The organism is Scandinavium sp. (assembly GCF_032012665.1).
GTDB lineage: Bacteria > Pseudomonadota > Gammaproteobacteria > Enterobacterales > Enterobacteriaceae > Scandinavium.
Genome location: NZ_DALZVG010000001.1, coordinates 174329 through 288125, shown reverse-complemented (window position 1 = coordinate 288125; position 113797 = coordinate 174329). Strand labels below are relative to the sequence as shown.

The following is a 113797-nucleotide window of genomic DNA, read 5'->3' as shown; positions in this document are numbered from 1 at the left end:
CATCTTCCATCAAATGGTGGAAGACGTTTTGCAGTGCAGCGTGTCGCGATGCCGCTTGCCGTTGGGTTTGTACTGCATCCAGCGTTGCCTGAAGGTGGGCATATTGTGCAGCGCTCAAGGTATGCGGCCAGAGCGGATCGCAGCGCAGCCACTGCTCAAGGGTATACTCCGGCGTGTCACCAATGAGCCTGTCGCCCATCACCAAATCGGCCTTTGCCAGTTCAACGCAGCCGTCCCAGGTTTTGGCGTCGTAGAAAATGACCGTCAGCTCACATCCTGCCAGAGCAAGTGCCTGTCGCAGCTGTTCTGCCATCGTATGCAGCTCAACGGGGAGATGATAAATCAGCGTCAGCGCTGGCGGAAATATAACGGAATCCGTCTCTGCCGCCAGAGGAATCGCCCAGCCCGGCAGCAGTTCCTGGCTTGGGGTGATCAGGTTTTCGTCCAGCGGCAGGGTCTGCATCAACGACGTCTGGTGGATAAGCGCAATCAGCTTCTGCGCCTGAGCGGTTGTCAAACGCGGGCTTTTTCTGAGCGTCAGATAGCAGAACCCCAGGCTGATGCTGTCGCTGACGGGGCGTAAATTACGCAAATCATCTGCTTCACCAATGGCAAGCTGAACCGGATGACGACAGCTGGTCCCCAGATCCTGGGCAAACAGCTGTGGCGTGATCCAGTACTCAATGGCCTGTAGCAGTGGGTGGCTGAGATGATAGCGGCTGTGGCTCTCCAGCCGTACCAGTTCAGGCTCGAATACGTTCAGACGGAAAGGGCCGGTGCCAAGAGCGGCATTGTCCGGGTGCGCAAGTACGCTGCAGTAGCTGGCGAGACGATAAGCCAGCCAATAGTCTGGCTTCACCAGCGTGAAGGTCAGGCACTGTGCGTGCGTTACGGCAATGTTCTGCACGCTGGCGAACAGCGTCCGCAGCGCTGGCAGAGTGAGCAACATTTCCAGCCGACGCCAGAGCTGTGTGGTATCCACCGGATCGCCGTTATGCCAGTACAGCGTTGAGCGGATATAAAAGTGCCAGCGCAGCCCGTCGTCGGAGACTTCCCAGTGATGCGCCAGATCGCCCACTGGCTCATCTTTATCATGAGCAAAACGCGTCAGACCCGAGAACACTTGCCCGGCCAGATGCTGCTCGGCACGCCCCGGTAAAAAGCCGGGATGCAGCGGTTCAAGCGTGCGGTAGTAAGGAATGCGAAGCGTCGGGGTGTTGTTCTGCCACTGACCGCCTAAAAAAGGATGCAGCAGCGCCCGCAGCTCCGGCGCGGCCAGCTGCGCCAGCTCCAGGGCATTTTGTTGCTGGCCAAGCTCCAGCGCCCGCTCCATCATCTCATTGCGCAGGTTTTCTGGTGTCACATGAAAGGTCAGCGTGCCGCGCTTGCCACGACCGGACTGTGCCTGCCAGCTCAGCCATCCCGCGTCCTGCGCCTGGCGCAGCAGGGTACGCACGTGCCTTTCGCTGCAAAAACAGCGTTCCGCCAGCTCTGCTACGGTAATCTGCTGCGGCGCTCCGGCGGAGGGTTGCCACAGGCGTTGGAATTGATTGAGTCTGTTGAGTTGCCGCATCGCTTCTGTCCTGATAAACCCGGAACAATAAAGAACATTCATTCACTATTCCTTCCGTATATCTCAGGCGATACTTTTGGACAAGCGACTTACATCATACTTTCGGGGAAGCATATGGCACGACTGGCTGCATTTGATATGGACGGAACACTGCTGATGCCCGACCATCGCCTGGGTGAAAAAACGTTAAGTACCCTGAAGCGCCTGCACGAGCGGGAAATCACGCTGACGTTTGCCACAGGCCGCCACGTGCTCGAAATGCGCCACCTGATCGGTAATTTTTCTCTCGATGCTTTCCTCATTACCGGCAACGGCACGCGCATTCACTCGCTGGAAGGGGATGTTCTCCATCGTAGCGATCTTAATCCGGAAGTGGCCGATCTGGTTCTGCACGGCCACTGGGATACGCAGGCGAGCATGCACGTATTCAACGACAGCGGCTGGCTTACCGACCGGGATATTCCTGACATGCTCCAGGCGCATGTTTACAGCGGCTTCCGCTATCAGCTCTGTGATTTCAAACGGCTGCCCGCCCATGACGTCACTAAAATCTGTTTCTGCGGCGATCATGACGATCTCAGCCGCCTGCGCATCCAGCTGAATGACGCCATCGGCGATCGCGCGCACCTCACGTTTTCTGCATTTGAATGTCTGGAAGTGCTGCCGGTTGGCTGTAACAAAGGAGCGGCGCTCACCGCCCTTAGCGGTCACCTGGGCATGACAATGGCTGACTGTATGGCGTTTGGTGATGCGATGAACGACAGCGAAATGCTGGGGCTGGTAGGGAAGGGGTTGATTATGGGCAACGCCATGCCGCAGCTGAAAGCGGCGCTGCCGCACTTACCGGTAATCGGGCACTGCCAGAATCAGGCGGTCTCCCACTATTTAACGCATTGGCTGGATACTCCACATCTCCCTTATTCCCCCGAATGAATGAGACCCTTCCGGCAAGCCAGCCCTCTGATGAGGTCTGGCTTTTTTCTTTGGCGCTCCGGAACGGGCGAAATGCTCGTTAAAACGTCAGGTTATGGTGTTATTAATCTTTTCTGACAGCGTGCTATTTTTCGCCTTTTACACGTGAAGAATGCTATGCAAATCCATAAAGTGATCAAACCGGAGTTCGTGAAGAAGTTTGCCTGCGTCGGCCCCGAATGCCTGATCTCCTGCTGTCAGGGATGGAAGATATCCATCGACAAGAAAACCCATCATGCTTACCTCAACGCTGAACAGCCAGAAATTGCCGCTCTGGCAAAAGAGAGCCTGCTGCGGGTGCGAAAAGGTAAAAGCAATTATTCGATGATCAAGCTGGACGAGCAGGGACAGTGTCCGTTTATCGACGAAAATAAGTTATGCCTGGTCCACCGGGAGCTTGGGGAAAAGGCGCTTTCAGTCACCTGTTCAACCTATCCACGTTCTAAAATACGCTACGCTGATGAAACACGTCATTTAATGACGCTCTCATGCCCGGAGGTTGCGAGGCTGGTGTTGTTCGATGCAAACAGCATGTTAGTACATGAACAGGATGAGCTGCTGGCGAAGGCGAAAATCAACCTTATCGGCCAGCGGCAACCGGTTAATCAAATCCACCAGGTTGTCCATCTCTTTGCCTGGCACCTCCTGCAGGCGCCTTCGGTGAACGTTGAACAGAATCTGATGGCGTTGGCGCACTTTATGGTGTACCTGCAACGCATTGAGTTCGACCTGCACCGCCATTTCGCGCAGGCAGAGCAGCTCCATCAGCAGCTATTAAACGATCTGGCGCATGGCGCGAACCTGATCCATCGCCCATCGGCTACGGACTCGGTTGGACTGAAGGTGCGTGCACTGTCCGTGCTGGGTTCGCTGATCGCGAGAAATAGCGCGAGGGATGGCATTATCGGTGAGGCGCACCGGCAGATGGCAACGTATTTAGACGTCGCCGAAAGTCCGGACCTGCAAGTGCTCGCTGACAAATTTGCCGCACTGGATAAGCAATGGCAGCTAGTGTGCCAGGATTCCTGCCTTAGCGCCCCGCATGTGCTGCGTAATTTGCTGACCTACAAAATTTACCACAGCCATTTCCCCGGGGTGGATTACTCAAAGGCCATGCGCCAGGTTTACCGTCTGATCCTCGACTATTTCTATATTAAGCATTTGCTGAGTGTGAAATCGCTGGAAGAAGTGCCGGACGAAAAGGCGGTACTGAAGATCGTGGCAAGTCTTGCAGAGCATACCCTGCATTCGTCAACGATCGACCGCCGGATGGAGAAAGCGATCGATATGATCAATGCCGGGGACGATCTCTCCTGCCTGCTATTGATTGGTTAAAGAAATCGGCGTATTCACTTGAGTGCCTACGCCTTTTATTCTCACCCCAGCCGTTCAGCCAGCTTTGCTTTCCACGATGCCAGCGAGCCAATATTGGCCTCAATCCATTGCGGGTTGTAGTAGGTTTCCAGATAACGTTCACCGCTGTCGCACAGCAGCGTGACAATGGAACCTGTCCGGCCTTCACTGCGCATCTGAGCCGCGATTTCGAGTGCACCCCACATGTTGGTGCCGGTCGATGCGCCCACTTTGCGGCCCAGCTGCGTTTCCAGCCAGTGCGCGGTGGCAACGCTCGCTGCATCCGGCACGCGCAGCATATTATCGACCACGTCAGGAATAAATGACGGCTCCACGCGTGGGCGGCCGATCCCTTCGATTTTACTGCCCACCGGGCTGCGAAGCGTGGCATCGCGGCTTTGCCAGAAGTCCATAAACACTGAATTCTGCGGATCGACCACGGTTAACTTTGTGTCATACCCCTGACAGCGAATATAGCGTCCAATGGTGGCCGACGTGCCGCCGGTACCCGCGCTCATCACGATATGCGACGGAACGGGATTCGGCTCATGCTGCATCTGGCGGAAAATGCTGTCGGCAATATTATTGTTGCCGCGCCAGTCGGTTGCCCGCTCGGCGAAGGTGAACTGATCCATATAATGGCCGTTCAGCTCACGGGCGAGCTTCTCAGATGCTTCATAGATCTCACAGGCGCTTTCCACAAAGTGGCAGCGTCCGCCGTAAAATTCTATCTGCTCAATTTTGCGTTTTGCCGTGCAGGAGGGCATGACGGCGATAAACGGCAGGCCGAGCAGGCGAGCGAAGTAGGCTTCGGAGACGGCGGTTGAGCCAGACGAAGCCTCGATAATCGTGGTGCCTTCTTTGATCCAGCCGTTGCACAGTCCGTATAAAAACAGCGAGCGCGCCAGGCGGTGCTTCAGGCTGCCGGTCGGATGCGTGCTCTCGTCTTTCAGGTAGAGCTGAATGCCCGGAAACCCGGGCAGCGCCAGACGAATCAGGTGCGTGTCGGCGGAGCGCTGATAGTCGGCGTTAATCTCACTGATGGCGTGTTTTACCCAGGTGCTGTTCATGGTGCTTTTTCCGTTTGTCATTTTGTGCCCAGCTTACTGGAAAGCACGGAAAAAATTGTTGCAATATGGCCTTTGAAATACAATGAAAGGAGAATAATTTTCTCTGTGATGGGCTGATGATAGATAAAATTGACCGTAAGCTGCTGGCGCTGCTGCAGGAAGACTGCACCCTCTCTTTGCAGGCGCTGGCCGATGCCGTTAATCTGACCACCACTCCCTGCTGGAAACGCCTCAAACGTCTCGAAGACGAAGGCATTTTACGCGGTCGGGTGGCGCTGCTGGATGCGGAAAAACTGGGCCTCGGGCTCACGGCCTTCGTGCTGATTAAAACCCAGCATCACAGCAGCGAATGGTACAGCCGCTTTGTGTCCCAGGTGACGCAAATGCCGGAAGTGTTAGGCTTCTGGCGCATGGCGGGCGAGTACGATTATCTGCTGCGGGTTCAGGTGGCGGACATGAAACGCTACGACGATTTTTATAAACGACTGGTGAACAGCGTACCGGGGTTATCTGACGTCACATCCAGCTTTGCGATGGAACAGATCAAATACACTACCGCGCTGCCGATCGAATCATTCTCTGGGTAATTCTGCGTGCGATTATTTGCTCAACTCAGCTGGTACTTCCGCCGGGAGTGGCGTCGCTATCTCGGTGCGGTCCTGCTGCTTATTATTATTGCCATTCTGCAGCTTATCCCGCCGAAGGTGGTGGGCTACGTGGTCGATGGCGTAACAAAAAATCACTATACCGCCACGCGAGTCATGATGTGGGTGGGCACGCTGGCGCTGATTGCGGTGGTGGTGTATCTGCTGCGCTACGTCTGGCGCGTGCTGCTGTTTGGCGCGTCCTACCAGCTTGCGGTGGAGCTGCGCGAAGATTATTACCGCCAGCTCAGCCGCCAGCATCCCGAATTTTATCTGCGCCACCGCACCGGGGATTTGATTGCCCGCGCCACCAACGATGTTGACCGCGTGGTGTTTGCCGCAGGTGAAGGCGTGCTTACGCTGGTGGACTCGCTGGTGATGGGCTGCGCGGTGCTGATCGTCATGTCCACGCAAATCAGCTGGGAGCTGACGCTGCTGGCGCTGCTGCCAATGCCGATCATGGCGCTGGCGATCAAACGCAACGGCGACACGCTGCACGAGCGCTTTAAGCTTGCGCAGGCTGCCTTTTCCGGCCTGAACGATCGCACGCAGGAAAGCCTGACCAGCATCCGCATGATCAAAGCCTTTGGCCTGGAAGACAGGCAGTCGGCGCAGTTTGCGGCAGATGCTGAGGACACGGGTGCAAAAAATATGCGCGTAGCCCGCGTGGATGCACGTTTTGACCCGACGATCTATATCGCCATCGGTATGGCAAACCTGTTGGCCATCGGCGGCGGCAGCTGGATGGTGGTGCACGGCAGCCTGACGCTCGGGCAGCTCACCAGCTTTATGATGTACCTCGGCCTGATGATTTGGCCGATGCTGGCGCTGGCCTGGATGTTCAATATCGTTGAGCGTGGCAGCGCGGCCTACACCCGTATCCGCGCCATGCTGGCGGAAGCGCCGGTGGTGAACGACGGTAGCGAAGCGCTGGCACCTGAACGCGGCACCCTGGCCGTGGATATCCATGAGTTTCGCTATCCACAAACGGATAAACCCACCCTGAGCAACGTGGCGTTCCGCCTTGCTCCGGGCCAGATGCTGGGCATTTGTGGTCCGACGGGCGCCGGGAAGAGCACGGTGCTGTCGCTGATTCAGCGTCATTTTGACGTGACTCAGGGTGATATTCGTTTTCAGGATAAGCCGCTGACTGTGCTCCAGCTTGACGGCTGGCGTAGTCGTCTGGCGGTGGTGAACCAGACGCCGTTCCTGTTTTCCGACACCGTCGGGAACAACATTGCGCTGGGTAATCCGGGGGCCACGCAGGAAGAGATTGAGCACGTGGCGCGGCTTGCCAGCGTGCATGAAGATATTCTGCGCCTGCCGCAGGGCTACGATACTGAAGTCGGCGAGCGCGGTGTGATGCTCTCGGGCGGGCAAAAACAGCGTATCTCCATTGCCCGTGCGCTGCTGCTGAACGCGGAAATCCTGATCCTCGACGACGCGCTTTCCGCCGTCGACGGGCGGACCGAGCACCAAATCCTGCACAATTTGCGGCAATGGGGCGAAGGGCGCACGGTGATCATCAGCGCCCATCGTCTGTCGGCGTTAACCGAGGCGAGCGAAATTATCGTCATGCAGCACGGACACATTGCCCAGCGCGGTGCTCACGAGCAGCTGGCGACGCAGCCGGGCTGGTATCGCGATATGTACCGCTATCAGCAGCTGGAGGCGGCGCTCGACGACGTTCCGGAAGAACAGCGCGAGGAGGAAGCCGATGCGTAATTTTGGACAGCTCTGGCCGACGCTGAAACGCCTCCTGGCGTACGGTTCACCGTGGCGCAAGCCCCTGACTATAGGCATGGTGATCATGTGGATTGCCGCCGCCGCAGAGGTTAGCGGCCCGCTGCTCATCAGCTATTTCATTGATAACATGGTGGCGAAAAGCGACCTGCCGTGGGGCATTGTCGGCGGCCTTGCAGCGGCCTATGTCGGATTGCAGCTGCTGGCGGCGTCGCTGCACTACGTGCAATCACTGCTGTTTAACCGGGCGGCGGTGGGGGTGGTTCAGCAGTTGCGCACGGACGTGATGGATGCCGCGCTGCGCCAGCCGCTCAGCGAATTTGACGTGCAACCTGTCGGACAGTTGATTTCCCGCGTGACCAACGATACCGAAGTGATCCGCGATCTCTACGTCACCGTGGTCTCCACGGTTCTGCGCAGCGCAGCGCTGATTGGTGCAATGCTGGTGGCGATGTTCAGCCTCGACTGGCGCATGGCGCTGGTGGCCATTGCCATTTTCCCGGCGGTGATTGTGGTGATGGTGATTTATCAACGCTACAGCACGCCAATTGTGCGCCGCGTGCGCGCCTATCTGGCCGATATCAACGACGGCTTCAATGAAGTCATCAACGGCATGAGCGTTATCCAGCAGTTCCGCCAGCAGGCGCGCTTTGGCGAACGCATGGGCGAAGCGAGCCGTTCACACTACATGGCGAGGATGCAGACGCTGCGCCTGGACGGTTTCCTGCTGCGCCCGCTGCTGAGTTTATTTTCCTCGCTGATCCTGTGCGGCCTGCTGATGCTGTTCGGCCTGACCACCAAAGGCACCATTGAAGTGGGCGTGCTGTACGCGTTTATCAGCTATCTCGGGCGCCTCAATGAGCCGCTGATTGAACTCACGACTCAGCAGTCGATGCTGCAACAGGCCGTGGTAGCGGGGGAGCGCGTCTTTGAGCTGATGGATAAGCCACGCCAGGTTTATGGCCACGACGCTGCGCCGTTGCAAAGCGGATCGATTGAAGTGGATAACGTGTCGTTTGCCTATCGCGGCGACAGGCTGGTGTTGCAGGATATCGATCTTACCATTCCGACGCGAAGCTTCGTGGCGCTGGTCGGCCATACCGGCAGCGGAAAAAGCACGCTCGCCAGCCTGTTAATGGGCTATTACCCGCTGACCAAAGGCGAAATTCGCCTTGACGGACGGCCGCTCCCTACGCTCGATCACAGCGTCCTGCGGCAGGGCGTGGCGATGGTACAGCAGGATCCCGTGGTTATGGCCGATACGTTTTTTGCTAACGTCGCGCTTGGGCGCGATATCAGCGAAGAGCAGGTCTGGCAGGCGCTGGAAACCGTGCAGCTGGCGGAATTGGCCCGCGGTATGAGTAACGGGATATATACCCAGCTCGGCGAGCAGGGCAATAATCTCTCCGTTGGGCAGAAACAGCTGCTGGCGCTGGCCCGCGTGCTGGTGGATACGCCGCAAATCCTGATCCTTGATGAAGCGACGGCCAACATCGATTCCGGCACCGAGCAGGCCATTCAGCACGCGCTGGCGGCAGTTCGTCAGCACACAACGCTGGTGGTGATCGCACATCGCCTGTCGACCATCGTGGAGGCGGACACCATTCTGGTGCTGCATCGCGGGCAGGCGGTAGAGCGTGGCACGCATCAGCAGCTGCTTGAAGCGAAAGGACGTTACTGGCAGATGTATCAGCTTCAGCTGGCCGGCGAAGAGCTGGCGGCCAGCATCGAAGAAGAGTCACTTATCGCCTGATGCACCACCGTTAAGCATTTTGCTAACACCAGCGCGCGCTGGTGCATTCCCTCGACGCACCATGCACTACGCTGGTGCGTTTTTGTTTCATCTCCCGCCTTATGACTCCTTCATCACGAATTTGCCTGCTACGCATCCCACAGAAACCGTCGGAAAACGCTGATTTTTTATTTCTGGCACGCTGCTTGCTTTACCTCATACGTGTTAGCTGCGGCCATTACTGAATTCTGACTGGAGGGGATCTATGAAGCTGGTTACCGTGGTGATTAAACCATTCAAACTCGAAGACGTTCGTGAAGCACTGTCTTCAATTGGTATTCAGGGGCTGACCGTGACCGAAGTAAAAGGTTTCGGACGTCAGAAAGGGCATGCCGAGCTCTACCGCGGTGCCGAGTACAGCGTCAACTTTTTACCAAAGGTGAAAATTGACGTGGCGATCGCCGACGATCAGCTTGAGGAAGTGATCGACGTGATCAGCAAAGCGGCCTACACCGGCAAGATTGGCGACGGCAAAATCTTTGTCGCCGAGCTGCAGCGCGTGATTCGCATTCGTACCGGCGAAGCCGACGAAGCGGCTCTGTAATTCTCAGACCACACAGTGATAGGGATCGAGAACATGAACAAAGTACTGAAATTTGCCCCTGGTCTCCTGGCTCTGCTGCCGGGTCTGGCGATGGCGGCACCTGCCGTCGCGGATAAAGCAGACAACGCTTTCATGATGATCAGCACCGCGCTGGTGCTGTTTATGAGTATCCCCGGCATCGCGCTGTTCTACGGCGGCCTGATCCGCGGGAAGAATGTCCTCTCTATGCTGACGCAGGTCACGGTCTCCTTCGCGTTGGTCTGCGTGCTGTGGGTGGTTTACGGCTATACGCTGGCCTTTGGCACCGGCGGTAACTTCTTCGGCAGCTTCGACTGGGTGCTGCTGAAAGGCATCGACATTAAAGCGCTGATGGGCACCTTCTATCAGTACATCCATGTCGCTTTCCAGGGCTCCTTTGCCTGTATCACCGTCGGCCTTATTGTTGGTTCTCTGGCGGAGCGTATTCGCTTCTCCGCGGTACTGATTTTCGTGGTGGTGTGGATGACCTTCTCCTACGTGCCGATTGCGCACATGGTGTGGGGCGGTGGTCTGCTGGCGACGCATGGTGCTCTGGACTTCGCAGGCGGCACCGTGGTGCATATCAACGCCGCCGTAGCGGGTCTGGTTGGGGCTTATCTGGTTGGTAAACGTGCGGGCTTTGGCAAAGAAGCGTTCAAACCGCATAACCTGCCAATGGTCTTCACCGGCACGGCAATCCTCTACGTGGGCTGGTTCGGCTTCAACGCCGGTTCCGCGAGCGCGGCGAACGAAATTGCGGGTCTGGCGTTCGTGAACACCGTAGTAGCAACAGCAGCGGCGATTCTGGCCTGGGTCTTCGGTGAGTGGGCGCTGCGCGGCAAGCCTTCTCTGCTGGGTGCCTGTTCCGGTGCCATCGCGGGTCTGGTTGCGGTAACGCCTGCCTGTGGCTATATCGGCGTGGGTGGTTCGCTGATTGTCGGGATCGCAGCCGGTCTGGCTGGCCTGTGGGGTGTCACGGCGCTGAAACGCTGGCTGCGCGTGGATGATCCTTGCGATGTATTCGGCGTGCACGGCGTCTGCGGTATCGTTGGTTGCATCCTGACAGGCATCTTCGCGGCGACCTCACTGGGCGGCGTGGGCTATGCGGAAGGCGTAACCATGGGCCATCAGGTTCTGGTGCAGCTGGAAAGCGTCGCCGTCACTATCGTCTGGTCTGCGGTTGTTGCCTTTATCGGCTACAAGCTGGCTGACCTGACCGTGGGCCTGCGCGTACCGGAAGAGCAGGAGCGCGAAGGGCTGGACGTCAACAGCCACGGCGAGAATGCTTATAACGCTTGATTGTTGAATAATCTCCATAGCGACAAAAGCCTCCGATTCGGAGGCTTTTGTTTATCTATTCCCGGGCGGTACTGCGTTTGCCCGGCCAGCATGCCCGAAGTAGGTCGGGTAAGCGCAGTTGTAGGCCGGGTAAGCATTAGCGCCACCCGGCAATTACGCACCGTCAGTTGCGGTTACGCATTACCCCTTCCTGCACGGTCGAGGCCACCAGTACGCCGTCCTGAGTGTAAAACTCGCCGCGTACAAATCCGCGGGCGCTGGACGCTGACGTGCTCTCCACACTGTACAGCAACCACTCATTCATATTGAACGGACGGTGGAACCACATGGAGTGGTCGATGGTGGCAACCTGCATCCCTTTTTCGAGGAAGCCGACGCCGTGGGGCTGCAGCGCAACGGGCAGGAAGTTGAAATCGGAGGCGTAGCCCAGCAGATACTGATGTACGCGAAAATCATCGGCTACCGTGCCGTTGGCGCGGATCCACACTTGTCGTTTCGGTTCAGCGACGTGGCCTTTCAGCGGGTTGTGGAACTCGACCGGGCGGATCTCCAGCGGCTTGTCGCATAAAAACTTCTCTTTCGCCTGAGGTGGCAGCAGATGCGCAAGCTGGCGGGCGATATCGGTTTCCGATGGCAGAGAATCAGGTGCCGGAGCGGGCGGCATTTGCTTTTGATGCTCGTAGCCTGGTTCCGGAGCCTGGAACGACGCCGTCATGTAAAAAATCGGTTTGCCATGCTGAATAGCCGCAACGCGACGGGCGCTGAAGCTGTTGCCATCGCGCAGCACTTCCACGTCGTAAACGATCGGCTTTTGGCTGTCTCCCGGACGGAGGAAATAGCTATGGAATGAGTGCACCAGCCGATCGGCGGGAACGGTTTCTTTAGCGGCGTACAGCGCCTGACCGACAACCTGGCCGCCAAAAACCTGACGTAAGCCCAGATCCTCACTCTGGCCGCGGAACAATCCCTCTTCGATTTTTTCGAGATTTAACAGGGTTAGCAGATTAGAGAGAGCCTGACTCATAAATGTCCTCAAAGATAAAAAGACCGCGCGGTACGCGGGAATAGCCACAGTATAACGCAGTTTTCGAAGTGGTCCGATGGGTGCAATTGTCTGAATAACGGCGCGATTACAGGCAAAAATCTGAGATCTGTGCCACACTTACTCCGTCACAAATGTTTTAACTACGCACTCTCGCAGGATTTCATCCCGCGAGCGCATGGATGATAAGGAGAACATAATGAAACTCGTGCACGTGTTAAGTGGTTTAGCGGTTGCGGTGGCACTGTCCGCCTGTGCTCAGAAAAGCGCGGATATTAAAACCCCAGCGCCAAGCCCAAATCCCTCTGAGGCTACACAGCCTGTCATTCAGCAACCTAACGTTTCTGGTACGGTGTGGATCCGCCAGAAAGTGGCTCTGCCACCGGATGCCGTCCTGACCGTTACCCTGTCGGATGCCTCACTCGCCGATGCGCCTTCAAAAGTGATTTCGCAGAAGGTGACGCGTACCGAAGGGAAACAGGCACCGTTCAGCTTCGTGCTGCCGTTTAACCCGGCCGATATCCAGCCGAACGCGCGCATTCTGCTGAGCGCTGCGGTAACGGTAAACGATAAGCTGGTGTTTATCACCGATACCGTACAGCAGGTGATTAACCAGGGCGGGACCAAAGCCGATCTGACGCTGGTGCCAGTGCAGCAAACCGCCGTACCGGTGAATGCGACCGGAGGTGCTGCAACCACAGTTCCATCGACATCCCCGACGCAGGTGAATCCTTCTTCTGCCGTCCCGGCGCCAACTCAGATTCCTTAACGGCGCTTTCCCTCCTCCGCCCGGGGGAGGGAGTCAGTAAATCCAGCGATACTTCTGCATATCAATTTTTCCACTGCCCGATACCTGAACGCCTTCAGAGAGCAGCGCCTGGCGCTGGCGCTGAAGATCCGGGCCGGTCAGTGAAATATTACCATGACGGTTAACGACACGATGCCAGGGTAGCGTTGATCCTTCCGGTAATCGGCGCAGCACACCACCGACCTGACGAGCCGCGCGGGGTGACCCGGCGAGCCGGGCGACCTCACCGTAGGTGGTGACCGATCCTTCGGGGATTGCAGCGACAATTTGCCACACCCTGTGCGGGAATGTATCAACAGGTTCCATTGCGCTTTCCTGAGGGGAAAAGCACAGAATAATGGAGGCTCCGGGGGATGTGAAGCGCGACGTTAGTCTGGCTGCTGGAAGGTAAACTCCAGCGCCAGGCCAATCACCTGCGAGGCGCCTGGCGCAAATTTGTCGGGTTTGACCATTTGATTTTCAAGGAATTTCAACTTTCTGGTTGCGGTGCTGTAGGCATCGGTAGCATCAGTGGTGAAGGCGGTGATTTGATCATGATTGACCCCATAAAGAAGAGAGAAACACCCAGAGTATCGGATAGTCTGAACGCTGCCCGGCGATTTACTGGAGCCACTTCGCAATATCGACACGTTCCCAAAAAGGGGAGATGGAGAACACATCGGACAATAAACCATCATCCGGACCGCCGTGGGTTGCAATTGCCGGGCCGCACAGGGATAATGCGCCAGCGCGTCAGAAATGACGCTCTCAATGGGGGCTCTGTTGGTTCTCCCGCAACGCTACTCTGTTCACCAGGTCAGGTCCGGAAGGAAGCAGCCAGGGCAGACGACGTGTGTGCCGGGATGTAGCTGGCAGGGCCCCCACCCATTTCTGCTAAGTGCATGATATTCATCATGTAACTACTGTTTTTCGTGCATTGAAACGGCGGTGATACAACTTTTGTGTATCACTTAGGACGCTAATCAATGTCGCATCTTATGCTTTCCCGTCACGGGATCTGGTACTACCGTAGGGGCTACCTGACACCTCGGAAACGCCGTGAAATTCGTATTTCTCTTCGTACACGTTCCAAACGTGAAGCCATGCAACGTGCAGAGCAATACATCATCTCACAACCTTTCCACTGCGTTCCGCAGTCCATCCCGTCACACACTGCAACCCCGTCTGCTTCCTTCCAACAACCACAACAAAAAAGGCCATTCAAGAGCCTGAAGAGTGAGCTTGATAAGTATACGAAAAGCAAAGCGGGGTCCGTTGGTGAAAGGGAAATACTGACGATCAACAGGTGCGTGAATGCTTATCTGAGTTCCACAAAAGAGCCTTTCAGCAAGAGAAGCGCGGCGGCGTTTTTTGATGGCCTTGAGGGTTCTGCATCTACCAGAAACCGCTACATCAAGAAGAATTCAGCGTTTTTCAAATGGCTTGCCACTCGCACGGATGAAGATGTTCGAAACCCATTCGAAGGAATGGGAGTGAAGGAAACCACTGCACCAATGGATCGCCGGCCTGCGTATACGCTCAACGATTTGAAACGCTTGCACATCGCTATGATTGGTCTGAAGGATTGGAAGCGCTGGATCATTCTTATCGGGCGCTATTCCGGTATGAGGCAGAATGAAATCTGCCAGCTTTACGACAATGATGTGATGAAAGTAGACGGGGTCTGGTGCTTCCGTGTAGACAATCTGAACCCAAATCAGACGCTAAAAACGGAAAGTTCGCGGCGGTTTGTGCCGATCCATTCTCAGTTGTTGGCGCTTGGCTTGCTGGGTTTCATCAGAGAGAGAAAAGGGCATTTATTCTCTGAGCTAACCTTGCACTTGGGCAGCTATGGTCACTATTTCAGCCGTTGGTTTACACGGTTCCGGGGTAAGCATGGTTTGCCTGAGTATCATTCATTACGCCACTACGCCGCCACAACATTTAAGCAACATGGCTTCCCTGAGCAGTTCACCTCCCAGGTACTCGGGCACTCAAACGCTACAATTACTTATAACCGATACGGGAAAGGCGTTGATGTTTCGCGGCTGGTTGAACTGGTGGAGGCTCTTTAGAACAAAAAACTATGTGAGTGCAAAGCGGAGGCTGAATTTCCTCCGCTCAGGCTCGATATTACGGTTTTGGGAGGGTCTTGTCTGTTTCGCAACGGCTAAGAGGCAGAATTTTAGAGCTGTAGATCTGTGTCACCTTCTTATCGTTTTTATTTACGTCAACTCGAATACATGAGCAACCATACCCATAGTTGCCGTTGGTTTTAACAAATTGGTCATCCGGGAAATCCTTTAATTTTTCGATACCTGGGGCAGAATATCCACCTTGCAACGAAATATCCCAAGTACCATCTTTATCAATAAGCCATTGGTTGGCTGGTGTAGGGTTTTGCAACCAGCCGCACCGCAACTCACTGGCAAAAGCATGACTGCTTAAAATCAGTAAGGCCAATGGTAAAATTTTTCTCATTGCCATTCTCCTGCATCCAGCTTGCTTAAAAAGTCAACAGCGAAACTTTTGATCTGTTCTGCATGGTCGAGGCCGTTTATGCACCGTCTTGCATGAAAAAAATCTGTGTTCGTACTGTTGACATAATCGGTTAATTTCTTACCTGTGAACACACCGTTCTTGAAACCATCGATAAGAATAAATAGAGCATTATCAGGATCTAATGCTTTGTCTGGGTCCGCAATCAGATCGATTCCTAACTTTTCTGAATATGCTCGATAGTTGTAGTCCCAGGTGATTTGGACAAACCCACGACCGTAATATGGATAATATCGGTAATGGGTGCGTCTGTATTCGTCTGTCGAGGTGTGGCCGATCCAATCCCCCTCTCTTACAGGTTTGAATGTATCACCTGTTTCACGTTTAACGGTGGCTAATATGTATGCAATTTGGGTGTTAAGAGTGAAACCCTGTTTCTTGCTTTCTTCTACGATGGCTCGAATCGTGCTTTCTCTTGACGAGAAATCGTACCCAGCGACTTTTATCGCATCAAGAAACACCAAAGGGTGCATATGCCACAAAGCCTCACCACTGCGGATCTCCGGTACATCCTTCATCCACACCAGTTTATTGATGAAGTCACGGTTGAAGAGTGCCATGCTGGGATATTTCTTTGCCTGTTCATCCAGAGCCGCTTGCCACAAGGCTGACATGCCGTCCTTAAGCCATTCGCTGTGGTGTTTCACAACCAGACGCTGCACCTGATACTGGATATGTGGCTGGCTGTTATGTAAAAAGCGCCATAGTTCGCCTGCATCAATAACACCATCCTGGTTCGAATCAATCTGTTTCAGCAACCTCTGGTACTTCTCTGTGTAGCTTAACGAGTACATATCACGGGTTTCTGCTCGTGCCAGTTCTTCGAGGCGCCCGAATACATTTCGCAGCCAACCTTCTTTTGGCGTCTTGAAGATACTTTGTGGTGCATCCTCCTGTTCCAGAGGAATAAAGCCTCGTTTTTCGAGGTCAAACTGATTAGCTCTTTCAACGTCAGTCTCTGACATCCAGGCATGTTCGCCAGGAATGTAATACCAGGTTTTTCCGTCAACTTCTAGTTTCTGGCATTCGCTTTCCTGCGTGTAGCGTTCTGCTGTACTTGGCGAGGGATCGCCACCAACACCTGCCACTACAAAAGAATTGTCCCTCTCTCGATGCTGCCAGCGGGGTTTATCTGCAAGCGTGTGCAACTCTGCTGCCCCGACCGTTACCCCAGCTTTATTCGCCAGAAAATCTTTCATTCGGGGATCCTGACTGAATACCTCCAGATGGCAGAAATACTGCGGACCACTATAAGGGCTTTCATCTAAGCTCAGGTGCCCAATGGTCTCCCCGGCCTGAACGGCTATCTCATTTCCGGAAGTTGTGACCACCTGATTAAATACACCATGCTCACGAGCTTTTTGCATCCAGGCAGGCAGTATGTTTTCCTGACGTCTAACAAATTTATCCAGCCCGGAAATCCAACCAGACTCCCCCACTGATAACCCGGTTTTAGCCCCTTCAGGCACTGACATTACTTTGATAAAAATAAAGGGGGCAGCCTTGCCATTGAGCAGAAAAGTGGCTTCTTGTTTAATTTCCACAACAGAACCGCGAGGCAATGTGGTATGTGAATCCTGAGGAGCTTCATAGTAGTGCTGTGAATTGTGGGGAATATTAATGCCTTCAGTGATCCCGTTGCGCATCCAGCCGGAGAATGTATTGTCCTGACGGATTTTCAATGCGCTGGCACTCACCGTTGCGGTTGGGGTATCAGTGATACCGTACTCAGACAGTGGAGCTATCTGCATCCACAGGGTGTAGAAATCCAGTGCATTATCGGGTTTATCCTTATCCGGGGTGCAGGTGGACTTGATGAGGACAAAGGTGGAGCTGAATTTTGGTGCTTTTTTCCCGAATGGCGCAGTTTGGTACTCATCATTCAGACGCCAGGCCACTACGTGCCCGTCGGTCATGCACTTTAGACCGTGGTTGCCAGGTTTGAAAATGGCATTACCAGCAAAATTCTCATAGAAATGAATACCACCGTGCCAGTGCTCTGCTGGTTTCATCAACCAGTATGAGTCGCCTTTACTTCCCTGCATAGCAGCCATGAATTCCGAAGTGGATCGGTAGCCGTCAATTGGCAGCACCATTTTCATCCTGTTCTCCCTGATTTTACGATGGTTATTTCTCCATCATACACTGGTCAGGACGTAACCAAAACTTCCTTAATTTGATCAATTTGTTACTGACTGCCGCTGTAGATATGAAAAATCCCCGGCTCTTGGGGCCATGTGCTGGACCGTCAGCGCCAGGCCCTCGGTAAAAAGCGCTTTTCTTCACCAAATATCACTACGTGATGCCTTCAGCGACGCGCTTCCCCACAACAGGTAGTGCAGTGACACAAGGCCGCTATGTAGTGACGCTAGGGAGATAACTTGATGTTTTGGAGTGCCATTGGTCGCTAATTGTGCAGTGATTTAACATATTGTATCTTGCATGTACTTGACTGTTTTAGTCAGGTATTCCCTTTCGGAGCGTTGAGGTGAAGCAGGGGACACAACAGCAATTTCATCAACAGAAGGAAAGCATTCGGGAGGATTTGAGGTGAGTTCTCTTGTTCAAGGATTTTGAATGAGTTTGTCTGGTCACCCCACAACTTCAGGTTTCAGGCCTTTGATTCTGCCAGCGTATCAAACGCCATAAAAGCACATTTTTCTGTTTACCAGCAGACACAAAGACACTACAGTGACGTTACCACAACGGGTTGAAGGTCTGCCATCACCTGGCGAAATTCTCCCGTCCCAGCGGTCACAGATGCATACCTTTTTCCACACAATTGTGAACTGCCCCACCAATAGTCCGTACGCTCCACCAAAAGCCCGTAGCGGCGATATCTCCACACAATCGGTGACACACCGATAGCACAGCGCCGTGCTGAGAGGCTGTCACAGGCCCAGGAATGGAGGGTTTTCTGTTGTTTTTGCGAAGAAAATTAATTTTTACGCTATGGAAGGGCGGATCGGTGATTGTGTTTAGCCACGCCATGAATGGCAAATCTTCCGAAGCCGCGCTATTACTGGCTTCGTTATGTATCGGATACATAACGATCACCACACCCTACAGGCGAGCCAGTGACAACAGACAGGATTTTCTATCAATTAACCGCAATTAACGGGTATTTAAACCCAATTATTTCCCGCCAAAAATCCAACCGATGATGGCACCGATTACCGCAGAGCGGGTCTCACCTGCTGCTCCTTTGAGAACGTTAATAACTGCATCGCCTGCACCAGGTGCCTGCTGTTGAAGTAAATTCAAACCACGAGGTGTTAACTTGGCGGCGCTGTCCATATCGGTTGAAGAGATTATTTCGATATAACCCATATCGCTGAGAGCCTGGAGTGTGTTGCACAGCAGGTCAATCTGAGTTCTGTCTTCTCTGGGCTTCCAACCGAAGTCTGAAAAATCGAAAGATGAGTAAGCCGGATAGTCCGCAAACAGTTTCACCAGGATTCCAGTTGCCATCTCGTTAAAGCTGTCTTTGCCTTGGAGGAATTCCATAATGTTTCCTTTTGTTCACTGATTGAACGAGGTTACTCAGTTATGGCAGGAAGTACCAGCAAATGGTTGTCTTCCACCTTGCATACATGGAGTTGAGGTGTCTTCTGTCAGAGGGGTTAGCAAAGTTTGTACATGGCTTTTTGGACTGACCCCGCCCCGGTAGACGATCCTGCCCTATAGTTGGACTGCACGATGTCTCTTATGCTCTCCCGTCATGGGGTCTGGTACTACTATCCTTACTGCGTACCGCAGTCCATCCCGTAATCTCTAAATCAACCAGAGAGAGTTGCTAACAAAGAAACGTCAAGTCCTAAAGATATACCTCATTCTGGGTCGATCATTCTGGTATTAGAGCAAAATGAATTAGTACGTGGCATAACGGGGAAGGGCACTATATCGGCAGGCGGGCGCTACGGCGTACCACCAGCTTGCCGGTCAGGACCTGTTGCACGGCGGGAGAGCCCGGGTCGGCAAATTGCTGGGTAATGATGCGCACGGCGGAGTTCACCATTTCGTCCATGGGCTGAACATAGGTGGTGAGTTTGAATAACGGCCAGTCAGCCATCACAATATCATCAAAACCAATGATCGATATGTCTTGTCCAGCCACCAAACCGAACTCGCCGACCGCCACGTTCAGTGCGCCGATCGCCATAATGTCGTTGGCGCAGAAGAGGCCGTCGGGGCGTTTTTTGCCCTTGAGCAGACTGCGTGTCGCTTCCATCGCGGTTTCAAGAGTGTACAAGCCCTGGACTCTTAGCGGCGGTGCCACGCCGTGCCACTGCAGACGTTCAATGAATCCCTGCTCACGGTCGCGGCTGGTGGAGGAGGTATCCAGCCCGGCCATAAAGGCCAATTGGCGGTGTTTACCCGCCACCAGAAAATCGGCGATTTGCGCGCCGCCTCGAATATTGTCGCTGGTCACACTGGAAACATTTTTGCTGCCATTGGTACGATTTAAAAGCAGTACCGGCAGGCCATTTTGCTGACATTCTTCGGCAAAACGTGAAGAGAGCATGGTGGAAACCAAAATCAGCGCTTCGACCCGATGGCGCAATACATCTTCCATAATCGGGTCGGTACTGCCATCACTATGCATGGAAAAAAGCAGGATGCTATATCCCATCTCATTGAATACATATGATAATTTGTCAACCAGGCCCGCATAAAACGGATTCATCAAGCCGGGCACGACCACGCCAACCAGGTTCGAGCGGCGAGTTATCAGCGAGCGGGCGACAAAGCTTGGGCGATAGCCAAGCTGCGCTGCAGCTTCTTTGATTTTCTCACGGGTGGAGGCCGAGACTTTTCCCCCTTCGGTGAAAGCACGTGATACCGCAGATTGTGAAACACCGGCCAATTTCGCGACATCGTAACTGGTGACGGGGCGGCGCATGCGTTCAGACATAAAGAGCTCCCTTCTGATAAAAATACCGTGAACGACATTATGGGGGATTGCAGCGGCGATGCATAATTTTTGCGATCCGTGTTGCATTCGAATGCATTAGGGGTTTATTTCCGTATTTAGCCGTGACTATATATGTATTGCATTCGAATTCATTTACCGTGAGCGACACATTCTGGAGTAAAAATTATGGCAAAGTGGCTTAAACAAGGGGCAGAAGCAGAGGCGATTAAAACTGCAGATCGCAAGGTGCGGGAAACGGTAGAAAGTATTCTGGCCGATATTGCCGAACGCGGAGATCAGGCAGTTCGCGAGCTTTCCATTCGTTTCGATAACCTTGATCGTGACAGCTATCGGCTGACCAAAGAAGAGATTGCAGACTGCTACGAGCAGCTGTCAGAACGCGATATTGCTGATATCGCCTTTGCTCAGGAGCAAGTGCGCAATTTTGCCCGGCACCAGCGCAACAGCATGGTCGACATTGAAGTTGAAACCCTGCCGGGGGTGATCCTGGGCCATAAAAACATCCCGGTTAACGCGGCTGGCTGTTATGTGCCGGGGGGAAAATATCCTCTTTTGGCGTCGGCCCATATGTCGGTTATCACGGCCAAAGTGGCGGGCGTGCCGCGCATCATCACCTGCGCGCCGCCTTTTAACGGTAAGCCTGCGCCCGCCATTGTGGTGGCGCAGCATATGGCGGGAGCCGATGAAATTTACTGCCTCGGCGGCATTCAGGCCGTGGCGGCAATGGCCATTGGCACCGAATCCATTTCCCCTGTCGATATGCTGGTGGGACCCGGCAATGCCTTTGTGGCCGAAGCCAAACGTCAGCTGTTCGGACGCGTGGGGATTGACCTGTTTGCTGGACCGACGGAAACCCTGGTGATTGCCGATGACAGCGTTGATGGCGAACTCTGTGCCACTGATTTATTAGGCCAGGCCGAGCACGGGCCGGACTCTCCGGCCATTTTGCTGACCACTTCAGAAAAACTTGCGATAGAAACGCTGGCGGAAATTGAACGTCTGTTGGAGATTTTACCTACGGCACACATCGCGCGGCAGTCTTGGGCTAAATTTGGCGAAGTGATTGTAGCCGAGAATGATGAAGAAATGCGTGATATCGCCAACGGGCTGGCTTTCGAACATGTTCAGGTGATGACGCGCAATCCTGACTGGTTCTTACAGAATTTGAGTAATTTCGGTGCGCTGTTCCTTGGCCCACGCACCAATGTGGCCTATGGCGACAAGGTCATTGGCACCAACCATACATTGCCGACCAGGCAAGCAGCGCGTTACACCGGCGGCCTGTGGGTAGGCAAATTCCTCAAAACCTGCTCCTATCAAAAAGTGCTGACGGATGAAGCTTCGGCCTGTGTCGGCGAATATTGTTCGCGCCTGTGTGCACTGGAAGGCTTTGCCGGTCACGGCGAGCAGGCCAATATTCGTGTTCGCCGCTATGGTCATAAAAATGTTCCTTACGCCGGTATTGTTGAATAAGGAAGTAACTATGTCGTTGCCAAAAACCCCGAGTTTTCGTCTGGATGGAAAACGCGCTTTAGTGACAGGAGGCTCGCGCGGCATAGGATTTGCCGCCGGGCTGGCGTTGGCCGAGGCTGGCGCTGAAGTGTGGATTGCTGCACGAGATCGCGCCCAGTTGGATCTCGCGGTGAGTACGGCCAGGGAGGCAGGTCTGCAGCTCCATTCGGTAGCGGTTGATATCACCCAGCCTGCCGACGTCCAGCACGCACTCGAACAATTACCGGCGTTGGATATTCTGATCAACAGCGCCGGGCTGGCACGGCATCAGCACTTCACCGAGGTGAATCGTGAAGATTACGACGCGGTGATGGACGTCAACGTGCGCGCCACGTTCTTTGTATCTCAGCAGGTGGTGCGCAAAATGAAAGACGCTGGAATTCATGGATCTATCGTGCACATCTCGTCACAAATGGGCCATGTGGGCGGCACGATGCGCAGTGTCTACTGCGCTTCGAAATTTGCTCTGGAGGGCATGACCCGCGCCATGGCGATTGAACTTGGCCCCTGCGGCATTCGTGTCAATACCCTATGCCCGACCTTCATCGAAACCGAGCTTTCGCGCATCTCTCTGGCTGACCCGGCTTTCCATCAGCAAGTTCTGAGTAACATCAAACTGGGGAGATTAGGACAGTTGGAAGATGTGATGGGGCCAGTGGTTTTCCTTGTTTCACCGGCCTCAGCGCTGATCACCGGCACCGCATTAATGGTCGATGGTGGCTGGACCGCGTCCTGAATCTGGAGGTAATTATGTCGCTGAAAATCTTACGTCGTGACGTCGTGCTGTTCTTTATTATCAGTTTGCTTTTTTTTGTGAGCATTCATGCATTTGATCCGTTTTTAGCGCCCTATATCACGTCGCTGAATGTCGAAGCGCGAACCATGGGGGTGATTATCGGGGCTACCGGGCTGGCGTCGATGCTGCTGCGATTCCCCACAGGGATACTCTCAGATAAGTTTCACAACCGTAAATGCATCATTCAAATTGGCCTGCTGTTCACCATTTTGTCGTGGCCGATGGTCTTTATACACCCGACGGCTGAAACGCTGTTTATCGCCAAGCTTGCCGATGGTGTCACCAGCGCTACGTGGGTGATTTACAACGTGATGTTTGTGGCGTTTTTCCCGCCGCTGGAGGCGGCGGCGGCCATCGCGTTGCTGAGTGTCACCTCGCCGGTCGGCACCTTTATTGGTATCACGCTTGCCGGTTTTATGGCGCGCCACTTTGGCCCGCAGTCGAGTTTCCTGGTAGCGTCGATGGCCGCGACGCTGGCGCTGGTTCTGACCTTCTTTATTCGTGAACGTCGGCCAGAAAGGGCGCGGAAAGAGGCGGCCCAATCGGCAGTACGCAGCCAACTGACGGATAAATCCGTCTGGTATCTCGGCGGCCTGTGCGCAGTGGTGATGATGGTGCCGTTCGCCACGCGAGACACCCTGACGCCCCTGCTGGCAGAAGGTTTTGGTATGGCATCGGCTTCGCTGGCGACACTGAGCAGTATCCACCTGGTCTTTTACGCACTGTCTACCGCACTCTGCGCCCCGGTGTTTTACCGCCGACTCGGGTTAGCGAAAACGGCGATGATTGGCGGCGTGCTGCAGGGAGTCATTGCCATGGCGATGCCTTACGCGCCCAACATTATGGTGCTGTATGGTTTGCAGGCGCTGGCCGGGGTGGCTTTCGGTATGATCCTCACCGTGCTCAACTCGCTGATTGTGACTCATACTCCCGTCTGGCAGCAGTCAACCCGCGTCGGGTTATATCAAAGCGTCTACTCCGCCGGCATTTTCTTCGGGCCAGTAATGGTGGGCTACATCAAATACTACTTTGCGATTAAGCAGGGTTTTCTGGTGGTCGGCATTATCTCCATTATCTCTATCTTGTTGATCCAACAAATAATTCGTATGGTGGAAGCTCGCCGCGAACCTGAACCTGACACTGCGCCCGCTCTATGATGCAACCTATCAGCAATGTTTCTGTTCCGTTAATTCTGCTTGGCGGCACCCTGTGCGACGAGCAACTCTGGCAGCCGATGCTGGCGCAACTTAACGTCAGCAGCGTGCACTGTTTCACGCTGCAGGGGGATGATTCGGCTAAAGCCGCGGCTGAACGCCTGCTGGCGGTTTTACCTGCTCGATTCTGCCTGTGCGGCTTCTCACTGGGAGCGATGGTGGCGTTGGAAATACAGTCCATCGCGCCGGCTCGTGTCGCCGGGTTGGCGCTGATTTCCGTCAATCCGTTTGCTGACCGCCCCGAAAATGCCCCCATCAGGCGAGCCGCCGTGGCGCAAGCCAGAGTGCAGGGGATGGGGACGTTTATCGCCGAGCAGCTCTGGCCGCGTTATGTCGCCCGCCAGCGGCAATCGGATACTGCATTGCAGCAGCGGATTGTGGCGATGGCGCAACGCAGCGGTGTCGAGGTGTTTGCCGCGCAAACGGAAATCGCCATTAGCCGCGTGGACCATCGGGAATCACTGGGGAGTCTCAAGGTTCCTGTCTTGATTCTCAGTGGGGAAGAAGACCCGATTTGCACGACTGAACATCATCGCGCGGTGCAGCAGGCCGCACCTTTGGCACATTGGAAAGTATTGCCTTCGGTGGGCCATTTTGTGCCGCTCGAGGCAGCGCAAGATACAGCCACCGCCTTACATTCATGGATAAACGAGGTTTTTTTATGCGACTCAACCCGCTAAAACAGCGCAAGCAACCCATCATCAACGGCTGGCTGGCCATTCCAGGCAGCTACAGTGCTGAAATCGTCGGCCATCACGGTTATGACTCGGTTACGGTTGATATGCAACACGGCATGATTGACTTCGCCTCAGCATTGACCATGCTTCAGGCTTTGTCCTCCACGCCCGCTACGCCAATCGCTCGCGTGTCGCACAACGACGGCGCGTTGATCATGCAACTGCTTGATGCGGGAGCTTACGGCATCATCTGCCCGATGGTCTCCAGCGCCGAGGAGGCCCGTCGTTTTGTCGCTGCCTGCCGCTACCCGCCGCTGGGGAATCGCTCCTTTGGGCCAGCCCGGGCCTTGCTCTATGGCGGCAAAGATTACCCGCAGCACGCCAATGAGCAGATCCTGACGCTGGCGATGATTGAAACGCGCGACGGGTTGAAAAATCTCGACGCCATTCTTGAGGTGGACGGGCTGGACGGCATTTTCATTGGCCCTAACGACCTTTCCCTGACGCTGACCGGCACGGCCAGTGCCGAGTCACAGCATCCAGACATGTTGGCGGCGATAGAGTACGTTCTGGATCGCACGCGCGCCGCCAAAAAAATCGCCGGGATCTTCTGCACCTCTGGTAAGGCTGCGGCAGACCGTATTGCGCAAGGTTTCACTCTGGTCACTCCCGCGAACGATGTCATGCAACTTTCTCAGGCTGGACGTGATGCCGTAGCACAGGCCCGCGGCGAAATCCCTCCAGCCCGTTCCGGTTCCGGCTATTAATGGATGGAAAACTTATGAAAAACACGATTCTGACTACCGAAGAAGCCCGTAAACGTCTGGTTACGCCAGAAGATATGGTGTCGTGCAGCGTGGCTTTTATTGACTGTAAACTGCCGGGGTCGAACCTCAAGCAGAACTACTCCTTTATCGGGCCTGGCGTGACCCAATCCTCTGAGCAGGTGATCAATATCCCTTTGCCGCACGGTTTTAATATTGGCGCAGCGGCGATGCCAAAGGGCGTGACTAACAACCTGCACCTGCACTTCACGGCGGAAGTTTTCTTGATTCACGAGGGAAGCTGGCGGTTCCGCTGGGGGGCAAACGGCGAAAATGAGGCGACATTTAGCGCACCGACTATTTTGTCTATTCCTACGTGGATTTTCCGTGGCTTTACCAACGCTTCCCCGACGGACACCAACGGCTGGGTGTTCACCGTGCTTGGCGGAGACAATACCGGCGGCATCATCTGGCACCCGTCGGTCATGCAGGCCGCGAAGGAATATGGGTTGTACCTCAGCCGCGACAACATGCTGATTGATACCGAAAAGGGCGAGGCGATCCCGGATGAAGCACAGCTGATGCCGGAACTGGCGCAATCTTACATTGATTCTCTGACGCACTATTCACCGCAGCAGATGGCCGAATTTGCTGTGACCGGCGAACAGCGCGTGTGGTCTTCCCAGGGCTTGCTGGATGCTATTCTGCCCGGCCACGGGGCCGAAATTGCGCCGGTAATTGGCTTTGGTATCAGCCAGGATCGCAATAATCAGCCGAAGATTATTCGCCCGCATGGCTTCTCTGTGGAGTGGCTGAAGCTGGCGGCGGGCGGCAAGATAGGGCGCCATCGCTGCGAGCAGGTGCAGGTCATCATGGTATTCAAAGGGACTTTGGAGGTGACTTTTAACCGGGATGGCGAAGAAGTGGTGCTGGTGGCACCGGAGCGTTCTGTTATCTCGATTCCAGAGAACAGCTGGCGGCAGTATCGTACCCTGGAAGGCGAGTGCGAAGTCACGCTCACTACTCGTGGCGATCAGCGCAAAGCACTTTACTGGGATGAAGACATTATTGCGGCGGCCGAGCAGAAGGGCTGGGTGCTGGATCCTGATGGCTACATTGCCTCCGCCGATGTCCTGCCGCTGACGGCGCGCAAAGTCGCGATAAACGCCCATCATGCCTATCTGGCTCGCCTCGACAAGTAGCCCAGCTGGCGTTGTTCCGTGCTTCTCTAAAAGCCACCTGCATTGCAGGTGGCTTTTTTGTTTCTGTAATTTTAATTTTCATCTGTGGTTTTTGTGTTGTTTTTTTATTGTTAATGTTGTTTTTGGTGTTGTTTCGTGGTGATATTAGGTCATCATTCAGGCATGGGCTAATTTCTATGGAGCAGAAGACTCAGGATTTTGATGTCGTCATCATTGGTGGCGGAGTTATTGGTTGTGCGGTTTTTCGCCGTTTCACGCTAATGGGGGCACGCACACTGTTGCTGGAGAAGGGCGAAGATATCCTCTCTGGTGCCAGTAAAGCGAACAGCGCCATTCTTCATACCGGCTTTGACGCCCCGCCGGGCAGCCTTGAGCTGGCTTGCATGCAGGCAGGTTATGCCGAATACAAAGCCATTCACCAAAAAATGAACCTGCCGCTGCTGGAAACCGGTGCCATCGTGGTGGCGTGGAATGACGAGCAGTTAGCGGCGCTGCCGGGCATCATTCAGCAGGCACATGAAAATGGTGTTTTGGATGTTCGCCAGCTGTCCTCAGAAGAGGTTTACCAGCGTGAACCCCATCTGGCAGCAGGGGCTCTGGGCGGCGTTATCGTCCCCGGCGAAGGGATTATTGACCCCTGGAGCAGCCCGCTGGCTTACATGACCCAAGCCGTGAAGCACGGTGGACAGTATCGTTTTAACGCCGAGGTGCTGGGTGCCGAATTCAATGATGGTCAGTGGGCGCTGCGAACCCAGAGCGCGTTGTATCGCGCGGCGTTAGTCATCAACTGCGCGGGAAATCATGGCGACCATGTCGATGCGCTGTGGCATACGCCGGAGTTTGAAATCAAACCGCGCAAAGGCCAATTTTTAGTGTTCGACAAACCGGCCTCCGCGCAAATCAATGCCATTATCCTGCCCGTGCCCACGGCACGCAGTAAGGGCGTTTTGCTGTCGAAAACCATCTTTGGCAATCTGTTACTCGGGCCTACGGCGGAGGAGCAGGTCGACCGCGATCGCGCGGAGGTCAACGAAGAGGTGCTGAAATCGCTGATTGCTCAGGGGAAGCGCATCCTGCCTTCTCTGACCGACTACAGCGTGACTGCCACCTATGCCGGGTTGCGCCCGGCGACTGAGCTGAAAGAGTACCGAATTTGCCCTTATCCCGAGAAACAGTGGATCACCGTCGGTGGCATTCGTTCCACCGGGCTGACTGCCGCGCTAGGTATTGCCAGCCATCTGGAAACTCAGTACCTCCAGCGTTTCCCCGCCCTGTTTGCTATGACGCCGCCTGCCGTATTGGAATGGCCGACGATGCCGATGCTGTCGGAATACTCGCCGCGCGACTACACCTGTTCTGGCAATGGGGGCGTGGTTTGCCACTGTGAATTGGTTACGCGGCGCGAGCTTGAGGCGGCGTTTGATTCTGCTGTTCCTCCGGGCTGTATTGGCGGGTTGCGCCGCCGCACACGGGTCATGATGGGGCGCTGCAACGGATTTTTCTGTAGCAACAATGTGGCTGAGATCATCGGCGAGCGGATGGACAACACGCTGATCACGGGGCAGGTAAAATGAGCAAGTTGTATGACGTTATTATCATTGGCGCAGGTCCGGCCGGGCTGGGCGTGGCGCGAGCATTGCAAGACGCTGGCGTGAAAGACGTGCTGCTGGTCGAGCGAGAAAGTCAGCCGGGCGGGGTGCCAAAGCATTGTCGTCACCCGACCTTTGGTTTGCAGACCTTTTGGCGGCCAATGAAAGGGCATACCTGGGCCAAAAAGCTGCTGGAATATGTGCACTATCCGATTCGGACTGCCACCACGGTGACCGCCTTGCTACCCGATGGGCAGATCGAAATCTCGTCAGATGGCGGCATAGAGACCCTGCGGGCGCGGAAAATCGTATTGGCGACAGGGGTCCGGGAAACGCCACGTCACCCAAGGTTGGTCAGCGGTGTTCGCCCGCAAGGTGTGCTGACGGCGGGTGCATTGCAGCAATTCGTCTATCTGCGTGGGCTTAAGCCCGGTAACCATCCGGTGATTGTCGGCACGGAGCTGGTGAGCTTCTCCGCCATCTGGACGCTGAGAAGCGCAGGAGTACGCGCCGTGGCGATGGTTGAAGAGGGCCCGCGCCCCACGGCCTGGCGTCTCTGTTTACTGTTCGCCAAATTGCTTAATGTACCGGTTTACCTGAACAGCCACGTATCGCGCATTGTCGGCAGCGGGCGGGTTGAAGGAATTGAGATATCGGGCAAGGGCACCCAGCAAACATTGGCCTGCGATAGTGTGATTTTCACCGGCAAATTTACCGGCGAATATACTCTGGTGCGAAAAAGCCATTTGGCGTTCGACGCTACCACCGGGCGGCCACTGTTTGATCAGCACGGCGCCTGCTCGGATGCCAATTATTACGCCGTTGGTAACATGACTCACCCCGCCGATATGGGCGACCAGTGCTACCAGGAAGGGATACGCATTGGCGCGACTATCGCCCATTCATTGCAGTCCGTGCGCGACACGTCGACATTCGTGGCGGTACAGCACGACGAGGTGATCCGCATTTCGGCGCCGAGCGTAGTACGCCTTGATGATACTGACAGCAAAACCACCTTTAACATTCGCGTGCAGCGCCCGGTGAAGGGAGACGTGGTGGTGCGTGATGGCGATAAGGAGCTGTATCGCCGCCGTTATCGCTGCATGCCTGAACGCCGTATTATGCTTAAGGACATTGATATGAGTGGCGTGACGGAACACAGCGCACTGCGTATTTCAATCGAAGCCAAATAAAGTGAATTTATCTGTAAGCAAAAGGGGCCATTGGCCCCTTTTTTCATTTATTCAATTCAATAAATTCAGTTCAAACAATTCACTCAGCTATTAACAAACTCATTCTGGCTTTCTGACCACAGACTCACGCGCTGCCCACGCTGTTTGAAGAAGGCAATTTCGCGCTGAATTCCCACGCTTTTATCCCAGCCCGGCAGGTCAATAATGATGAGCTCTTCCATGGCGTCCATGAACAGGGCGTCAACGGGCGCCCAGCGTTTGCCAACTTCGCTTTTCTCTGTGTGCTGAAAAGCCAGATTAATGGGGTGGGACATGGTGACCTGGCTGAAAACGGCATTACCTGACTCAATAATGGCTGCCGCTACCTGATTACAGACTTCAAAACGCTGATTGACGACATTGGCATCAGCGTGGCTATAAGGGCAGGCTAGAAAAATCTTTCTCATGAGGTGTCGGCTCCATATTTATAGGGGGAGTAGTGATGTAAAGAGAGAATCGAGGCCATTCAGGCGATCAGATCTTTTGCGGGTTCGGGCGGTGCGGTGTCTGCTTCCAGCTGCTCGGCAGCTGGCACGGAAATTACGATGGCGATGCCAATGGCGAGGACTCCCGCAAAGAACTTACCTGCCATGATGGGGATCACCAAAGAAGGCTGGAAATTAGCCGTGAACGCCAGATGGTCGCCCAGGGTGGCCTGCGCGCAGATGCCAAAGGCGATGCATAACACTTTGTCTCTGGCGCGCATCTCGCGAAACAGGTGGTAAACGGCAATGATATTGGCCAGAACCATGATAAGCCCCAGCGCGCCAGCGTCGGTCAGACGAAGAGTTTTCCCGATATAACGCATTGGTTTCTGGCAGTATTTTTGGAACAGGAAGCAAATCGGGAAGGTGCCTGCCAGCATGATGCCAATGTAACCGGCGATTTCGATTGAACGGTATAAGCTTTTTTCGTCGGCAAACAGCGGGTCGAAAATCCAGCCACCAAACAGCCGCGAAAACACCCCCGTAAAGTGTTCGATGATGCAAAGCGCGAGGACGATTTTGATAAAAGCGTCTATCAGCTTGCCGAAAATAAGGAAAGCGTTAACCATGAGAATCGGCCAATATTTTAGACCAATCGCCAGAATGAAACAGAAAGCAAACAGCGGAGCCAGCAGTTTAAGCGCGGTGAAGAAATCGATAGTGAGCGCGTAATTGATGGACGACGTGGTGGATATAATCTCCCTGACCGGCACGTTATAAAAGGTGATGGCCATCAGGGAAATCAGCACACCAAACGGGATGCTAATCAGCCCAGCCATTGCCCCCAATGCCAGGTACTTATGGTCGGCTTTCTTGAGCATAATCAGCCCAACGGGGATGAGATATACAATGCTGGCACCGGAGGTATAGCCCACCAGCATGGCGGTGATCCACATATCCCGGTTGGCAGACAGCGCGTTCGCCAGCTGGTATCCTCCCATATCGACGGCAATCACCGACAGCGCCGCGATGGCGGCATTTGACCCCATAGCCTGAAACAGCGGCCCCACGGTTTGCATGATGAGGTGGGTCAGCAGGGGGAGCGCCGCCATGATGCCCGCTTGCGCTAAAAACACCGGGCCGATGGAGTGAATGCCGTTGACGAACTCACGGCCAAGCCCGCTTTCGGGGCGTACCACTGACGCGAATGCCCCCAGTAGCGTGCCCGCCATGATGATATAGATAATGAAATTGCCGATTTCCGACATCGTTCCCCCTTATTCCTGACGCAAATTACGGGCGCGGGAAATAATGTCCTGATAGCGCAGGAACAGGTGCGACAGGTCATTTCCCAAGGGTTTAATCACTTCGTACTGGCTGTTGATTTTTAATTCGCGCTCAACCCCTAAGCCCCGGCGCGCCAGCATTGCTACGCCCTGAGCCGTCATCTCTTTGTTGCTCGGGGTAACAATGTTTTTTTGCAGTAAATTGGCCAGGAATTGCTTGAAATAATGATTGGTTGCCAGCCCGCCATCGACTGAAATTGACTTGCCCACCAGCCCGACTTTTTCCATAGCGGCAATGACTTCGGCGGAGCGAACGGCAATGCCTTCCAGAATGGATTGCAGCATATCTTTGCGTTCGGTTTCCAGAGACAGGCCCGCCCAAAGGCCCGCGGCGGAGCGATCCCAATAGGGGCAACCCAGCCCCGATAACGCCGGAACAAAGGCCAGCCCGCGTGAGATGGCAGGCTCTGTAGGGAAATCGCTGAACTCTTCGATATCGGTAAACAGGCCGATTTTCCGCGCCCAGTTAATGGCGGAAGCGGCATTGTAAACCCCGCCGTCAAGCCCATAGACCGGGGCTTCGCCTGGCATTTTCCAGCACAGCGTGGGCAGCAGCCCGGAGTCTTTTGGGTCAGGAATTTGATGCCCGGTAATGGATTGCAGGAACGCGCCAGTGCCAAAGGTGATTTTCATCTGGCCCGCAGACAGGCAGCCGTGACCATAAGTGCCAGCGAATTGGTCCACGATGCAGGCAGTCAGCGGCATGGTGTTGCCATTAAGGGTGACATCGCCAAAGTGACCGACGTTATCTTTGACTTTCGGCAGCGCATCAATCGGCACGCCGAACAGGCGGCACAGTTCTTCGTCCCATTTCAGCGTATGAATGTTAAACAATGAGGTGCGCGAAGCAGAGTTGTAGTCGGTCGCATGTTCGCCGCACAGGTGAAACAGGAAGAATGCATCCATGGTACCAAGGCGCAGGCGCCCCTGCCTGGACAAGGACTCCGCACCCGGTACATTGCGCATGATCCAGCCCAATTTGCTGGCTGAGAAATAGGTGTCCAGGGGCAGGCCAGAGCGAGCTTTGACCATCTCTTCCACGCCGTCGTGCTTCAGGGCGCGGACGACGTTTTCAGTGCGCTGATCTTGCCAGATAATGGCATTGTAGAGGGGCTGCCCGCTGCGTGAATCCCACGCGACGACGCTCTCCCCTTGATGCGCCAGGCCAATAGCGTCAACCACGTTGCAACTGCCGAGGCAATTGCGGATGTTACGCAGAATTTCAAGGGGATCGTGCTCAACCCAGCCTGGATTGGGTGTGATTTGTTTATGGGAAACGCTGGCGGGTGAGTGGTGCTTTCCGTCTTCAGAAAAGACCACCACGCGTGTCCCGGTTGTTCCCTGGTCAATAGCGGCATAACGCTGGTTCAACATAGCTTTCTCACTTGATGGTGTGATTTAATTGTTGTTTGTGTGTTGTTTTTATGTTGAAAATTACATAAAAGTCACATAAAGGCAACATAAAGGCGTGGCGCAGCGACAATTTGTGACTAAGATCACTTTTACGAGGTGTTTTAATTTGTCCGGACAGGATAAGTGTTACACAAAAGGATAAGGACGTTTATGCTGGTAATGTATAATTGCCATGCTGGAAAATATGCTGGGCATTTCTCTATGTCCTGCCTTGAGAAAAAATAAAGCGATCAGGAAACATAAATGAATACTGAAGTCGTCAGCTCTTCGGAGAGAAGAGCCATCATTCTGGAAAAACTAAAAAGTAATGGTCAAGTTTTTGTGAATGAGCTTGCTGACATATTTCAGGTTTCTCAGGAAACGATAAGGCGCGATTTGAATAGACTGGAAGAGCAGCGCCTAATAAAGAAAATCCACGGTGGGGCGGTCAGCAGCCAATTTGCTTTCGAAATGGAGTTCAATGAGCGCGCAAAAATTGCGGCGTCAGAGAAAAAAGCCATTGCCCGTAGCGCGGTAACACTGTTTAAACCCGGCGATTCGCTTTTCGTCGACTTCGGGAGTACCACACTGGAATTTACCCGCCAACTGGTTGAAGTCAATGAGCTAACCGTCATTACCAATTCGCCACTCATCGCCAATGTGCTGCATGAAAATGACACCATAAAAACCATTTTGATAGGCGGCGAGTTCATCAGCTCAAAATTTGAATGTGTCGGTGCCATTGCTCTGGAAAACATCAAACGCTTCTTTGTGGATTATGCCGTGATAGGCGCCGGGGCAGTCCATGCGGAGGTGGGCGTGATGGACCAGGACATCAATGAAGCCTCAGTCGCCCGGCAAATGATTGAAAATAGCAGCCGCACGGTCGTTCTGGCGGATGGGCACAAGCTGCATAACCACGCGACCACGCTGGTCAGCGGTTGGGAGAAAATTCACTACCTTTTTACCACCAATGAAGGCGCTTCTGCCAAAAAAGGCAGGTTCCCAGCCAATGTGCGCGTGACCTTCGCTAAGGCCGACGCGGAGTAATCATCCGGTTTTTTGCTCCCAGGTGAAAATGGCCGCGGTGTGTTCCACCACGGCCATTATTATTTTCCACTGACTGTTAAGCCCTTTTTTCTGCTCCAATTTCAATGGGGTAGCGCGGCGTCCTCTGTTGAACCAGCCTTGCCGCCAGGGCAATCAGCAGAGCGGCAATGCAGGACAGGGCCGCAATCAGCATATACCCCGCCTGCATGCTGAAGTATTTCAACATGACCCCCATCAGTACCGGCCCCCAGAACATTCCCGTCGAGTAGATAGTCTGGAACAGCCCCATCCGTGCGGTTTGCTCTTCAGGGGTGGTATTGACCACGCTGAGTGACATCATGACGGCGAAAGCCATGCCAAACGAAAAGCCTGCCAGTGCCTGAAAGGCGAAAATCGCCACATAGTTTTGCGTCATGGGAATACCCAGTGCGGCAATAGCTTGTAGCAGAGAACCCATCACCGCCGTTTTGACTAACCCCAAACGCGGATAGAAGAAGGCGCTGCACAGCGCGACGGCCAGTGCATAGAACAACAAATGAAGGTTGCTCAGCGCGGCGATCAAAATGCCCTTATTGCCCAGCTTCAGCATATAAATCGGCGTCAGAGTATCGCGCGTGGCGAAAGGCACCAGTAGCACAATCGCGCACAATATCCCCACCAGCCAAATGGTGCGATCGGTCAGCTGACCCCATGCACTTTTGAAGCAGTCTTCCAGTCTGGATTTTACCGGGGTTTCGATATGTTCCTTTAAGAACAAAGAGATAAGTAGCGCCGCCAAGGCCGCAATGCTTGGGATCAAGAAGCCAAGATTTGGCGGGAAGTTCTGCACGATGATGCCACACAGCGTATTTCCTAAAAAAACGCCGACAGGGCTTGCGAGTGCCAGCAGGGCAACAGCCGCCGGGGCTTCATGCTTACTGAAATAGCGAATAAACATGATGTTATAAAGCACCCAGGTCGCGGAGGCGATGCCCGATGAGGTTTTGGCGATATAGAGGGTTATATCATTGGTATGGATATAGGCAATAGGCCACATAATCATCGGCAATATAAGACTAAGCTGGATAAAAATCTTGCGGTTATGCAATGTCCCCGACACCACACTCAATGGGAAACGTAATAACACCGTCGCCAGACCTGTGGCTCCCATAATTAAACCAATAATTTCAGGTGGGATATTATGTTGCACCATATAGGAAGCAAGAAATGCATCATAACCATTAATGCAGATAAAAAATAACAAGCTCATTATAAAGAAAAGGTAAATTTCCCGGCGGGTGAATAATTGTTTAAACATATTCGCATCCTGATTTGTCATTATGCCCATTAGAACGAATCTTTTATAAAAACCCCTCAGTCATAGCGGGCAATGTTGCAGGTAATACTCATCTTATTTTATTCATACCGGCCGCCTCTCTATTGTCTCTCATGTCGTCCCTGCCGATAGCTCACAATTCACAACAACAAAACAACATGGTAACAACAATTATTGATGATAAAAACAACAAAATACAACACATAAGTCACATTTTAGGGCAAAAAACAACCTGGTGGGGAGTGGGTTTGGAAAAAATGATCGTATCAACAACCCTCGATTTCCTTAATGTGAGTTGGATCACCAAAACCATTTTGATTGTGATAATTATGTTGATTTAAGTTGTTTTTAACGTAAAAACTTTACTTAAACAACACGTAGTCAACAAATGGTCAACGTGTGGTTAAGCCGTAAGCAGGCTGAGAATTGAAAGAGTCGATGTAGATAATCGCTTGAAAGACAACTGTTAATCACACCAGAACCAATTGAAGAGGGTACGATGAACAAACCACAGGTAGTCAACGATATCAGCGAAAGCAAAGGCACTCATGATGTAAAAGCCGATAATAAAAATGAAAATCAAATGGATAAGAAAATATCACCTTCTTCGTTGAACCGTTTGCCAAGACAGCTGGACGCGCAGCATATGCCGTCTGATTTCAACATCTCCTGGGACAGCTATAAACGCGGCGGCACAGATAAGTTTCTGGCTCAGGCTCCGTCTCACCTGCATCGCCACCCAATGCGCGGGTTTGACAAAGAGTACGTCAACATTATCGATTACATTATCCGTATCACCCATCGCATCTGGGAAGAAGGAGATATCGGCTACATCTACGACACCTACAGCCATGACTGTAATGTGTGGGATGATGTGGGTTTGCATGTTGGGCGTGACCGAGTGGTGGCAGGTACCGCGCGTACCCTCAATGCTTATCCGGATATTCGCATCTTAGGGGATGAAGTGATTTGGGCCGGGGACGAAAATGTGGGCTTTCACTCGTCCCATCGCAGCTACATCATGGGCACTAACACCGGTTTCAGTGAGTTTGGCGCACCGACCAACAAACCGGTTCGTTTTATGTGTATCGCCAACTGCGTGATGCTGGAAAATGAAATCTTCTATGAGCACGTGATGCACAACACCGCCAGCCTGATTCAGCAGCTCGGTCTGAATGTGTTTGATGTGGCACGCGACATGATGACCAAACATGGTGAAAACCCGCTGGCGCGTGATTTTGGGGCGAGTGAGCCTTTCCGCGTTCCAGGGCAGGGCAAACCCGCCATGCTGCCAATGCCACAGGGCAATAAGCTGGATGTTCGCGCCTTCATCGAAGCCTTTTATCAGAACGTCTGGAACCGCAGAATGCTGCGTTCTCTGACTGATTTCTGCTCGCCGAATATTGCCTATCAGGGGCCAACGGAGCGCGTGTACCAAGGGCTGGGCAACTACAAGTCGTGGATTTTATCTCTGCTGTCGATGTTCCCGGACCTGACCTTTTCGGTTGATGATGTTTACTGGATGGGCAATGACCAGAGTGGCTATTTGGTTTCTACTCGCTGGAGTGCCCAGGGTACCCACCTGGGTAACGGGATTTATGGCAAACCTACTGGCAAAGAAGTGCATTTGGTGGGGATTAGCCAATACCGTATTCAGGGCGGGGTGATCCAGCAAGAGTGGTCAATCTTCAATGAGTTCGGCGTGATCACTCAATTAGTTTCCTGATTATTGGGTTTACCAGGGGCGCGCCGTCGCCCCTTTATCACGTCTGTAATTACTGTTATTCAGCCTGTCTGCTTACGTTTCGGTGAAATCTTTCCAGTGTCCTCTATCACGTCGCTGAATGTCGAAGCGAGAAACATCGCCGTTTTGAGGTGAATGGCCCTGCTCGTGCCATTCAACATCGGTATGCTAACCTGCGATGACTGAGGCCGCTATGCCAGATAAGTCCCGAAGGACGGGCATCAGACCGGTAAATCTTTACTCAGCGTATTGAGCATAACAATCTGACGCTAAGAACCCGAATCAAACGGCAGGTCCGCAAAACCAACAGCTTCTCACGTTCTGTTGAGCTTCATGAAAAAGTTATTGGCACTTTCATCGAAAAATACATGTTCTACTGATTGGAGGCATTACCTTCTTTTTTAGCAATAATCATTCGTCACCTGATTGAAATATATCTGTCATCTGGCTGTCATATATTAGGCAGATAATAAATCTGGGTAATTATTTGTTTTATTTTTATGAGAAAAGTATTTCTGGATCGCCAATGGCTGTTCGTGTATTAATTATCTGAATTTATTGCGCGGGAAGCGAGACTATGAGCACTGCAGTTCTGAATGTTAAAATTGACGGCGATCTGAAAGAGCAATTACGGCATTATGCGGAAGTCCATAACGAGACGCTGAGCGCAGCAACGCAAAAGCTGCTACAGCTGGCATTTGAAGTCGCGTCAGAGGCGGGAGTATCCGAAGGTGAGGTAGACAGTCAGCATACCGAAGAAGAATCATCCCCTCTTACTCCTAAAGAAATCAAAGCATTGCGAAAATTTTTGAAGAAGAGAAAATGAAACAACAATTTTCCACGGCCAGTAACTATGGCGAAGCCTGTGAAATGCTCCGCTCCGGATACGTCAAGCATGTACGTCTGAACTGGAATGTCGGCAGCGATGAGTTCTTTCGCATTGCCTCAGAGTGGTGTGAGACCGGCGCGAAAATAAAAAAAGACGGTGACAGTTTCATTATTTCGATAAAGGGATTTCCAATTCCGCGCCAGCATTAATAAAAACATCAACGTCATGTCATATTGCTGAAGCCTGAGAACGGGATAATCTTCGGCGATAACAAAGACACAATCATCTCATGCCATCACGGACGATATATTAGACGAGCCGATATCCGGTATCGGCTCGTCGCCATTTTATTAAATAATTTTTCGTGTACGCAAAGTATTCTGCTGACCGTTCAGGGAATTCCACAGCGGTTGTAGCGTCTTAAAGGCGACCCGTAGAGCTTCATCATCCAGCGTGAAGGGCAGCCTCAGCCAGCGGTCGAACGCTCCGGCCAGGCCAAAACGCGTTCCCGTGCCCAGATGAATTCCCACGCTTTCTGCTCGCGCAGCGAACTGCGTTGCTACCATGTCCGGCAATTCCACCCAAAAAGAGAGTCCGCCGTCAGGCTGAATGTAACGCCACTGTGGGAAGTATTCGCTCATCAGTGCGCTGCACATATCGCGACGCGCGGCGAGCATGCTGCGTCTGCCCGGCAGGAAACTGTCGGCGTTATTCAGCAGCCAGAGAGTTGCCAATTGTTCCAGCAGTGGAGAGCCTAAATCCATCGTGTCGCGGGCCTGTACCAGCGAGGCCAGCGTACGCGTTGAGGCTCGAATCCAGCCCAAACGCAGGCCGCCCCAGAAGCTTTTACCGGTTGATCCCAGGGTGATTATCGGCGCATCGGGGTTAAAAGCAGCCAGCGGCGGTGGAGGGGGGGCGTTATACCAGAGGTCGACCATCGTTTCATCGATCGCCAGCGTGGTTCGGGTATTTGCGGCGAGGTCGGCAATGCGCTGGCGAGTTGGCGTATCCATACAGCGGCCGGTCGGATTATGAAAATCCGGCATCAGATAGGCCAGCCGCGGAGAGGTCTGCGCAAATGCGGCGGCAAGACCGTTCACGTCCCAGCCCTCATCAGGAAGCGACACGCCCACCGGGCGACAGGATGCACCCTGGATGGCGGCGATAGCGAGCGGATAGGTTGGATTCTCCACGACCACCCGATCGCCAGGCCCGGTAAGCAGCCGCAGAATCAGCGCCAGCCCGCTGACTGCGCCGTTAACCACCATGATTTCATCCGCACTCGTTCGGAGGCCACGAGCGGTATAGCGCCGGGCGATGGCTTCGCGTAAAGCGGGCAGGCCCTGCTGGTCATAGCCGGTGCTGGTGAGATGCTGCGGCATGCTGCTTAGCGCATGACTGTAGGCCTGATGAATTTCCGGCCCGGCGCTGAGCGCCGCCGTCGATAAATCCAGCGCCTGAACGGCGTTCATTCGCGTAGGTACCTGCGCTCGCTGCGCAGGCAGAATCACCCGCGAGCCGCTGCCGTGGCGGCTCACCACGTAGCCTTCATCCCTGAGCTGAGCAAGGGCGCTGGCGACGGTGGTCCGGCTGACGTTCAGCGCCGTTGCCAGCTCGCGTTCGCCGGGCAGGCGGCTGTCGAGCGCCAGGCGCCCGTCAAGGATTAGCAGCCGTAACGCCCCGGCGAGCTGGCGCCAGAGCGGGGTACGGGAGGTACTTTCTTGCCAGTGGCCCAGCAGGCTCACCAGAGACTGACTTCCGGAGCGACGTAGCGACATAGCAGTCCACTTTTATAAAACTGGCCATTAATAATCAGTCCATTTTTATCGATGATGCGGTTTTCAGCAACTGAATATGAGGTTTGTATGCTGCGCCGTTTGCTGCAACTGTACGTCGGGCTCTGCCTGTACGGGGTTTCTATTGCGATGTATATCCGTGCCGGACTGGGGGTCGATCCCTGGGATGTGTTTCATCTTGGAGTGAGTCGTCAGCTGTCGGCTGATTTCGGCACGGTAATGATTGTTACCGGTGCGCTGGTGCTGCTGCTGTGGATCCCGATTCGCCAGCGTCCCGGCCTCGGCACGATCAGTAACGTTATTGTGCTTGGTCTTGCAGCAAACGCCACGCTGAGCGTGCTGGGTACGCCTGATTCCCTGTGGCTGAAAAGTGGCTTGCTCATTGCCGCCGTCGTGCTCAATGCGCTGGCGACAGGAATGTACATCGGTGCGGGGTTTGGTCCGGGGCCGCGAGATGGGCTGATGACCGGCATTCACGCCCGCACCGGCTGGTCTATTCGCGCTATTCGCACCACCATTGAAGTCACCGTGCTGGTCATTGGGTACTTTCTTGGCGGCAGCGTGGGCGTCGGTACGCTGGTTTATGCGCTGGCCATTGGCCCGCTGATCCAGCTCTGCTTGCCCTGGTTCCAGGTTAAGCCTTCGGCGGTATCACCGCTGAAAAAAGAGAAAGTATTAAGCTAAATTACGAAGCGCTCACGGTCGCGATGCCATTTTTCCGTTACACTGGGGACATTGTGTTTCGGGAACTGAATAATGAAAGCCATCACTCTCTATGATGTCGCCCGCGTGGCGGGCGTCTCCTACCAGACCGTTTCCCGCGTGATCAACCAGGCGGAACACGTCTCGGCTCGCACCCGGGAGAAAGTGCAGAGGGCGATGGAAGATCTGAACTATGTACCTAACCGTGGGGCACAGCTGCTCGCCGGAAAGCGGCAGCTGGCTTTGGGGCTGGTGAGCGCTGATTTGGCGCTGCATGCGCCGTCACAGATTGCTTCTGCCGTCAAAAGCCGGGCGAGCGAGCGGGGCTACGCGGTGCTGATCTCCATGGTGACAAACTATGCGGAAGCGGCCTGCCGGGAAGCGGTGCAGGAGCTTCTGGCCCAGCGCGTTGATGGTCTTATCGTGAACGTGCCATTGAAAGAAGATGCGGCACGGCGTTTGTCTGACCTGGCAGCGCCGCTGCCGGTGCTGTTCCTCGACGTCAGCGAGCAGGCACAGGTCAACAGCCTTGTCTTCAGCCCCGCTCAGGGCGCAACGCTTGGCGTGGCGCATTTGCTGGAGCAGGGGCATTCGCGCATCGCGCTGCTGGCCGGGCCGGAGAGTTCTGTTTCCGCCCGCGCCCGCCTTCAGGGCTGGCATCACGCGCTGGCTGAGGCCGGAATTGAAGCATGCGCTGTCGCCAGCGGTGACTGGAGCGCCCAGTCCGGCTATGAAAAAGCGCACAGCCTGCTGGCGAGCGCGGTGAAACCGGATGCCATTCTGGTGGCGAACGACCAGATGGCGCTCGGCGTGCTGCGGGCCTGCGCGGAAAAAGGCATCAGCGTTCCACGCCAGCTGTCGGTCGTCGGCTATGATGACACTACCGACAGCGCCTGGTTTACGCCGCCGCTCACCACCGTTCGTCAGGCGTTCCGTACCGCAGGTGAACAGGGCGTGGACTGGCTTATCGGGAAACATGACCCGCAAAAGCTGAGCCAGACGCGGTTACCCGTTACGTTAGTCGTGCGTGGATCAACAGCGGTTTCCGGGGCGGAATCCACGGACGATCTGGCCAGCCGACTTCAGGAACTCGCGGCGTTTGCCGACAAACTCGGTTTACGCTGATCGCTTTGTGATCCTCCTCGCTTCTTGCCGATCGGATCCTTTACCACGGCCATCGGGCGGTTCATGCTTGCATGAAATTGTGAGCGCTTCGCAAAGAGGATTAACCGATGACAGCAGCACCTTCCGCTCTTGCCCTGCAGCTGGCCCGCCGTGACTGGGAAAACCCGGTCGTCACCCAGTGGCACCGTTTAGCGGCCCATACGCCAATGTTCAGCTGGCGTAATGAGCAGGAGGCCCTGCGCGATGCGACTTCCGCCTCCCGTTTATTGCTCAACGGCGAGTGGCGTTTCAGCTTTTTCCCCGCGCCGGAAGCGGTGCCGGAGGTCTGGCTGGAAAAGGACTTAGCGGAGTCGGTGGCAATGCCCGTGCCGTCGAACTGGCAGATGCAGGGCTTTGATACACCGATTTACACCAACGTTACCTATCCCATTCCCGTTACTCCGCCGCAGGTCCCGGTCGATAATCCAACGGGCTGTTATTCCCGCGAGTTTGACGTGCCGCCAGGCTGGCTGAACGAAGGGCAAACGCGAGTCGTTTTTGACGGCGTGAACTCGGCTTTCCATTTGTGGTGCAACGGTCAGTGGATCGGCTATTCCCAGGACAGCCGTCTGCCCGCTGAATTCGATCTGAGTAAAGTGCTGGTCGTCGGACGCAACCGCCTGGCGGTGCTGGTGCTGCGCTGGTGTGACGGCAGCTATCTGGAAGATCAGGATATGTGGCGGATGAGCGGCATTTTCCGCGATGTTTCTCTGCTGCATAAACCCGCCACCCGCATTGCTGATTACCATCACACGACCGATCTGAACGAGGATTTTACTCACGGTGTGCTGAAGCTGAACGTCATGCTGGAAGGTGAGCGATTTGCTGACGCAGAAGTGGAGGCGGTGTTGTGGCGCGAAGGCAAAGAAGTCGGTCGTCAGCGGCAGAAGCCTGGCTCAGCGATTGTCGACGAGCGCGGTAGCTGGGCGGAGCGCCTGGCGCTGGCGATCCCGGTAGCATCGCCGGATCTCTGGAGCGCAGAAATACCGAATCTCTATCGCCTGACGATAACCCTGCGCAATGCCGATGGCGTGGTGCTGGAAACGGAAGCCTGTGACGTAGGGTTTCGCAAAGTGGCGATCGCCAACGGTCTGCTGACGCTCAACGGCAAAGCGCTTTTGATCCGTGGCGTGAACCGTCACGAGCATCATCCACAGGCGGGCCAGGCCGTGGATGAAGCCACCATGCGTCAGGACATTCTGCTGATGAAGCAGAATAATTTCAACGCGGTGCGCTGCTCGCATTACCCTAATCATCCGCTGTGGTACCAGCTGTGCGATCGCTACGGCTTGTACGTGGTGGACGAAGCTAATATCGAAACGCACGGGATGGTGCCGATGGGCCGTCTGGCAGACGATCCACAGTGGCTGCCTGCGATGAGCGAGCGCGTCACGCGCATGGTGGCCCGCGATCGCAACCATCCGTCGATCGTTATCTGGTCGCTCGGCAACGAGTCGGGGCATGGCGCTAATCACGATGCCCTTTATCGCTGGCTGAAAACCACCGATCCTTCACGTCCGGTGCAGTATGAAGGCGGCGGGGCAGACACCGCAGCCACCGACATTATTTGCCCTATGTATGCACGGGTCGATCAGGATCAGCCGTTCCCGGCGGTGCCGAAATGGTCGCTCAGCAAGTGGATTGGCCTTCCGGGCGAAACACGCCCGCTGATCCTTTGCGAATATGCTCACGCGATGGGCAACAGCTTTGGCGGCTTTGCAAAATACTGGCAGGCGTTTCGTAACTATCCACGTTTGCAGGGCGGCTTCGTCTGGGACTGGGTCGACCAGGCGCTGTGCAAAACGGACGAGCAGGGTAACACCTTCTGGGCCTACGGCGGCGACTTTGGTGATACGCCGAACGATCGCCAGTTCTGCATGAATGGTCTGGTCTTCCCGGATCGCAAGCCCCATCCTGCGCTGTTCGAAGCGAAGCGCGCGCAGCAGTTCTTCCAGTTCCGTTTGCTGTCCGCTTCACCGCTGAAAATTGACATCGTCAGCGAATACCTGTTCCGCCGCAGCGACAACGAACGCCTGCGCTGGTGGCTGGCCCGTGACGGTGAAACGCTGGTCGAAGGAGAGTGCACGCTCGATATTCTCCCGCAAGGAACGCAGACGATTGAGCTGGCGGCACCCCCTTTATCCGCTGGCAAAGGCGAAATCTGGCTGAACGTCGAAGTGTGGCAAACCGATGCCACGACCTGGTCCGATGCGCAGCACCTCTGTGCGTGGGATCAGTGGCGAATACCTTCCCCGCTGGCGTTGCCGGAATGGCCCGCCGCAGGCGACGCTCCGCTCCTTAACGCCAATGACGTAACCTTTACCGTTAGCCATGGTCATCAGCGCTGGGATTTCAGCCGTGAAAGCGGGCATCTGGAGCAGTGGTGGCGCAACGAACAGTCGGGGCTGCTGTCGCCGGTGCTGGATAACTTTACCCGCGCGCCGCTCGATAACGATATTGGCGTGAGCGAAGCGACCCGCATTGATCCCAATGCCTGGGTGGAGCGCTGGAAAGCGGCGGGGCTGTATGACATGACGGCGACTTTACTGCACTGTGAAGCGCAAACTCAGGGCGATAGCGTGATCATCGTGACCCGCCACGCCTTGAAGCATCAGCAAAGGGTGCTGTTTATTTCCGACAAGCGTTGGCGCATTGACGGGCACGGCATGCTGCATGCGGATATCGAGGTTACTGTGGCCGCGGATATACCCGAGCCGCCGCGGATTGGCATTTGCTGCCAGCTTGCGGAAGTGGCTCCTTCTGCATCCTGGCTGGGGCTTGGACCGCATGAAAACTACCCGGATCGTAAGCTATCTGCCCGTCACGGGCGCTGGACTGTGCCGCTTGAAGGGATGCACACACCTTACATTTTCCCAACGGAAAATGGCCTGCGCTGCGACACGCGTGAGCTGCGCTATGGCACAAACTGCTGGCAGGGCAATTTCCACTTCGGTCTTAGCCGCTACGGCCAGCAGCAGCTCCGCGAAACGACCCATAATCATCTGCTGCGCGAAGAAGAGGGCTGCTGGCTGAATCTGGATGCGTTTCATATGGGGGTTGGCGGGGATGATTCCTGGAGCCCGAGCGTTGCGCCGGAATTCCTGCTGCCCGAACGTCGTCTGCGCTATGCGTTCAGCTGGGGCCGCGACTAAACTTATCAACGCCGGACGCGGTCAGAACCGCTGGCCGCGCCGTTCACTTCGGAGGTTCTCTCATGAAGTATGTTGATGGTTTTGTCGTTGCCGTTCCGGCGGACAAAAAGGAGGAATATCTCGCGCTTGCGGCAAAGGCTGCTCCGTTATTTAAGGAGTTTGGGGCAACTCGCGTAGTGGAGTGCTGGGCGGACGACGTGCCTGACGGCAAGCTCACGGACTTCCGCATGGCGGTCAAAGCGGAAGAGAATGAAGCGGTGGTATTCAGCTGGATTGAGTACCCGTCGAAAGAGGCCCGGGACGCGGCCAATGCGAAGATGATGGCCGATCCCCGGATGAAGGAGATGGGGGAAAGCATGCCTTTCGACGGTAAACGGATGATTTACGGCGGCTTTGCGCCGATCCTCGACGAGTAAGCCATAACGGCTGTGCGGCGTGCCGCCAGCCGTTTTAGCCTTCATCTCTTGTGGCTTGTCATGGGCCTCTCTTCCTTTTATTGCTGAAATCGTTATGTTTGCCCATCAGATGCAATGATAATGCTGACTGTCTTTTTTCAAAGAAATCATCAGGACGCGCCCGATGAAGAAAAATGAGTTCGTCACCCAGGATCTGCTCAGCAAGATTTATCAGCAGGGCGACGGTGGCCCGCGCAAGCTTCCCCCGGAGCGGAAGCTTGCGGAGGAATATGGCGTGTCGCGCTTTACGGTGAGGCAGGCGCTGGAGAAGCTCGCCAGTATTGGCGTAGTCAGCATTGTGCAGGGTTCTGGCTGCTGGATTAACGATCGGGCGCGCAACAACCCGCTGGTGTATAACTCCATCACCGAAAAGCGTTTCGACCAGATGCGTTACCGGATGATAAGCCTGCATAAAAAACGTCCGAACCGTGAGGAGCAACAGATATTCGGGCTAACGGAGGATGATTTTATCTGGCAGTTCTGCCGTCTGCGCTATGTGGACGACAGCCCAGTGCAAATTGAGGTGTCGCGTATGCCCTCGGCGGCATTCACGGACCTTAATCAGCAGGTTATCGAAGGATCGTTACAGCAATATGTCCTGCAAAAGGGCTATCTGATTTCGCATATGCTGACGACCTACCGGGCGGTGAGCGTCAGCCGGGAACAGGCTGAACTGCTGGGCTGCAAAAAGGGCAGCCCGGCTATGCACATCAACAACCGCGGTATTCTGGAAGGCGGTGAGGTGTATGAGATCAGCGATATTATTGATATCAATTACACCTGCACTTACGTCATTCCACACAACCGCGATAACCTTGCCTTCCGCCAGCTTCCCGGATGATTACGGGGTGTGCATCGTGCCGTCTGGCAGGCGGCTTTGCGTCCATTCATGCGGGCGATAAACCACCGGGTGAAGCGCGGCCAGCTCTTCATTAAAGCCCACGCCAATGCCGATAGCCTGCGGCGGGTAGACGTAACCCTCTTTCACTGCCGGTGCGCCGGGGAACACCGCATTGGTGGTGGCCGAGCGTGGAATGAATTCCTGAATCGCGGCGTTGTGCAGATGAATATTGAGGTGCGTATTTACCGCCACGCCGATGGGCGTCATGTCTCCCGGGCCATGCCACGCAAGTCGCACGCCAAAGGCCTGGCACAGTACAGCCAGCTTGAGCGCTGGCGTGATGCCGCCAATCTGTGAGACGTGGCAGCGAATAAAATCGATCTGTCGGTTAACGATCAGATCGTGCCACTCCGCCGGATTATTGAACAGTTCGCCGAGCGCCAGCGGCACGCTGCTCTGCTGGCGGATTTGCGTCAGCCACGGCGTCTGCTGCGGCGGCAGAATATCTTCAATAAAGTACGGCTGGTACGGTTCAAGCTGTTTTGCCAGCTGAACGGCCTGCTGTGGGAACAGGCGTTCGTGTACGTCGTGCAGAATATGGAAGCGGTGGCCGTAACGCTCACGCAGGGCGCGGAACATCTCCACGGTATTGCGCATGTATTGATCCTGATCGAACCAGGCCCCCGGCGACGGATTTTCCGGGGCGTGTAAATCCGTGGGCGTTCCGCCATAAAAACCGAGCTGGCAGCGGATATGGCGGTAGCCTTGCTCGAGCAGAATGTCGACCGCAGCATAGAGTTGTTCCAGCGTTTCGCCGCTGGCGTGGGTATAGGCGGCAATCGCGTCGCGGGATTTCCCGCCAAACAGCTGGTAGAGCGGCATTTGGGCGAGCGTGGCTTTGATGTCCCACAGCGCCATGTCGACGCCCGCAATGGCGTTATTCATTGCCGGGCCGTTTCGCCAGTAGGCGTTCACGTTCATCATCTGCCAGAGATCTTCGATATTGTTGGCGTCGCGACCGAGCAGCAGCGGGCGCAGATACTCATCAACCAGCGTTTTCACCGCCAGCGGGCGCTGCTGGAACGTGGCGCAGCCGAGGCCGACGATGCCTTTGTCGGTCGTCACTCTCACCGTCACCAGGTTGTGACGATCCGGGCGGGTGATAAAGCAGTCGATGGCGGTAATCAGAGTCGGTTCCACGAAAATCTCTCCCTGCATAAGACGGAAAATAATTAAATGATGCGTTATCTTCGCCCTATTTTTAGGCAGCAGTAAACTCTTTTCTGGAATAAATATTTTGGTCTGAAATGAGGAGGGAATTGAATTAAAAACCAGACCAATAATCAATAATTCTGCTTCTTTAATCCTTTCTTGTAGCGAAGTGTGAGCGGTTTCAAGTTTTATTGGTTTGTTTTGCTGTTCAGGCTTTATTACGATGCTGATAACCAAAAAAAGAACACTTCGCAGGAGTCACTATGGGGACGCAAGACGTCATCGACCAGATTATTCAGCGGGTTGGTGGGCATGAGAATATCAATAAAGTCTGGCACTGCATGACCCGCTTACGCTTTGATTTGATTGATGATAGCAAAATCGAACTGCGTGAAATCAAAACGCTGCCCGGCGTGCTGGGCGCACAGCTTCAGAGCGACCAGTTTCAGATAATCATCGGACCGAAGGTCAATGAATGGTATGAGTCCTTGCAGGCCCGACTCGGCCAGCAAATAGCAGAACCTGCTGCCACGAATAAGGGACGTAAGAGTCTGGTGTCGATGTTTATGGACACGGTGTCCGGTGTGTTTGGCCCAATCGTGCCGGCTATCGCCGGGGCAGGGATGATTAAAGGCCTGCTGGCGGGGCTGATTGCGCTGAAGGTGGTGTCACCGAAAAGCGATACGGTGATGATTATCGATTTGATCGCCAGCGGCGTGTTCTGGTTCCTGCCGTTTTTCCTCGCAGTGTCGGCGGCGAAAATCTTTAAAACCAATGAGTACCTGGCCGCGGCGGTGGCCGCCTGCCTGATGTATCCGACGCTTATCGATGCGGCAAAAGCGCTGGCGGCGCACCAGCCGGACGCCGCTTCCGTACTGTGGCTGATGAATGCCATTCCGGTGTCGGTCTTTAACTATGCCTCAAGCGTTATTCCGGTGATTTTCTCGGTGCTGGCGCTGAAGTACATCCATAAATGGGTCGACAGCATTATGCCTGACGTGCTCAAAACGGTCTTCACGCCGACGCTGACGCTGTTTATTGGCGCGCTGGCGGCGCTGGTGGTGATTGGCCCGATTGGTATCTGGCTGGGTAAAGGGCTGGCGCTGTTTATCGAAGGCCTGTTCGGCATCTCGGCAAGTTTCGCCGGGCTGGTGGTTGGCGCTATCCGTCCGATAGCGATCCTGACCGGTATGCACCACGCGATGACGCCGATTGCGCTGCAAAACTTCAGCGATCGCGGCTATGACATGCTGATGCCGATGATGTTTATGGCCAATATGGCGATTGCCGGGGCAACGTTTGCCATCTGGCGGCTCAGCAAGGACCGTCAGGACAGAACCGTAACGCTTTCGGCGGCGGTGTCTGCGCTGCTGGGCATTACCGAGCCGGCGTTGTTCGGCGTGCTGACCCGCTATAAAAAGGCGTTTATTGCCGCGACGATCGCCAGTTCGCTGGCCTCTGCGTTTATTGCCTTCTTTGGCGTGCGCCTGTACGGCTACATTCTGTCGAGCATTTTCAGCCTGCCTGCGTATATCGGCCCGTATTTTATGTTTGCGCTGTCGGGCGTGGCGATTGCGCTGGTGCTGTCTTTCGTGCTGACCACGTGGCTTGTCGGTCGGGAACAAAAGCAGCAGGAAAACGCCCGCTACGCAGAGTCAGTACGATAACCCAGGCTTTTAATTCATCAATCTGGGCGACAACAGTCGCCCTTTTTTACGTTCAAAAAACCGCTTTGTTTACAGGGTTGATCTTGTGCCAACGTCGGCGTATCTTTGTGTTATGTTATAATATAACAAGTGAGGTTAATCATGAAAGCCGGTATTCATCCGCACTACCGCACCGTGGTCTTCCACGACACCAGCGCCAACGAATATTTCAAAGTCGGTTCAACGATCAAAACCGATAAGGAAATTGAGTTGGAAGGGGAAACTTTCCCGTATATCACTCTGGACGTGTCATCGAAGTCGCACCCGTTTTATACCGGGAAGCAAAGAGCGGCCTCCAGCGAAGGCAGTATGGCGCGCTTCCGTCAGCGTTTTGGCGGATTTATTGATGCGAAACGGAGCTAGTTATGCAGGTTCTGAACTCGCTTAAAAGCGCCAAACAGCGCCACCCGGATTGCCAGATTGTACGGCGCAAAGGGCGGCTGTATGTGATTTGTAAAACCAACCCCCGCTTTAAGGCCGTGCAGGGGCGTAAGAAAAAACGTTAGTTTTTAAGGCTGTCGCCAACTTTCCAGGGAACTCAACTGCTTGCCGTCGGTATCGAAATTATCGGCGGCAAGCCATTTCTGCATCGCCCCATTCACTCCTGGCCATTCACTGTCGATAATCGAGAACCAGTCTGTGTCGCGGTTATGGCCTTTAATGACCAACGCCTGGCGAAAACGTCCTTCATACTGAAAACCCATACGCAGCGCGGCGCGTCGTGACGGCTCGTTCAGGCTGTTGCATTTCCACTCATAGCGGCGATAGCCGAGCGTCTCAAACGCGTAGCGCATCAGTAGCCACTGCGCTTCAGTGGACATCGGCGTGCGGCTCAGCAGAGGTGAAAAGTGCACATGGCCCACTTCCACGACGCCGTTTTTGCTGTCGATGCGCATCAGCGCGAGCGTGCCGACCGGCTGCCCCGTTTGTTTATCAATAACCGCGAAGTGAATCGGATCCTGAAGCGCCAGTACCGATTCCACCCAGGCGGCGTAGCTTTCCGGCGTTACGTCCGGCTCCCGCAGCAGCCAGGTCCAGGCCCGCGTGTCTTCGGCCAGCTGATAAGCAGCAAACAGCGCTTCGGCGTGGTGCTGGCTAAGGGGTTCCAGACGGCATAACCGGCCATCAAGCGTTTCGCGCTGCGGATGTGGGCGGGGCTGCCAGTCAGGCAAAGCATCACCAACGGGCTGACCAAACTGATTCTTTTGACTCATAGTGACTCCTTTGTGAACGCACCATCGCAGAATAGGGCGTGGATGGTTCCATAAAAAGAACCACTGACGTATCTTCTTGTGGTACCACAAGGAGGCGCGATGAATATCCCGGACGACGCATTTTATGCATTATTAACCCAGGCTCTGCAGCGGCGAGCAGAAGAGACGCTGCAGCGAACGCTCTATCACGCCCTGCGGCAGGCGATTCTTAAGGGGACGCTCCATCCTCAGTGTCGTTTGCCCGGTTCACGCACTATTGCGCAACAGCTGCATTTATCGCGCAATACCGTCAACGCGGCGCTTGAACAACTGACAACGGAAGGTTTTTTGCTGCGCGATCGGCAAGGATCGCAGGTGGCCGCGCTGCCTCAGGCGACAGTTTCCTCCCCTGATTCTCACCCTGTTATTGGATTATCGCCTCACCTGAACCTGCTGCCTCCCGGTACAAGACGAGATTCTCCGACCCTCGCTTTTACACCGGGCATGCCTGCGGTCAACTATTTCCCCTTACCGTTGTGGAGACGCCTGCTTGACCGCGTGCTGAGGGAGGAAGGGAGTATGCTGTTGGGTTATGGTGATTCCGCCGGAGAGCCGTCGCTGCGGGTTGCCATTGCCCGTCATCTCGCGTTGTCGCGTGGTATCAACTGTGATGCCAGTCAGATTGTCATCACCGAAGGTGCCCGGGAAGGGCTTAATCTCTGTACGCAGTTATTAAGCGAACGGGGCCAGCTTGCCTGGCTGGAAGATCCAGGTTATTTCGGTGCCCGTAGCGCATTTATCGCTGCCGGCCTTGCCTTCCGTGGCTTACCGGTGGACGAGGAAGGCATGTGCTTCCAGACCATGGATGTGTCAGCGCCGCGCCTCATCTTCGCATCGCCTTCACACCAGTTTCCCCTCGGCACGTTAATGAGCGCTACCCGGCGCCTGGCGCTGCTGGAGTTTGCCCGCAAGGCGAAAGCCTGGATTATTGAGGACGATTACGACAGCGAGTTTCGCTACAGCGGTGTGCCGATCCCGGCGATGCTCGGCATGGTGCCTGACGCACCGGTGGTTTACCTTGGCACCTTCAGCAAAACGCTTTTCCCTTCGCTGAGAATTGGTTTTATGGTGATGCCAAAGGCATTAGCCGCTTCGGTGCAGCCGGCCATCGAATCTCTGCTACGTGGAGGACATCGGGCTGAGCAGCGGGCACTGGCGCTGTTTATTGAGGAAGGACATTACGCGCGGCATCTGGCGTCGATGCGCCGCTTATATCGCAAACGCCAGACTCAGCTGCGGGCTGCGCTGAAAGAGGAACTCACCGTACCGCATCAGGTTTCTGCAGGAGAGGGCGGGATGCATCTGACGGTAAAAATCGCGGAAATTGATGACGGGGCGGTTGTCGATCTGGCGCGCCAGTACCAGATGGCTCCGGCAGCGCTGAGCCGCTTTTATCTCGACCCTGCGTGCGGTGAAACCGGGCTGGTACTGGGCTACGGCAATACGTCCGCTTCCGGGTTTGCCTCTGGTATTCGCGTGCTTAACCGGCTGATTGCGCAGACTCGGCCCGGGCGAGGGTAAAGATGTCGTAGAACGACAGCTCACCCTTGGTGGCGACCATTTTTTGCAGTTGAGCTTTCTGCGGCTGCGCCACGCGCGGAGAGTGCAGAATGGTGTCGATAAGGGCTTCAGGCACGAAGCGGGTGTTGTACCACTCGCCGTTGTAACAGACGCGAAAATCGAGGACGTCGATATCCTCGTAGCGATAGCGTGGGGCCACGTCGAAAAAGAAGAAGCCGTTCAGGACAATGAAGAGCACCACAAGCAGCCATTGCGAATCGGCCAGTGTTTCCGAACGGTACATGACCACCCATGTCGCGAGAAAACCGAGATACATGGCGATAAACAAACCTGGAAAACGGCGAATGAAGCTGATACTGAAGCGCGGACGGTTATCGCGCTTTTCAGCGTGGTTCAGCTCGTTGATGGTTTGCGTAAGCAGCTGCTGGATTTCGCTCATCTGCGCCTTCTGTTATGCCTGAATTGGGTGATGCTTCATTTTATGTTGCGTGGATTCAGGCGAAAAGTAACAGTTTGGTTGCAGAAAAGCATAACAGTCAGGCGAGCATTTTGATGATCTTCGCCGGGTTGCCGCCTACCACCGCATTCGCCAGTACATCCTTAACGACCACGGCGCCGGAAGCGATTACCGCATTATCGCCGATTGTGATGCCCGGGTTGATGATGGCGCGCCCGCCAATCCAGACGCTGTTGCCGATGGTAACGGGTTTACCGAACTCGGCGCCGCTGTTGCGTTCATCGGCGTTCAGTGGGTGCGTGGCAGTATAAATATGCACGCCGGGCGCGAGCATGCAATTGTCGCCGATAGTGATTGGGCAGACGTCGAGCATTACGCAGTCGAAGTTGGCGTAGAAATTATTGCCGAGAAAAATGTTATAGCCGTAATCGCAGCGAAAAGTTGGCTCGATATAGGCGTCCTGAGCACGGCCCAGCAGTTCACCCAGCAAGCGACTGCGCAGAGCTTTTTCCTCAGGCGTGGAATGATTGTAACTGTGCAGAAGGGTTCTGGCGCGTAAACGGTCGGCACGGAGGGTGACATCACCCGGACGATACAGCTCTCCGGCGATCATTTTACGTTTTTCTTCACTCATGTGATTCTCCTCTTAGGCTGAGACTCACAGTAGCGATTCGCTGATGAATTGGGAACGTTCCCTGTGTCAGTGTGTGACTTATGTCGCACAGTACTCTTTGCGTTATTTATCAAAGAAGGTGAGGGGTGACGATCTCAGGTTGTGATAATTAGCGAATAAATTTCCATACAGATGATGGGATTTTGTCGTAGAGCTTATTCATAGTGAGTTCGGCAAGACGGTGATCGGCCGCTGAGTAAAAAACAGCCAGTTCATTGTCGGAAAGTTCATATTTATTTTTTTCAATAACACGTTCTAATGTATCGAGCGTCTGGCAACGTCGTAGTCGCATCAAATAATCGATTTTTGTTAAAGGTTTATCTGACATAACTTCACCTTTTTGCTTGTAATAATTTTAACAAGAGAGGCTGACCGGGTTCGTCCGGCTCAGATTGACGAAACAGCGAAACAGTCTGTTACCAGACTTGCGCCATTTCTGCAGATCCTCTGCGTTAATGCCATAGTTGCTGAACAACATAAAAGTATCGTCCAGATATTCATCAATTTGCGCGATCAGTTTATTGTCTTCATTGTACTTAATTTTGTAATTAAGTGCGAAAGTAGCAATATGCTCGATCAGTTCGTTGAGCTGAAGATTAAGGGCTGACGTAGGGTCATTCACCCAGCCTGCGCGATTCTCTTCAAGGTTAGCAAGACAGTCATGATACAAGGTTTCACAGAGAAATTTAAGCTGTGCGATATCATGTCTTTTTGGCGAGTATTCGTCCATAACGCATCCCCTTATGATTAACCAACAAACACCGTGTGGGATGGATACTACTGTCTGACCCGGAACATACGCTGTGACCTGATACGTTAACTATAATCTACTCTGAAAAAGATTTCACCGCGCTATTACGAAAAATTACAATTACCGGTTATTCACCTGAGATGTCGCCAATTTTTTATCTCGCCTAATAGCTGACAAGCCAGATTAAAAACGTTAAATATCTATGGACCATCTTATTTTTCATTAGGTTATGTATATGACCACCCAATGACAAGGTGATTTATCCTGAGTATCCGATCCGAAATTCGGAAGAGTCCTAAGGAGTTGTCTGAAAATAAATCAGAGTCCTCGCATATTGTCCGGAGAATTAACCTCGCTATTAAGATTATTTCTTAATACAAATCTTAGTTAAATAAACCTGAGCGATAAAATTTGTCCGGTGTAAAAAAGAAGGGCCGCTTTCGCGACCCTTTTCATTTTGCCTTGCCCGTATTAATGGCGCTCTACCGGATGGCTGTGCTCCAGATCATCGGTTTTCTTGCTGAATCGGCGGCGAACCACCACGAAGAATACCGGAACGAAGAAGATTGCCAGCACGGTTGCCGTGACCATCCCGCCCATTACGCCAGTACCGACGGCGTTCTGTGCACCGGAGCCTGCACCAGTGCTGATAACCAGCGGCATTACGCCGAGGATAAAGGCCAGCGAGGTCATCAGAATCGGACGCAGACGCATACGCACGGCTTCAAGCGTGGATTCAATAAGCCCTTTGCCTTCTTTCTCCATCAGGTCTTTGGCGAATTCCACGATAAGAATCGCGTTCTTCGCCGACAAGCCAATGGTTGTCAGCAGGCCTACCTGGAAGTAAACGTCGTTGGTCAGCCCACGCATTGTGGCGGCTAACAGCGCCCCGACCACACCAAGCGGTACAACCAGCATGACTGAGAACGGAATTGACCAGCTCTCATACAGCGCAGCCAGACACAGGAACACCACAATCAGAGAAATGGCGTACAGGGCAGGGGCCTGGTTGCCGGACAGACGTTCCTGATAGGACATACCCGTCCAGTCATAGCCGACGCCGGTTGGCAGTTTGCTGGCTAACTGTTCCATCATCAGCATGGCTTCACCGGTACTCTTACCCGGTGCTGCCTGGCCGAGAATTTCCATCGATGGCAGACCGTTGTAACGTTCCAGACGCGGTGAACCGTATTCCCAGCGCGAGGTTGAGAAGGCGGAGAACGGAACCATCTGGCCATTGCTGCCACGAACGTACCAGTTGCCAATATCGCTCGGCAGCATACGGTATGGCGCTTCTGACATCAGGTACACTTTCTTCACGCGTCCACGGTCAACGAAGTCGTTGACGTAGCTGCCACCCCAGGCCGCACCCAGCGTAGTGTTGATGTCGCTAATGGAGACGCCCAGCGCCTGTGCTTTTTCCTGATCGATATCGATTTTGAACTGTGGCGTATCTTCCAGACCGTTCGGACGCACACCGACCAGCACGTCAGGATGTTTGGCAATTTCGCCAAACAGCTGGTTACGCGCCTGAGTCAGTTTTTCGTGGCCGAGGCCCGCCTGGTCGATAAGCTGGAAGTCGAAGCCGGTTGCCGTACCCAGCTCCACAATCGCCGGCAGGTTGAAGGCAAACACCATCGCATCTTTTATCTGCGAGAAGCGCGCCATTGCCCGGCCAGTGATAGCTTCCACTTTGTTCTCATCGCCCGGACGTTCGCTCCAGTCCTTCAGCGAAACGAACGCGATACCGGTGTTCTGACCACGGCCGGCGAAGCCGAAGCCGTTAACCGCGAACACGGATTCCACGTTGGCTTTTTCTTTGGTGAGATAGTAATTGGTCATCTCATCCAGCACTTTCTGCGTGCGTTCCTGCGTTGCCCCGGCTGGTAGCTGGGCCATACTCAGGAACACGCCCTGGTCTTCATCCGGCAGGAACGAACTTGGCAGGCGGACGAACAGGTAAGCCATGCCGACCACGATGATGATATAGAGCAGCAAATAACGCCCGGTGCTGCGCAGAATGTTCCCCACGCTGTCGGTGTAGTGGTGCGTGCTCTTCTCGAACATGCGGTTAAACCAGCCGAAGAAGCCTTTGTGCTCGCCGTGGCCGCCTTTCTGAATAGGCTTCAGCATGGTGGCACACAGGGCAGGGGTCAGGATCAACGCTACCAGTACCGACAGCGCCATCGCCGAAACGATAGTGATCGAGAACTGACGGTAAATCGCGCCGGTTGACCCGCCAAAGAACGCCATCGGGATGAATACTGCAGAGAGCACCATCGCGATCCCGACCAGCGCGCCCTGAATCTGGCCCATGGATTTACGGGTCGCTTCTTTTGGCGGCAAGCCTTCCTCGGCCATTACACGCTCGACGTTTTCCACCACCACGATGGCGTCATCTACCAGCAGGCCGATGGCGAGCACCATCCCGAACATCGTCAGGGTGTTTATCGAGTAGTTGAAGGCTGCAAGCACCGCGAACGTGCCTAACAGCACAACCGGTACGGCGATGGTTGGGATCAGCGTCGCACGGAAGTTCTGCAGGAACAGATACATCACGAGGAACACCAGGATGATCGCTTCGACCAGCGTTTTCACCACTTCATGAATGGAGATTTTCACGAACGGGGTGGTGTCGTATGGGTAAACAATTTTCATCCCTGACGGGAAGAAAGGCTCCATACGCTTCAGCTCAGCGCGAATCGCATCGGCGGTGTTCAGCGCGTTTGCACCGGTGGCCAGTTTAATCCCCAGGCCTGATGCCGGCTGGTTATTGTACTTCGCGATGATGTCATAGTTCTCACCGCCAAGCTCAATTTTCGCCACGTCGCGCAGGCGAACCTGCGAACCGTCCGGATTCACCTTCAGCAGAATTTTGCCAAACTCTTCGGTGTTGGTCAGACGGGTCTGCGCCACAATTGAGGCGTTCAGCTGCTGGCCTTTTACCGGTGGCGTACCGCCTAACTGACCGGCTGCGACCTGGGCGTTCTGTGCTTTCAGGGCGCTGATCACGTCAACCGGCGTCAACTGGAAGTTATTCAGCTTGTTCGGGTCCATCCAGATACGCATCGCGTACTGGGAACCGAACAGCTGAACGTCACCGACGCCGGAAGTACGGCTGATCGGATCTTTCATGTTGGCGGCGACGTAGTCGGAGATGTCGTCCTGGGTCATGGTACCATCGGTGTTGATAACGCCGACAACCATCAGGAAGCTGCTTGATGCTTTTTCAACGCTCACGCCCTGCTGCTGAACTTCCTGCGGCAGAAGCGGCATCGCCAGCTGCAGTTTGTTCTGCACCTGAACCTGCGCGATGTCCGGGTCAGTACCGGATTCAAAAGTCAGCGTGATGGTGGCAGTGCCCGTGGAGTCACCGTTCGAGGACATGTACATCAGGTGATCGATGCCGTTCATGTTCTGTTCGATAACCTGAGTCACGGTATTCTGCACGGTCTCAGCATCCGCTCCGGGATAGACGGCCGTGATGGCAATCGCCGGTGGCGCAATCGTTGGATACTGCGCGACCGGCAATTTGAGGATCGCAAGTCCCCCTGCCAGCATAATAATGATGGCGATCACCCATGCGAATATGGGGCGATCGATAAAGAAATTAGGCATGTCTTAACGGCTCCTGTTTAAGTTAAGACTTAGGCTGTTCTGACGCCGCATTACCTGCGGTTTGTTGCTCTTTGTCAGAAGTGACTTCCTGCGCTTTTACCTGAGCGCCCGGTCTGACTTTCTGCAAACCGGTAATAATGACGCGGTCGCCGGATTTCAGACCGTCAGTAACCAGCCATTTGTCGCCGATAGCCTGACTGGCGGTGATTTGACGGACTTCAACCTTATCGCCTTCACCCACCACCATCGCGCTGGCATCGCCACGCGGAGTACGGGTTACGCCCTGCTGAGGAACCAGCAATGCGTTAGGGTTCGTCCCTTCTTCAAGCTTCGCGCGTACGAACATACCCGGCAGCAGGGTATGGTCCGGGTTCGGGAAGACGGCGCGCAGCGTGATAGAACCGGTGGTCTGATCGACGGTGACGTCGGAGAATTCCAGAGAACCGCTCTGCGAATATTTGATGCCGTCCTGCGTGACGAGATCGACTTTCGCTTTACCGTTCACCTGCTGCAGAGTCCCGCTGGCGAGTTCCTGTTTCAGACGCAGGAAATCGTTGCTGGACTGCGTCACGTCAACATAAATCGGATCGAGCTGCTGAACGGTGGCGAGTGCATCAGCCTGGCCGTTTTGCACCAGCGCACCTTCCGTGACGGAAGATTTACCGATACGACCGCTAATGGGTGAAGTCACCTTGGTATAGGCGAGGTTAATGCGCGCCGTTTCCACTGCGGCTTTTGCAGCCACGACGGCAGCATTTGCCTGCAGGGAATCAGACAGCGCGGTGTCATAGTCCTGACGGCTGACGTACTGTGTGCCCAGCAGCTTTTGGTAGCGGCTCGCAGTCAGCTGAGCCACTTTCGCTGCGGCTTCGGCTTTGGCTAAATCGCCTTTAGCGCTGTCGTAAGAGGCCTGATAGGTTGCGGGATCAATCTGATAAAGAGACTCACCGGCCTTAATTTCGCCGCCTTCCGTAAAGTTACGCTTCAGGATAATACCGCTCACCTGAGGGCGAACTTCTGCGATACGGAAAGCACTGGTGCGGCCAGGTAATTCAGTGGTGATTTGAAGAGGTTCAGTTTTGAGCGTCACAACACCGACTTCTGGGGTCTGCGCTGCTCCTTGCTGAGCCTGTTTGTCGTCACATCCTGTAAGCGCTAAGCTGCCTGAAAGCATCAGAACGACCGCCAGAGGCGTTAACCCTCTGTTTTTGTTCATATGTAAACCTCGAGTGTCCGATTTCAAATTGATCAATGGATCAAATGTCCACAAACCCATTGCTGCTTTATATTATGGTCGTGCTATGGTACATACATTCACAAATGTATGTAAATCTAACCTCTGTAAATTCACCAACCTATGGCACGAAAAACCAAACAACAAGCGTTGGAAACACGGCAACACATTCTCGATGTTGCCCTGCGATTGTTTTCTCAACAGGGGGTATCATCCACCTCGTTGGCTGAGATTGCAAAGGCGGCTGGCGTCACCCGAGGCGCAATCTACTGGCATTTCAAGAACAAATCAGATTTGTTCAGCGAGATCTGGCAGCTCTCAGAATCCAGTATCGGCAGTCTCGAATCAGAGTATCAGGCAAAATTCCCTGGCGATCCACTCTCAGTTCTTAGGGAGATTCTAGTCTATATTCTTGAAGCCACAGTGATTGAAGAACGCCGACGTTTGATGATGGAGATTATCTTTCACAAATGTGAATTTGTGGGTGAGATGGCCGTGGTGCAGCAGGCTCAGCGCGACCTTTGTCTGGAAAGCTATGACCGCATTGAGGCGACGCTGAACGAGTGCATTAAAGCGGGGCAGCTCCCTGTGGATTTACTGACCCGCCGCGCCGCTATTTTGATGCGTAGCTATATCTCCGGCATCGTTGAAAACTGGCTTTTCTCACCGGACACCTTCAACCTGAAAACCGAAGCCCGTGATTACGTTGCTATCCTGCTGGAAATGTACCAGTTCTGCCCAACGCTACGAGCCCATCAGCCTGCCTGAGCCGCATGACCCAAAAGTACGGGAATATTCCTAAGGTGGGCCGCTATTCGGCGCAAAGGAGAAGTGCTATTCTGCGCAGGCATTTTCTTCCGGCGATTCCGGCCCTGAACTCATTCATGCTGACACTATGCTGCACAACACATTCTGGCGGAAATCACTCTCCGCGTTAATTGTCGTCCTTATCTTCTCTTTTACCGTCCTGGGAATCAGCCCGGCGCGGGCGCAGGGGCCGAACGATCTGCCCGAACGCGCTGACGTGCAAAAACAGCTCACCACGCTGACCAAGAAAAAAGAGCTCACGCCACAGGACAAACTTGTTGAGCAGGATCTGTCGGATACCCTGCAGCTGCTCGATAAAATCGATCGCATCAAAGATGAAACCGCGCTGCTCAAGCAGCAGATAGACCAGGCGCCAGCCAAAATGCGTCAGGCCACCGACAGCCTGAGCGCGCTGGGCGATGTGGACAACGACGACGAAACGCGCAAAGTACTGAATACGCTTTCTGTTCGCCAGCTTGAAGCCCGCATCAACGATGTGCTCGACCAGCTTCAAACCGCGCAAAACGATCTTTCAACCTACAACAGTCAGCTGGTGTCGCTGCAAACTCAGCCAGAGCGCGTACAGAATACGATGTACAACGCCTCGCAACAGCTACAGCAAATCCGCAATCGCCTGAATGGCACCACCGTCGGTGAGGACGCTCTGCGTCCGACGCAGCAAACCATGCTGTTGGTGCAGCAGGCGTTGCTCAATGCTGAACTCGATCAGCAGCGTAAAAGCCTCGCCGGTAACACCACGCTTCAGGATACCCTGCAAAAACAGCGAGATTACGTGACCGCCAACAGTAACCGCCTGCAGCACCAGCTGCAGCTGTTACAGGAAGCCGTCAGCAGCAAGCGACTGACGCTGACGGAGAAAACGGCACAGGAAGCCGTTTCCCCTGATGATGCAGCCCGCATTCAGGCTAATCCGCTGGTGAAACAGGAGCTGGACATTAACCATCAGCTGAGCGAACGGTTAATCAAGGCGACGGAAAGCGGCAACCAGCTGGTGCAGCAAAACATTCGCGTCAAAACCTGGCTCGACCGCGCGCTGCAGTCCGAACGCAATATTAAAGAACAGATCTCAATGCTCAAGGGCAGCCTGCTGCTGTCGCGCATTCTTTATCAGGAGCAACAGACGCTGCCGTCTGCCGACGAACTGGAAGACATGACCAACCGCATCGCGGATCTGCGCCTGGAACAGTTTGAAGTGAATCAGCAGCGCGATGCGCTGTTTCAGAACGAGGATTACGTTGCGAAGCTGGAAGAGGGCCACAGCAGCGACGTCAATGATGAAGTGACCGATGCGCTGAACCAGGTTATCGACATGCGTCGTGAACTGCTGGATCAGATGAACAAACAGCTGGGTAGCCAACTGATGATGGCCATCAACCTGCAGGTGAATCAGCAGCAACTGATGAGCGTCTCAAAAAGCCTGCGCTCTATTCTCACTCAGCAAATTTTCTGGGTGAACAGTAACAAGCCTATGGACTGGGACTGGATCAAATCTTTCCCGTCAGCGCTGAAAGAGCAGTTCAGCAAAATGAGCATCACCGTGAACTGGGAAAAAGCCTGGCCCGCGGTGTTCATCGCGTTTCTGGCGGGGCTTCCTCTGCTGCTGATCGCCGGGCTGATTCGCTGGCGGCTGTCGTGGCTGAAAGGCTATCAGCAGCAGCTGGCGTCTGAAGTCGGACAGCTGCGTAACGACAGTCAGCTTCATACGCCTAAGGCAATCCTTCTCGACCTGATCCGCGCGCTGCCGGTGGTGATGATTATCCTTGCCGTGGGGCTGATTCTGCTGACAATGCAGTTGAACATTAGCGATCTGCTGTGGGCGTTCAGTAAAAAGCTGGCGCTGTTCTGGCTGATTTTTGGCCTGTGCTGGAAAGTGCTGGAAAAGGACGGCGTGGCGATTTCACACTTCAACATGCCGCCGCAGCTGACGAGCCACTGGCGTCGCCAGATTGTCCGTATCAGTCTGGCGTTGCTGCCGCTGCACTTCTGGTCTGTTGAGGCAGAGTTGTCGCCACTGCATCTGATGGATGACGTACTCGGTCAGTTCGCCATTTTCCTCAACCTGCTGCTGATCACCGTACTGATATGGCCGATGTGTCGGGACAGCTGGCGTGATAAGGAATCACATAGCCTGCGCCTGGTGACGATCACCACACTCGCCATCGTGCCGGTTGCGCTACTGGTGCTCACCGCCACGGGCTATTTCTACACCACGCTGCGTCTGGCCGGGCGCTGGATTGAAACCGTCTATCTGGTCATTATCTGGAACCTGATTTACCAGACGGTTCTGCGTGGCCTGAGCGTGGCGGCCCGGCGTATTGCCTACCGCCGTGCGCTGGCACGCCGCCAGCATCTGGTGAAAGAGGGCGCGGAAGGGGCTGAGCCGACGGAAGAGCCGGCGATTGCGCTGGAAGATGTGAACCAGCAGACGCTGCGCATCACCATGCTGGTGATGGTGGCGCTGTTCGGCGTGATGTTCTGGGCTATCTGGTCTGACTTAATCACCGTCTTCGCCTATCTCGACAGCATCACGCTGTGGCACTACAACGCCACCGAAGCGGGGACGGAAGTGCTGCGCAACGTCACGCTCGGCAGCCTGCTGTTTGCGCTAATCGCTGCGGTTGTCTCCTGGGCGCTGATCCGCAACCTGCCGGGCCTGCTGGAAGTGCTGGTCCTTTCGCGCCTTAAGATGCGCCAGGGCGCGTCTTACGCCATCACCACGATCCTCAACTACGTCATTATTGCCGTTGGTGCGATGACGGTGTTCGGTTCGCTTGGGGTGTCGTGGGATAAGCTGCAGTGGCTGGCGGCGGCGCTGTCGGTCGGTCTTGGTTTTGGCCTCGGCGAAATCTTCGGCAACTTCGTTTCTGGCCTGATTATTCTGTTCGAACGTCCGGTGCGCATCGGCGATACCGTTACGATCGGCACCTTCTCGGGCTCGGTCAGTAAGATTCGTATTCGTGCCACCACGATCACCGACTTTGACCGCAAAGAAGTGATCATTCCCAACAAAGCGTTTGTGACCGAGCGCCTGATCAACTGGTCGCTCAGCGACACCATCACCCGCGTGGTGATCCGCCTCGGCGTGGCGTATGGATCGGATCTGGATAAAGTCAAAGAAGTGCTGCTGAAAGCGGCCTCGGAGCATCCGAAAGTGATGCACGAGCCGGAACCGTCGGTCTTCTTTACCACCTTTGGTCCGAGTACGCTGGATCACGAACTGCGCCTGTACGTGCGTGAACTGCGCGACCGCAGCTATACCGTGGATGAGATTAACCGCACCATCGACAGACTCTGTCGTGAAAACGGCATCAACATCGCCTTTAACCAGCTCGAAGTTCACCTGCGTAATGAAAAAGGTGATGAAGTGACGGAAGTGAAGCGTGACGTGAAGGGTGACGATCCGACGCCAGCAGGGGCTTAAGTGCTACAGTTGTAGGCCCGGAAAGCCAAGCGCCGCCGGGCATTTTGATTCGACGCCCGATGGCGCTTTGCTTATCGGGCCTAAGGGTTTTGAGCGGCAGTCTCTATTTTCCGCTCAAAATCCCGCTTTACTATTTCCAGCGCGCTCAGCACCGTTTCCGGCGCAATGGCGTGTTCTTCCAGCAGCATAATCAAATCGACCGCCAGTTTGACATCGTCCGGGGCGTTTTCCAGCGACATAGCTTCTCCTGTCAGCGCGTCATGCGCGCCAGTACATTTTCAATATTCTCCAGTGCGCTGCGGCAACGCGTGAGCCTGGCGCTGAATGCCTCCACTTCCCGCGCAAGCCGTTGCTGCTCCTCAAGCGTTGATGCCTGTGCCAGTAGCTGACGTCGCTGCTGCGTCATTTCAAGCAGGCGACGTTCATATTCCTGATGCTGAAGACGTTTGCGCTGCCAGCGCGTCAGGGCGGGCGAGCCGTTATCCCAGCCCCGCAGCTGCCAGGCCGCACTTTCTCTTGCAATCGCTTCGAGCTGTGAAACCAGACGCTCTGCCAGCCACTGCACCTGCTCAATCTGCTGCTGCTCAACGGCATGCCGCAGCGCCTTCAGGTTACTCCGTGCTTCTTCTACACACGCCTGCAAAAAAGCGCTCTGCGTGCGGAAAAGCTGTCTGTCAAAACGCGGCCCGAGGGTGGCGTGAAACGCCATCGGTGCCACCTCTGCTTCAAGCCGGGAAAGCTGCGTGTCCAGCGATTGCAGTAACAGGTCAGTTTTCATATTTTCTCCCTCGAAAGGACCGTGGCCTGTGCTACATTTGCCGTTCAGTTTGATAACGATTCTCACGATGAAACGGACTATTCTAAACATCATTGGCTGGCTGGCGGTAGCGTTAGGCACGCTGGGCGTGTTTTTACCGCTGTTGCCAACCACTCCGTTTATTCTGCTGGCGGCCTGGTGCTTCGCTCAGTCATCGCCACGTTTTCATGAATGGCTGCTCTACAGGTCGTGGTTCGGCGGCTATCTGCGTCACTGGCAGCAGTATAAAGCGATGCCGCCTGGCGCAAAGCCGCGAGCGATCGTCATCACCATTGCAACCTTCGCTATCTCGCTGTGGCTGGTGAAAATTGTGTGGGTACGCTTTTTGCTGCTGGCGATCCTCGCCTGCCTGCTGATTTTCTTGTGGCGCATTCCGGTGGTTGATGCAAAACAACAAAAATAATAATGCTCGTCTGAGTTATTGCATTTAACGTTGAGTGCCAGTACATTCTGGCGTTTTCGAGCACGGGCGAAGCTGGTTAAAGGTTAATCGAATGTAACTTTAACCTTAAGCAAAATGCGCCTTGTGAGTTACACCGTTTTAATCAGGCATACACCTATGACCGCAACTGCACAGCAGCTTGAATTTCTGAAAAACAGCATCAAAAGCATCCAGGACTATCCAAAGCCTGGCATTCTTTTCCGCGATGTCACCAGCATGCTGGAAGACCCGAAAGCCTATGCCCTCAGCATTGAATTGCTGACGGAGCGCTTTAAAAACGCGGGTATCACCAAAGTGGTGGGTACCGAGGCGCGTGGTTTCCTGTTTGGTGCACCGGTCGCGTTGGCGCTGGGCGTAGGATTCGTGCCGGTACGTAAACCGCGCAAACTGCCGCGTGAAACCATTGCAGAAAGCTATGAGCTGGAATACGGCACCGATCAGCTGGAAATCCACGTTGATGCCATCAAGCCGGGTGATAAAGTGCTGGTGGTTGACGATCTGCTGGCGACCGGCGGCACCATTGAAGCCACCGTCAAGCTGATTCGCCGTCTCGGTGGTGAAGTGACCGACGCGGCCTTCATCATCAATCTGTTCGATCTGGGCGGTGAACAGCGTCTGGAAAGCCAGGGTATTCATTGCTACAGCCTGGTACCCTTCCCGGGACACTGATCAAATCCCCACATAGCCTCGCCGTATTCGCGAGGCTATGTTAGCATTACCCTCCTGTATTCCACCTTCCAGCGTTTCAGAGCCTGCCAATGAGTTATCAGGTCTTAGCCCGAAAATGGCGACCACAAACCTTTGCTGACGTCGTCGGCCAGGAACATGTGCTGACCGCACTGGCGAACGGCCTGGCGTCCGGTCGTATCCATCATGCGTACCTGTTTTCCGGCACTCGTGGGGTGGGGAAAACCTCCATCGCGCGTCTGTTGGCGAAAGGGCTGAACTGCGAAAGCGGCATCACCGCCACGCCGTGCGGCGTGTGTGATAACTGTCGTGAAATCGAGCAGGGGCGCTTTGTCGATCTGATTGAGATTGACGCCGCCTCGCGCACCAAAGTTGAAGATACCCGTGACCTGCTGGACAACGTGCAGTACGCGCCTGCCCGCGGTCGCTTCAAGGTCTACCTGATCGATGAAGTGCACATGCTCTCCCGTCACAGCTTCAACGCGCTGCTGAAAACGCTGGAAGAGCCGCCGTCGCACGTCAAATTCCTGCTGGCCACCACCGATCCGCAAAAGCTGCCGGTGACGATCCTTTCCCGCTGCCTGCAGTTCCATCTTAAAGCGCTCGACGTCGATCAGATCCGCGAGCAGCTGGAACATATTCTGGGCGAGGAGCACATCGCTTCTGAGCCGCGCGCGCTGCAGCTGCTGGCGCGCGCCGCCGACGGCAGCCTGCGTGACGCATTAAGCCTTACCGATCAGGCGATTGCCAGCGGTGACGGGCAGCTGACCGCCGCGACTGTCAGCACCATGCTCGGCACGCTGGATGACGATCAGGCGCTTTCCCTGATTGAAGCGCTGGTGGCCGCCAACGGCGAACAGGTTATGTCGCTTATTCACGAAGCGGCATCCCGCGGTATTGAGTGGGAAGCGCTGCTGGTGGAAATGCAAAGCCTGCTGCACCGCATCGCAATGGTGCAGCTGTCGCCGTCGGCGCTGGGCAGCGACATGGCGGCGGTCGAACACCGCATGCGCGAGCTGGCGCGAACCGTGCCGCCAGCCGATATTCAGCTCTATTACCAGACGCTGCTGATGGGCCGCAAAGAGCTGCCCTATGCGCCGGACCGCAGAATGGGTATTGAGATGACCCTGCTGCGTGCGCTGGCGTTCCATCCTCGTCAGCCGCTACCTGAGCCGGACGTTCAACCACAGTCGTTCGCGCCTGTGGCACCCACGGCGGTGATGCACCCGACGCAGGTTTCGCAGCAGCAGGCACCTGCCGCACCCGCGTATCAAAGCGAAACGTTGCCGGACTCCACCAGCTCCGTGCTGGCGGCCCGCAGCCAGCTGCAACGGGCTCAGGGAGCACCCAAAGCAAAAAAGAGTGAACCGGCCACCGCATCCCGCGCGCGGCCGGTGAACAGTGCTGCGTTAGAGAGACTGGCCTCGGTCACGGAACGCGTTCAGGCGCGCCCGTCTCCTTCGGCGCTCGAAGAGCAGCAGCCAAAGAAAAAAGAAGCCTACCGCTGGAAAGCAACCACCGTTGTGGAAGAGGTGAAGGAAGCGGTTGCCACGCCGAAGGCGCTGAAAAAAGCGCTGGAGCATGAGAAAACCCCGGAGCTCGCCGCGAAGCTGGCAGTGGAATCCATCGAGCGCGACGGTTGGGCGGCAGAAATCAGCCGCATGAAATTGCCTAAACTGGTAGAACAGGTGGCGCTTAACGCCTGGAAAGAGCAAAACGGCGCGGCAGTTTGCCTGCATCTGCGACCGAGCCAGCGCCATCTCAATAACGGCAGCGCGCAGAAGGTGCTGACGGATGCGCTGAGCGAGTTAAACGGCACGGCGGTTGAACTGACCATCGTGGAAGATGATAATCCGGCGGTATTAACGCCGCTGGAGTGGCGTCAGGCCATTTACGAAGAGAAGCTCGCGCAGGCGCGCGAGGCCATCAGTGCCGATAACAACATCCAGACCCTGCGCCGCTTTTTCGATGCGGATCTGGATGAAGAGAGTATTCGACCCATTTGACCGTAAGCCCGTCTTGCGGTTGAACCTATTAACATGACTGACTGAGAGATAAGCCTATGTTTGGTGGAAAAGGCGGTCTGGGTAACCTGATGAAACAGGCCCAGCAGATGCAAGAAAAAATGCAGAAAGCGCAGGAAGAGATCGCTCAACTGGAAGTGACCGGTGAGTCTGGCGCAGGCCTGGTGAAGGTCACCATTAACGGTGCGCACAACTGCCGTCGCGTTGAGATTGACCCAAGCCTGCTCGAAGATGACAAAGATATGCTGGAAGATCTGGTTGCCGCCGCGTTTAACGACGCCGCGCGCCGCATCGAAGAAACCCAGAAAGAAAAAATGGCTTCTGTCTCCTCCGGGATGCAGCTGCCGCCAGGCTTTAAGATGCCGTTCTGATGACGGTGAAAGGGCGACAGAAATGTCGCCCTTTTTGCTTTAGCTTTCCACTAACGCGTTATAACCTTCAGCCAGAAAATCAATCAGTGCCCGCACCGCCGGCAGTTGCCCACGGCGTGAAGGATATACAACATGAATGATTTCTGGTTTCGCCCGCCACTCCGGCAGCAGCCGCACCAGTTTCCCGTCTCTCATCTGTTCATCCAGCATCAATAAAGGCAGCTGGACCACGCCGACTCCCGCTACGGCGGCTGCCCTCAGCGCAAGCATATCGGTGGTGATAAAACGTGGCTGATGATGAAGAGTGGCTTCCTGCCCCTCAGGCCCTGTCAAAACCCAGCGATAGTGATTTTGCGCGCGAGCCCGTGCCAGGCTCGGCCAGTGCTGCAAATCGGCAGGTGAGGCGGGCAGGCCGAAGCGGGTGACTAAATCCGGGCTGGCAACCAGGCACATATTACGCGTCGCCAGTTTACGCATAACCAGTTCGCTGTCTTCAAGGGGCAGAGGACGGACGCGAATCGCAAGGTCGATGTTCTCATTCAGGACGTCCACCCTGCGGTTGGTTTCTTCGAGCTGCACCGTTACCTTCGGATACTTCAGCATAAACTGCGCCAGCATCTCGCCCACATGGACATGCAAAAGTGCGACAGGGCAGGTCAGGCGAATCAGCCCGCAGGGTTCGGCTTGCAGGCTTTCCATGGCCTCCTGCGCGGCCTCCGCTTCGATGATCATTGCTTTGCAGTGACGATAGAACAGCTGCCCGGCATCGGTGATGGTAAAGCTGCGGGTTGAGCGCTGAATCAGGCGAGTTGCCAGCCGCTCTTCCAGCAGGGCAATACGCCGGCTGAGGCGAGATTTTGGCACCCCGATAGCCCGGCCCGCCGGCGAAAATCCGCCGTGCTCCACCACCTGCGCGAAGTACCACAAATCGTTGAGATCCTGCATAGGATTGTCCTGTTATTGGAACGCTGAGTTCATTTTTTCAGTCTACCGCAATCATTGTCTTGTCGATAAGCTTTAACGCATCGAACAACTGTGTACCGGAGAGAAAAATGAAATCAATTCTTGGCGTTTACTCAGCACCGAAATCCCATTGGGTGGGTGACGGGTTCCCGGTTCGTTCCCTGTTTTCTTATGCAAAATTTGCCCAACAGCTCAGCCCTTTTTTGCTGCTGGACTATGCCGGGCCTGCGGAATTCAAAGCGAGCAATAAAGGCCAGCGCGGGGTAGACGTTCATCCACACCGTGGGTTTGAAACGGTGACGATCGTCTATAAAGGCGAAGTCGCGCATCGCGATTCCACCGGCAGCGGCGACGTGATTGGCCCAGGCGACGTTCAGTGGATGACCGCCGGGAGCGGAATTTTGCATGAAGAGTTTCACTCTCCGGCCTTCAGTGAAAAAGGCGGAACGCTGGAAATGGTACAGCTTTGGGTGAACCTGCCGGCGAAGAACAAATCCACCCCAGCGGCTTACCAATCGATAACCGACGGCGATATTCCGCAGGTGGCATTGCCGGATAACGCCGGTCTGGCGCGAGTGATTGCCGGTGAACTGGACGGTCATAAAGGCCCGGCGAAAACCTTCTCGCCGATGCGCATTCTTGACCTGCGCCTTAACCCCGACAGCACAACCACGCTGTCTCTGCCGGATGGCTGGAACACTGCGCTGGTGGTACTGAAAGGCACGGTGCAGGTGAATGGTCAGGAAATTGCGCGGGAAGCGCAGCTGGTCGTACTGGATGCGAAAGGCGAAAGCGTAACGCTTGAATCCAACAACGACGCCACCGTGCTGGTGCTCAGTGGCGAACCGCTGAATGAGCCAGTGGTTGGCTATGGCCCGTTTGTGATGAACACCCGTGAGGAAATCAACCAGGCCATCGACGATTTCAATCAGGGACGATTCGGCCAGCAGGCCGGGTAAGCGATAACGGCTACCGACCCGGTAGCCGTTCAATTTTAATCAGTCGGAGAACACAATCATGACCCCTGCAAATTTTAATGGCCAAAAGCCAATGATCGACCCGAACGATGCGGTGCTGTTGCTTATCGATCACCAGAGCGGTTTGTTCCAGCTTGTCCACGATATGCCAATGACCACGCTGCGTACTCACGCCACGGTGCTCGCCAAAATGGCGACTCTGGCCAATATCCCGGTTATTACCACCGCCTCTGTACCCCAGGGGCCGAACGGGCCGCTGATCCCAGAGATCCACAAATATGCGCCGCATGCGCAGTACGTGCCGCGCAAAGGTGAGATAAACGCCTGGGATAACCCTGAATTCGTCGCTGCGGTGAAAGCCACCGGACGTAAGACGATCATTATTGCCGGTACCGTCACCAGTGTTTGTATGGCGTTCCCGGCCATCAGCGCGGTGGCTGACGGCTTTAAAGTTTTCGCGGTGATTGATGCGTCCGGGACGTATTCCAAAATGGCCGAGGAAATCAGCCTGGCGCGCGTGGTGCAGGCGGGGGTTGTGCCGCTGGATATGGCTGCCGTCGTGGCGGAAATTCAGCACACCTGGAACCGTGATGATGCGATGGAATGGGCAAACCTGTGGTCAGGCGTATTCACCGAATATCCGCTGTTGATGGAAAGCTATCAGAAGGCGCAAGAGGTGGTGACGAATCAGGAAACACTGGATTCGCAGCGTACCTGAGTCATCTTCTCTGCGCGAGCGATGGCGTAGAAGAATCTTTTCCTATGCCCGTCGCGGGGGCTAGTGTTAGGCTATGCCCCATTCTTTTTCCAGAAGTCTGAGTGATGCAAACCAGTCCTTTACTTACCACCCTTATGGAAGCGCTGCGCTGTCTGCCGGGCGTTGGCCCGAAGTCGGCGCAGCGTATGGCGTTCACCCTGCTGCAGCGCGATCGCAGCGGCGGGATGCGCCTGGCGCAGGCGTTGACCCGGGCGATGTCTGAAATCGGCCACTGTGCCGATTGCCGGACGTTCACCGAGCAGGACGTGTGCAACATCTGTTCGAACCCGCGTCGTCAGGAAAACGGCCAGATTTGCGTGGTGGAGAGCCCGGCGGACATCTACGCCATTGAACAAACCGGGCAGTTCTCCGGCCGCTACTTCGTGCTGATGGGACATCTGTCGCCGCTCGACGGCATCGGGCCGGATGATATCGGCCTCGACCGCCTTGAGCAGCGCTTAAGCAGCGAGCAGATGAAGGAAGTGATCCTCGCCACCAACCCGACGGTGGAAGGAGAAGCGACCGCCAACTACATCGCTGAGCTCTGCGGACAATATGGCGTTGAAGCCAGCCGTATCGCCCACGGCGTGCCGGTCGGCGGCGAGCTGGAAATGGTTGATGGCACCACGCTGTCGCACTCTCTTGCCGGGCGTCACAAAATTCGTTTTTAACAGGCGCGAGGAGATTTATCTCCCCGTGCTTGAAAATGTCCCCACCCAACCCCATCTCCCCCTCAACGCTTTTTTACTCTGTTGTTTAATTTGGCATTGAGGAATTTTCCGATGAAAGGACAAGAAACCCGCGGTTTCCAGTCAGAAGTGAAGCAGCTGCTGCACCTGATGATCCATTCTCTCTATTCAAATAAAGAAATTTTCCTGCGCGAGCTGATTTCCAACGCCTCCGATGCGGCGGACAAGCTGCGCTTCCGTGCGCTGTCTGACGCCTCCCTGTACGAAGGTGACGGCGACCTGCGCGTGCGCGTGTCGTTTGATAAAGAAAAACGCACCCTGACCATCGCCGACAACGGTATCGGCATGAACCGTGACGAGGTGGTCGATCACCTGGGGACCATTGCTAAATCCGGCACCAAAGCCTTCCTGCAATCCATGGGCTCCGACCAGGCGAAAGACAGCCAGCTGATTGGTCAGTTCGGCGTCGGCTTCTATTCCGCGTTCATCGTGGCGGACAAAGTCACCGTTCGCACCCGCGCGGCGGGCGACAGCGCTGAAAACGGCGTGTTCTGGGAATCTGAAGGCGAAGGTGAATACACCGTAGCCGATATCACCAAAGCCGATCGCGGCACCGAGATCACTCTGCATCTGCGCGAAGGCGAAGACGATTTCCTGAATGACTGGCGCGTGCGCTCGATCATCAGCAAATATTCCGATCATATCGCGCTGCCGGTTGAAATTGAGAAAACCGAAGACGTTGACGGCGAAACCGTTGTCTCCTGGGAGAAAATTAACAAGGCCCAGGCGCTTTGGACCCGCAGCAAGTCTGAAATCAAAGACGAAGAGTACAACGAATTCTATAAGCACATTGCCCACGACTTTACCGACCCGCTGGCCTGGAGCCACAACCGCGTCGAAGGTAAACAGGAGTATACCAGCCTGCTGTATATCCCGGCGCAGGCACCGTGGGACATGTGGAACCGCGATCACAAGCATGGCCTGAAGCTGTACGTGCAGCGCGTATTCATCATGGATGAAGCGGAGCAGTTCATGCCGAACTACCTGCGCTTTGTGCGTGGCCTCGTGGATTCCAACGATCTGCCGCTGAACGTTTCACGCGAAATCCTTCAGGACAGCAGCGTGACCCGCAATTTGCGCAATGCGCTCAGCAAACGCGCGCTGCAGATGCTGGAAAAACTGGCAAAAGACGACGCGGAAAAATACCAGACCTTCTGGAAACAGTTCGGCCTCGTGCTGAAAGAGGGCCCGGCGGAAGACAGCGCTAACCAGCAGACCATCGCTAAGCTGCTGCGCTTTGCTTCCACACATAACGATTCTTCTGAGCAGACCGTATCGCTGGAAGAGTACGTGGCGCGCATGAAGGAAGGGCAGGAGAAGATCTACTACATCACCGCGGACAGCTACGCGGCGGCGAAGAGCAGCCCGCATCTGGAGCTGCTGCGTAAGAAAGGCATCGAAGTGCTGCTGCTTTCTGACCGCATCGACGAGTGGATGATGAGTTATCTCACCGAGTTCGACGGCAAACCGTTCCAGTCCGTCGCGAAAACCGACGAGTCGCTGGATAAGCTCGCCGATGAAGTGGATGAATCCACCAAAGAAGCGGAAAAAGCGCTGACGCCGTTTATCGAGCGTGTGAAAACCCTGCTGGGTGAGCGCGTGAAAGAGGTTCGTCTGACGCATCGCCTGACCGACACGCCGGCCATCGTCACCACCGAAGCGGACGAAATGAGCACTCAGATGGCGAAGCTGTTTGCCGCCGCGGGCCAGAGCGTTCCGGAAGTGAAGTACATCTTCGAGTTGAACCCGGATCATACGCTGGTAAAACGCGCGGCCGATACCCAGGACGATGCACAGTTTGGCGAATGGGTTGAGCTGCTGCTGGACCAGGCGCTGTTCGCCGAGCGCGGCACGCTGGAAGATCCTAACCTGTTTATCAAACGCATGAACCAGCTGCTGGTTTCCTGATAGTCCTGTGATTATGCCGGATGCGGCTTACGCCGCATCCGGCATTTTCTTTGCCAAATCACCGGCGCTGTAGTATTTCCCTCTCGTTAACCGTTTCAGCCGTCCCGCCTTCCTTGAGCGAGCCGCCGTCTGGTGGTATCGTTTAGCGCTTTTGAAAAATTGAACCAACATTTGAGGGGATTTTCGCAATGCGTATTATTCTGCTTGGCGCTCCGGGCGCGGGTAAAGGAACTCAGGCGCAGTTCATCATGGAGAAGTACGGTATTCCGCAAATCTCCACCGGCGATATGCTGCGTGCCGCAGTGAAATCAGGCTCCGAGCTGGGCAAACAGGCAAAAGACATCATGGACGCTGGTAAGCTGGTGACCGATGAGCTGGTGATTGCCCTGGTGAAAGAACGCATTGCGCAGGAAGACTGCCGCAACGGTTTCCTGCTCGACGGCTTCCCGCGTACTATTCCGCAGGCAGACGCGATGAAAGAAGCGGGCATCAACGTGGACTACGTTCTGGAGTTTGACGTTCCTGATGAACTGATCGTTGACCGTATCATTGGTCGTCGCGTACACGCTGCCTCCGGCCGCGTTTACCACATCAAATTCAACCCGCCTAAGGTTGAAGGCAAAGACGACGTGACCGGCGAAGAGCTGACCACCCGTAAAGACGATCAGGAAGAAACTGTGCGTAAACGCCTGGTGGAATACCATCAGATGACCGCGCCGCTGATCGGCTACTACTCCAAAGAAGCGCAGGCGGGTAACACCAAATACGTCAAAGTGGACGGCACCAAAGCCGTGGCTGATGTTCGCGCTGAACTGGCTAAAATCCTCGGCTGATACCGCGGTCATTGCCGGGTGGCGCAAGCTTACCCGGCCTGCGATGCATTTGTAGGCCAGGTAAGGCATTAGCCGCCACCTGGCAATCAGCGCCATCAGGCAACCTTCGCTGGCACCTCTCACAGCAATTAGTTCTTCTTTCTCCCTTTTCCGTTACAATTATCAGCCATTTACCCAGTTAAGAGGCGGTAATGCGTCAGACGAAAACCGGTATTCTGTTAGCGAACCTCGGCACGCCCGATGCGCCCACCCCCGAAGCGGTCAAACGCTATCTGCGTCAGTTCCTGAGCGATTCCCGCGTTGTGGATACGCCGCGTGCGCTGTGGTGGCCGCTGCTGCGTGGCGTTATTCTGCCTCTGCGTTCCCCGCGAGTGGCAAAACTCTATCAGTCCGTGTGGATGGAAGAGGGCTCGCCGCTGATGGTCTACAGCCGTCGTCAGCAGGCCGCGCTGGCGAAGCGCCTGCCGGAAGTACCCGTGGCGCTGGGTATGAGCTATGGTTCGCCATCGCTGGAAAGCGCTGTGGAAGAGCTGCTGGCACAGGATGTGGACCATATCGTCGTGCTGCCGCTCTATCCGCAGTACTCCTGCTCAACGGTTGCTGCGGTGTGGGATGAACTGGCGCGTATCCTCGCGACCCGTCGCCGCATTCCGGGTGTCTCCTTTATCCGCGATTATGCCGACGACAGCGACTATATTCAGGCGCTGGTCAGCAGCGTGAGAGCTTCGTTTGCCGAACATGGCGAGCCGGACGTGCTGCTGCTCTCTTATCATGGTATACCGCAGCGCTACGCGGACGAGGGCGATGACTATCCGCAGCGCTGCCGTGACACGACTCGCGAGCTGGTGTCGGCGCTTGGCATTTCCCACGACAAAGTGATGATGACGTTCCAGTCGCGCTTTGGCCGTGAGCCATGGCTCACGCCGTACACCGATGAAACCCTGAAGATGCTTGGCGAAAAAGGTGTAAAGCACGTGCAGGTGATGTGCCCGGGCTTTTCGGCGGACTGCCTGGAAACGCTGGAAGAGATTGCCGTACAGAATAAAGAGTTCTTCCTCGAAGCGGGCGGCAAAAAGTATGAATACATTCCAGCGCTCAATGCGAATGCTGAACATATCGAGATGATGGTGAACCTCACCGCACCGTATCGCTAAACGCGCGGGAAGCAGCGAATAAGCGGGGAATATGCTACTATTCTTCGCTTATTCTCAGCCATTCGATCGCAGCCCATGAAATTTCCCGGTAAACGCAAATCCAAACACTATTTCCCCGTTAACGCCCGCGACCCGCTGTTACAGCAAATTCAGCCCGAAGCCGAAACCGGCACCTCCTGGGTGGTGGGTATCGATCAGACGCTGGTGGATATTGAAGCCAGGGTAGACGATGCATTTGTCGCCCGCTACGGCCTGAGCAGCGGCCATTCTCTGGTGATCGAGGACGATGTGGCGGAAGCGCTTTATCAGGAGCTGGTGCGCGAGAATCTGATCACCCATCAGTTTGCCGGCGGTACCATCGGTAACACCATGCACAACTACTCCGTTTTGGCAGATGACCGCTCGGTGCTGCTAGGTGTAATGTGCAGCAACATCGAAATCGGCGGCTATGCCTACCGCTACCTCTGCAATACCTCCAGCCGTACCGACCTGAACTATCTGCAGGGCGTAAACGGCCCGATTGGCCGCTGCTTCACCCTTATCAGCGACAGCGGCGAGCGCACCTTTGCCATCAGTCCTGGCCACATGAACCGGCTGCGTGCCGACAGCATTCCGGAAGAGGTCATTGCCGGGGCTTCTGCGCTGGTGCTCACATCCTACCTCGTGCGCTGTAAGCCGGGTGAACCGATGCCGGAAGCAACCATGAAGGCCATCGAATACGCCAAAAAGCATGACGTGCCGGTGGTGCTGACGCTCGGGACGAAATTTGTCATCGCCGATAATCCTGAGTGGTGGCAGGCCTTTCTGAAAGAGCACGTGTCGATTCTGGCGATGAACGAAGAAGAGGCCGAGGCGCTTACCGGCATTGCCGACCCGCTACTGGCCTCCGATAAGGCGCTGGACTGGGTTGACCTGGTTTTATGTACCGCAGGACCGGTTGGCCTGTATATGGCAGGCTTTACGGAAGAAGAGAAGAAGCGCCTGACGCAGCATCCGCTGCTGCCGGGGGCGATTGCCGAATTTAACCAGTACGAATTCAGCCGCGCGATGCGCTACAAAGACTGCCAGAATCCGCTGCGTATTTACTCGCACATTGCGCCGTACATGGGCGGCCCTGAGAAAATCATGAACACCAACGGCGCAGGCGACGGTGCGCTGGCGGCGCTCCTGCACGATATTACGGCAAATAATTATCACCGTAACAACGTGCCGAATTCCAGCAAGCACGCGTTTACCTGGCTGACCTATTCATCACTGGCGCAGGTGTGTAAGTATGCCAACCGCGTGAGCTATCAGGTGCTGAACCAGCATTCACCGCGCCTGACGCGTGGCCTGCCGGAGCGGGAAGACAGCCTGGAAGAAGCTTACTGGGATCGATAAGATTTCTCCGGCGGCGCTCTGCTGGCCGGGGCTACGGTTTTTCGTAGGCCTGCTAAGCGGAGCGCCAGCAGGCAATGTGAATTATCCTGTCACCGCTTCGTCCACCGGCGGGCTTTCCAGCAGCGTCAGCATCGTATTGGCAATCTCACGTTCGCCCATTACCACCTTATTCGCGCCGCGTTCGGTGATGTACTCCACCTCATCGTCGTAATGCGCACGGGCGATAATCTCGATATTTGGGCATTTCTCGCGAGCGGAGGCGACAATTTCCCCGGCTTCGTAGCCATTCGGGATGGTCAGCAGCAGCCAGCGGGCGCAGTCGAGGTGCGCCAGGTTCATGATCTCTTCGCTTGCCGCGTTCCCCAGCACCGCACGGATGCCGCGCTCTCGCAGCTCGTCCACGCGCGTACGTGAGGTTTCAATGACCACCAGCGGGATACCCTGCGCCATCAGCTTCTCACCAAGCAGGCTGCCGACGCGGCCATAACCGACCAGCAGCGCGTGATTGCAGATATCCACCGGAATTTGCTTCTCATCTTCCAGCGCTTCTTCCAGCGTTTGTTCCTCAAGGGTTTCGGTTTTATTGAGGTATTTTTCCAGCACCGCAAACAGTATCGGGTTGAGCATAATTGACAGGATCGCACCCGCCAGCACCAGATTCTGTCCGGCCTGCGGCAGCAGATCCAGCGCGATGCCAAGCCCGGCCAGGATAAAGGCAAACTCACCAATCTGCGCAAGGCTTGCGGCAATGGTCAGCGCGGTACGTTGGGAGTGGCCGAACAGGCGCACCAGAATAAAGGCGGCAAGAGATTTACCGAAGATGATGATTGCCAGCGTGCCGAGTACCGCCATCGGCTGGTTAACCAGCACCATCGGATCGAACAGCATGCCGACTGAAACAAAGAACAGTACCGCGAAGGCATCGCGCAGCGGCAGCGTGTCGTGGGCGGCACGGTGGCTCAGTTCGGATTCATTCAGCACCATTCCGGCGAAGAATGCGCCGAGCGCGAAGGAAACGTCAAACAGTTCGACAGCACCGAAAGCGATGCCCAGCGCCAGCGCCAGCACGGAAAGGGTGAACAGCTCGCGGGAGCCGGTAGCAGCGCTCCGTGCCATGATCCACGGCACCAGGCGGCGACCCACCAGCAGCATTACGGCGATAAACGCAATGACTTTACCGATTGTCAGGCCTAAATCGAGGGCGAGCGTGGCAAAGCCCACGTCGCCCTGTTCCATCATGCTGGCGATGGCCGGCAGCATGACCAGCGTCAGCACCATCACCAGATCTTCCACGATCAGCCAGCCGATAGCGATTTGCCCTCGCTGACTGTCTATCAGCTGCCTCTCCTCAAGCGCACGCAGCAGCACCACGGTACTGGCGGTTGAGAGACACAGTCCAAAGACGATGCCGGTCATCAGCGACCAGCCTAATCCCGCTGCAAGCGCCATACCCAGCAACGTTGCCACCGCAATCTGGGCAATTGCGCCGGGAATGGCGATGGCCTTTACCGCCATCAAATCCTTCAGAGAGAAGTGCAGGCCGACGCCGAACATCAGCAGGATGACGCCGAGCTCTGCCAGCTCCGGCGCCAGTTTGGTATCGGCTACAAAGCCTGGAGTAAACGGCCCTGACAGCACACCGGCTAACAAATAACCCACCAGAGGTGAAATGCGCAGTTTGTTGGCAATCATGCCGAAGATAAAGGCGAGGACAAGCCCCCCTACAATGGTGGTGATTAGCGGTGTGGCGTGGTGCATTCCGTCTCCTTTCGTGGCTGGTAGATCCATTTCTGGCGAAAACGCCAAAAAACCAGGTAATAGTTTATGACAATTCTCAGCAATCTGTTTATGAATAACTGTGGAATTTTGAAGAAAAACAGAATTAAAGAGGAAAAACGCACAGATGGGAAAAAGAGAGACTATTAATGGCCGGGAATGCTGATAAAACGTAGGTAAATAGCCGTCAGAATTTCACTCTGACGGCAAGTTATTCAGGCTTTATGACGATTGTCAGGCAGGAATATGGTCAACATCCCCAGTAATGGCAGGAAAGCGCAGATTTTGTAGACCTCTTCGATGCTGGTATGGTCAGCAACCACGCCGAGAACCGCAGCCCCCAAGCCACCCATGCCGAAAGCAAAACCAAAGAACAGACCTGAAACCATGCCAATTCGGCCCGGTAAAAGCTCCTGAGCGTACACCAGGATGGCGGAAAACGCCGACGCGAGGATAAAACCAATGATCACCGTCAGAATACCGGTCCATTCGAGTGATGCATAAGGTAAAATAAGCGTGAAGGGTGCAACGCCCAGGATAGAGCCCCAAATCACATATTTACGCCCAATCTTATCGCCAACGGGCCCGCCAATGACGGTTCCTGCAGCAACGGCAAACAGGAATGCAAACAAATGAAACTGGGCATTTTGTACCGATAATCCAAACTTATGCATCAGATAAAAGGTGTAATAGCTGCTGATGCTCGCCATATAGAAGTATTTTGAGAAAATCAGCAGAAGCAGCACGCAAACGGCCAGAATCACTTTGTTCCGCGGCAGCGGGTTAACAATGGCCGCTTTGGGTTTGCCTTTGTTCATACGGTGCTGTGCGGCGTACCAGCGGCTGATTTGCGCCAGCACGACAATGGCCAGCAGCGCGGCGAGCACGAACCAGCCTACGTTACCTTTCCCGTAAGGCGCGATGATCAGCGCCGCCAGCAGAGGGCCCAACGAGCTACCGAAGTTGCCGCCAACCTGGAACAGCGACTGCGCCAGGCCATGGCGTCCGCCAGAAGCCATACGCGCCACGCGCGACGATTCCGGATGGAATACTGAAGAACCGGTGCCCACCAGCGCTGCGGCAAGTACCACGGCCTCAAAGCTGCCCGCCATGGCCAGCAGCACCAGGCCGCTCAGGGTAAAGCACATACCAATCGGCAGCGACCACGGCATCGGATATTTGTCGGTCCAGTAGCCCACTACCGGCTGTAGCAGAGAAGAGGTCAGCTGGAAGGTGAGCGTAATCATCCCGATCTGCACGAAGGTGAGCGAAAACTCAGACTGTAGCAGCGGGTAAATCGCCAGAATCAGCGACTGGATCATATCGTTGAGCAGGTGAGAAAGACTGATTGCCCCGAGAATGCCAAAGGAGGTTTTTGATTTTGGCTTCGGCGCAGCGCTGCCGGGCAGCGTCGGACTGGTTTCACTGATTGCCATAGAAGTTCACTTAAGTTAATGGAGCGATAGCGACGTTGGGTAAAATCTTATCTGTAATAATTATCAGACTAAGATAACGGTCTCCGCCGTTTGAAGAAAGTCTCAATTCTGAAAACATATTTGTCTATGCTTGTTACTCATTGTAATTTCGGCAGTTGAAATTTATTCAGGGAGAGAGTCATGACATTGTTGAAACGCGGCGTGGTGCTGGCGATGCTGGCAGCGGGTCTGCTGGGTAGCCTGCAGGCCAGCGCTTATGAGCAGGATAAAACCTATAAAATAACCATCCTGCACACCAACGATCACCACGGGCATTTCTGGCGCAGCGAGTACGGTGAATACGGCCTGGCCGCGCAAAAGACGCTGGTGGACGGGATCCGTAAAGAGGTTGCAGCAGAAGGCGGCAGCGTGCTGCTGCTGTCCGGCGGTGATATCAACACCGGCGTGCCGGAGTCGGACCTGCAGGATGCCGAGCCCGATTTTCGCGGCATGAACCTGATTGGCTATGATGCGATGGCCGTCGGCAACCACGAATTCGATCATCCGCTGAGCGTGATTCGCCAGCAGGAAAAGTGGGTCAAATTCCCGTTCCTCTCCGCCAATATTTACCAGAAAAGTACCGGCGAGCGCCTGTTTAAACCCTGGGCGCTGTTCAATCGCCAGGGGCTGAAAATTGCCGTGATTGGCTTAACCACCGACGACACCGCAAAAATCGGTAATCCGGAAAACTTCACCGATATCGAATTCCGCAACCCGGCAGAAGAAGCGAAGCTGGTTATCCAGGAGCTGCAGCAGACGCAGAAACCTGACATGATCCTCGCCGCCACCCACATGGGGCATTACGACAACGGTAACCACGGCTCGAACGCGCCGGGCGACGTCGAAATGGCGCGCAGCCTGCCTGCCGGTTCGCTGGCGATGATTGTGGGTGGTCACTCACAGGATCCGGTTTGCATGGCCTCCGAAAACAAAAAGCAGGTTGATTACGTACCGGGCACGCCTTGTGCGCCGGATAAGCAAAACGGTATCTGGATTGTGCAGGCTCACGAATGGGGCAAATACGTGGGCCGCGCAGACTTCGAGTTCCGCAACGGTGAGATGAAGCTGGTGCACTATCAGCTGATTCCGGTCAATCTGAAGAAGAAGATCACCTATGACAACGGGCAAAGTGAGCGCGTACTTTACACGCCGCAAATCCCGGAGAACCCACAGATGCTGTCGCTGCTGACGCCGTTCCAGAACAAAGGTAAAGCACAGCTGTCCGTGAAAGTGGGTGACGTAAATGGCCATCTTGAAGGCGATCGCAGCAAGGTGCGCTTCGTCCAGACGAACATAGGCCATCTGATCCTCGCGGCGCAAATGGCGCGCACTAACGCAGACTTCGCGGTCATGAGCGGCGGCGGGATCCGCGACTCCATCGAGGCGGGAAAAATCACCTACAAAGACGTCCTGAAGGTTCAGCCGTTCGGCAACATCGTGGTGTATGTCGATATGACGGGCAAAGAGGTGACAGAATACCTGACTGCTGTTGCGCAAATGAAGCCGGACTCCGGCGCGTATCCGCAGTTTGCCAACGTCAGCTTTGTGGCGAAAGGCGGCCAGCTGAATGACCTGAAAATCAAAGGCGAGCCGGTCGACCCGAACAAAAAATACCGTATGGCAACGCTCAGCTTTAACGCCACGGGCGGCGATAGCTATCCGCATATCGACACCAAACCGGGCTATGTAAATACCGGGTTTATCGATGCCGAAGTGCTGAAGCAATATATCGAACAGAATTCACCGCTGGATGTGAATGCTTACGAACCGAAAGGGGAAGTGAGCTGGCAGTAGCCTGAAAAATGCCGGATGCGGCTTCGCCTTATCCGGCCTACGAAAAACGTCTGGTGCATACCCGTCAGTTTTGTAGGCCTGATAAGCGTAGCGCATCAGGCAAAACGGAAAACACCGGTGCCGGATGCGGCTTACAGAACTAATCCTGGCACGGTGTTTAATCCCGTCGCGCAATATCGGCAAACTTCGCGTCCAGTATCTTCGCCAGATCGTCTGCCGCCAGTTCGATATCCAGCCCTCGTTTGCCGCCAGAAACATAGATCGTCGGGAAGCTCTGTGCCGGGGCATCGATCAGCGTCGGCAGGCGTTTTTTCTGACCGAGCGGGCTGATGCCGCCTACCAGGTAGCCGGTGGTGCGCTGAGCAACCATCGGATCGGCCATATCCACTTTCTTTGCCCCTAAAGCTTTAGCGACTTTTTTCAGATCGAGCTGCGTGGCAACCGGCGTGACGGCAACGGCGAGATGCTTCATGTCCCCGTTTACGGCCACCAGCAGGGTTTTGTAAACCTGGTCGGCGTTCAGGCCGAGTTTGCGCACCACTTCATCGCCAAAGTTGGTTTCGTTGGGATCGTGATCGTAACTGTGAACCTGAAAAGCAATCTTGTTTTTTTCGAGTAACTTAACGGCGGGCGTCATAACAATCCTTCTTACAGCCGGAGTAAACGGGAAACAGCATACGCCTGAAGATTGCTGAAAAAATAGTACTATCTTGCGCAATTGTGTTGGCAGTGATGGACACTTTGAGCGACAATCGAAAGATCCGGAGTGCTAACTTCGGGATAATAATAATGATGAAATTCCTCTTTGACGGGCCAATAGAAATATTGGCCGCTTTTTTATCCCGGCTATGTTTTCAGCATCGACGGCAGATTCCCTTCCCCATATAAATGCAGCGCGCCCACAGCCACGACGTAGCGTCCGGGCGGCAGAGCATGCAGTTTGTCGCACCAGGCCAGATTGCGCTGATGCATCAGCACGTCGTACAGCGAATGGCTGAACGTGTTGGGAAGCGACGGCGGCTCAATGGGCGGTTGCTCCATCCACCAGCCGATCATCACCTGCAGCAACCGGGCATTGGTGTGCCAGTGGATCAGCGTATCGTCGAGTAAAGAGAGTCCACCGTCCGGCAGTTCGTGCAGTAGCGCAATCTGACTCTCCGATCCTTCCAGTTCGATCACCGGGCGCTGAGTTTCGCGTGCGCAGTTCAGCAGCTGATAATCAATACCGTAATCGGGGCGCAAACCAAGTTTTTGTGCCTGAGTCGCCTGCAGCACCATGGCGATTTGCCACAGTGGCTGTGTATCAAACAGGGCAAGTGACAGGCCGAGTTCGTCGCTCAACGTTTCCAGATGTTGATATTGGGATTTGCTTAAACGCTCGCGAAGCGGCGGGCAGGGCGGAAGATCGCGAAAAGGGGTTTCGTTACCTGAGATATCCGCTTCTACGATCAGCGCATCGGCCTGATGAATCAGTTTGATCAGCCGCGGCGGCAGCGGCGCCATATCGCGCGTGCCCATATGAATGCTGCCGACCAGATGCAGGTGCTGCCCACCAGGCAGCGATATGTCGAGCCCGGGCCACGCGTAGCGCCCACTAACCAGAGCGCACAGCGAAGTTTTTATCCGGTGAAACAGTCCCATACGCGCTCCCTGAAAAAAAGATCATGCTAGCGCGTTGCCTGCACAGGTGCAAACGCCAGCCTTGTGGGCTGGCGTTTGCGTTACGCTTTTGGCTTAAAGCGCAGCAGGCGGTTGGCGTTGCTGACCACGGTGATGGACGACAGCGCCATCGCCGCCCCGGCAACCACGGGGTTCAGCAACGTGCCGGTCAGCGGCCAGAGGATCCCGGCGGCAATGGGGATACCGAGCGAGTTATAGATAAACGCCCCCAGCAGGTTCTGCTTCATGTTGCGCAGCGTGGCGCGTGAAATCGCCAGTGCGTCGGCCACGCCCGTCAGGCTGTGGCGCATCAGGGTGATAGCTGCGGTTTCGATGGCGACGTCGCTGCCACCGCCCATCGCAATGCCCACTTCCGCCTGCGCCAGCGCCGGGGCATCGTTGATGCCATCGCCGACCATCGCCACTTTGCGGCCTTCTGCCTGAAGCGTTTTAATGGCTTCGGCTTTGCCGTCCGGCAGCACACCGGCAATCACTTCATCAATACCGGCTTCTTTTGCAATCGCGTTGGCGGTCGTCGGGTTATCACCGGTCAGCATTACCAGGCGATAGCCTTCGCGATGCAGACGAGTGAGCGCCGCAACGCTGTCTTTACGCAGCAGATCGCGAATGGCAAACAGCGCGGCGATTTTGCCATCAACCGCCAGCAGCACCGGCGTGGCACCTTTCGCTGCCTGCGCCTGAACCTCAGCGTCAGCCTCGGCGTTCGCCACCTGCTGCTCACTCAGCAGCGCCTGGTTTCCTAATAAGAGCGCATGACCGTCCGCTTCACCGCTCACGCCAAGACCTCGCAGCGTACGGAATGCATTGACCTTTGGCAGCGACTCAGCGGCTGCTTTTTCGATGATGGCGTGGGCCAGCGGGTGGCTTGAACCCTGCTCCAGCGCGGCGGCGAGTCGCAACGCCTCGCTCTGCGTAATATCACCCCAGGTTTTTACCGCCACGACCTGAGGTTTCCCTTCGGTCAGCGTGCCTGTTTTGTCGAACACCAGCGTATCGAGTTCGCTTGCGCGCTGTAGCGCATCGGCATCGCGGACCAGCACGCCGTATTCCGCAGCGCGCCCGACCCCGGCGATAATCGACATCGGTGTTGCCAGACCCAGCGCACAAGGGCAGGCGATGATCAGCACCGTGGTGGCAATCACCAGGGTGTAGACAATCTGCGGCGCCGGGCCGAAGAAGTACCAGATAGCGGCGCTGAACAGCGCAATTGCCACCACCGTGGGCACAAACACGGCGGAAATTCTGTCTGCCAGCTGGCCGATTTCCGGCTTACTGCTTTGCGCCTGGCGCACCATGCGGATAATGCGCGACAGCGTGGTGTGGCTACCGACGGCGCTTGCGTGGAACAGTACGCTACCGTCCTGCACCACCGTCCCGGCATGAATGCTTTCACCGCTGCTTTTTTGCTGCGGTACGGGCTCGCCGGTTAGCATCGCTTCGTCAAACCAGGCTTCGCCCTCGGTGATTTCCCCGTCGACGGGCACGCGATCGCCGGTCGTGAGGCGCAGCGTCATGCCCGGCTGAACGTCTGCCAGCGGCACGGAGTTTTCACCTTCTTCCGTCACCACGCGTGCGGTTGGCGGGGTAAGGTCGAGCAATTTTTCCAGCGCTTTGGAGGAGCGCTGGCGGGCGCGGGCTTCCAGCATATGGCCGAGATTAATCAGACCGATGATCATTGCACTGGCTTCATAGTAGAGATGCCGTGCCTCCATCGGGAACCACTGCGGCCACAGGTTGACGCTCATCGAATAGAGCCACGCCACGCCGGTGCCGAGTGCTACAAGGGTATCCATAGTCGCGGTGCGATTTTTCAGGCTTTTCCACGCGCTGGAATAAAAGTGGCCGCCCGCGAAGACCATCACGCCGAGCGTAATCAGGCCGATGATCAGCCACAGCGTACGGTTGGCGTCGGTGACCATCATGTTGTCGCCGAGCATGCCCCAGACCATCACCGGAATACCGACCAGCAGGGCGACAATGGCCTGCCAGCGGAACCGTTTCATGGTGGCGATCGCGGTTTCCTGCTGGCGTTCACGGCGCTTCAGATCATCTTCGATGGCCTCGGCGCCGTAGCCCGCTTTTTCCACCGCCTGGACTAAATCAGAGGCGGACGCACTGCCCATAACCAGCGCCGTGCGTTCCGCCAGATTGACCCGTGCCTGGGTGACGCCCGGTACTGCGGCAAGCGCATTTTGTACCCGGGAGACACAGCTGGCGCAGCTCATGCCGTTGATCAACAGCTGCAGGCTGTCGTCGAGGTCATCGGCTGCCGGAAGCTCGGTTGGGGCCGCTGTCAGTGCTTCCGACGGGAGTGATGACTCTGCCAGCGGGTTAGCCTTTGGGTGGCTGAGCTCCGCCCCGTATCCGGCCTGTTTAACGGTTTCGATCAGCTGCCCGGCGCTGGCACTGCCGGTGACGGCGGCATGGTCGATGGTCACTTCAGCGCTTTCGACATCAGGACGCTGCTCCAGACTTTCTTTCACGCGTTTGACGCAGTGGCCACAGGAGAGGCCATCCAGCGTCAGATTGATAGTTTGAGACATACTCAGGCTCCTTTTACCTCAGTGAATTTACCAACTGTGATAAAGGTTAAACCTTCCAGCAACTGGAAGGTCAAGGGGTTTTGTCAAAGGGATTAACGTTCGAGCACAATCAGCGGTGCAGGATCGTCTGGCGAGGTCTGGACAGACAAATCCGCGCGATACAGCCGTGTTAACTGGCTCCGGGTGAGAACCGCCTGCGGCGTACCGTTGGCCACGACTTTTCCTTCTTCCAGCAGGAGGAGCCTGTCCGCATAGCGGGAAGCCAGGTTGAGATCGTGCAGCACGCAGCAGACATTAAACTGCCGCTCATTCACCAGCGTTCGCAGTAAGCGAAACAGTTGCTGCTGGTGATGAATATCGAGCGCTGAGGTGGGCTCGTCGAGAAACAGCCATTTTGGCGACGGCACGGGCTCCCAGAGCTGGACCAGCAAACGCGCGAGCTGAACGCGCTGCTGCTCGCCGCCTGACAGATGACGATAATCACGCGAGAGCAGCGTTTCGCAGCCGCACAGGGCTATGATGTGTCCGGTCTCATCATGTCCATTGCGGGAACGGTGCGGGTGCCGCCCCATGCGAATCACTTTCAGCACGCTAAACGGGAAAGCCATGTGGCTGTTTTGCCGCATCACGGCCCGCGTTTTTGCCAGCTCGGCGGTCTGCCATGCTGCGATCGGTTTGCCAAACAGCCGGCATTCGCCGGTATCAGGTTTCAGGTAGCCGGTCAGCTGGCGCAGCAGGGTTGATTTTCCTGCACCGTTAGGGCCGAGGATCGCCACGATTTCGCCACCGGGCAGGGTGAAAGAGACGTTATCGGTCAGCTTGCGTCCCTGAATGCTGTAGCTAAGCTTATGCGCTTCAATCATATTCCCCTCCTTGTTCGCAAAATCAGCCACAGAAACCAGGGCCCGCCAAGCAGGCTGGTGAGTAAGCCCACCGGCATCTCTGCCGGCTGTACCAGCGTGCGTGCCAGCGTGTCTGCCACCAGGAGCAGGCAGGCGCCCGCAAGGGTTGAGCAGGGCAGCAGCCAGCGGTGATCGGCACCGAGGAGCATGCGCACAAGATGAGGCACGACCAGCCCAATAAATCCGATGACGCCGCTGACGGAGACTGCCGTGCCGACCAGCACTGAGCTGAGCAGCAACAGATGCTGCCTTTTGCGCCTGACGTTAACGCCAAGATAGTGGGCTTCTTCATCACCCAACTGAAGGAGATTCAGGGCGTTAGCCAGCCACAGCGTCCCAATAAGCGCTGGCAGAATCACGCTTGCCGCTACTGCCAGCGTCGGCCATTGTGCCTGACCGAGGCTGCCCATCATCCACAGGGTGAGCTGGCGCAGCTGCTGTTCGTCGCCGACGTAGCTCAGTACGCCAATGGCTGCACCACACACGGCATTAATGGCGATGCCCGCCAGTAAAAGCTGCATCATTCCGCCGTGGGAATGACGCATGCTGATTAAAAAAATGACCGCGCAGACGATGAGGCTGCCGCCAATGGCGAACATCATCTGCTCATAGAGCATAAACATGGCGGGCAGCGCGACGGGGAAGACAATCGCTACACCAACCATCAGCGCGGAACCGCTGCTTACCCCCAGCAGACCGGGGTCCGCCATGGGGTTACGAAACAGCCCTTGCATCAACACGCCGGACGCCGCCAGCGCACCGCCAACCAGAACGGCCAGCAGTACGCGCGGCAAACGGATGTTGAGCCAGATATCGCGACGGGTCTCGTCCATCAGGGACAGTAAACCAATCTTCATCGCCCCCTGGCTGGCTGCCACCAGCGTCAGCGCGAAGAGGATGAAGGCCAGCCCAATACAGACGCTCAGCGATGAAAGTGAATCCTTCAACAGGCAAATCTCCCTCCGGGACGGCAGCTTTCACTGCCGCCAGGACATCAGGCGGGTTTCAGCCCCGGCTCAGTCAGGCTATAAATCTGGTTGTTCAGCAACGGCTGCCCAGCCAGCTCAGCAACGTGTGCGGCAACGTCGGCACGCATCACCAGACCATGAGCCTCTTTTCTCTGCGAGCGTTCAGCTTTACCCGTTGGCGCGCCGTTAAGCAGACCGCCCGGGCGCACAATGGCAAAATCGAGCGGGCTGGTTTGCAGCCAGCTTTCGGCCAGTGACTTTTCACGAACCGCCTGACCAAAGGCCGCCTTGGCGCGATCGGATAGCCAGGACCAGCTGTCGCCGCAGCCCAGTGAGGTCACCAGAATCATCTGGTTGAGACCGGCGCGTTCAGCTGTATCAATGATGGTGCGGTTCGCCAGATATTCAGCCTCGCCACCCAGGGTTGAGATAACCAGAGCGCGGTTTCCCGCCCGCGCGCAAATTTCCGCCACTCGTTCACCGTCGCAGGCATCTCCTACAACAACCTGAACGCCTTTTGCCCGCAGGCGCTCTGCTGCTTGTGGATTGCGTACCAGCGCGTAAACCGGGCGTTGCTGCTGAAGCGCGATGTCAGCCGTCAGCGCACCGACGCCCGTGCCACCAGCCCCAAAAATTAACCATGGTTTCATACCGTTGCCTCTTTGAGCGTCTGCCCCAGCGCGCGGAAAGCCTCAACCTGTGCGGCCAGCAACTGACGGTGGTCGTCGCGTCCGAGGAAAATTTTAAACATCGCACTGCCTGCGGCGTTGAAGAACAGAATCGAGGCGGTATCCATTGCCATAAATTTACGTTCGACCAGCGCGATATGGGTGCAGTTCTCTGCTTTGATATGGCCCGTCATCCCCTTTTTACCCCGCAGGTTGAAGTAACCGTGGCGATGAAAACCGGAGGGCAGTTCACCCGTGAATTCCAGAATCACGTCAGCGGTGTGCACCAGCGTGGTCACGTTACCCCATTCAGCGATGCTGTCCCATACGGCATCGAATCGATCGCCGTTGAGCAGCGTATGCGACGGCAGGTTTTTCACCACCTCCAGCAGCGTCACGCCATACTGTGCAGCAATCGCTTCCAGGGTGCCGTCAGGCTCGGTTTTCATGAAATCGTGTAAAGAGACATGGCTCATGGGTTACTCCTTTTTATGATTGTCTGACCACAATGCGTGGCGTATTAAGTTGCTGAATCAGTTCCTGAAGCGACTGCAAAATATTGCTGGCCCAGAAGCGGCCTTCGCGCGTTAAGCGGATGCAATTGGAGGCATCTTTGGTCAGGCCTGCTTTATGCCACTGCGCCAGCAGCGGGGCGAGTTCCGCTGCGTGAGGGGTGAGTTCAGCCAGCGGGATACGAGCGGTTTCGACGCCAGCCTGCAGCGCGTGCCGCCACTGAAAGCCTTGCTCCGAAGTACGCATCATCATCATGAGCGGTTTTTTTCCGGCGGCGATAGCGTCATGCCAGGCGTTAAGGTTGCGCTCGACCATCCACGACCAGCCGTTGACCGATCCGCCAGCCCCTGATCCCAGCGCCAGGCAGTCTGCACCTTGTTTTATCAGCAGGTTGTACAGGTTGCGCTCACGGGTGGTACGCGCCCAGTGGCTGTTGCTGATGCAGCGCCATCCAGCCTGCTCCATAAATTCATAGCCCTGAAGATAGAGATCGCGACGCCCGGCGGGAGAGGGAAGGGTGACGCGTCCGGCGGCCACAGCTTTACCCAGCGGGGTTTGTGGCAGCAGGTTTAGCGCGTACAGATCGACACCGTCCAGGCCGATATCCCGGGCAATGGCTAAATCTTCCGCCCACAATTCTGCACTCTGCCCCGGCAGACCAAACAGCAGGTCGCACACTACCGCTGCGCGATCGCGCTTCACCAGCCCTTCCATAAAGGCGCGTGCCGTCGGGCCATCGGAGGTCCGGGCCATTTTTTTACGGATTTTGCTGTTGAAAGACTGAATACCAATGGAGAACCGATTGGCGCCCGCATCCAGACAGGCATCAATGCGATTATCATCAAAATTCAGTACCCGGCCTTCAATCGTGATTTCGCAATCGGGCGCCAGCGCCAGCTGTTCACGCAAGGCGGTGATAATACGGCCAAGATCGCGCGCAGAGAGGGCGGAAGGAGTCCCGCCGCCGAAATAGACAGCATGAATGGGGGCCGACTGATGAAGAGGACTGTCGGCTTCCATCGCGATTTCACGCAGCAGGGCATCGGTGTAAAGGGCACAATGATCTTCTTCAAAGCGATTCTGGTAGAAGCCACAAAAGGTGCAGTGCGTGGCGCAAAAGGGAATATGCAAATAAAGAAGTCGTTTGCGGGCAGGCGTTGCCTGGTTCAGCAGCCCCTGCCAGCTGGACTGAAGGGCTTCTTTGGCGACAGGCATCGCGCCGCGCCACGGCATGGTGGCATGACGATCTTTAAATGGCTGCCCGCCTTCCTGCGCAAAGTGCGGGGTGAGATCGAGGGGAGTAATCATTACTGCGTTAAGTCCTTTTTTACTCAGAGCTGCTGGTGCAGCGTTTCCACGGCGTCGGCAATGCGCGGCCCCATGCCCAGGATTAACGCCTGGTCGATGGTGATAATGCGCTGTTTTTTCCATGCGGCGGTGCGGGTCATGCCTGCGATGGTGCTCAGGCGATTCACATCGCCCTGAACCATTTCGTTCGTGACGATGATGACATCAGGATTCGCCGCCAGGATGGCCTCTGCGCTGTAGCTTTTATACTGCGTATGGGTTGCCACATTTTGAGCACCGGCAAGGGTCAGAATGGCATCGGCCACGCTGCCCTTTCCCGCGACCTGTGGGGCGCTGCCGCCAGCAGAAAGAATGAACATTGCGCGAACCGGCGTTTTATCGCGATTTGCCTGTTTCACCCGTTCCAGCCTTTGGCGGATATCAGCGATAAGCGCATTGCTGTTATCCTCAGCGCCCAGAACGCTGCCCAGCGTCTGAATATTGGCAACCATCCTGTCCAGCGTGGCGGGAACGCGCGGGAGCGTAACAACGTGGATCTTCTGTGCTCGTAGCTGATTCAGCACTACATCCGGACCGGCATCCTGCCAGGTAATAAAGGTATCCGGATGCAGCGATAAAATGCCTTCGCTGCTGAGCTGCTTCCAGTAGCCGATGTGAGGCAGGCTGGCGGTTTCCGGTGGCCAGGAGGTTGTCTCATCTACGCCGACGACGCGCTCACCGACACCAAGGGTAAAAACAATTTCGGTGAGCGAACCGCCGGCAACCACAATACGGTCACCGGCGTGGCTGGCCGCAGCAACGCAAAGCAGCAAAAGAGCGGTAAGCTTTTTTTTCATGGTCAGAACTTCCATGCAAAGCCCACTGCGGCGTTAAAGCCTGCTGCCGGAATGGATTCATGGGCGGTTTGATAACGTTTGTCGGTCAGGTTATTGAGGGCAAGGTTGACCTGGTACTGATCCTGCGGTCCAAACTCGGTGTTGAAGGCCAGGTTAAGCGTTGCCCAGCCCGGGTAGCGTGTCCCGGCATCGCTGGTTTTGTCCGAGGCGCTGGAGGCGGCACGCACAAAGAGATCGGTGGTGATGTTCAGGGTATTCCACATTTGAGTGCGCTTCACGCCGACACGCCCGTTGATCAACGGTTCACCGGTATCCCATGTTTTGAGCGTGCTGCCTTCATACTGGCGGCGCAGAATATTCCCGCTCAGATAGGGGGAAACCGCCCAGCCGTTGTATTCCGCGGTAAGCTCCATCCCCCAGGTTTTGGCGCGATCGATGTTGTCATAGTGGTAATAGCCAGTACGTGAGCTATTGCTGTTGCCGTCACAGATGCTCTGACCGGAACAGGCCATCGAGGCGATGTAATCTTTCGCCTCAGAATAGTAAACCGCGCCGTCCACGACCCAGAGGTTGCCGTTGTAACGCGCGCCAATTTCATAGTTGTTTGAGTGTTCTGCTTTAAGATCCGGATTGCCATAATTCACCCCACCGCCCGCAGAGGTTTGCATAAACAGCTGGCTCAGCGTCGGGAAGACGTAGCCTTGCGCAAAGGCCATGCGCAGCTCCAGATTATCGATACCGGAGTAACGCAGGCTGGTGGAGGTCACCCATTCATTATCGCGTGCGCTGTCGCCCCCGAGCGAAGAAGAGGTTGTCCCGGTCTGCGAGTGCGTGGTGGTTTCATCGCCGGAGGTGAGCTTTGAGGAGAGCCTGTACTGGCGAGCGCCCAGCGTCCAGGTCCAGCTATCGGCAAACTTCCAGTCGTTCTGCCCAAACACCGACCAGTTTGTCTGTTCGGAGCGGTTGTGTGCGAGCGTGTTTTTACTGTAGTTGACGGCGGCCGGGAAGCCGCTGGTGCTGGAGGAGTCCGTCGAGCTTTGGGATGTCTGCTTAACCGTGTCTCGCTGATACTGAGCGCCCAGCACCAGATTGTTATCGCCCGGAAGGCTGAAGTTTGATTGCAGCGTAACGCCCTGCGTCTCCTGCTTATCTTGCGAACGGGTCCGGTTCGCCACGCGCAGATCGCCGATCATCGGGCTACCGGTTGGCGTGTTGACGGCAACATTATTCTCAAATTTACGTTTGATATTTTGCGTGTAGGCATCAACGTGCAGGGTTTTCAGGTAGTCGCCCGCGACGTCAAAATCATAGAACAGGCCCACTTTTTCACGCTTTAGCTCCGGGAGCTTAACGCTGAACTCTTCGTAGGTGGGATCGTCGTACCAGGTCTGGGTGCTCAGCTCATAGCGGTCGACCGAGAGCCCGAACTTGTGGCGGTCTACGGTGTAACCCAGCCATACGCCCTGGCTGTTGTTACGAAAAGAGGTGTTCGGCAGGCGACCATCCGGCGTATCCCGGTTGCCCTGATCGGAGTAACTCCCGTTGATACGATAATCGAATTGCCCGATGCTGCCCCAGGCGGCGGCAGATTCCTCCCAGCCCGCGGTCGCTGAGTTGTAGGTGGCCTTCACCACGCCGGCTAACGGTTTGTCGCCCCCTTTTTTCGTGATGAAGTTGACGACACCGCCAATCGCCTGTGAGCCATACAGAACCGAGTAGGGGCCTTTCACCACTTCAATACGCTCTAATGCGGATTCATCTATTAGCAGCCCCGCACCGTAGTTTTGACCTGCGCGCTGGTAGGTAACCTCCTGACCATCAATCAGGATCAGCACGCGTGAAGAAGCTTCGCCGCGGATGCGAATTTGTTTGCGGCCCGCCAGGGCGTTGTCCGTAACTTCAACGCCGGGAATGTCCTGCAGGTCGTCGGCAATAGAGGTGCTCGTGGATTTCTCCAGCGTCTCGCGATCGATAACCTGGACTGTCGCCGGGCTGCTCCAGAGGGTGCTTTCCGAACGATTCGCGGTAACCACCAGCGTCTCTTCAGTGCTCGCTTTCGTCTGTGCTGTCGTCAAAGAAGCGGCACTGGCTGTGCCTGCCATCAAAACTGAAATTGTGGAGAGCATAACGCGCCCCTGACAAGTCCTTCGCATCATAAACGTGAACCTTGATTTTAATGATAATTAATATCGTTCGCATTTATACAAAGGGCGTGCGGGGACGTCCAGACGTGAAGATGTAAAACGAATGCAACTTTGATTTGCGTCAATTCGTAACGGAAGGTAAGCAATTTTCTGTGAGCTACATCACGTTGGGAAAATACGGTGCGGCTAACAACCGCTTGAAACATGAGGGATATATTTTTTAAACATGCAGATTGTCTTCGTAAGAGGTTGGTTCTTACCGGGTTGGCCTTACAATAAGCAGAGGTGGGTCTGCGAGGTGACAGCCCTGTGGGGGGAAAAATGAATATCAGCGATGTGGCGAAAAAAACCGGCCTGACCAGTAAAGCGATTCGTTTTTACGAGGAGAAGGGCCTGGTCACACCGCCGCTGCGCAGCGATAACGGCTACCGCAGCTACTCACAAAAACATCTGGATGAGCTGACGCTGCTGCGTCAGGCCCGCCAGGTGGGATTCAATCTGGAAGAGTGCGGGGAACTGGTGAATCTGTTTAACGATCCGGCTCGCCACAGCGCGGATGTCAAAGCGCGTACCTTGCAGAAGGTGGCGGATATTGAGCAGCATATTAAGGAATTGCAGGGAATGCGTGAACAGCTACTGGCGCTGGCGGAGGCCTGTCCCGGCGATGACAGCGCCGACTGCCCGATTATCGATAATCTTTCCGGCTGCTGTCATCGTAAAAAAAGTTAGTGCAGGCGAACCTTCAGCGTAATCCCTTCCACGGCAATCACTTCCACGCGGGCGCCCGCGGGGAGATCGTCATCGGCGGTCACCGGCCATGAACTGTCGCCCACGCGCATATGCCCGCGTCCGTTGCTGAGTGCGGAGTCCAGGGTAAAGACTTTTCCGACAAGCTGCTGACCGCGCTGATTGAGCTGGCTGTCGGCCCGTGGCTGCTGTCTGACACGGCTTGCCAGCCAGCGCCACCAGAGCCATGCGGCGAGTAGCGTTAAGACGGCGAAAAGCGCGCCTTGCCACTCCCAGCCAAACGGCAGCAGCCAGACCAGCAGTCCGGTGACGATCGCCGCCACGCCGCTCCACAGCAGATAGCCATTCCCGCCGAGCATTTCCGCCGCCAGCAGCACGCCGCCGAGGCTTAACCAAAAAATATGCGGGTGAACGAGCAGGGCGTCGATCATCATTTTCTCCGTTCGCTGGCGCTGTCTTTCACCAGTTCAGCGATCCCGGCAATGGAGCCCATCAGGCTGCTGGCATCCAGTGGCATCATCACCACTTTGCTGTTGTTGGCCGAGCCAATCTGCTGCAGCGCGTCGGTGTATTTCTGTGCCACGAAGTAGTTCACCGCCTGAATATCCCCGGCGGCGATGGCTTCGGATACCATCTGCGTGGCGCGGGCTTCCGCCTCGGCGGAACGTTCACGGGCTTCAGCCTGCAGGAATGCGGACTGACGTTCGCCTTCCGCTTTCAGGATCTTCGACTGCTTCTCACCTTCGGCTTTGACGATCTGCGCCTGGCGGATCCCTTCGGCCTCCAGAATATAGGCACGCTTGGTTCGTTCAGCTTTCATCTGGGCGTTCATCGCATCAATCAGCTCGGCCGGTGGACGCACGTCGCGAATTTCGATACGGGTGATTTTAATCCCCCACGGATTCGTGGCTTCATCGACGATATGCAGCAGACGGGTGTTGATGTTGTCGCGCTGGGAGAGCATTTCATCGAGCTCCATCGAGCCAAGCACGGTACGGATATTGGTCATCGTCAGGTTGATGATCGCAAGCTCCAGGTTGCTCACTTCGTACGCCGCTTTGGGGGCATCAATCACCTGAATAAAGCAGACTGCGTCGATGGCTACATTGGCGTTATCTTTAGAGATGATTTCCTGAGAAGGGATATCCAGCACCTGCTCCATCATATTAATTTTGCGGCCGATGCGATCCATAAACGGCACCACCAGGCTCAGGCCGGGCTGCAAGGTTTTGGTATAACGACCAAAACGCTCAACGGTCCACTGATAGCCCTGAGGAACAATCTTGACGCCGGCGCCGACAATCACCAGCGCGACGAAGATCAGGACGGGAATAAAGACGAGCATGAAAAACCTCCTGTTTTTGCAAGGCGGCCGACTGCCTTCGTCAGCCCGATACCTGAAAGTATAACTTTTATCCTTCTCAGCGCGAAGGGCGCAGGCCTACAATACCGACGGAATAAGCGCGAAAAATGAGAAAAGAATGAAGGCATTATTACAGGTCAACCAACTGGGTTTTAAGCCCGACGGCATTCCGCTGTTAAATAACATCAATCTGGTATTACGCGAAGGGCAGTTCACTCTGATAACGGGCCCTTCCGGCAGTGGGAAAAGTACGCTGCTAAAAATTATCGCTTCGCTGCTGAGCCCGACGTCAGGATCCATCCTTTATTGCGGTGAGGATATTACGCGCCTCTCTCCTGAAACCTATCGCCAGCAGGTTTCGTACTGCGCGCAAACCCCTGCGCTGTTTGGCGATACGGTATACGACAATTTACTTTTTCCGTGGCAAATACGCGATCGGCGCCCACAGCCGGAAAAATTGCTGGCCGATCTGGCGCAATTTAATTTGCCGGAAGAGACGCTGAAAAAATCAATTAATGAACTGTCTGGCGGGGAAAAACAGCGTATTTCGCTGATTCGGAATCTGCAATTTTTACCCAGAGTATTATTGCTGGATGAAATAACCAGCGCACTGGATGAGAGTAATAAGCATAACGTGAACGAGATTATTCAGCGCTACGTGAAAGAGCAGGGCGTGGGCCTGCTGTGGGTCACCCATGACGCTGGTGAAATCGGTCATGCGGACGATGTGATTACCCTTAAACCGCATGCGGGTGGCATGGAGGAGCAGATTCATGACCGGGCATAACATTTCCAATGAATCGCTGGCGTTATCCATGGTGCTGGTGCTGGTGGCGATTATCGTCAGCTACCGGGAAAAGCTGACGCTGGAAAAAGACATTCTCTGGAGCATCTGCCGGGCGGTGGTGCAGCTGGTTGCGGTGGGGTACGTGCTGAAAACGATTTTCAGCGTTAACGATGCGATTCTCACCCTGCTGATGGTGCTGTTCATCTGCTTCAACGCCGCGTACAACGCGCAAAAGCGCAGTAAATACATCAGCCATGCGTTTGTCTCTTCTTTTATCGCCATTACCACCGGGGCCGGGCTGACCCTGGCCGTGCTGATTTTTTCCGGGGCGATTACCTTCACGCCGATGCAGGTGATCCCGATTTCCGGGATGATTGCGGGCAATGCGATGATTGCCGTAGGGCTGTGCTACAACAATCTTGGCCAGCGCTTTAGCAGCCAACAGCAGCAAATTCAGGAAAAATTGAGCCTCGGCGCTACGCCGAAAGTGGCTTCGCAGCATCTGATTCGCGAGAGCATTCGCGCGTCGCTGATCCCGACGGTGGATTCCGCTAAAACGGTGGGGCTGGTGAGCTTACCAGGGATGATGTCGGGGCTGATTTTTGCCGGAATAGACCCGGTGAAGGCGATTAAGTATCAGATAATGGTGACCTTTATGTTGCTCTCGACCGCAAGCCTGTCGACCATTATTGCCTGCTACCTGACCTACCGGAAATTCTACAACTCGCGCCATCAGCTGGTGGTGAAGCAGCTGAAAAAGCCGTAGTCGTTTGATGACCCCCGGCGGTTGATTGCCTGATGCGCTTCACTTATCAGGCCTACGGGGCACCAGGCAGATTTGGTTTTTGTAGGCCGGGTAAGGCGAAGACGCCACCCGGCAATGTGTCAGTTAATAAAGCAAAGAATAGAGCTGACGGCGGTATTTCGCCGCCAGCGCATCGCCGGTGCCCAGCGCCGCCAGAATTTCCTGCAGCATCTTGCGTGCCTGGCCATCTGCCGCGCCAAGATCCTTTTTAAGATGGCTGAACAGCAGCTCCAGCGCTTCTTCGTTACGCCCAACCTGATGCAGCTGGAGCGCCAGCTGAGAGGCCAGCGCCGCATCCTGCGGGTTGGCTTCCACCTGCAGCTGCAGCTGCTGGATTTCCGGCGTATCGGCGGCCTGTTTCAGCAGCTCAATCTGTGCGACCAGCCCCTGATAGCGGGTGTCCTGATCCTGCAGCGGCACGGTTTTCAGGGTGGCTTCGGCGTCTTCCGAGCGGTTCAGCGCAATCTGGGTTTCCGCGAGCAACAGGCCAATCTGGCTGTCCTGATTTGACATTTGCCAGGCCTCTTTCAGCAGCGGCAGCGCGTCGGCGTAATTGCCTTCCTGCATCAGGGCCATTGCCTGCTGGGCCTTAAGTTCTTCTTCACGCGGCAGCACTTTATCGAGCAGGTTACGGATAACCTCTTCCGGCTGCGGGCCCTGGAAACCGTCTACCGGCTGGCCGTTCTGGAACAGATAGACCGTTGGGATCGCGCGCAGGCCGAACTGGGAGGCAATCATCTGTTCGGCGTCGCAGTCGAGCTTCGCCAGAATAAACTGGCCCTGGTACTGATTCGCAAGACCTTCCAGCACGGGAGTTAACTGCTCGCAGTGCTGGCTGCGCGGCGACCAGAAGTAGAACAGGACGGGCACGGTCGCAGACTGCTCCAGCGTCTGGTGCAGGTTCGCTTCGGTAATGTTAACGATATATTGTGCAGACATGAGGCGTTCTCTTTAGTCGATTTCTCTGTTACATGGGGGCGAAGGCGAAACCTTCAACTCAGCCCCGCAGAATTTTGTCCATCATCCGGCCCGGCAGAAGGCGTTTAAGCACCATCACCGCGTGGGTCACCATCGTCACCGGATAGCGCATCTTCGGCTTCTCGCTGGTGAAAGCATGGCGCACTTTTTCAACCACTGCCTCCGGCCCAAGGGTAAAGCGTGCGGCAATACCTGGATTTTCGACGGGCTTATCGGCCTGAGTCTGGTTGACGTTTTCCGTGAAGCGGGTGCGGATGGGCCCCGGTTCAATCAGGCTCACCTTAATGCCGCTATGGCACAGCTCCATGCGCAGAGCATCTGACCAGGCTTCCAGCGCGTATTTGCTGGCGGCATAAGCGCCGCGGCCCGGGGTCGAAATCAGCCCCATTACCGAAGAGGTCATGACGATACGGCCTTCAGCATGCGGCACCATGGCGGGCAGCAGGCGCATGGTGAGCTGATGCGCACCAAAGAAGTTGGCGGAAAACTGCTGCTCAAGCTGCGGGCGGGTGATGGTGTTGAGCGGGCCATACAGGCCAAAACCGGCGTTATTGAAAATGCCGTACAGGCGATTACCGGTAAGCTGAATGATATCGTCGGCCGCACGGTCCACGCTTTCCGGCGAATCCAGATCGAGCAGAATGCCCGTGAACCCCATACCCGACATCCGCGCTACGTCTTCCGGCTTGCGGCAGGCGGCCAGCACCTGAAAGCCCTGACGCTTCAGTTCCTGCGCGCTTTCCAGCCCAATTCCGCTGGAACATCCTGTAATTAAGACCGTTTTTTGCATAACTTTACCTGAGGATAACGCCTGAGTTTCAGGAGTCGTGTTTAACTAAGGGAGCCAGGCGTGTCGCCATCCAGTCGGCGATGAACGGCTGAGCGTCACGATTGGGGTGAATACCGTCATCCTGCATCCATTGCGGCTTCAGATAGACCTCTTCCATGAAAAACGGCAGCAGAGGAATATCAAACTCTTTCGCAAGCTGCGGATAAATCGCGCTAAAGGCCTCATTATACCGACGTCCGTAGTTAGCAGGCAGGCGAATTTGCATCAGCAGCGGCTCGGCGTTGGCGGCCTTCACCTGGCTGATGACGGTGCGCAGCGTTTGTTCCGTTTGCTGCGGCTGGAATCCGCGCAGGCCGTCGTTGCCGCCGAGTTCGACCAGCACCCAGCGCGGCTGGTGCTGTTTCAGCAGCGCAGGTAAACGTGCCTGCCCCTGCTGAGAGGTGTCCCCGCTGATGCTGGCGTTGACAACTTCGGTCTTTGGCTGCCACTTTTCATTCAGGAGCGCGGGCCACGCGGCGTTCGCCGCCATGCGATACCCGGCGCTCAGACTGTCACCCAGGATTAACAGCGTGTCGGCAAACGCGGCGCGGCAGGTTAACAGCAACAATAACAGGAACGGCAGATGCCAGCGGAAAACATACTTGAAGTTCATCATCTTAAGAAATCCGTCGGTCAGGGGGAGCAGGAGCTTTCCATCCTTACCGGAGTTGAGCTGCTTGTCAAACGGGGGGAGACGCTCGCGCTGGTGGGGGAATCCGGCTCCGGGAAATCCACGCTGTTGGCGATCCTCGCCGGGCTCGACGACGGCAGCAGTGGCGAAGTTACGCTGGTCGGTCAGCCGCTGCACAGGATGGACGAAGAGGCCCGCGCCGCGCTGCGCGCCCGCCATGTCGGCTTTGTCTTTCAGTCCTTTATGCTTATCCCGACGCTCAATGCGCTGGAGAACGTCGAACTTCCGGCGCTATTGCGCGGAGAAAGCGACAGCCAGGGACGCGTTCACGCCAAAGCGCTGCTGGAACAGCTCGGGCTCGGCAAACGCCTGCATCATCTTCCGGCGCAGCTTTCCGGTGGGGAACAGCAGCGCGTGGCGCTGGCCCGCGCTTTCAACGGACGGCCTGATTTACTGTTTGCCGACGAACCGACGGGCAATCTCGACCGACAAACCGGCGATCGTATCGCTGAACTGCTGTTTTCCCTTAACCGCGAGCATGGCACCACGCTGATTCTGGTCACCCACGATCCGGAGTTGGCGGCACGTTGCGACAGAAGGCTGCGCCTGGTGAACGGACAGCTGCGGGAGGAGTCATGATTGCCCGCTGGTTCTGGCGCGAGTGGCGCTCGCCTTCGCTGCTGATTGTCTGGCTGGCGCTGAGCCTGGCGGTTGCCTGCGTGCTGGCGCTCGGCAACATCAGCGACCGCATGGACAAAGGGCTCAGCCAGCAGAGCCGCGAGTTTATGGCCGGAGACAGAACGCTGCGTACTGCTCGTGCCGTGCCGCCAGAGTGGCTGGCGAAAGCGCGAGAAGAGGGGCTGAAAGTCGGGGAGCAACTGAGTTTCGCCACCATGACTTATGCGGGCAACACGCCGCAGCTGGCAGACGTGAAAGCGGTAGAGGATGTTTACCCGATGTATGGCGAACTGGAAACCGATCCGCCAGGCCTGAAGCCGCAGCCCGGAACGGTGCTGCTTGCCCCACGTCTGATGGCGCTCCTGAACCTCAAACCGGGCGACACCATCGACGTGGGCGATGCCACGTTGCGGATAGCCGGTGCTGTTGTCCAGGAGCCTGACTCTGGCTTCAATCCTTTCCAGATGGCACCGCGCCTGATGATGAATATGGCCGACGTCGCGAAGACCGGCGCCGTTCAGCCCGGCAGCCGCGTCGGCTGGCGCTACAAGTTTGGCGGAACGCCGCAGCAAATCAGTGCTTACGAAAAATGGCTGCTGCCGCAGCTCAAACCCGATCAGCGCTGGATTGGGCTCGATCAGGATGAAGGTGCACTCGGTAAATCGCTCGAACGCTCCCAGCAGTTCCTTCTGCTCTCCGCTCTGCTGACGCTGCTGCTGGCGGTCGCCGCCGTGGCGGTGGCGATGGGGCATTACTGCCGCAGTCGCTACGATTTAGTGGCGGTGCTGAAAACGCTCGGTGCCGGACGCGCGCAGCTGCGCAAGCTGATCCTCGGGCAGTGGGCGATGCTGTTGCTGCTGTCGCTGGTTACCGGCGGGGCGATGGGGCGGGTGTTTGAAAACATCCTGATGGTGTTGCTCAAACCCGTGCTGCCCGCGGCGCTGCCGCCGGCCAGCCTGTGGCCCTGGCTGTGGGCAACCGGTGCGATGGTGGTGATTTCGGCGCTGGTGGGGATGCGACCATGGCGTTTGCTACTGGCGACCCAGCCGCTGCGCGTGCTGAGGCGTGATGCGGTGGCGAACGTCTGGCCGCTGAAAATCTATATTCCGCTGATGACGATTGTTGTCGTTCTCCTGCTGGCCGCGCTGATGGGGGGCTCGATGCTGCTGTGGTCGGTGCTGGCAGGCGCGGTGGTGCTGGCCATACTGTGTGGCCTGGTAGGCTGGCTGTTGCTGAAGATGCTCCGGCGCGTCACGCTGAAGTCGCTGGCGCTGCGCCTTGCGGTGAGTCGCCTGCTGCGCCAGCCGTGGTCCACGCTCAGCCAGCTGGCGGCGTTTTCCCTCTCCTTTATGCTGCTGGCGCTGCTGCTGGTGCTGCGCGGCGATCTGCTGGACCGCTGGCAGCAGCAGCTTCCGCCGGAGAGCCCCAATTATTTTCTGATCAATATTGCTCCGGAGCAGGTGGGGTCGGTAAAAGCGTTTCTGGCCGACCACCAGGTGATTCCGTCCGCGTTTTATCCTATCGTCCGGGCACGCCTGACGGCGATTAACGGTCAGTCGACGGACGGCAACAAAGATGAAGCGCTCAACCGTGAACTGAACCTGACCTGGCAGAGCCAGGTGCTGGATCACAATACCGTCACTGCGGGGAGCTGGCCGCCGAAAGCGGGTGAGGTGTCGATTGAAGAAGGGCTGGCGAAGCGTCTGAACGTGGGTATTGGCGATAAGGTGACCTTCACCGGCGATACTCAGGCATTCAGCGCCAGGGTGAGCAGCCTGCGCAAGGTGGACTGGGAAAGCCTGCGGCCTAATTTCTTCTTTATCTTCCCGAACGGTGCGCTCGACGGTCAGCCGCAAAGCTGGCTGACCAGCTTCCGCTGGGATAGCGGTAATGCGCTGTTAACGCAGCTTAACCGCGAATTCCCGACCGTCAGCCTGCTGGATATCGGCGCGATTCTGAAACAGGTTGGACAGGTACTTGAGCAGGTCAGTCGGGCGCTGGAGGTGATGGTGGTGCTGGTGACGCTGTGCGGCGTACTGTTGCTGCTGGCGCAGGTGCAGGTTGGGATGCGCCAGCGTCATCAGGAACTGGTGGTATGGCGCACGCTCGGTGCCGGGAAGTCACTGCTGCGTACCACGCTGTGGGCGGAGTTTGCGCTGCTTGGGCTGGTGTCTGGTCTGGTGGCCGCAATCGGCGCAGAGACGGCACTCGCCGTGCTGCAAACTAAAGTGTTTGATTTTCCGTGGGAGCCTGACTGGCGTCTGTGGATTACGCTGCCGCTGTGCGGGGGAATATTGCTCTCGCTGTGCGGCGGCTGGTTGGGATTACGTCTGCTGAAAGGCAAAGCGTTATTCCGCCAGTTCAGTAGTTGATTTATTACCGTTATTAATTAAAGCCGGCCATTGTGCCGGTTTTTTATTTTAAGCGCACGAAAGGATAAATTAATTCTGTTAACCGCACTTTTTATTAAAAAACCATGCATACGAAAAGGACAATAAAAGTTAATATCCGATAAGTAAATGCGAGTCTTTTTATTTACCGGACCAAAAATTATCAGGGATATAACATGAAAATAACAAAAAATGCGCTGGCTCTCGCCGTCGGTGCCGCAGTGGCGTTAACGTCTATGGCCGCTCAGGCGGAAATCACGCTGCTCAAACAGGACCCGCAGGCGGGCAATCCACTGAGCCGTCTGAATTTCACCGTTGGGGGCAGTATTCGTCCTCAGTTTAATATGATGACCGGCGACGGTGATAAAGGTTCATATAAGCGTAATGGCTTCGATGGTGGCACCCGTTTCCGCTTTGCTGCCGATTATTATCTGTTCGATGATATTAGCTGGATCAGCTATTACGAACTTGGCGTGAATATTCCGGCGTTGTTTGACTGGGATAGCCATTATGCAGATGGGGCTAATAATACCCAGCGTCGTATGCTGTATACCGGCCTGAAAAGTAATACCTGGGGTACGTTAACCTTCGGTCAGCAAAACAGCGTGTATTACGATGTGGTCGGTGTGAAAACCGATATCTGGGATTACGACATGATTGGCCAGGCACCGGGCAACGGCATTGACGGTGACTACGATGGCTCCTATCGTTCCCGCAAAATGCTGAAATACAAGAAAACCGTGGGTGACGTTGACCTGTACGCTTCTTACCTGTTCAACGACAGTGAATATCTGCCGGGCAACGGTCTGCGCTACAAGCGTAAAGGCGGCGGTTCTCTGGGCGTGGATTACCACATCACTGACGATCTGACCTGGGGTTCCGCGTGGAACTACACCCGCGCCGATATGCGTAACCCGGACAACAACGACAGTAAAACCTACGATCAGAATATCCTCGGCACGGCGCTGAGCTATACCCCGGATAACTGGACGTTCTCCTTCGGCGGCGGCTGGTATCAGAACTACCTGACCACCAAAAAAGTCTCCGTTAATGACTACTTTGCGGGCGATGCGTGGGGTATTGAGTACTTCGCGGGCTACCAATTCCCAATTGGTCAGTACGGACTCAAATCCGTGCAGCCATACTTCATGGGTGACCGTCTGGAATATGTTAACGGACGGAACTACCAGCGCATCGACAACGGTGTGGGTATCAGCTTCAAGCTCGACTATGGCTTCCAGGTGGACTACGAACACGTCTTCACTTCAAGCACCGACGATCTTGGCGACATGAATCTGGTGCGTCTGCGCTACGATTTCTGATTTGGAACAATGCCCGGTGGCGGCTTTGTCTGATCGGGCCTACAGCTGATTTGTAGGCCCGCGCAAACGAAGTGCCGCCGGGCTTCAGAAGTCCCCAGATCAGGTAAGCGCAGCGCCACCTGACAATCAGGCAACCGGGCAATCAATCAGGCTCTGAGCCACCCGGCCACTTCCTCATAATTCCCCTTAAATACAATCTTCTCCGCCTTCTTCTCAAGCTGATAGCGATACATCGGATCGTAATATTCGGCCAGCAGAGGTTTGAGCCAGCTAAAGTGTGCTTCTGTGGAACCATCACGCTGTTGTTCAACTAAAGCGGAATCCAGTTTTTCCTTCAGCTGAGCAAAGCGCTGGAGACCCAGGCGACGGCGAATGGCGAACAGGCCGTGGTGCAGATAGTCGCTGTACTCCTGCCAGCCTTTCTCTTCGCCACTGGCCTGCAGAAAATCGCGATGCATGCGGGTGAAATACTCCTCGCGCAGGCGTTCAAGGCGAATCTCAAACGGGTCGTCCACCACCGCAATCGAAGCCTTCGCCATGCTGTTTCGCAGGCATTCCGGCAAGTGGTTGGCACCGATCATATGACCTTCATCCTCCAGCACCCAGCGCGGCGCATCGCGTTGCAGCATCTCGACGGCCAGCGCATTTTCAAAGCTGGCCTGTGAAAGCTGCGGCACCAGCGTACGGCCAAACGACGAACCGCGGTGATGGGCAAGGCCTTCCAGATCGATACCCGCCGCATGTGCCCGTATAAGGTCGGTTTTACCGTTCCCCGTACAGCCGCCAACCAGCACCATCGGGCGCTGAACGATTTCCGCTGTTGCGGCGATGGCCGCCTGGCGCAGCGACTTATAGCCGCCGACGATCAGCGGCACGTCGATACCTGCTTCGCGCAGCCACGCTTGCGTAATATGCGAGCGCTGACCGCCGCGGGCGCAGCAGAGATAAGCTTCAGGATGTTGGTGAAACGCCTCCACCCAGCGCCCGATGCGCTGTTGGCGCTTCTCCCCCTTCACCAGAGAGTGACCGAGCTTGAGTGCAGCCTCGGCACCGTGACGCTTATAGCAGGTGCCGACTGCGGCGCGCTCTTCGTCGTTCATCAGCGGCAGGTTGATGGCTGCTGGCAGCGCACCCTGCTGAAATTCGACGGGGGCACGCACGTCGATGATGGGCGTTCCGGTACGCAAAATGGCGCGGAAATCCGTCCCATTAGTCATGGCAAAATCCTTAATGAAAAAGCATAGGGGGATTTTACGCGCGGAAGAGGAGGCCGGGGAAGGCGAAGATCAATCCCCGGCCAGAAAGGTTAAGCAAGTTTTGACTGCGCCCAGGTGATGCCGCTGGCGTATTCAGGCGGCAGCAGAGGAACAAGCGCTTCAAGCGTTGCACTCAGGCGGCCAGTGTCGCTGTCGTTGAGGTTCAGATGGCCGACCTTACGGCCTTCGCGCACCTCTTTGTCGTACCAGTGCAGGTGCACCAGCGGCAGCTTCAGCCAGTCATAGTTCAGGTCGGTACCAATCAGGTTGACCATCACAGAAGGGCTGTTCACCACCGGCGGCGGCAACGGCAGGCCGATTATGCCGCGCAGGTGCAGCTCGAACTGGCTGATTGATGCGCCATTTTGCGTCCAGTGCCCGCTGTTGTGCACGCGTGGGGCAAGCTCGTTAATCAGCAGGCCTGCCGGAGTGATGAAGCACTCCATCGCCATCACGCCAACATAGTTCAGCTCGTTCATGATTGCCGCCAGCATGGTTTCCGCCTGCGACTGCTGCTGAACATTCGCCTGAGGGAACGCTACGCTGACGCGCAGAATGCCGTTCTGGTGCAGGTTATGCGTCAAGGGATAAAACACCGTGCTGCCGTCGTGCGCACGAGCGCCAACCAGCGAAACTTCACCGCTGAAGTTGATGCCCTGTTCGACGATGCATTCGCCGTAGCACTCATCCGGCAGCTGATCCGTATCCCCGGCGCGCAGACGCCATTGCCCGCGGCCATCGTAACCGCCGGTGCGGCACTTAACGATAGCCAGTTCGCCCAGGCGATCGAACACGCCAGGCCATTCGGCTTTTTCTGCCAGCAATTGCCACGGGGCGGTCGCCAGCCCGAGTTTGTCAAACAGCTGCTTTTGCGTCAGGCGGTCGGCGATGACGGGAAAAACGTCGCGGTTCACAAACGCTTTATGCAGCGCCAGTTCACGGGTTAATGCGGTTTCCGGCCAGCGTTCGATTTCTGCGGTGATGACGCTTTGCTGAAAGGGAACCGCCTCCGGATCGGCTTCTAAGCCAACCGGCCACACGCTGATGCCCAGAGGTTCACCGGCCTGGCGCAGCATGCGGCCCAGCTGACCGTTGCCAAGAACGCAGACCTGCTTCATGCCGCACCCCTTGGGTCCGGGTTATCCAGCACTTCGTCGGTCTGCGCTTTGCGCCAGTTCGCCAGGCGCTGATGCAGTTCAGCGTCGTGGGTCGCCAGAATCTGCGCGGCCAGCAGAGCGGCGTTGGCTGCGCCTGCTTTACCGATTGCCAGCGTACCAACGGGAATGCCGCGCGGCATCTGAACGATGGAGTAGAGGCTGTCGACGCCGCTCAGGGCGGCGCTTTGCACAGGAACGCCCAGAACGGGCACCAGCGTTTTTGCGGCGATCATGCCCGGCAGATGCGCGGCACCGCCAGCACCGGCGATAATGACCTGGTAACCTTTCTCTTCTGCCGTTTCGGCAAAGCTAAAGAGTTTGTCCGGCGTGCGGTGTGCAGAAACCACTTCCACGTGGTGCGGTACGTTCAGGGTATCGAGGATTTCAGCGGCAAACTGCATGGTCGCCCAGTCGCTTTTGGACCCCATTACGATGGCGATACGCGCCGGATTGTTGCGGGAAGACATGCGTCTTAAAACTCCTGTGGGTGTGGATCACACGGCATTGAAGGCCACAGAGAATAGCACGGAAAACCGGCAAGGAAAACGGTTGCGCGGATAAAGTCGGGGGGAGATATATGCCAGAGAAAAGCGGTAATTTGCCCCCGACTTTTACTCGCGGGGGCAAAAGACTACTTCTGAATCAGATAGCGAATGGTCGGGCCATCCTGTTGAATATCCAGGACGGTATAGCCGTGATTGGCGGCGTCGAGAGGAATGTTATTGATGGATTGCGGACAGTCGCTGACCACCTCCAGGATCTCACCCTTCTTCAATGACGGCATCGCTTCCAGCGTGGCCACGGCAGGATACGGACAAGGTTCACCGACCATATCCAGACGGTAATCAGGAACGAGCGTTTTCATACGGCCTCCTGCTCATTGCGGGGGAGTGAAGTGCGACGGCGGAAGAAGCGTTTTTCCCAGACGATCACCAGCAGCAGCGCCAGTGCCAGCAGGCAGTAGGTTACCAGCAGTCCGCCGTAAGGACCGAAGGTGTCCAGCAGATTGACTTTATCCCAGTGGGTGGCAAGTGGGGAGAGATCGTCCCAGTAATAGGCCAGCAGGGTGGAGCCAATCACGTTGCCCAGGCCCACCCACCAGTAGTGAACCTGCCCTTCAACCGCCCGGTACATCCATCCCGTTTCGCAGCCGCCCGCGAGAACAATACCAAAGCCGAACAGCAGTCCGCCCAGCACGGCATTCGGGCCCGCCCACATGATTTTCGGCTCCATGCCCAGCTGCACATAGCTAAAGATGCCAATGGCGCTGGCGGCCATGCCAAAAATAATCGCTTTCGCCATCGTGGTTCGTCCCGTGATCCACATATCACGGAACGCGGACGTAAAGCAGATCTGCGCACGTTCGATAAGCACCCCAAAGCCGATGCCGAACAGCATGGCGATGCCGAGTTTAGGATGACTGGATGCGGTCAGCAGCGCCCAGCCGATCATGCCGAAAAAGAAAATCACGCCAAGTCGAAAACGACGGCGGGCCTGATTCGGTTTTTGGGTTAACGGCGAAGCGGCAGAGACTTTTTGCATCTTCACCGGGATACGAAATATCGGCAGCAGGGTGAAACGGGCGCCAAACCAGGAGCCTATGGCTGTGGCGATGGCAAAGAACCAGGCGTGGAGGGAAAACTGCGGAATGCCGGTAAAAAAGGCCGCCAGGTTACAGCCCATGGCCATGCGTGCGCCAAAACCGGCAATACTGCCGCCGACGATGGCCTGAAAAATTCGAATGCGGCTGCGGGGAAAACGTAGCTTCACGTTATTGGCCCACAGCGCAGCGGCAAAGCATCCGCCGAACATGCCGAGGATCATCATGCCGTCGATACGCTCCAGCGGCGTACCCTCAAGATGGATGAGCTTATAGTAGCTCCATGTTTCTGCGTGAACGCCTGCGAGCTGCAGCAGCTGTCCGCCCCAACGGGTGAACTCACCCGTCACGGCCCAGAAGGTGCCCGTGAGACCAAAGTAGTAGGTGGAAAGAATGCCTGCGGCGATAACGGTGGGAACCGGTGACCAGAATTTGACCAGCCAGGTTTGTTTAAAGTGTTGCCATGTCATAGTAAATGCCTCTGAACTCAGAAGGGTCATTTCCCGCTAGCGGGTAAAAAGAGACGAGAGGATACGTGACTTGCGGGAAGAAAAACCTCGAAGAGATCAACACAATTCGCCATGGCGATGCGCTGCAATAATCAGGCGAAGACAGAGCTGATGTTTGTACTGCTGTAAATTTGCCGCACCGTGAGGGGAAATGCGGTAAAATTGTTGCCTGACTGTGAAAACTGCTGCGATATGCGCGCAGCACAGCATGAACATGAGGAGAACCTATGCTGCAAATACTTCGCACCCCGGACGGGAAAAAGTTTCTCACGGCCGTCGCCATCGTTTTTATCGTTGCCGTGACGGTGATATCGAAGGTGACGTTCCAGGGCGTTGAGGATCAGTACAATCTGCCGATGGATCAGTGGAGCGTATCGATGTACTTCATGCAGGGCGCATGGGCGGCCATCTACAGCATTATGTTCACCATTATCGGTTCACTGCCGTTTGGTTTCTATTTCCTTGGGCCGAAAGACGATCGCGGCTGATCTTGCGGGCGTCAGGGAAGGGGCTCCTGCCGCTTAAGTGACTGAAGATAGCTACACAGCATGTCTGCCAGCGCTGACGCCCGCTGCTCAATCTCTTCTTCCGTACGCGGGCGCTGAGAAAACGCGTGCCCGACGGCGCTGAGCGTTACCATCAGCAATTCTGCCGCCTGCACCCGATCTGCCTCCGGCGTGAGCGGTAAAAAGGCGGTCACAAAATCCTGAAAAAAGCTTTCGTTACCCGCTTTCGCCTCCTGGGCTTCGGGCGCATCGCGATAGAGCGGTGCCGCGTCGTTCAGGGCCACTCGCATTCCCGCCTCTTCGCACTCAGAGCGCACAAAGATATGCACCAGCCGACTTAGCCTCTCCAGAGGCGGCAGTCGCTCATCCTGAAGCGTCTTCTTAAGCAGCGCTGAATTTTGCTGCCATTCATCCTGCTGAAGGCGAAATAAAATTGCCGCCTTATTCGGAAAATATTGGTACAGCGAACCAATGCTGATCCCGGCCCGTTCGGCGACTCGCGCGGTAGTAAAGCGGGCGGCGCCTTCCTGCGCTAAAACCTGAGTGGCCGCCTGCAAAATGGCAGTTACGACGCTGGCAGAGCGTATCTGTTTTGGCTCTTTTCTTGTGGAAATACGCGGAGTTAGCCTGTCATTCTGCGGCATCACTGGACCTCTCTGGAATGCGAATAGCCTAAAAGTTTACCTCCCCTCATTATAGTAATGCGATTAATTATTCACATTTATGAGGACAAAGAGATGAATAATACCTTAACGACCGCGCCGCTGGCTCCGCTGCTGACACGCCTTTTTGCGCAGGCGGATGAAGCCAACCTGGCGGAGAACGTGGAGTGGTCTGACGAAGAAGTCACACGCCTGATGCACAGTAAAACGGAATATGCGGCCTTTTACGGCCAGCTGAAAACGCTGTGGCTGCCGGTATCACGGGAAACGGGGAAGCTGCTGTATATGCTGGCCCGAAGCTGTCAGGCGCGCCAGATTGTTGAGTTTGGCACTTCGTTTGGGATCTCAACCCTGCATCTGGCGGCGGCGCTGCGCGACAACGGCGGCGGGCAGCTGATCAGCAGCGAGTTCGAACCTTCTAAAGTGCTGCGCGCTCGCGAGCATATTGCCGAAGCAGGGCTGAGTGATTTGGTGGACATTCGTGAAGGGGATGCGCTACAGACGCTGTCTCGCGATCTGCCTGCACAAATCGATCTGCTGCTGCTGGACGGTGCGAAAGCGCTCTACCCGGAGATTCTGGCCCGTGTGGAATCCCGCTTACGTCCGGGCGCTTTACTGATCGCAGACGATGCCGATCATAGTCCGGAGTACGTTGCGTGGGTCCGCAATCCGGCCAATGGCTATCTGTCGATGCCTTTTAATGACGATGTGGAAATCTCGGTGCGTCTGGGGTAATTCAGAACGGGAAGGCGATGAGTTCGACGTTATCTTCGGTCACTTTGACCATCGATCCTTCCGTGTGCCATGCCCCAAGCACCACGCGAAACGCGGGCTGACCGTTGGCATTCAGTTCGTGTACCGCCGGGCGATGGGTGTGCCCGTGGATGAGCCATTGCACCTGATGTTTTTCCATCACCTCAACAACCGCCTGCGGGTTAACGTCCATGATGGTCATGGCCTTATGGCTGTTGGCGGCTTTGCTGCCGTCGCGCATTTTGGCAGCGATGCGGCGGCGAATAAACAAGGGCAGGGCGAGGAACAGCTTCTGCAGCCAGGACTGGTGTACTTTGGCGCGGAACGCCTGGTAACCAGCGTCGTCAGTACATAGCGTATCGCCGTGGAGAATTAAAACCGGACGACCGTAAAGGCTGAGACGTTGTTCTTCCGGCAGCAGAATCATGCCGCTTTCGCGGGCGAACTGCCTGCCGAGCAGGAAATCACGGTTGCCGTGAATGAAGTAGCAGGGTACGCCAGAATCCACCAGCGTTTTGATTTCACGAGCTATTTCACGATGAAGCGGTTCGGGATCGTCATCGCCAATCCAGGCTTCGAACAGATCGCCAAGAATGTACAGCGCATCGGCGCTGCGTGCTTCACCGCGTAAAAAACGCAGAAAACCGGCGGTAATCGCCGGTTCTTCTGTATGCAGGTGCAAATCTGCAATAAAAAGCGTCGCCACGAATTACTCGCTGACGGTCACGCTTGTGATGATAACGTCTTCTTTAGGCACGTCCTGGTGCATGCCGCTGCGGCCTGTTGCCACGGCTTTGATCTTATCAACCACGTCCATGCCTTCAACCACTTCTGCAAACACACAGTAGCCCCAGCCCTGCATGCTTTCGCCGGAGAAGTTCAGGAAGTCGTTGTCAGCCACGTTGATGAAGAACTGTGCGGTGGCAGAGTGTGGCGCCTGAGTACGGGCCATTGCCAGCGTACCACGGGTGTTTTTCAGGCCGTTGTTGGCTTCGTTTTTGATCTGATCTTTGGTGGCTTTCTGATTCATGCCTGGCTCGAAGCCGCCGCCCTGGATCATAAAACCGTTGATTACACGGTGGAAAATGGTGTTGTTGTAAAAACCTTCGCGGCAGTAGTCCAGGAAGTTTTTAACTGTTTCAGGCGCTTTATCATCAAAAGTTTTGATAACGATATCGCCGTGATTAGTGTGGAAAGTAACCATTTTTGCATCCTGTTCCGATATAGTGGTGCGAATACCCGCTGACGGGTCACGTATAGGCGGTTGTTATAGCATAACCGCCGGGTTCGATCACCTTGCAATGCGTGCTGCTTCCGGATTGAATTACGGGTAGAATACGCCGTTTACGATCACACACGTCCACATGGAATCTTCAATGTTAAAAATCTTTAATACACTGACGCGCCAAAAAGAGGAATTCAAACCTATTCATGCCGGAAAAGTGGGCATGTACGTGTGTGGTATCACCGTTTACGATCTCTGTCATATCGGCCACGGCCGGACTTTTGTTGCCTTCGACGTGGTTTCACGCTATCTGCGGTTCCTCGGCTACGATCTGAAGTACGTGCGCAACATTACCGATATTGACGACAAAATCATCAAACGCGCTAATGAAAACGGCGAAGATTTTGTGGCGCTGGTCGACCGCATGATCGTCGAAATGCACAAAGATTTTGATGCGCTGAATATCCTGCGCCCGGACAGCGAGCCGCGCGCGACGCACCACATTCATGAGATCGTTGAGATCACCGAAAAGCTGATCGCCCGCGGTCACGCCTACGTCGCGGAAAATGGCGACGTGATGTTCTCCGTGCCAAGCGATCCCAACTACGGCCTGTTGTCGCGCCAGGATCTGGAGAATCTCCAGGCGGGCGCGCGCGTTGACGTGGTCGACGTAAAACGCAACCCGATGGACTTCGTGCTGTGGAAAATGTCGAAAGCGGACGAGCCGAGCTGGCCTTCTCCGTGGGGCGAAGGGCGTCCGGGCTGGCATATCGAATGTTCGGCGATGAACTGCAAACAGCTGGGGTCACATTTCGACATTCACGGCGGCGGTTCAGACCTGATGTTCCCGCACCACGAAAACGAAATTGCGCAGTCCACCTGTGCGCACGATGGCGAATACGTGAATACCTGGATGCACTCCGGAATGGTGATGGTCGATCGCGAGAAGATGTCTAAATCGCTCGGCAACTTCTTCACCGTGCGTGACGTGCTGAAGTATTACGACGCGGAAACCGTGCGTTACTTCCTGATGTCCGGCCATTACCGCAGCCAGCTGAACTACAGCGAAGAGAACCTGAAGCAGGCGCGCTCGGCGCTGGAGCGTCTGTATACCGCGCTTCGCGGGACGGATCCTTCCGTTGAAGCCGCAGGGGGTGAAGCGTTCGAAGCCCGTTTCCGCGAGGCAATGGATGACGACTTCAACACGCCGGAAGCTTACTCCGTGCTGTTTGATATGGCGCGTGAAGTGAACCGTCTGAAAGGCGAAGAGATGGCTGCGGCTAACGCCATGGCCTCCCATCTGCGTAAGCTCTCTGCCGTACTGGGCCTGCTGGCACAGGATCCGGAGCTCTTCCTGCAGGGCGGTGCGCAGGCTGACGATGGCGAAGTGGCGGAAATCGAAGCGTTGATTAAGCAGCGTCTGGAAGCGCGCCAGTCGAAGGACTGGGCCGCTGCGGATGCCGCGCGTGACCGTCTGAACGAGATGGGCATCGTGTTGGAAGATGGTGCCCAGGGCACTACCTGGCGCCGTAAGTAAGTCTGTCATGCCTGGTGGCACTTATGCTAACCGGGCTGGAAGAGAAAGCAGGCCGGGTGAGGCGTAGCCGCCACCCGGCCTTTTTTATCTCCGTCTCCGCCACAATAATCCTGGTAACTACATCCACTGCGGAGAATCTCTCATCCGATATTTCTCTGTGCTTTGCGCCGGTGCGGCACGATATCGCTGTTATCCGTTTCAGGCGATCGTGAGCGGGGGATTATTAAGGTCCGGGATTTTTCTTATTTTCCACAGGGCTTCACTTCATGTATTCATGGAGCTTATTGGATGCTTGCCCCTTTATTATCGATGTAATTGTAATGCACTGATTTATCATAATTATGTTGTTGCCGTGAGGCTTTAATCATTCATGGGATCTATTCTTTGTGCTGGGCTTTGAATCTGAAGGTATTGTTAAAATTAAGCATTTTATGAAATGATAATTAAGTCTGTTTTATCGTTGATATCTCTCACCTTAAATGCTGCCAGTCATCATGCGCCATCATGATGCCACAAGGATTGTATTATTATGTATTTAGTCAATAGCGTCAGTATTAGCAAATGGTCAATGCGGGCCATTTTATTATTGTTTGTTGCAGGAATGATTAGCGGTTGCCAAAAAAATATACAACCAAATTCTGATTCTGAATCGCTAGTCACTGTCACTCCCGTTATTCCCCCCGTTCCGAGGACATACCCTTCGTCGACAAATATAACAGAAGATCAGAGTGACAATACGAGCAGGGCTAATGCTGCGAAGGGCGGCGTAGTCTCCAACTGTGAACGCGAACTGCTTGCCCTCTCTAAAGTGAACAAGAACGTCTACGTGCAGAAGAAAGCGGCTTTTGATGAACTGTTAAGAAATGCTGCTGTTTATACTGAAGTACGTGAAGATATTGGCGCTGAGACGCGGGGAACGATGGATGCGCTTTATAAATATAAAACGCAGAAGCTCTGTAATGATATAGCACAATCCGTTCGTGAATCGCTGATCGCCAAGGGAGAGAACTTCAGATGATATTTAACAGGAAGCGCATTTTTTTTTTACACTGTCGATAGTCACCGCCAGTATTCTGGCGGCTAGTGTTAATGCCAGTGATAATAATGCGACAGTCGATTCACTGAATGTGATTACTGCCCAATCCAGTGATATCCCGGAATTATTAATGGAGAGAACGATCTCTCTTCCACCTGCCGTTACTGAAAAGAAAACCAAAAAGCCCGTCAAAAAAGCGAACGTTGAGGAGTCCACCCCGGCTCAGGTGAACGCCCATTCACAAGACTATGTTGCGTTGCAGAAAAAACTTGTTGAGTCGCAAAAAAAGATCGAGCAGCTGGAAACCCAGCGGCAAAGCGTACAGCAGCAGCTTGATGAAAAAAGTCAGCAGCTTGCGGCACTCATTAAGGCGCAATCGAGTGGGAAAGCTTCAGACGATGCACAGAAGGTACAGCTGGGTGACCTGCAAACGCAAAATGCGGCGCTGAAAAAGCAGATTACAGCACTAACTGCCGCCCAAATCAGCAACTCGCTGGAGCTTGCCGCAGTCAAAACGCGCGACAGCGAGGCTGTTTCACAACTGAAAAAGCAGTTGGTGGAGAGCCAAAACAGGGCCACTGCGCAGGACAAGCAGATTGCTGAGCTGACGGCGAAACAATCCGCGAATGAGAAAGCGCTGGCGCTGGCTAACAGTGGCGAAAGTAAAGCGCTGACCGCCTTAAAACAGTCGTTAAGCCAAAGTCAACGTGAAGCCGAAGCGCTGAAGAAGTCACTTTCAGCGGCAAATGCGAAACAGCGTGAGAATGAAAAAACGTTGGCGATGAGCCAGGAAACAGCCTCGGGGTTGATGCAGCAGGTCAGTGACTTAACGGCGGCTCAGGAAGCAAATGCCAGGAGCCTCGCGGAAGAAAAAACCGGTAGCAACAAGGTGGTTGCCGATCTGAAGCAGTCCCTGGATCTCAGCCAGAAAGAAGCCGCCGCACTGAAAAAATCGCTGTCTGACCGCCAGAACAGCGTGGATGCCCTGACGAAGAAGGTCGCGGATCTGAACGCGACCCAGGAAGTAAACGCTAAAGCGCTGGCCGCGGCGAAAGCCGGAGACAGCAAAGCGGTTGCCGACCTGAAGCAGTCTCTGGACCTCAGCCAGAAAGAAGCCGCCGCACTGAAAAAATCGCTGTCTGACCGCCAGAACA

At 55.4% G+C, this 113797-nt stretch carries 105 protein-coding genes, 1 other RNA gene, 1 pseudogene and 1 other annotated feature (1 of these 108 only partly in view); of the genes and pseudogenes, 57 read left to right on the top strand and 50 right to left on the bottom strand.

All coding sequences use genetic code 11. The annotated features are described in order from the left end of the window. On the bottom strand, window positions 1-1573 hold the 5' portion of the coding sequence (locus tag RTU33_RS01320; RefSeq protein WP_312624760.1) for an SgrR family transcriptional regulator. It extends 131 nt beyond the left edge of the window; 1573 of the gene's 1704 nt are visible here — the first part of the coding sequence; its start codon is at window positions 1571-1573; its stop codon lies beyond the left edge, outside the window. Between the two features lie 114 nt (window positions 1574-1687). Between RTU33_RS01320 and cof the strand changes: the two genes are divergently transcribed. Together cof and fliB are read left to right on the top strand one after the other, a co-directional pair. Next, window positions 1688-2506, top strand: a complete 819-nt coding sequence (cof, locus tag RTU33_RS01315) for an HMP-PP phosphatase (protein WP_312624759.1) — start codon at window positions 1688-1690, stop codon at window positions 2504-2506. 156 nt (window positions 2507-2662) lie between these two features. Continuing rightward, entirely contained in the window at window positions 2663-3880 is a 1218-nt protein-coding gene (gene fliB / locus RTU33_RS01310; RefSeq protein WP_312624758.1) for a flagellin lysine-N-methylase, read from the top strand. Window positions 3881-3921: 41 nt separating this feature from the next. On the opposite strand, the gene RTU33_RS01305 is transcribed toward fliB, so the two are convergent. Next, a complete protein-coding gene (locus RTU33_RS01305) occupies window positions 3922-4968 on the bottom strand; it encodes a PLP-dependent cysteine synthase family protein (RefSeq protein WP_312624912.1) in 1047 nt (348 codons plus the stop codon). A gap of 116 nt (window positions 4969-5084) precedes the next feature. Here RTU33_RS01305 and RTU33_RS01300 point away from each other — a divergent pair, with 116 nt between their 5' ends. From RTU33_RS01300 to amtB, 5 genes are all read left to right on the top strand, one after another. Then, a complete protein-coding gene (locus RTU33_RS01300) occupies window positions 5085-5555 on the top strand; it encodes an Lrp/AsnC family transcriptional regulator (RefSeq protein WP_312624757.1) in 471 nt (156 codons plus the stop codon). Between the two features lie 6 nt (window positions 5556-5561). Beyond that, window positions 5562-7337: a SmdA family multidrug ABC transporter permease/ATP-binding protein gene (locus RTU33_RS01295; RefSeq protein ID WP_312624756.1), complete on the top strand. Its 1776-nt coding sequence runs from the start codon at window positions 5562-5564 to the stop codon at window positions 7335-7337. Further along, a complete protein-coding gene (locus RTU33_RS01290) occupies window positions 7330-9108 on the top strand; it encodes a SmdB family multidrug efflux ABC transporter permease/ATP-binding protein (protein WP_312624755.1) in 1779 nt (592 codons plus the stop codon). Before RTU33_RS01295 ends, RTU33_RS01290 begins: the two co-directional genes overlap by 8 nt. 244 nt (window positions 9109-9352) lie before the next feature. Beyond that, complete coding sequence (gene glnK / locus RTU33_RS01285; protein WP_097161518.1) at window positions 9353-9691, top strand: P-II family nitrogen regulator; 339 nt, start codon at window positions 9353-9355, stop codon at window positions 9689-9691. Between the two features lie 33 nt (window positions 9692-9724). Then, window positions 9725-11008 (top strand): ammonium transporter AmtB, encoded by a 1284-nt coding sequence (gene amtB / locus RTU33_RS01280; RefSeq protein ID WP_312624753.1) that lies wholly within the window; start codon window positions 9725-9727, stop codon window positions 11006-11008. Between the two features lie 163 nt (window positions 11009-11171). Here amtB and tesB read toward each other — a convergent pair whose 3' ends face one another. Further along, a complete protein-coding gene (gene tesB / locus RTU33_RS01275) occupies window positions 11172-12032 on the bottom strand; it encodes an acyl-CoA thioesterase II (protein WP_312624752.1) in 861 nt (286 codons plus the stop codon). 217 nt (window positions 12033-12249) lie between these two features. Here tesB and RTU33_RS01270 point away from each other — a divergent pair, with 217 nt between their 5' ends. Next, a complete protein-coding gene (locus RTU33_RS01270; protein ID WP_312624751.1) occupies window positions 12250-12819 on the top strand; it encodes a YbaY family lipoprotein in 570 nt (189 codons plus the stop codon). A gap of 33 nt (window positions 12820-12852) precedes the next feature. Here RTU33_RS01270 and RTU33_RS01265 read toward each other — a convergent pair whose 3' ends face one another. Beyond that, on the bottom strand, window positions 12853-13164 hold the full coding sequence (locus tag RTU33_RS01265; RefSeq protein ID WP_312624750.1) for an MGMT family protein: 312 nt from the start codon (window positions 13162-13164) through the stop codon (window positions 12853-12855). Window positions 13165-13226: 62 nt separating this feature from the next. Continuing rightward, a complete protein-coding gene (locus tag RTU33_RS01260; RefSeq protein ID WP_312624749.1) occupies window positions 13227-13535 on the bottom strand; it encodes a hypothetical protein in 309 nt (102 codons plus the stop codon). Between the two features lie 83 nt (window positions 13536-13618). Between RTU33_RS01260 and ffs the strand changes: the two genes are divergently transcribed. Together ffs and RTU33_RS01250 are read left to right on the top strand one after the other, a co-directional pair. Next, window positions 13619-13715, top strand: an RNA gene (gene ffs, locus RTU33_RS01255) — signal recognition particle sRNA small type. Window positions 13716-13940: 225 nt separating this feature from the next. Further along, entirely contained in the window at window positions 13941-14912 is a 972-nt protein-coding gene (locus RTU33_RS01250) for a site-specific integrase (protein ID WP_312624747.1), read from the top strand. Between the two features lie 58 nt (window positions 14913-14970). Here RTU33_RS01250 and RTU33_RS01245 read toward each other — a convergent pair whose 3' ends face one another. The 4 genes from RTU33_RS01245 to RTU33_RS01230 all read right to left on the bottom strand — a co-directional run bounded on the left by RTU33_RS01245 (window position 14971) and on the right by RTU33_RS01230 (window position 20311). Then, complete coding sequence (locus tag RTU33_RS01245; protein ID WP_312624746.1) at window positions 14971-15318, bottom strand: DUF4087 domain-containing protein; 348 nt, start codon at window positions 15316-15318, stop codon at window positions 14971-14973. Then, complete coding sequence (locus RTU33_RS01240; RefSeq protein WP_312624745.1) at window positions 15315-17498, bottom strand: EF-hand domain-containing protein; 2184 nt, start codon at window positions 17496-17498, stop codon at window positions 15315-15317. The genes RTU33_RS01245 and RTU33_RS01240 overlap by 4 nt, the downstream gene beginning before the upstream one ends. Before the next feature lie 1033 nt (window positions 17499-18531). Further along, entirely contained in the window at window positions 18532-18903 is a 372-nt protein-coding gene (locus RTU33_RS01235) for a hypothetical protein (RefSeq protein WP_312624744.1), read from the bottom strand. Window positions 18904-19294: 391 nt separating this feature from the next. Further along, on the bottom strand, window positions 19295-20311 hold the full coding sequence (locus tag RTU33_RS01230; protein ID WP_312624743.1) for a LacI family DNA-binding transcriptional regulator: 1017 nt from the start codon (window positions 20309-20311) through the stop codon (window positions 19295-19297). 186 nt (window positions 20312-20497) lie between these two features. Here RTU33_RS01230 and hisD point away from each other — a divergent pair, with 186 nt between their 5' ends. The 8 genes from hisD (at window position 20498) to RTU33_RS01190 (ending at window position 29279) form a co-directional block, all read left to right on the top strand. Further along, on the top strand, window positions 20498-21805 hold the full coding sequence (hisD, locus tag RTU33_RS01225; RefSeq protein WP_312624742.1) for a histidinol dehydrogenase: 1308 nt from the start codon (window positions 20498-20500) through the stop codon (window positions 21803-21805). A 10-nt stretch (window positions 21806-21815) separates the two neighbouring features. Continuing rightward, a complete protein-coding gene (locus tag RTU33_RS01220) occupies window positions 21816-22580 on the top strand; it encodes an SDR family oxidoreductase (protein ID WP_312624740.1) in 765 nt (254 codons plus the stop codon). Between the two features lie 14 nt (window positions 22581-22594). Further along, the gene (locus RTU33_RS01215) at window positions 22595-23797 is read left to right on the top strand and encodes an MFS transporter (protein WP_312624738.1); all 1203 of its coding nucleotides are present in this window, start codon (window positions 22595-22597) and stop codon (window positions 23795-23797) included. Beyond that, entirely contained in the window at window positions 23794-24534 is a 741-nt protein-coding gene (locus RTU33_RS01210) for an alpha/beta hydrolase (protein WP_312624736.1), read from the top strand. The genes RTU33_RS01215 and RTU33_RS01210 overlap by 4 nt, the downstream gene beginning before the upstream one ends. Beyond that, on the top strand, window positions 24516-25298 hold the full coding sequence (locus RTU33_RS01205) for an aldolase/citrate lyase family protein (RefSeq protein WP_312624734.1): 783 nt from the start codon (window positions 24516-24518) through the stop codon (window positions 25296-25298). Before RTU33_RS01210 ends, RTU33_RS01205 begins: the two co-directional genes overlap by 19 nt. A 14-nt stretch (window positions 25299-25312) precedes the next feature. Then, a complete protein-coding gene (locus RTU33_RS01200; RefSeq protein ID WP_312624733.1) occupies window positions 25313-26497 on the top strand; it encodes a cupin in 1185 nt (394 codons plus the stop codon). 176 nt (window positions 26498-26673) lie between these two features. Continuing rightward, on the top strand, window positions 26674-28071 hold the full coding sequence (locus tag RTU33_RS01195; RefSeq protein WP_312624732.1) for an NAD(P)/FAD-dependent oxidoreductase: 1398 nt from the start codon (window positions 26674-26676) through the stop codon (window positions 28069-28071). After that, entirely contained in the window at window positions 28068-29279 is a 1212-nt protein-coding gene (locus RTU33_RS01190) for an FAD-dependent oxidoreductase (RefSeq protein ID WP_312624730.1), read from the top strand. The genes RTU33_RS01195 and RTU33_RS01190 overlap by 4 nt, the downstream gene beginning before the upstream one ends. 83 nt (window positions 29280-29362) lie before the next feature. On the opposite strand, the gene RTU33_RS01185 is transcribed toward RTU33_RS01190, so the two are convergent. From RTU33_RS01185 to RTU33_RS01175, 3 genes are read right to left on the bottom strand one after another with little or no spacing between them, the layout of a single operon-like run. Continuing rightward, the gene (locus tag RTU33_RS01185; RefSeq protein WP_312624729.1) at window positions 29363-29725 is read right to left on the bottom strand and encodes a DUF1937 family protein; all 363 of its coding nucleotides are present in this window, start codon (window positions 29723-29725) and stop codon (window positions 29363-29365) included. Window positions 29726-29784: 59 nt separating this feature from the next. Beyond that, the gene (gene eutH / locus RTU33_RS01180; protein WP_312624728.1) at window positions 29785-31011 is read right to left on the bottom strand and encodes an ethanolamine utilization protein EutH; all 1227 of its coding nucleotides are present in this window, start codon (window positions 31009-31011) and stop codon (window positions 29785-29787) included. A 9-nt stretch (window positions 31012-31020) separates the two neighbouring features. Beyond that, window positions 31021-32463, bottom strand: coding sequence for a glycerol kinase (locus RTU33_RS01175; RefSeq protein ID WP_312624727.1), 1443 nt, complete (start codon window positions 32461-32463; stop codon window positions 31021-31023). Between the two features lie 282 nt (window positions 32464-32745). On the opposite strand from RTU33_RS01175, the gene RTU33_RS01170 reads away from it, so the two are divergent. Beyond that, a complete protein-coding gene (locus RTU33_RS01170; RefSeq protein ID WP_312624726.1) occupies window positions 32746-33531 on the top strand; it encodes a DeoR/GlpR family DNA-binding transcription regulator in 786 nt (261 codons plus the stop codon). Window positions 33532-33607: 76 nt separating this feature from the next. On the opposite strand, the gene RTU33_RS01165 is transcribed toward RTU33_RS01170, so the two are convergent. Next, complete coding sequence (locus RTU33_RS01165) at window positions 33608-34849, bottom strand: MFS transporter (protein WP_409438212.1); 1242 nt, start codon at window positions 34847-34849, stop codon at window positions 33608-33610. 496 nt (window positions 34850-35345) lie between these two features. Between RTU33_RS01165 and RTU33_RS01160 the strand changes: the two genes are divergently transcribed. From RTU33_RS01160 to RTU33_RS01145, 4 genes and pseudogenes are all read left to right on the top strand, one after another. Then, on the top strand, window positions 35346-36572 hold the full coding sequence (locus tag RTU33_RS01160; protein ID WP_312624724.1) for an ester cyclase: 1227 nt from the start codon (window positions 35346-35348) through the stop codon (window positions 36570-36572). Window positions 36573-36725: 153 nt separating this feature from the next. Continuing rightward, window positions 36726-36970, top strand: a pseudogene (locus RTU33_RS01155) (IS1 family transposase); the annotation flags it as partial. A 197-nt stretch (window positions 36971-37167) separates the two neighbouring features. Beyond that, window positions 37168-37416: a hypothetical protein gene (locus RTU33_RS01150; RefSeq protein ID WP_312624723.1), complete on the top strand. Its 249-nt coding sequence runs from the start codon at window positions 37168-37170 to the stop codon at window positions 37414-37416. Then, complete coding sequence (locus RTU33_RS01145; RefSeq protein ID WP_312624722.1) at window positions 37413-37628, top strand: hypothetical protein; 216 nt, start codon at window positions 37413-37415, stop codon at window positions 37626-37628. The genes RTU33_RS01150 and RTU33_RS01145 overlap by 4 nt, the downstream gene beginning before the upstream one ends. A 141-nt stretch (window positions 37629-37769) precedes the next feature. Here the strand turns inward: RTU33_RS01145 and RTU33_RS01140 are convergent, their stop codons facing one another. After that, complete coding sequence (locus tag RTU33_RS01140) at window positions 37770-39197, bottom strand: PLP-dependent aminotransferase family protein (RefSeq protein WP_312624721.1); 1428 nt, start codon at window positions 39195-39197, stop codon at window positions 37770-37772. An 87-nt stretch (window positions 39198-39284) separates the two neighbouring features. Between RTU33_RS01140 and RTU33_RS01135 the strand changes: the two genes are divergently transcribed. From RTU33_RS01135 to RTU33_RS01115, 5 genes are all read left to right on the top strand, one after another. Next, window positions 39285-39899 carry a hypothetical protein gene (locus tag RTU33_RS01135; RefSeq protein ID WP_312624720.1) on the top strand — a complete coding sequence of 205 codons (615 nt, stop codon included), beginning with the start codon at window positions 39285-39287 and terminating at the stop codon, window positions 39897-39899. Between the two features lie 72 nt (window positions 39900-39971). Further along, window positions 39972-41042, top strand: a complete 1071-nt coding sequence (locus RTU33_RS01130; protein ID WP_312624718.1) for a LacI family DNA-binding transcriptional regulator — start codon at window positions 39972-39974, stop codon at window positions 41040-41042. Window positions 41043-41149: 107 nt separating this feature from the next. Continuing rightward, window positions 41150-44233, top strand: coding sequence for a beta-galactosidase (locus RTU33_RS01125; RefSeq protein WP_312624717.1), 3084 nt, complete (start codon window positions 41150-41152; stop codon window positions 44231-44233). A 62-nt stretch (window positions 44234-44295) separates the two neighbouring features. Further along, on the top strand, window positions 44296-44649 hold the full coding sequence (locus RTU33_RS01120; RefSeq protein ID WP_312624716.1) for a DUF1428 family protein: 354 nt from the start codon (window positions 44296-44298) through the stop codon (window positions 44647-44649). Window positions 44650-44812: 163 nt separating this feature from the next. Next, the gene (locus RTU33_RS01115; protein WP_312624715.1) at window positions 44813-45529 is read left to right on the top strand and encodes a GntR family transcriptional regulator; all 717 of its coding nucleotides are present in this window, start codon (window positions 44813-44815) and stop codon (window positions 45527-45529) included. Here RTU33_RS01115 and RTU33_RS01110 read toward each other — a convergent pair whose 3' ends face one another. Then, entirely contained in the window at window positions 45530-46729 is a 1200-nt protein-coding gene (locus RTU33_RS01110; RefSeq protein ID WP_312624714.1) for an enolase C-terminal domain-like protein, read from the bottom strand. A gap of 275 nt (window positions 46730-47004) precedes the next feature. On the opposite strand from RTU33_RS01110, the gene RTU33_RS01105 reads away from it, so the two are divergent. The 3 genes from RTU33_RS01105 (at window position 47005) to ykgO (ending at window position 48953) form a co-directional block, all read left to right on the top strand. Beyond that, window positions 47005-48408: a PTS transporter subunit EIIC gene (locus RTU33_RS01105; protein WP_312624713.1), complete on the top strand. Its 1404-nt coding sequence runs from the start codon at window positions 47005-47007 to the stop codon at window positions 48406-48408. Between the two features lie 141 nt (window positions 48409-48549). Then, entirely contained in the window at window positions 48550-48810 is a 261-nt protein-coding gene (locus RTU33_RS01100) for a type B 50S ribosomal protein L31 (protein WP_312624712.1), read from the top strand. Between the two features lie 2 nt (window positions 48811-48812). Next, on the top strand, window positions 48813-48953 hold the full coding sequence (gene ykgO, locus RTU33_RS01095) for a type B 50S ribosomal protein L36 (RefSeq protein ID WP_312624711.1): 141 nt from the start codon (window positions 48813-48815) through the stop codon (window positions 48951-48953). 3 nt (window positions 48954-48956) lie between these two features. Here ykgO and RTU33_RS01090 read toward each other — a convergent pair whose 3' ends face one another. Beyond that, the gene (locus RTU33_RS01090) at window positions 48957-49661 is read right to left on the bottom strand and encodes a GNAT family protein (protein ID WP_312624710.1); all 705 of its coding nucleotides are present in this window, start codon (window positions 49659-49661) and stop codon (window positions 48957-48959) included. 99 nt (window positions 49662-49760) lie between these two features. Here RTU33_RS01090 and RTU33_RS01085 point away from each other — a divergent pair, with 99 nt between their 5' ends. Then, a complete protein-coding gene (locus RTU33_RS01085; protein ID WP_312624709.1) occupies window positions 49761-51221 on the top strand; it encodes a PLP-dependent aminotransferase family protein in 1461 nt (486 codons plus the stop codon). On the opposite strand, the gene RTU33_RS01080 is transcribed toward RTU33_RS01085, so the two are convergent. From RTU33_RS01080 to acrA, 6 genes are all read right to left on the bottom strand, one after another. Continuing rightward, window positions 51181-51660 carry a YlaC family protein gene (locus RTU33_RS01080; RefSeq protein WP_312624708.1) on the bottom strand — a complete coding sequence of 160 codons (480 nt, stop codon included), beginning with the start codon at window positions 51658-51660 and terminating at the stop codon, window positions 51181-51183. The two genes, RTU33_RS01085 and RTU33_RS01080, sit on opposite strands and share 41 nt — an antisense overlap. Before the next feature lie 97 nt (window positions 51661-51757). Continuing rightward, window positions 51758-52312, bottom strand: coding sequence for a maltose O-acetyltransferase (gene maa / locus RTU33_RS01075; protein WP_312624707.1), 555 nt, complete (start codon window positions 52310-52312; stop codon window positions 51758-51760). A 148-nt stretch (window positions 52313-52460) separates the two neighbouring features. Then, a complete protein-coding gene (locus RTU33_RS01070) occupies window positions 52461-52679 on the bottom strand; it encodes an HHA domain-containing protein (RefSeq protein WP_312624706.1) in 219 nt (72 codons plus the stop codon). A gap of 27 nt (window positions 52680-52706) precedes the next feature. Then, window positions 52707-53081, bottom strand: a complete 375-nt coding sequence (tomB, locus tag RTU33_RS01065; RefSeq protein WP_097161545.1) for an Hha toxicity modulator TomB — start codon at window positions 53079-53081, stop codon at window positions 52707-52709. 492 nt (window positions 53082-53573) lie between these two features. Further along, window positions 53574-56720, bottom strand: a complete 3147-nt coding sequence (acrB, locus tag RTU33_RS01060; RefSeq protein ID WP_312624704.1) for a multidrug efflux RND transporter permease subunit AcrB — start codon at window positions 56718-56720, stop codon at window positions 53574-53576. Window positions 56721-56742: 22 nt separating this feature from the next. Further along, on the bottom strand, window positions 56743-57936 hold the full coding sequence (gene acrA, locus RTU33_RS01055) for a multidrug efflux RND transporter periplasmic adaptor subunit AcrA (protein WP_312624703.1): 1194 nt from the start codon (window positions 57934-57936) through the stop codon (window positions 56743-56745). A gap of 141 nt (window positions 57937-58077) precedes the next feature. On the opposite strand from acrA, the gene acrR reads away from it, so the two are divergent. Both acrR and mscK read left to right on the top strand, forming a co-directional pair. Next, complete coding sequence (gene acrR, locus RTU33_RS01050) at window positions 58078-58722, top strand: multidrug efflux transporter transcriptional repressor AcrR (protein ID WP_312624702.1); 645 nt, start codon at window positions 58078-58080, stop codon at window positions 58720-58722. A 127-nt stretch (window positions 58723-58849) separates the two neighbouring features. Continuing rightward, window positions 58850-62203 carry a mechanosensitive channel MscK gene (gene mscK, locus RTU33_RS01045; protein WP_312624701.1) on the top strand — a complete coding sequence of 1118 codons (3354 nt, stop codon included), beginning with the start codon at window positions 58850-58852 and terminating at the stop codon, window positions 62201-62203. Window positions 62204-62283: 80 nt separating this feature from the next. Here the strand turns inward: mscK and rsmS are convergent, their stop codons facing one another. Both rsmS and priC read right to left on the bottom strand, forming a co-directional pair. Further along, the gene (gene rsmS / locus RTU33_RS01040) at window positions 62284-62442 is read right to left on the bottom strand and encodes a pleiotropic regulatory protein RsmS (RefSeq protein WP_312624700.1); all 159 of its coding nucleotides are present in this window, start codon (window positions 62440-62442) and stop codon (window positions 62284-62286) included. Window positions 62443-62453: 11 nt separating this feature from the next. Further along, on the bottom strand, window positions 62454-62981 hold the full coding sequence (gene priC / locus RTU33_RS01035; protein WP_312624699.1) for a primosomal replication protein N'': 528 nt from the start codon (window positions 62979-62981) through the stop codon (window positions 62454-62456). Window positions 62982-63048: 67 nt separating this feature from the next. Here priC and RTU33_RS01030 point away from each other — a divergent pair, with 67 nt between their 5' ends. The 4 genes from RTU33_RS01030 (at window position 63049) to RTU33_RS01015 (ending at window position 66544) form a co-directional block, all read left to right on the top strand. Further along, entirely contained in the window at window positions 63049-63423 is a 375-nt protein-coding gene (locus RTU33_RS01030) for a DUF454 family protein (protein ID WP_312624698.1), read from the top strand. A 156-nt stretch (window positions 63424-63579) separates the two neighbouring features. After that, window positions 63580-64131 (top strand): adenine phosphoribosyltransferase, encoded by a 552-nt coding sequence (gene apt, locus RTU33_RS01025; protein ID WP_312624697.1) that lies wholly within the window; start codon window positions 63580-63582, stop codon window positions 64129-64131. 89 nt (window positions 64132-64220) lie between these two features. Continuing rightward, complete coding sequence (gene dnaX / locus RTU33_RS01020) at window positions 64221-66155, top strand: DNA polymerase III subunit gamma/tau (RefSeq protein ID WP_312624696.1); 1935 nt, start codon at window positions 64221-64223, stop codon at window positions 66153-66155. Next, window positions 65485-65549 (top strand) — a sequence feature (DnaX frameshifting element). (Overlaps the previous gene by 65 nt.) Window positions 66156-66211: 56 nt before the next feature. Next, complete coding sequence (locus RTU33_RS01015; RefSeq protein WP_097161555.1) at window positions 66212-66544, top strand: YbaB/EbfC family nucleoid-associated protein; 333 nt, start codon at window positions 66212-66214, stop codon at window positions 66542-66544. A 39-nt stretch (window positions 66545-66583) separates the two neighbouring features. Here RTU33_RS01015 and RTU33_RS01010 read toward each other — a convergent pair whose 3' ends face one another. After that, window positions 66584-67489: a LysR family transcriptional regulator gene (locus tag RTU33_RS01010; protein ID WP_312624695.1), complete on the bottom strand. Its 906-nt coding sequence runs from the start codon at window positions 67487-67489 to the stop codon at window positions 66584-66586. Between the two features lie 107 nt (window positions 67490-67596). Between RTU33_RS01010 and RTU33_RS01005 the strand changes: the two genes are divergently transcribed. The 7 genes from RTU33_RS01005 to RTU33_RS00975 all read left to right on the top strand — a co-directional run bounded on the left by RTU33_RS01005 (window position 67597) and on the right by RTU33_RS00975 (window position 75265). Next, entirely contained in the window at window positions 67597-68466 is an 870-nt protein-coding gene (locus RTU33_RS01005; RefSeq protein WP_312624694.1) for a pirin family protein, read from the top strand. 55 nt (window positions 68467-68521) lie between these two features. After that, window positions 68522-69202: an isochorismatase family protein gene (locus tag RTU33_RS01000; RefSeq protein ID WP_312624911.1), complete on the top strand. Its 681-nt coding sequence runs from the start codon at window positions 68522-68524 to the stop codon at window positions 69200-69202. Window positions 69203-69306: 104 nt separating this feature from the next. After that, entirely contained in the window at window positions 69307-69912 is a 606-nt protein-coding gene (gene recR, locus RTU33_RS00995; RefSeq protein WP_154160186.1) for a recombination mediator RecR, read from the top strand. Window positions 69913-70023: 111 nt separating this feature from the next. Further along, complete coding sequence (htpG, locus tag RTU33_RS00990) at window positions 70024-71898, top strand: molecular chaperone HtpG (protein WP_312624692.1); 1875 nt, start codon at window positions 70024-70026, stop codon at window positions 71896-71898. 188 nt (window positions 71899-72086) lie between these two features. Beyond that, window positions 72087-72731 (top strand): adenylate kinase, encoded by a 645-nt coding sequence (gene adk / locus RTU33_RS00985; protein WP_312624691.1) that lies wholly within the window; start codon window positions 72087-72089, stop codon window positions 72729-72731. A 191-nt stretch (window positions 72732-72922) separates the two neighbouring features. After that, the gene (gene hemH / locus RTU33_RS00980; RefSeq protein WP_312624690.1) at window positions 72923-73885 is read left to right on the top strand and encodes a ferrochelatase; all 963 of its coding nucleotides are present in this window, start codon (window positions 72923-72925) and stop codon (window positions 73883-73885) included. Between the two features lie 75 nt (window positions 73886-73960). Beyond that, on the top strand, window positions 73961-75265 hold the full coding sequence (locus RTU33_RS00975) for an inosine/guanosine kinase (protein WP_312624688.1): 1305 nt from the start codon (window positions 73961-73963) through the stop codon (window positions 75263-75265). Between the two features lie 81 nt (window positions 75266-75346). On the opposite strand, the gene ybaL is transcribed toward RTU33_RS00975, so the two are convergent. Together ybaL and RTU33_RS00965 are read right to left on the bottom strand one after the other, a co-directional pair. Further along, entirely contained in the window at window positions 75347-77023 is a 1677-nt protein-coding gene (ybaL, locus tag RTU33_RS00970) for a YbaL family putative K(+) efflux transporter (RefSeq protein ID WP_312624687.1), read from the bottom strand. A 233-nt stretch (window positions 77024-77256) separates the two neighbouring features. Beyond that, a complete protein-coding gene (locus RTU33_RS00965) occupies window positions 77257-78477 on the bottom strand; it encodes an MFS transporter (RefSeq protein ID WP_312624686.1) in 1221 nt (406 codons plus the stop codon). A gap of 180 nt (window positions 78478-78657) precedes the next feature. Here RTU33_RS00965 and ushA point away from each other — a divergent pair, with 180 nt between their 5' ends. Next, on the top strand, window positions 78658-80310 hold the full coding sequence (gene ushA / locus RTU33_RS00960) for a bifunctional UDP-sugar hydrolase/5'-nucleotidase UshA (protein WP_312624684.1): 1653 nt from the start codon (window positions 78658-78660) through the stop codon (window positions 80308-80310). A 157-nt stretch (window positions 80311-80467) separates the two neighbouring features. Here the strand turns inward: ushA and ybaK are convergent, their stop codons facing one another. The 10 genes from ybaK to RTU33_RS00910 form a co-directional block, all read right to left on the bottom strand. Further along, a complete protein-coding gene (ybaK, locus tag RTU33_RS00955) occupies window positions 80468-80947 on the bottom strand; it encodes a Cys-tRNA(Pro)/Cys-tRNA(Cys) deacylase YbaK (RefSeq protein ID WP_312624683.1) in 480 nt (159 codons plus the stop codon). Between the two features lie 209 nt (window positions 80948-81156). Next, on the bottom strand, window positions 81157-81951 hold the full coding sequence (locus tag RTU33_RS00950) for a TraB/GumN family protein (RefSeq protein ID WP_312624682.1): 795 nt from the start codon (window positions 81949-81951) through the stop codon (window positions 81157-81159). Window positions 81952-82031: 80 nt separating this feature from the next. Further along, a complete protein-coding gene (copA, locus tag RTU33_RS00945; RefSeq protein WP_312624681.1) occupies window positions 82032-84533 on the bottom strand; it encodes a copper-exporting P-type ATPase CopA in 2502 nt (833 codons plus the stop codon). A gap of 92 nt (window positions 84534-84625) precedes the next feature. Beyond that, entirely contained in the window at window positions 84626-85396 is a 771-nt protein-coding gene (locus RTU33_RS00940; protein WP_312624680.1) for a heme ABC transporter ATP-binding protein, read from the bottom strand. Continuing rightward, window positions 85393-86385 (bottom strand): iron ABC transporter permease, encoded by a 993-nt coding sequence (locus RTU33_RS00935; RefSeq protein ID WP_312624909.1) that lies wholly within the window; start codon window positions 86383-86385, stop codon window positions 85393-85395. Before RTU33_RS00935 ends, RTU33_RS00940 begins: the two co-directional genes overlap by 4 nt. A gap of 44 nt (window positions 86386-86429) precedes the next feature. Beyond that, on the bottom strand, window positions 86430-87053 hold the full coding sequence (locus RTU33_RS00930) for an SDR family oxidoreductase (protein ID WP_312624679.1): 624 nt from the start codon (window positions 87051-87053) through the stop codon (window positions 86430-86432). Then, window positions 87050-87547, bottom strand: coding sequence for a heme utilization cystosolic carrier protein HutX (hutX, locus tag RTU33_RS00925; protein ID WP_312624678.1), 498 nt, complete (start codon window positions 87545-87547; stop codon window positions 87050-87052). The genes RTU33_RS00930 and hutX overlap by 4 nt, the downstream gene beginning before the upstream one ends. Before the next feature lie 13 nt (window positions 87548-87560). Further along, the gene (hutW, locus tag RTU33_RS00920) at window positions 87561-88892 is read right to left on the bottom strand and encodes a heme anaerobic degradation radical SAM methyltransferase ChuW/HutW (RefSeq protein WP_312624677.1); all 1332 of its coding nucleotides are present in this window, start codon (window positions 88890-88892) and stop codon (window positions 87561-87563) included. Between the two features lie 23 nt (window positions 88893-88915). Further along, window positions 88916-89743, bottom strand: a complete 828-nt coding sequence (locus RTU33_RS00915) for an ABC transporter substrate-binding protein (protein WP_312624676.1) — start codon at window positions 89741-89743, stop codon at window positions 88916-88918. After that, window positions 89731-91854: a TonB-dependent receptor plug domain-containing protein gene (locus tag RTU33_RS00910; protein ID WP_409438211.1), complete on the bottom strand. Its 2124-nt coding sequence runs from the start codon at window positions 91852-91854 to the stop codon at window positions 89731-89733. Before RTU33_RS00910 ends, RTU33_RS00915 begins: the two co-directional genes overlap by 13 nt. A 339-nt stretch (window positions 91855-92193) precedes the next feature. On the opposite strand from RTU33_RS00910, the gene cueR reads away from it, so the two are divergent. Beyond that, window positions 92194-92601, top strand: a complete 408-nt coding sequence (gene cueR, locus RTU33_RS00905) for a Cu(I)-responsive transcriptional regulator (protein ID WP_312624674.1) — start codon at window positions 92194-92196, stop codon at window positions 92599-92601. On the opposite strand, the gene RTU33_RS00900 is transcribed toward cueR, so the two are convergent. Beyond that, window positions 92598-93050, bottom strand: a complete 453-nt coding sequence (locus RTU33_RS00900; protein WP_312624907.1) for an NfeD family protein — start codon at window positions 93048-93050, stop codon at window positions 92598-92600. The genes cueR and RTU33_RS00900 overlap by 4 nt on opposite strands. Beyond that, the gene (locus RTU33_RS00895; RefSeq protein ID WP_097161571.1) at window positions 93050-93964 is read right to left on the bottom strand and encodes an SPFH domain-containing protein; all 915 of its coding nucleotides are present in this window, start codon (window positions 93962-93964) and stop codon (window positions 93050-93052) included. The genes RTU33_RS00900 and RTU33_RS00895 overlap by 1 nt, the downstream gene beginning before the upstream one ends. Before the next feature lie 136 nt (window positions 93965-94100). On the opposite strand from RTU33_RS00895, the gene fetA reads away from it, so the two are divergent. Both fetA and fetB read left to right on the top strand, forming a co-directional pair. Next, window positions 94101-94769, top strand: a complete 669-nt coding sequence (gene fetA / locus RTU33_RS00890) for an iron efflux ABC transporter ATP-binding subunit FetA (RefSeq protein WP_312624673.1) — start codon at window positions 94101-94103, stop codon at window positions 94767-94769. Continuing rightward, window positions 94756-95535, top strand: coding sequence for an iron efflux ABC transporter permease subunit FetB (fetB, locus tag RTU33_RS00885; RefSeq protein ID WP_312624672.1), 780 nt, complete (start codon window positions 94756-94758; stop codon window positions 95533-95535). The genes fetA and fetB overlap by 14 nt, the downstream gene beginning before the upstream one ends. Before the next feature lie 123 nt (window positions 95536-95658). On the opposite strand, the gene RTU33_RS00880 is transcribed toward fetB, so the two are convergent. The 3 genes from RTU33_RS00880 to tesA are packed head-to-tail and all read right to left on the bottom strand — an operon-like array spanning window position 95659 to window position 97997. Continuing rightward, entirely contained in the window at window positions 95659-96513 is an 855-nt protein-coding gene (locus RTU33_RS00880) for a co-chaperone YbbN (protein WP_312624670.1), read from the bottom strand. A 58-nt stretch (window positions 96514-96571) separates the two neighbouring features. Beyond that, window positions 96572-97342 carry an SDR family oxidoreductase gene (locus RTU33_RS00875; protein ID WP_312624669.1) on the bottom strand — a complete coding sequence of 257 codons (771 nt, stop codon included), beginning with the start codon at window positions 97340-97342 and terminating at the stop codon, window positions 96572-96574. 28 nt (window positions 97343-97370) lie between these two features. Next, window positions 97371-97997, bottom strand: a complete 627-nt coding sequence (tesA, locus tag RTU33_RS00870) for a multifunctional acyl-CoA thioesterase I/protease I/lysophospholipase L1 (protein ID WP_312624668.1) — start codon at window positions 97995-97997, stop codon at window positions 97371-97373. Between tesA and ybbA the strand changes: the two genes are divergently transcribed. The 3 genes from ybbA (at window position 97965) to RTU33_RS00855 (ending at window position 102402) form a co-directional block, all read left to right on the top strand. After that, on the top strand, window positions 97965-98651 hold the full coding sequence (ybbA, locus tag RTU33_RS00865; RefSeq protein WP_312624666.1) for a putative ABC transporter ATP-binding protein YbbA: 687 nt from the start codon (window positions 97965-97967) through the stop codon (window positions 98649-98651). The genes tesA and ybbA overlap by 33 nt on opposite strands. Further along, complete coding sequence (gene ybbP / locus RTU33_RS00860; RefSeq protein WP_312624664.1) at window positions 98648-101062, top strand: putative ABC transporter permease subunit YbbP; 2415 nt, start codon at window positions 98648-98650, stop codon at window positions 101060-101062. The genes ybbA and ybbP overlap by 4 nt, the downstream gene beginning before the upstream one ends. A gap of 194 nt (window positions 101063-101256) precedes the next feature. Then, window positions 101257-102402 (top strand): autotransporter domain-containing protein, encoded by a 1146-nt coding sequence (locus RTU33_RS00855; RefSeq protein WP_312624662.1) that lies wholly within the window; start codon window positions 101257-101259, stop codon window positions 102400-102402. A gap of 146 nt (window positions 102403-102548) precedes the next feature. Here RTU33_RS00855 and mnmH read toward each other — a convergent pair whose 3' ends face one another. From mnmH to yedE, 5 genes are all read right to left on the bottom strand, one after another. Beyond that, window positions 102549-103619 (bottom strand): tRNA 2-selenouridine(34) synthase MnmH, encoded by a 1071-nt coding sequence (mnmH, locus tag RTU33_RS00850; RefSeq protein WP_312624660.1) that lies wholly within the window; start codon window positions 103617-103619, stop codon window positions 102549-102551. An 89-nt stretch (window positions 103620-103708) separates the two neighbouring features. After that, window positions 103709-104776, bottom strand: coding sequence for a 5-(carboxyamino)imidazole ribonucleotide synthase (gene purK, locus RTU33_RS00845; RefSeq protein ID WP_312624658.1), 1068 nt, complete (start codon window positions 104774-104776; stop codon window positions 103709-103711). Then, the gene (purE, locus tag RTU33_RS00840; RefSeq protein WP_312624656.1) at window positions 104773-105282 is read right to left on the bottom strand and encodes a 5-(carboxyamino)imidazole ribonucleotide mutase; all 510 of its coding nucleotides are present in this window, start codon (window positions 105280-105282) and stop codon (window positions 104773-104775) included. Before purE ends, purK begins: the two co-directional genes overlap by 4 nt. Before the next feature lie 164 nt (window positions 105283-105446). Further along, window positions 105447-105680: a sulfurtransferase-like selenium metabolism protein YedF gene (yedF, locus tag RTU33_RS00835; RefSeq protein ID WP_312624655.1), complete on the bottom strand. Its 234-nt coding sequence runs from the start codon at window positions 105678-105680 to the stop codon at window positions 105447-105449. Next, window positions 105677-106885 (bottom strand): selenium metabolism membrane protein YedE/FdhT, encoded by a 1209-nt coding sequence (gene yedE, locus RTU33_RS00830; RefSeq protein WP_312624654.1) that lies wholly within the window; start codon window positions 106883-106885, stop codon window positions 105677-105679. Before yedE ends, yedF begins: the two co-directional genes overlap by 4 nt. Before the next feature lie 266 nt (window positions 106886-107151). On the opposite strand from yedE, the gene RTU33_RS00825 reads away from it, so the two are divergent. After that, window positions 107152-107412, top strand: coding sequence for a DUF2534 family protein (locus RTU33_RS00825; protein WP_312624653.1), 261 nt, complete (start codon window positions 107152-107154; stop codon window positions 107410-107412). An 11-nt stretch (window positions 107413-107423) separates the two neighbouring features. On the opposite strand, the gene RTU33_RS00820 is transcribed toward RTU33_RS00825, so the two are convergent. Then, window positions 107424-108074, bottom strand: coding sequence for a TetR family transcriptional regulator (locus tag RTU33_RS00820; RefSeq protein WP_312624650.1), 651 nt, complete (start codon window positions 108072-108074; stop codon window positions 107424-107426). Window positions 108075-108167: 93 nt separating this feature from the next. On the opposite strand from RTU33_RS00820, the gene RTU33_RS00815 reads away from it, so the two are divergent. Next, a complete protein-coding gene (locus tag RTU33_RS00815) occupies window positions 108168-108827 on the top strand; it encodes an O-methyltransferase (RefSeq protein WP_312624648.1) in 660 nt (219 codons plus the stop codon). 1 nt (window position 108828) lies between these two features. Here the strand turns inward: RTU33_RS00815 and lpxH are convergent, their stop codons facing one another. Then, window positions 108829-109551: a UDP-2,3-diacylglucosamine diphosphatase gene (gene lpxH, locus RTU33_RS00810; RefSeq protein WP_312624646.1), complete on the bottom strand. Its 723-nt coding sequence runs from the start codon at window positions 109549-109551 to the stop codon at window positions 108829-108831. Between the two features lie 3 nt (window positions 109552-109554). Continuing rightward, window positions 109555-110049, bottom strand: a complete 495-nt coding sequence (gene ppiB, locus RTU33_RS00805) for a peptidylprolyl isomerase B (protein WP_312624645.1) — start codon at window positions 110047-110049, stop codon at window positions 109555-109557. 172 nt (window positions 110050-110221) lie between these two features. On the opposite strand from ppiB, the gene cysS reads away from it, so the two are divergent. The 3 genes from cysS to RTU33_RS00790 all read left to right on the top strand — a co-directional run. Then, window positions 110222-111607: a cysteine--tRNA ligase gene (cysS, locus tag RTU33_RS00800; protein WP_312624644.1), complete on the top strand. Its 1386-nt coding sequence runs from the start codon at window positions 110222-110224 to the stop codon at window positions 111605-111607. Window positions 111608-112136: 529 nt separating this feature from the next. Beyond that, the gene (locus RTU33_RS00795; protein WP_312624643.1) at window positions 112137-112625 is read left to right on the top strand and encodes a hypothetical protein; all 489 of its coding nucleotides are present in this window, start codon (window positions 112137-112139) and stop codon (window positions 112623-112625) included. Window positions 112626-112773: 148 nt separating this feature from the next. Continuing rightward, on the top strand, window positions 112774-113797 hold a 1024-nt coding region (locus RTU33_RS00790; RefSeq protein WP_312624642.1), incomplete at its 3' end, for a hypothetical protein.

What these genes read in the sequence shown, in the direction of transcription:
- RTU33_RS01185 (WP_312624729.1), bottom strand. Translation starts at nt 29,725, where the DNA reads ATGAGAAAGATTTTTCTAGCCTGCCCTTATAGCCACGCTGATGCCAAT.
- hisD (WP_312624742.1), top strand. Translation starts at nt 20,498, where the DNA reads ATGGCAAAGTGGCTTAAACAAGGGGCAGAAGCAGAGGCGATTAAAACT.
- RTU33_RS00895 (WP_097161571.1), bottom strand. Translation starts at nt 93,964, where the DNA reads ATGCTCGTCTTTATTCCCGTCCTGATCTTCGTCGCGCTGGTGATTGTC.
- tesB (WP_312624752.1), bottom strand. Translation starts at nt 12,032, where the DNA reads ATGAGTCAGGCTCTCTCTAATCTGCTAACCCTGTTAAATCTCGAAAAA.
- RTU33_RS01165 (WP_409438212.1), bottom strand. Translation starts at nt 34,849, where the DNA reads ATGACAAATCAGGATGCGAATATGTTTAAACAATTATTCACCCGCCGG.
- tomB (WP_097161545.1), bottom strand. Translation starts at nt 53,081, where the DNA reads ATGGACGAATACTCGCCAAAAAGACATGATATCGCACAGCTTAAATTT.
- RTU33_RS01120 (WP_312624716.1), top strand. Translation starts at nt 44,296, where the DNA reads ATGAAGTATGTTGATGGTTTTGTCGTTGCCGTTCCGGCGGACAAAAAG.
- cueR (WP_312624674.1), top strand. Translation starts at nt 92,194, where the DNA reads ATGAATATCAGCGATGTGGCGAAAAAAACCGGCCTGACCAGTAAAGCG.
- RTU33_RS01265 (WP_312624750.1), bottom strand. Translation starts at nt 13,164, where the DNA reads ATGGAACCTGTTGATACATTCCCGCACAGGGTGTGGCAAATTGTCGCT.
- yedE (WP_312624654.1), bottom strand. Translation starts at nt 106,885, where the DNA reads ATGACATGGCAACACTTTAAACAAACCTGGCTGGTCAAATTCTGGTCA.
- RTU33_RS01290 (WP_312624755.1), top strand. Translation starts at nt 7,330, where the DNA reads ATGCGTAATTTTGGACAGCTCTGGCCGACGCTGAAACGCCTCCTGGCG.
- RTU33_RS01070 (WP_312624706.1), bottom strand. Translation starts at nt 52,679, where the DNA reads ATGTCAGATAAACCTTTAACAAAAATCGATTATTTGATGCGACTACGA.
- RTU33_RS01080 (WP_312624708.1), bottom strand. Translation starts at nt 51,660, where the DNA reads ATGAGCGAAATCCAGCAGCTGCTTACGCAAACCATCAACGAGCTGAAC.
- recR (WP_154160186.1), top strand. Translation starts at nt 69,307, where the DNA reads ATGCAAACCAGTCCTTTACTTACCACCCTTATGGAAGCGCTGCGCTGT.
- acrR (WP_312624702.1), top strand. Translation starts at nt 58,078, where the DNA reads ATGGCACGAAAAACCAAACAACAAGCGTTGGAAACACGGCAACACATT.
- RTU33_RS01125 (WP_312624717.1), top strand. Translation starts at nt 41,150, where the DNA reads ATGACAGCAGCACCTTCCGCTCTTGCCCTGCAGCTGGCCCGCCGTGAC.
- RTU33_RS00930 (WP_312624679.1), bottom strand. Translation starts at nt 87,053, where the DNA reads ATGAAACCATGGTTAATTTTTGGGGCTGGTGGCACGGGCGTCGGTGCG.
- RTU33_RS00950 (WP_312624682.1), bottom strand. Translation starts at nt 81,951, where the DNA reads ATGGGACTGTTTCACCGGATAAAAACTTCGCTGTGCGCTCTGGTTAGT.
- htpG (WP_312624692.1), top strand. Translation starts at nt 70,024, where the DNA reads ATGAAAGGACAAGAAACCCGCGGTTTCCAGTCAGAAGTGAAGCAGCTG.
- acrB (WP_312624704.1), bottom strand. Translation starts at nt 56,720, where the DNA reads ATGCCTAATTTCTTTATCGATCGCCCCATATTCGCATGGGTGATCGCC.
- RTU33_RS01135 (WP_312624720.1), top strand. Translation starts at nt 39,285, where the DNA reads ATGCTGCGCCGTTTGCTGCAACTGTACGTCGGGCTCTGCCTGTACGGG.
- RTU33_RS01130 (WP_312624718.1), top strand. Translation starts at nt 39,972, where the DNA reads ATGAAAGCCATCACTCTCTATGATGTCGCCCGCGTGGCGGGCGTCTCC.
- RTU33_RS00815 (WP_312624648.1), top strand. Translation starts at nt 108,168, where the DNA reads ATGAATAATACCTTAACGACCGCGCCGCTGGCTCCGCTGCTGACACGC.
- tesA (WP_312624668.1), bottom strand. Translation starts at nt 97,997, where the DNA reads ATGATGAACTTCAAGTATGTTTTCCGCTGGCATCTGCCGTTCCTGTTA.
- RTU33_RS01250 (WP_312624747.1), top strand. Translation starts at nt 13,941, where the DNA reads ATGCAACGTGCAGAGCAATACATCATCTCACAACCTTTCCACTGCGTT.
- RTU33_RS01005 (WP_312624694.1), top strand. Translation starts at nt 67,597, where the DNA reads ATGAAATCAATTCTTGGCGTTTACTCAGCACCGAAATCCCATTGGGTG.
- cysS (WP_312624644.1), top strand. Translation starts at nt 110,222, where the DNA reads ATGTTAAAAATCTTTAATACACTGACGCGCCAAAAAGAGGAATTCAAA.
- RTU33_RS00825 (WP_312624653.1), top strand. Translation starts at nt 107,152, where the DNA reads ATGCTGCAAATACTTCGCACCCCGGACGGGAAAAAGTTTCTCACGGCC.
- RTU33_RS01205 (WP_312624734.1), top strand. Translation starts at nt 24,516, where the DNA reads ATGCGACTCAACCCGCTAAAACAGCGCAAGCAACCCATCATCAACGGC.
- RTU33_RS01190 (WP_312624730.1), top strand. Translation starts at nt 28,068, where the DNA reads ATGAGCAAGTTGTATGACGTTATTATCATTGGCGCAGGTCCGGCCGGG.
- RTU33_RS00875 (WP_312624669.1), bottom strand. Translation starts at nt 97,342, where the DNA reads ATGCAAAAAACGGTCTTAATTACAGGATGTTCCAGCGGAATTGGGCTG.
- RTU33_RS01300 (WP_312624757.1), top strand. Translation starts at nt 5,085, where the DNA reads ATGATAGATAAAATTGACCGTAAGCTGCTGGCGCTGCTGCAGGAAGAC.
- RTU33_RS01210 (WP_312624736.1), top strand. Translation starts at nt 23,794, where the DNA reads ATGATGCAACCTATCAGCAATGTTTCTGTTCCGTTAATTCTGCTTGGC.
- RTU33_RS01015 (WP_097161555.1), top strand. Translation starts at nt 66,212, where the DNA reads ATGTTTGGTGGAAAAGGCGGTCTGGGTAACCTGATGAAACAGGCCCAG.
- RTU33_RS01145 (WP_312624722.1), top strand. Translation starts at nt 37,413, where the DNA reads ATGAAACAACAATTTTCCACGGCCAGTAACTATGGCGAAGCCTGTGAA.
- RTU33_RS00880 (WP_312624670.1), bottom strand. Translation starts at nt 96,513, where the DNA reads ATGTCTGCACAATATATCGTTAACATTACCGAAGCGAACCTGCACCAG.
- RTU33_RS00795 (WP_312624643.1), top strand. Translation starts at nt 112,137, where the DNA reads ATGTATTTAGTCAATAGCGTCAGTATTAGCAAATGGTCAATGCGGGCC.
- RTU33_RS01175 (WP_312624727.1), bottom strand. Translation starts at nt 32,463, where the DNA reads ATGTTGAACCAGCGTTATGCCGCTATTGACCAGGGAACAACCGGGACA.
- RTU33_RS00910 (WP_409438211.1), bottom strand. Translation starts at nt 91,854, where the DNA reads ATGCTCTCCACAATTTCAGTTTTGATGGCAGGCACAGCCAGTGCCGCT.
- RTU33_RS01240 (WP_312624745.1), bottom strand. Translation starts at nt 17,498, where the DNA reads ATGAAAATGGTGCTGCCAATTGACGGCTACCGATCCACTTCGGAATTC.
- RTU33_RS01235 (WP_312624744.1), bottom strand. Translation starts at nt 18,903, where the DNA reads ATGGAATTCCTCCAAGGCAAAGACAGCTTTAACGAGATGGCAACTGGA.
- RTU33_RS00940 (WP_312624680.1), bottom strand. Translation starts at nt 85,396, where the DNA reads ATGATTGAAGCGCATAAGCTTAGCTACAGCATTCAGGGACGCAAGCTG.
- RTU33_RS00855 (WP_312624662.1), top strand. Translation starts at nt 101,257, where the DNA reads ATGAAAATAACAAAAAATGCGCTGGCTCTCGCCGTCGGTGCCGCAGTG.
- ybaK (WP_312624683.1), bottom strand. Translation starts at nt 80,947, where the DNA reads ATGACGCCCGCCGTTAAGTTACTCGAAAAAAACAAGATTGCTTTTCAG.
- fetB (WP_312624672.1), top strand. Translation starts at nt 94,756, where the DNA reads ATGACCGGGCATAACATTTCCAATGAATCGCTGGCGTTATCCATGGTG.
- RTU33_RS01115 (WP_312624715.1), top strand. Translation starts at nt 44,813, where the DNA reads ATGAAGAAAAATGAGTTCGTCACCCAGGATCTGCTCAGCAAGATTTAT.
- hutW (WP_312624677.1), bottom strand. Translation starts at nt 88,892, where the DNA reads ATGATTACTCCCCTCGATCTCACCCCGCACTTTGCGCAGGAAGGCGGG.
- adk (WP_312624691.1), top strand. Translation starts at nt 72,087, where the DNA reads ATGCGTATTATTCTGCTTGGCGCTCCGGGCGCGGGTAAAGGAACTCAG.
- RTU33_RS01260 (WP_312624749.1), bottom strand. Translation starts at nt 13,535, where the DNA reads ATGATGGTTTATTGTCCGATGTGTTCTCCATCTCCCCTTTTTGGGAAC.
- copA (WP_312624681.1), bottom strand. Translation starts at nt 84,533, where the DNA reads ATGTCTCAAACTATCAATCTGACGCTGGATGGCCTCTCCTGTGGCCAC.
- RTU33_RS01270 (WP_312624751.1), top strand. Translation starts at nt 12,250, where the DNA reads ATGAAACTCGTGCACGTGTTAAGTGGTTTAGCGGTTGCGGTGGCACTG.
- RTU33_RS01140 (WP_312624721.1), bottom strand. Translation starts at nt 39,197, where the DNA reads ATGTCGCTACGTCGCTCCGGAAGTCAGTCTCTGGTGAGCCTGCTGGGC.
- RTU33_RS01105 (WP_312624713.1), top strand. Translation starts at nt 47,005, where the DNA reads ATGGGGACGCAAGACGTCATCGACCAGATTATTCAGCGGGTTGGTGGG.
- RTU33_RS01245 (WP_312624746.1), bottom strand. Translation starts at nt 15,318, where the DNA reads ATGAGAAAAATTTTACCATTGGCCTTACTGATTTTAAGCAGTCATGCT.
- RTU33_RS01220 (WP_312624740.1), top strand. Translation starts at nt 21,816, where the DNA reads ATGTCGTTGCCAAAAACCCCGAGTTTTCGTCTGGATGGAAAACGCGCT.
- hutX (WP_312624678.1), bottom strand. Translation starts at nt 87,547, where the DNA reads ATGAGCCATGTCTCTTTACACGATTTCATGAAAACCGAGCCTGACGGC.
- acrA (WP_312624703.1), bottom strand. Translation starts at nt 57,936, where the DNA reads ATGAACAAAAACAGAGGGTTAACGCCTCTGGCGGTCGTTCTGATGCTT.
- RTU33_RS01150 (WP_312624723.1), top strand. Translation starts at nt 37,168, where the DNA reads ATGAGCACTGCAGTTCTGAATGTTAAAATTGACGGCGATCTGAAAGAG.
- RTU33_RS00915 (WP_312624676.1), bottom strand. Translation starts at nt 89,743, where the DNA reads ATGGAAGTTCTGACCATGAAAAAAAAGCTTACCGCTCTTTTGCTGCTT.
- RTU33_RS00965 (WP_312624686.1), bottom strand. Translation starts at nt 78,477, where the DNA reads ATGGCAATCAGTGAAACCAGTCCGACGCTGCCCGGCAGCGCTGCGCCG.
- RTU33_RS01100 (WP_312624712.1), top strand. Translation starts at nt 48,550, where the DNA reads ATGAAAGCCGGTATTCATCCGCACTACCGCACCGTGGTCTTCCACGAC.
- cof (WP_312624759.1), top strand. Translation starts at nt 1,688, where the DNA reads ATGGCACGACTGGCTGCATTTGATATGGACGGAACACTGCTGATGCCC.
- eutH (WP_312624728.1), bottom strand. Translation starts at nt 31,011, where the DNA reads ATGTCGGAAATCGGCAATTTCATTATCTATATCATCATGGCGGGCACG.
- yedF (WP_312624655.1), bottom strand. Translation starts at nt 105,680, where the DNA reads ATGAAAACGCTCGTTCCTGATTACCGTCTGGATATGGTCGGTGAACCT.
- RTU33_RS01160 (WP_312624724.1), top strand. Translation starts at nt 35,346, where the DNA reads ATGAACAAACCACAGGTAGTCAACGATATCAGCGAAAGCAAAGGCACT.
- RTU33_RS01170 (WP_312624726.1), top strand. Translation starts at nt 32,746, where the DNA reads ATGAATACTGAAGTCGTCAGCTCTTCGGAGAGAAGAGCCATCATTCTG.
- RTU33_RS01230 (WP_312624743.1), bottom strand. Translation starts at nt 20,311, where the DNA reads ATGTCTGAACGCATGCGCCGCCCCGTCACCAGTTACGATGTCGCGAAA.
- rsmS (WP_312624700.1), bottom strand. Translation starts at nt 62,442, where the DNA reads ATGTCGCTGGAAAACGCCCCGGACGATGTCAAACTGGCGGTCGATTTG.
- purK (WP_312624658.1), bottom strand. Translation starts at nt 104,776, where the DNA reads ATGAAGCAGGTCTGCGTTCTTGGCAACGGTCAGCTGGGCCGCATGCTG.
- purE (WP_312624656.1), bottom strand. Translation starts at nt 105,282, where the DNA reads ATGTCTTCCCGCAACAATCCGGCGCGTATCGCCATCGTAATGGGGTCC.
- RTU33_RS01030 (WP_312624698.1), top strand. Translation starts at nt 63,049, where the DNA reads ATGAAACGGACTATTCTAAACATCATTGGCTGGCTGGCGGTAGCGTTA.
- RTU33_RS01085 (WP_312624709.1), top strand. Translation starts at nt 49,761, where the DNA reads ATGAATATCCCGGACGACGCATTTTATGCATTATTAACCCAGGCTCTG.
- RTU33_RS01200 (WP_312624733.1), top strand. Translation starts at nt 25,313, where the DNA reads ATGAAAAACACGATTCTGACTACCGAAGAAGCCCGTAAACGTCTGGTT.
- ybbP (WP_312624664.1), top strand. Translation starts at nt 98,648, where the DNA reads ATGATTGCCCGCTGGTTCTGGCGCGAGTGGCGCTCGCCTTCGCTGCTG.
- apt (WP_312624697.1), top strand. Translation starts at nt 63,580, where the DNA reads ATGACCGCAACTGCACAGCAGCTTGAATTTCTGAAAAACAGCATCAAA.
- fetA (WP_312624673.1), top strand. Translation starts at nt 94,101, where the DNA reads ATGAAGGCATTATTACAGGTCAACCAACTGGGTTTTAAGCCCGACGGC.
- amtB (WP_312624753.1), top strand. Translation starts at nt 9,725, where the DNA reads ATGAACAAAGTACTGAAATTTGCCCCTGGTCTCCTGGCTCTGCTGCCG.
- dnaX (WP_312624696.1), top strand. Translation starts at nt 64,221, where the DNA reads ATGAGTTATCAGGTCTTAGCCCGAAAATGGCGACCACAAACCTTTGCT.
- RTU33_RS01195 (WP_312624732.1), top strand. Translation starts at nt 26,674, where the DNA reads ATGGAGCAGAAGACTCAGGATTTTGATGTCGTCATCATTGGTGGCGGA.
- RTU33_RS00820 (WP_312624650.1), bottom strand. Translation starts at nt 108,074, where the DNA reads ATGCCGCAGAATGACAGGCTAACTCCGCGTATTTCCACAAGAAAAGAG.
- hemH (WP_312624690.1), top strand. Translation starts at nt 72,923, where the DNA reads ATGCGTCAGACGAAAACCGGTATTCTGTTAGCGAACCTCGGCACGCCC.
- ykgO (WP_312624711.1), top strand. Translation starts at nt 48,813, where the DNA reads ATGCAGGTTCTGAACTCGCTTAAAAGCGCCAAACAGCGCCACCCGGAT.
- fliB (WP_312624758.1), top strand. Translation starts at nt 2,663, where the DNA reads ATGCAAATCCATAAAGTGATCAAACCGGAGTTCGTGAAGAAGTTTGCC.
- ybaL (WP_312624687.1), bottom strand. Translation starts at nt 77,023, where the DNA reads ATGCACCACGCCACACCGCTAATCACCACCATTGTAGGGGGGCTTGTC.
- maa (WP_312624707.1), bottom strand. Translation starts at nt 52,312, where the DNA reads ATGAGTGAAGAAAAACGTAAAATGATCGCCGGAGAGCTGTATCGTCCG.
- RTU33_RS01305 (WP_312624912.1), bottom strand. Translation starts at nt 4,968, where the DNA reads ATGAACAGCACCTGGGTAAAACACGCCATCAGTGAGATTAACGCCGAC.
- ybbA (WP_312624666.1), top strand. Translation starts at nt 97,965, where the DNA reads ATGCCAGCGGAAAACATACTTGAAGTTCATCATCTTAAGAAATCCGTC.
- glnK (WP_097161518.1), top strand. Translation starts at nt 9,353, where the DNA reads ATGAAGCTGGTTACCGTGGTGATTAAACCATTCAAACTCGAAGACGTT.
- ushA (WP_312624684.1), top strand. Translation starts at nt 78,658, where the DNA reads ATGACATTGTTGAAACGCGGCGTGGTGCTGGCGATGCTGGCAGCGGGT.
- RTU33_RS01215 (WP_312624738.1), top strand. Translation starts at nt 22,595, where the DNA reads ATGTCGCTGAAAATCTTACGTCGTGACGTCGTGCTGTTCTTTATTATC.
- RTU33_RS01010 (WP_312624695.1), bottom strand. Translation starts at nt 67,489, where the DNA reads ATGCAGGATCTCAACGATTTGTGGTACTTCGCGCAGGTGGTGGAGCAC.
- RTU33_RS00975 (WP_312624688.1), top strand. Translation starts at nt 73,961, where the DNA reads ATGAAATTTCCCGGTAAACGCAAATCCAAACACTATTTCCCCGTTAAC.
- ppiB (WP_312624645.1), bottom strand. Translation starts at nt 110,049, where the DNA reads ATGGTTACTTTCCACACTAATCACGGCGATATCGTTATCAAAACTTTT.
- priC (WP_312624699.1), bottom strand. Translation starts at nt 62,981, where the DNA reads ATGAAAACTGACCTGTTACTGCAATCGCTGGACACGCAGCTTTCCCGG.
- RTU33_RS01090 (WP_312624710.1), bottom strand. Translation starts at nt 49,661, where the DNA reads ATGAGTCAAAAGAATCAGTTTGGTCAGCCCGTTGGTGATGCTTTGCCT.
- mscK (WP_312624701.1), top strand. Translation starts at nt 58,850, where the DNA reads ATGCTGCACAACACATTCTGGCGGAAATCACTCTCCGCGTTAATTGTC.
- RTU33_RS00900 (WP_312624907.1), bottom strand. Translation starts at nt 93,050, where the DNA reads ATGATCGACGCCCTGCTCGTTCACCCGCATATTTTTTGGTTAAGCCTC.
- mnmH (WP_312624660.1), bottom strand. Translation starts at nt 103,619, where the DNA reads ATGACTAATGGGACGGATTTCCGCGCCATTTTGCGTACCGGAACGCCC.